Consider the following 115,343-nt stretch of genomic DNA (forward strand, 5'->3'; position numbering starts at 1 on the left):
TTAACTAAAGCAAATCCTAATTTATTTTGTTTCCTAATTTACAAAGTTGGATTTTCCAGATAAATTCACTTACAGTTTATGCTTTTACCTCCAATGCTGCAAGATCCAAATTTGCGTGTTCCCTTGGCTATTTGCTTGGGTGCGATCGGCGGTGCTTTAAGTCGCTACTATATTACCTTATACTTTCTGCAACGTTTTGGGACTGATTTCCCTTTCGGAACCTTTTTTGTCAATCTCACTGGTTGCTTTGCGATGGGATTTTTTGTTACCTTAACCAGCCAAGTAATAAATATATCTCCCGAATTGCGGCTATTAGCAACTACAGGCTTCTTGGGTGCTTACACCACTTTTTCTACATATAGCCTAGATACTATGAATATTTTAGACTCTGGCAATTATTCATCAGCAATTTTTTACTGGTTAGGCAGTGCAATCTTAGGAATATTTTCTCTATATCTGGGCATAACTTTAGCTAAATTACTATAACTACGGATGATAATAAAATAAGAAACTGTGTCAAAATGACATTTCTCGGTTGCCAAGACTGATATGATGCAAAAGGCAGGTCTTGTCAAAAGTGTTAAATGTCGAACAACTCTAATCGGCTAGAAATGGTAGAATATGCTGCCGTGGTAGGCACGATCGCCGGAGCGGTGGTAACTGTCATTAGCGGCAACATCATCTATTTGGCAGTACCGCTGTCTGCTTCCGTGTTACTTAACTTAGTCAACCGTCGTCGCTTTGAATTACTAAGCAGGAACAACACCAACGCAGCAATAACCCGCCTTTATCGTCAACTCGCAGCAGATATCCAAACTTTACAAGCTGTGACGCGAACCTTAGCTTCTGGAGGAGAGGCGAGTTATTTAGGTATTGCTAAGCAGACAGCAAGAATGCAGGAATTTGTTGCTTCCGTACTCGGAGCAAAAATTAATCCCATTCATGAAGATATCGGAGAACTTAAGGATCGATACAGCAGTTTACAAGATTCTTTAAGTAGTGTAGTACAGTACCTAAATAGTACTTCTCTTGCACCAAGATTAGATAACTTAGAACACACCATAGAACAGTTCTCTGGCAAAATCGGAGATATTTCTGTCCCTCCTGAACAATGGTTAATTACCCAAATAGAAGATTTGAAACAACAAATTAGAGAACTACAAACTCAGGAGACGAAAACCGACAACCGCAAACAAAGAATTGCAGAATATTCCCAAATTGAGTCCTGGTTAATGAGTAAGCTAGATGAACTGAAGCGACAGGTGCAAGAAATTCAGCGAACTGTAGGAGTAGAAACAGCGAACAATTCTTCGCTTCGAGAACCTCAATTACCCTTTGCCAGTTTGCAACCGTCAACTTCCCCAGTTGCACCGCCAAAATGGGATGGTATTCATACTTTATCAGCACATTCTGATTGGCTGTCTGCTGTAGTTTTTGCGGCAGATATGCCAAAGATTGTTACTGGTAGTTTCGATCGAGAAATTAAACTTTGGAATTATCAAACAGGGGAATTAATTCGGGTAATTTCGGAAAATGCTGGTGTAGTTTATGCCTTGGCTTTTAGTCAAGATCTTAATTTACTAGCTCAGGGTGGTTCGGAACAAAATATCAAACTTTGGGAAATAGAAACAGGTGCATTAGTAGAAGTTTGTAAAGGACATAGTGGATCGGTAAGAGCAATTGCTATTAGTTCTAATGAACAAGTTGTAGCTAGTGGTAGTTATGATGGCACAATTAGGTTATGGAATTTAGATACGACTACAGAAATTAAAAGTTTTACTAAACATTCTGGTGCAGTTAGCGCGATCGCTTTTAGTCCAGACGGACAAATTCTCGCTAGCGGTGGCGGCGATGGCATGGTGAAATTGTGGCATTGGAGCACGGGACAATTATTGCACAATTTATGTGGTGACTTGGGTGTAATTGCCGGAATTGCTTTTCATCCTCAACAACCAATGTTAGCTAGTGCTAGTAGCGATCGCACTATCAAACTCTGGGACTTGGGTACTCGCGAAAGGCTTTATACTTTCATTGGTCACACAGGCGGAGTTAGTTCTGTTTGCTTCAATCCTGATGGTAAAACTCTTTTTAGTGCCAGTGTGGATGGTTCAATTATTATTTGGGATTTAGCTACTGGTAAACAGTTAACTACCTTGAATTTTGAACCTGCACAGGCGATCGTTTCAATGGCACTAAGCAAAAATGGTCAAACATTAGCTGCTGGGAGCGTCAACGGAACCCTAAAAATTTGGCAACTGAACTCTATTAACTAACTTGATCTCGGAATCATCGAGTTCCAGAACCTTGACTACTATCGGGTCCACCTTCATTCGGTGGCTCGTATTCCTGAATTTGAGTCAAACTATGAATATCTCCAGTCGCCGCCGCCGCAACGTAAATATTGGTTAGCTGTAGTCCTAGAACCAAAGTGAATGCACTTAGGATGCTGAACGTTAAAGTCATCACAGTCACCTCAACAGAATATATTATTAAATATCGGCTATTGAACTGACTGATAAGGTGATGGAAGCTAGCGGTAATTGTGACAACTTAATAACAAATGAGTGATAAGATTATGTAAACTTACCTGCTCCGATCCCTCATTGCTAGTGATGATTATCACAAATTACGATCGCCATTACTTCACCCAACCCAACGAACGAGAAGCCAACAACCACACCTCTCTTAACAATTGTCTCATACTTGTCTGATTAAGCATCGCCCAAAAGTTAACTGTTAAGCAGACGCTACCCAAAGCCAGCAAAATGTAAGTTGGTAGCATTACCACCCCGATCGCAAACCAGGTAAAGACGTGCAAAATCATTAACGCAGCTAACACTGTCGCCACTATAATTGATGGAACTAACTGCACTAAAGGCCGATTTAATCCCACCAGGATCATAGTTTGCAAAGTTGCTAGTAAGTTAGCTGGTACTAGGAACGCACAAATAGCAGCACAGTTGAGGCGGGAAAATTCGCCAAGATGATGAAAATCAAACATTGAATAATCACTCGTAATTAATTAACAAAAACTAGCAACAAGGCTTTACATTTTGTCTTTGGTAGTCCAAATATTAGTAAACATCATCAACATGGCAGCGATTAAAAGCGCGATCGCCAATCCACCTGCTATGACATTCTGCCAATCTATACTTTCCATATTATTTTCATTCCCTTTGACACTTGTTTCACCTTACCGCATTTTTTGCCAAGACGTGACCGAGTTTTATATTTATTTTCTTATTGCTGTCACAGATTTACATTTATATGTAAAATCGATCGCTTTTCCCCATTAATAAAATCAGCCAAAATTTATAAAATTTAAACCTTAATCTTCAGCTTTCATACATCTTAAATCTTCGCTTAAACCAATTTTCCCCCTGCTTCCCCACTCCCCTACTCCCACTTTCCTGCTGCTTTACAAATCCGTCGCACTTTCAGGAGCAATATCAAAACCACCTTCTTGCCTAACTGTTTGCTGAGTAGTAATTAAATCACTCAACTCATGAATTTCCACCCCAATATCCTGACAAGCTTTTTTCAATTCCGCTTGAAAAACATTAATATCTTGACCGTAACCACAAAGCTTGGTTGCCGTTTCAATTCCCTGTTTAGCATTAGCTTTAGCACAATCAATTAATTCTACCCCATGCAACTGATTATGAGATGCCATAACCAATATTTCCTCCTACTTTCTCCTACTAGAAATCTAAATATCGCTATAACATTTTTCATCTGTCTTTAGTCTGATGTAATTCATATTAACAGTTCGTAGTAGCGACTTCAGTCGTTCCTGGTTCGAGGAACGATTGAAATCGCTACTACGAACAAAACTACTTTTTCCCTTGTTGCCAATATCTATAAGCAGAATAAGCCAAAGTCACCACACCAGTAATAATTGCCGATTCATCTATTTCAAATTGAGGATGATGCAGCGGATAATTATGTTTATCTTTAAACCCCACACCCAAACGAAACATTGAACCAGGAACCTTTTCCAAATACCGAGAAAAATCCTCTGCACCTAACGAAGGTTCAGGGAGAATAATAATACTATCACTACCCCAAGCTTCCCTAGCCGATTGCTCTAATAATTGAGTTAATCTCGGATCGTTGTGTACGCCAGGAACACCTTGTTTATAGGTAACTTGATATTTAGCGCCGTAAGTTTGGCAAACATTAGCAACAATTTGTTCAATCCATTTTGGTAAAGCTTCGCGACTTTCGGGATGGAGCGATCGCACAGTTCCCAGCAATTTTACCTCATCAGCAATCACATTCGGCGCACGACCCCCAACAATTTTCCCGATCGTCACCACCACCGGACGCAGCGGATTTTGGGTGCGACTAATCGCCTGTTGCAAAGAAGTAATTACTTGGGAAGCAATCCAAATCGCATCAATCGCCTCATGAGGTCGAGCACCATGACCCGACTCACCAATTATAATAATTTCCAAATCATCAGCCGCCGCCGTCAAAGCACCATAACGAATCCCCAAAGAACCCGCCGGAATCGAAGGAAAAACGTGCAAACTTAAAATACCTGACACATCATTTAATGCGCCATCTTCCACCATCCAATTAGCACCTTGAGCAATTTCCTCCGCAGGTTGAAACAAAAAACGCACATTTCCGGTAAACTTTTCTCCCAACTGCGCCAAAACCATCGCCGTACCTAAACCCACAGTTGTATGCACATCATGACCGCAAGCGTGCATAACTCCCGGTTCACCCGAACTATAATCTACACCAGTACGTTCTTGAATCGGTAAAGCATCCAAATCAGTACGAATCGCTAAAATTCGATCGCTCTCACCATTACCCCGAAGATCTCCCACCACTCCAGTTTTACCCACACCCTGTTGAGCATGAACCCCGTAGGAAGACAAAACACCAGCCACATAAGCGGAAGTTTGATACTCCTCACCACTTAATTCCGGGTGAGAGTGAATATAACGACGAATTTCAATCAGACGAGGTGCTAATTTAGTAGCTATTTCTTTAATATCAGCAAGCATGGACAAAGTTAGTTTTAGTTGTGATGCCTTTTTAACATGATAAGGAATTGTTCTCAAAACTGAATAGCGATCGCACTCCACTAAGCTAGAAATGCGATCGCTATTCTTTAACATTCAGTTGTAGAGTGCGTCATTGAATTTCTGACACACCAGATTAATCCTTAAGACTTGCTTTTCACCTTGAAACCAGCCGAACTCAGACGACCACTAATCTTCACCTTCAGTCCAGAACTAATCCCCACAACCTTAGTTAGTTCTTGCAAGCTAGAACCACCAAAAGAAGAAGGTAAGCTACCCAAACCAACCGTAAAGTTTTTCACCGACAGCGAAGAACTGCTGAAGACAGTCAACTGGAACTCTTGACTAATCGCCAAAGTTGTATAGTAACTACCACTCAAAGTCGTACCAGTCTTAGTCACACTACTGAATAATTCCTCAGCATTGCCATAACCAAAACCAGCAATTTGGATCACATCTTCATCAGCATTGAAATCATAGATTACATCCTGACCAAACTGCTTACCACCACCAGTTAAAGTATCACCAGTCATGGTATCGCCACCAGTACCGCCAGTCATGGTATCGCCACCAGTACCGCCAGTCATGGTGTCGCCAGTACCACCATCATCACTGTCATCATCATTATCATCGTCACCACCAGTCATGGTGTCACCACCAGTACCGCCAGTAGTAGTATCGTTACCAGTACCACCAGTCATGGTGTCGCCAGTACCACCATCATCACTGTCATCATCATTATCATCGTCACCACCAGTCATGGTATCGCCACCAGTACCACCATTCATGGTGTCGCCAGTACCGCCGTCATCACTGTCATCATCGTCATCGTCATCGCCAGTCATGGTATCATCGCCAGTACCACCAGGCAAAGTACCGACACGCAACGAATCAATAATAAAGATGTCCTTACCAGCGCCACCGTAGAGAGTGTCCTTACCAGCGCCACCATACATTACATCATCGCCATCGCCGCCGAAGAGAATATCATCTCCATCATCACCGTAGAGAGTATCGTTCCCTTCACCGCCAACGATTTTATCCTTACCTTTGCCACCGATAAGGTAATCATCTCCCTCACCACCGTAAAGGAAGTTTTCACCTTCGCCACCTATGATGACATCATTGCCACTTTCACCAACAAGGATGTCATCGCCAGCATCACCTTGTACTAAGTCGTCACCAGAACCACCAAATACTAGGTCATTGCCTTCGCCACCAATTACTAGGTCATCGCCACCATCACCAAAAACGTGGTCGTTACCAGCACTGCCTTTGACATTATCATCGCCACCGCTGCCAGAAACCAAGTCATTACCACCCAGTCCATCTAGGTTGTCAGCGATCGCTTTACCTAAGAGTAAATCATCTCGTTCCGAAGCCAAAGTATTTTCCGAAGAAGCAATGAAACCTTGCTGCTGACCTTTAACCAAGAAATGTTCCAGAGGATTATCAAACAAACCCTCACTTAAATCCTTTTGTACTTCTGGATTTAGGTCAGTGTACAGACTAGCTTCAAACCTAGAACTAATGAAGCGTTGTTCTTTAAAAGCATAATTAACAATATGTTCAAAAGCAGTTATTGTCCCTGTTTTAACTGCTTCTGCTACATCCTGATTAACTTGCAGATATTCCGCCACATTGATAGCACGGTTGAATTCACGACCTTCTTTCAGACCATGATTTAACCAGTGGTTAAAAGCACTAACAATTTGACCTTTATTTTTTGCTTCTGCAACATCAGCATTGAATTGTAAATAGTATTCTTCGTCAAAGTAAGGAGTTGGGACATCTCCTTCCGATGCACCCTTTTTTAAGAAATATTGGAAAGCACTAACAACTTCTCCGCTTTGGATAGCTTGCTGCACTTTAACGTTAGTACTTTGATAGTAGGTAGCACTAAAAAATGTCGTGACTGTACGATAGGTTTCATTGCTGCCATATCTGATAGCGTGTTCTAAAACGCCAATTTCGCCTCTATCTACTGCCTCTTTAACATCAAAATTGTTCGCCAGATATTCCTTGGCATTAAAGAATTGATTGCCTGTTTCCCTCGCTTCCTTGTCGCCGAATTCTTCGTAATGTTGGCTGGCGCTGACAATACTGCCTTCTTCCAATGCTTTTTTAATATCAGCATTCAAAGCTAGGTACTCTTCAGGATTAAAAGCTAAAGAAGGTTGACGGTCTTCTTTTTTGCCGACTAATTCATAGTGTTCTTTAGCACTCTTGAATTCGCCTCTCTCAATAGCGTCGTCAACGTCTTTGTACTTTTCGCGATAAAACTGCTCGTCGCAAATGTCTACTAAATTTAAAGTCATACAATCTCTCTCCGAAAACTGATAGTTTACTACTTCTCCTTTTACGATCCAGAGAAGTTAGATGCACTACCCGTAACTGACTGTATTCTACATGACCTGGTTCCCGAATTTCGGAAAAAAAATTTTAATTAAAAAATGACATCTTTAACGCCCTGAGTGGGTAATATAGCTTTTATTATTAATAACTCTTGTTCACCGTAAAGCTATCATTACGGTGGTCTTTTCTGTTACTTTTATTACTATATCTATCTTAAGGTAGATGCTCAAAAAATCAAGCTTGTGGTTGATTGATTCAGTTAAGTTAATAATTGGTGTAACTACAAATTGCCTTAGTAGCAAATTGTTCCGGCTCTTTTTTGGGTGCTGACGTGAGAGGTATTGTAGTTAAAGTTACTTGGAATCAAGTCAAGTACTAGCAGTGTTTACTGGTAAAGATAGTTTTGATTGCGTTACGATCGCAAACATTGAAATTCTTAACTGTTTCCTAATATGAGTTATTGCTTTAATCCCGCCTGCGAACAACCGGAAAATCCGCAAGACACAGAGATTTGTTTAACTTGTCACTGGCCCTTATTGCTGCGGCAGCGTTATCGATCGCTTAAACTAATCGAAGAAGGAAGTTTTGGCAGAACCTTACTTTGTACAGATACAGACAGACTGAAAGCTCATTGCGTGATCAAACAATTTTTCAAATGGCGCAAAATCAAAACACATACCGAAGCAATGGCGAGAGCAACTCAAATATTTGAGAAAGAAGCTAAACTATTACTGCAACTAGGAGAACATCCCCAAATTCCTACACTACTAGCTTGCTTCGAGGAAGACAGACGCTTATACTTAGTGCAAGAATTTATTGCCGGACAAAATTTATTAGACGAAATCTTAGAGCAAGGAACATTCAGCGAACAAAAAATCAGAAACCTATTAAATGACCTGTTACCAGTTTTACACTTTATCCATCAACATAACGTAGTGCATCGGGACATTAAACCGATGAACATAATTCGCCGCCAAAGCGACAAAAAATTAGTATTAGTAGACTTCGGTTTAGCAAAACTACTAAACATCAATTCCTGGGGAAAAACAGGTTCCCAATATGGCACAGAAGGCTACGCACCAATTGAACAAACTCGTGGTAAAGTTTTCCCCGCCAGCGACCTCTTTAGTTTAGGAGTTACCTGCGTTCAGTTAATTACCGGAACAGTAGTCGAAGAGATTTATCAAGCAGAAACAGGCGTTTGGGTATGGAGAGAATATCTTCAAGAAAGAGGAACTGACGTTAGCGATAAACTAGCAGCAATCTTAAACAAATTAATTAAAGATTCCCTGAAAGAACGCTACCAAACTGCCAGCGAAGTCATGCAAGACTTACAAGAAACCTTACCAAAATGGCAGTGTATTCAAACCTTTAGCGGACACTTAGGAATAGTAAACCGAGTCACCTTTAGCCCAGATGGAGAAACTGTAGCCAGCGGTAGTGAAGATAAAACCCTGAAAGTTTGGCATTTAGAAACTGGTGAATTAATCCAATCAGTAATTAGCGAATCTCAAGGCGTAAAATTCGCCGTTGTTAGTCCCGATGGACAAATGCTAGCTAGCGGTAGCGGAGATAATTCAATTCAACTTTGGCAGTTAGCCACCGAAAAAATTCAACACACCTTAATTGGACATCTTGGCATAGTCAATCAAGTCGCCTTTAGTCCCAATGGACAAAGTTTAATTAGTGGCAGTGCTGATAACACAATTAAAATTTGGGATACAAATACCGGAGAATTACTACACACTTTAACCGGACATTTGGCAGGTGTAAAAACAGTTATCATTAGCCCCGATGGTAAATTTGTAGTCAGTGGCAGTGAAGACAAAACCATTAAAATTTGGCATTTAGGCGGGGGAATCTTGCTGCATAATTTAACCGAACATTCCCAAACAATTAACTCTTTAGCGATTAGTCCCGATAATCAATTATTAGCCAGTGGTAGCGCCGACAATACAATTAGAGTTTGGCATTTAACAACTGGCAAACTAATGGATATCCTCTGGGGACACTCAGAACCAGTAAGTTCTGTAGCTTTTAGCCCCAATGGTAAAATGCTAGCCAGTGGCAGCGAAGACCGAACCATTAAGATTTGGAGACTGGGGACTGGGGACTAGGGACTAGGAAAGGCAGAAGAGTAAATTTCTCCCCATCTCCTCTGCCCCTCTGCCCCTCTGCCCCTCTGCGCCCTGAAACCCTGATTATCTCGTTCAATTGTCAAGATCTTTAAAGTTTTGCTTAGTTTTGAAGAGTAGCTGAGAAAGTCTGCGGTAAACTAAGCTTTGATTCAAAGAAGCTTGTGTTTTCTGCTTCATGCAGAGTCGCATTGTTGAGCCTCGTTTGGAGTCTTTATTCCATGTCACATTCAGTAAAAATCTACGATACCTGTATTGGCTGCACTCAATGCGTCCGGGCTTGCCCCACTGACGTATTGGAGATGGTTCCCTGGGACGGCTGCAAAGCCCAACAGATTGCCTCATCTCCGAGAACGCAAGACTGTGTTGGTTGCAAACGTTGTGAAACGGCTTGCCCCACTGACTTTTTGAGCATCCGAGTTTACTTGGGTGCTGAAACGACTCGCAGTATGGGCTTAGCCTACTAAGCTCTTGCTTCTGAATAGTCCTGAGTGTAGAGTTGTGAAGCTTCTTCTTCTTAGTTGAACTTCTGACTCGCACTCAGGACTAATTTATTTTTTAAGCATTTAATAACTTGACGTTATCCTGATAGGTCAGTAGTTTTGAGCAAGTAAGTATAATTGTCTGTTCGGCGGGAGTTGTCGTGAAATGTGTGGAATTGTTGGTTATATTGGCACTCAGGCAGCTAGCGAGATTTTGTTGGCGGGTTTAGAAAAGCTGGAATATCGGGGTTATGATTCGGCTGGGGTTGCTACGGTGAGAGAGGGAGATATTCACTGTATTCGGGCGAAGGGAAAGTTACAAAACCTGCGGGATAAGTTGGCGGGGGATGAAAATCCGGCACAAATAGGGATTGGGCATACTCGCTGGGCGACTCATGGAAAGCCGGAGGAGTACAACGCACATCCCCATACGGATACGGCGAGGCGTGTGGCAGTGGTGCAAAATGGGATTGTGGAAAATTATCGGGAGTTGCGGGAGGAGTTAAAGAGTCGGGGGCATGAGTTTCGTTCGGATACGGATACGGAAGTGATTCCGCATTTGATTGCCGAATTTTTGAGTTTGTTGCCGAGTAATTCTGCGGTTTCTCCTCATTCGCGGTTTTTGGAAGCGGTGCGACAGGCGGTGAATAAGCTGGAAGGGGCGTTTGCAATCGCGGTAATTTCTGCTGATTTTCCTGATGAGTTAATTGTAGCTCGGCAGCAGGCTCCTTTGGCGATCGGATTTGGTTCGGGCGAGTTTTTCTGTGCCTCGGATACTCCGGCAATTGTGCCTCATACTCGTGCGGTTTTAAGTTTGGAAAATGGGGAATTAGCTCGGTTAACACCTTTGGGTGTCGAGGTTTATAATTTTGCTGGTGATAGATTGAAGAAAACTCCGCGGACTTTAAATTGGAATCCGATTTTAGTAGAAAAGCAAGGGTTCCGTCACTTCATGTTGAAAGAAATTTATGAACAACCGGGAGTGGTAAGAACTTGCTTGGAAGCTTATTTTAATGATGATTGGACTGCATCGAATGAACAATCACCAATTAAGTTGGATTTGCCAACAGAACTTTGTGCAGATTTAGAACATATTCAAATTTTAGCCTGTGGTACTTCTTGGCACGCTGGTTTAGTAGGCAAATATTTGTTGGAACAGTTAGCGGGAATTACGACGACTGTGCATTATGCTTCGGAGTTTCGTTATGCACCACCTCCGTTAACTGCACATACTTTAACTATTGGGGTGACACAATCAGGAGAAACGGCTGATACTTTGGCAGCTTTGTCAATGGAACAAACTCGAAGATTGGGTAAGTCTGCTGAGTTTAAAGCGAGATTATTGGGAATTACTAACCGTCCTGAAAGTTCTCTTGGTCAATTAGTTTCTCATCTTATTGATACTCATGCTGGTATTGAAATTGGGGTGGCGGCGACGAAAACTTTTTCGGCGCAATTAGTTGCTTTTTATTGTTTGGCGTTGGAGTTGGCTTATCGGAGAAAGAGTTTATCTACTAAGGCAATAGAGAAAATTTTAGATGGTTTACGATTGCTACCAGCGCAAATTGAAATGGTTTTAGAAAGCCAAGAAAGATACATTGAAGAGTTAGCGCATGATTTTGCGGAGACGCAAGATTTTATCTTTTTGGGTAGGGGAATTAATTACCCAATTGCTTTGGAAGGGGCGCTGAAGTTGAAGGAAATTAGTTATATTCATGCTGAGGGTTATCCGGCTGGGGAAATGAAGCATGGTCCGATCGCACTGTTAGATGCTAAGGTTCCAGTAGTTGCTATTGCCATGCCCGGTAGTCTAGTTTACGAAAAAGTAATTTCCAATGCCCAAGAAGCCAAAGCCCGTGATTCCCGCTTAATTGGCGTAACCGCTGCTAATGAAGGGGAAGAATCTGATGTTTTCGATCAGATTTTACCAGTTCCTTTAGTTGATGAATTATTGTCTCCTATTGTCACAGTAATTCCTCTACAATTGTTGGCTTATCATATTGCTTCTCGAAGAGGTTTAGATGTTGACCAACCTCGTAATTTAGCGAAGTCAGTAACAGTTGAATAAAGGAAATATTCAATTTTACTGTGTTGTGGAGGTGTAATAAAATTATCAGTGGTAGCGATAAAACTTTCACTAGTCTAATCAGATGTTCTACCACAGCCTGCGAATCAATTCGCAGGCTAGAAAGTTCTCTCAAGAGGACTAAATACCCTGATTATTCTTACTTACATCAAAAACTTAAAGTTTATCGTCGCAATCAAGTCCGAGAATATTTATTCTGGCGAGTTTACGATCGCGAATTTGATTGTTTAGATTAAATGCTGGAGAATATATTAAACTTGAATCTGATCGCAAAAGGAATCAAACTTTTAGGCTGCCATCCTTTTTTGTTCGCGTTCCAAAATTTAAATATGCTGCTTTGGCTGAGATCATTTCTTGATTGCAGTGGGAATGCAAAAATCACAACTTTCTTCTCCTTTCAAAGACCGATAAATTAACACACTGGCTACCTGGTGTTCAACGGGTTTTGAAAAGAAATATCCCTGCATTTTTTGGCAACCTAAAGCTTTTATAAAAGCTAAATCTTCTTGAGTCTCTACGCCTTCGGCAATCACATCTAAGCCTAGTTTTTTAGCTAAGATTAAAATAGTTTCACTAATATCCCATTTCTTTTCCAGCACAAAAGAGCGATCGATCTTTAACGCATTGATCGGCAAGTCTTTTAAACGTCCCAATGCCGAATAACCTGTACCGAAGTCATCTACATAAAACTGAACACCTAATGCTTTAAGCTGAGAAAAAATGACGATCGCTTCTTGCGGATTCTCGATTAAAGAACTTTCTGTTATTTCTAATCTTAAGCTATCTGGTGCAATATCAACCCGCTGAAGAATGCTTTGAATCTCCTCTACTAAATTATGCTGAATTAGCTGTAAAGTGGAAAGATTAACACTCATACTCAGCGGAGGATTACTAGGAAATTGCTGCTGCCATTTCTGCAACTGATAGCAAGCTTCCTCAATACTCCAAAGTCCGAGTTGATGAATTAATCCAGTTTTTTCAGCTAAGGGAATAAATTTTGTCGGAGAGATCAAACCTTTCACTGGATGTTGCCAGCGGCAAAGCGCCTCAAAGCCAATAATTTTGTTAGTTTCGATCGAAACAATTGGTTGATAATGAAGCCGAAATTCGTGATTTCTCAATGCCGAATGCAAATCATTTTCTAGCTGTAATTGTTCAATATCTGCATCAGATAAAATAGCCATTGCCACAGAAGATTCGCGATCGATCGCATTGGCTAACCGAACTAAACGATCTGTATTATGAATCGCTATATCCAACAGTCGCAAACCATCTTCCGAAAGCGAACCGAGATAGCCATTGTGTAAAAGTCCTAACACTCCTCGGATTGAAGTCAGCGGTGTTCGTAGTTCATGACTAACCAGCGATGACAAACTAGCCAACTGTTCGGTAAGCCGTAAATCAGAATTATCTTGATTAACGTTCATCTGTCATATCTCCTAATCGAGATAAAATTTAAGCCTTATCAAGTCTTTTAACGATGAGAAAAATGAGGTTTGAGACAGCATCTTTCTATCAGTAGGTTGACTCCTTGAATTTCATAGTACGTCTCAAATGTGTCAACTATGTGACACAAAGCCTTTCGGCTCGTTTGTACTTGTGGTGTATATCGATTACTTAAATGTTTGATAAAGGGCGGGTTTTGATTTTCATCTTATGGCTGGGTATTCCAGGCTTTTGGCGTTTGAGAAAGGGCGGGTTTTGATTTTCATCTTATGGATGGGTATTCCAGGCTTTTGGCGTTTGAGAAAGGGCGGGTTTTGATTTTCATCTTATGGCTGGGTATTCCAGGCTTTTGGCTAAACCCGCCCCTACTTTATTTGGATCGATCATTTTGGTAACGCTTTATTTACACCTACTTCGCGATCGCCAAAACTACGAGAGAGCCACTTAAGTGAGCAATATTGGAACCTTTCACAGGCTTGCCACATTTATTTTTTACCTTGTAAGAAGACTGATTTTCTTCGTTCCCAAAAAACTATGAAATCCAAACGCCATTCACGTAAAAGCAGTTTATTTTCTCAATTACTTGCAGGTTTTGCGATTTCACTGACTACAGTAGGATTGGCAACACTATCGCTCAACTATCTTTTTGTGGCATCTAACCTCGAACATGAAGCGCAAGAACAAGCAGAAGCTATTACCCGATCGATAGATTTTGCTAACCAAGGACTACTAAAAACTGGGAATATACAAGCTTTAAAAGAAATTGTGCAAAATTATGCCACTTTACCGGAAGTTGTCGAAGTGTTGATTATCGATCGCAATGACAAAATATTAGCTCATAGCAATTCTGAGAAGCACTATCACTCATATAAATCAATTCATCCTGAATTAATCAATATCATACAACAAGTCAGGCAGACAGGGATAGAAGCCCATCGCTTCATGAAAATCCAAGATAAGCCTGTGATTGTCTATCTCTCACCATCTCAAAGTAAATTATTTAACAACTCTAAACAGTATGAATTAGTTCTAGTAGTAATCGATCGAGAAATCTATCAATACAGATCTCAACAGATTTTTCTGTATTCCATTTCAACTATGGGAACAGGGATTTTACTGATTTTAGGTATTATGGGGTTTGTGGTGCGAAAAGTTGTTCTCAAACCGATCGATCGCTTAAACAAAGCAGTACTCGAAAGTAACAGCACTAGAAAATTCTCTCTACCTGCTCAATTACCTAATAGTGAAATCAAATTTCTTGCAGATACCTTTGACACCATCTTTCGTCAACAGCAACACATAGAGACGGTATTAAAAGAACGAGCCGAACTACTCCGCAAACAAAATATGGTGTTAAGTACTTTGGCTAAACATCGGGCAATTATTGACGGGAATTTAAAGGAATTTGCCAAAGAAATTACAAGAGTTATTGCTCTCCTTTTGAATATAGAACGGGCGAGTGTATGGCTATATGATACTAGTCAAAATCATCTATTTTGCCTCAATTTGTTTGAGTCAAATTCCCAAGGATATAGTTCAGGAGTTACGCTAAATGTTGCTGATTATCCGGCTTATTTTAAAGCGATCGATACAGAAGACTTAATCTCAGCTTTCGATGCTCACAACGATCCTCGCACTTCAGAATTTTCTCAGACTTACCTAACTCCATTAAATATTCACTCGATGTTAGATGTGCCAATTCGTTTAAAAGGAAAAACCGCCGGGGTACTTTGCGTTGAAAAAGTTGCAGTTTGTCGCCTCTGGAGTGCTGAAGACGAAAACTTTGTCCGCTCGATCGCCGAATTATTTGCCCTAGCAATTGAAGCACGCGATCGACAAATCGCAGAACAGGCATTAAAGCAAAGTGAAATACTTTTTAGACAACAAGCAAAGGAATTAGAAATCACTTTAGAAGAACTAAAGCTAACTCAATCTCAGATGATTCAAAGCGAAAAAATGTCAGGTTTGGGACAGATGGTAGCTGGAGTTGCTCATGAAATTAATAACCCAGTTAATTTTATTTATGGTAACATTACTCATGTTAATCAATACTTTCGAGATTTATGGAATCTTTTACAACTTTACCAGCGAGTTTATCCCACACCTAAACCAGAAATTCAAGCAGAAATAGAAGAGATTGATTTAGAGTTTTTAGCTGAAGATTTACCCAAGCTTTTATCTTCGCTCAAAGTTGGCACAGAAAGAATTCGCGAAATTGTGCAATCCCTCAGAAGCTTTTCCCGCCTCGATGAAGCTGAATTTAAAGAAGCCGATCTCCATGAAGGAATAAATAGCACATTAATGATTTTAGAGCATCGATTGAAAAGTAAACCAGAGCGATCGCAGATAAAAATCGTCAAAAACTATAGCCATATCCCGCAAATAGAATGCTATCCAGGTCAACTAAATCAGGTATTAATGAATATTATTAGTAATGGCATTGATGCCTTAGAAGAAAAGATGGAAATATTAAAGAATCAACCGGAAAAATCTTTACCTCAGTTCACGCCCACTATTATAATTACCACCGAACCAATTAACTATTATTGGATCAGAATTCGGATTGTAGATAATGGTTTAGGGATCGACAAAGAAGTACAATCAAAATTATTCGATCCGTTCTTTAGCACTAAACCAGTCGGCAAAGGTACAGGCTTAGGATTGTCAGTAAGTTATCAAATTATTGTAGAAAAACATAATGGTAAACTCTACTATTCCTCAGAAGTAGGAAAGGGTACAGAATTTGCGATCGAAATTCCCGTTTGTCAGAGTCACTGCAAAGCAGCCTGAAAGCCAACGAACCGGAATTTTCGTTACTACTTCCACGCTGAAATCACCGAATTATCTGAAGAAACCGGGTTTCTACGTAAGTCCTAACGGTCACAAAACCAAGATACGGGTTTTTCGTTACTACTTTGACGCTGAAATCACAGAATTATGTGAAAAAACCGACTTTCTGCGTAAATCCTAACTGTCACAAGATTTTCACGTTTCATATTTTATATTCAAGAAATGAGCTAGAGACTTGTCGTAAATTCTCAGATCATAAGGGTGCATCTACTATTTACAGATTAAGGGGCTAAACCCACTTGTCTGTAAGTTATTTATCATCTACTACTAGGATAATCAATTCTATCTTTGGCACTGTTAACTTCTACAACTAATAAACCATTAGCAAGTTTTAGTTGCAATTATTTGTTCAATTCAGTTTAGTTTAGTTTAGATCGGCAAATAGGAAACCATGTCTACAGAGATAACCGTAAGCACTAAAATTATCCACGATTTGCAGAAATTGCACCAGCAAAGAGCAACGGGTGAATTAGTTATTACCAGTAATCAATCAGCATCTCAATGGCAGCTTTATTTCTACCTGGGACGACTTGTGTTTGCCACTGGAGGCATTCATCCTGTAAGACAATGGCATCGTGCATTTCGCCATCACTGCCCTAATACTTATAAATCTGGTTGGTTAACTAAGGTAAAACCTACAAGTAAGCTATGGCAAGCTGATATACTAACTCAGGCAATTCAACAAGAGCAAATTACCACAGTTCAAGCCAAAGCTGTAGTCCAAAGTATTATTCAAGAAGTAGTCTTTGGTTTTGTGGAACAAAAAACTTTGGAAATTAGGTGGCAACCTAGTCAACCGATCGCTCAACAAACAGCATTTCTTTCTGTCGATCAAATTATTCAAGAAGCCCAAAAACTTCGCCAAGAATGGCGTTCGGCAGGATTAGGACATCTGCAAGAATTTGTACCTCAATTCTCCCCCGATCTAGCTCCAATTATTAAAGATCCGGCTCTATTGGCAGCGAAAACTTCTCCCACTGTTAATGCTAACCTGACTAAATTAATGCAGGGAAAAAGAACTTTATGGGATGTAGCATTAAAAATGAATCAACCACTGTATACAGTAATTCGATCGCTCTTACCCCTAATCCGCCAAGGAATTATTGAATTAAAAGAAATTCCTGACTTACCATTTCCTTATCCCGCGATCGAGCAACGTAAATTCTCTTGTTCCCCCAAAAAGAAAGGCTTAATTGCTTGCATTGATGATTCTCCAATTATTGGTCAAACAGTTAAACAAATCTTACAACCTTTAGGTTATGAAGTCCTATCTATTACTAACCCATTAGAAGGATTTGTGACATTATTGGACAATAAACCCGATCTAATTTTTCTTGATTTAATTATGCCCCATACAAATGGCTATGAACTCTGTACCTTTCTCCGCAAAACTTCAGTATTTCAAAATACACCAATCATAATTTTAACCGGACAGGATACTATGATCGATCGAGTTCGAGCCAGGATGGTAGGGGCTTCCGAATTTTTAGCAAAACCCCCGGAAAAAACCAAACTTTTACATATTGTCCAAAAGTATCTGGAAGTAAACAAAACAAAACCAGCAAACATTCCTATTAATGCTTCTTTTCTCTCTAGCCCTGCATAATACTAAGTAAAAGACAGAGCAAAAGCATTCTAAAATCTCAAACCGAAAGATTAGTTGGTAATTTTCCACCCCACTGCTGTTTCAATTTGATCTGCCAGGATACCCGGATCGAAAGGCTTGATCATCACAGCCTTGGCTCCGAGTAGGGCATATTGCTGCTTAGTAGCGACTTTCACTGTGGCAGTTAGTAAAATCACTGGAATTTCCTGAGTGAAGGGATTTTCTTTTAAAAGTTTTAGGGTGGTTAACCCATCCATTTCTGGCATAACCACATCAAGCAAAATCAGATCAGGTTGTTTGTCGATCGCGATCGCCAACCCTTCCTTCCCAGAACTCACACCCTCTACATTCCAACTTCTAGTTAACTGCAAACTCACTTTTGCAATTTCGCGGATATCGCTTTCATCATCAATAATCAAAACAGTTTTAGTTGCCATAAAGATCGGTTATTTGAACTTGTCATCCTTTTCAACTTTCTCTATATTCTCATATTAATTTTGCTCTAAATTTCATTTTTATCAAACTTTCCCAACATTCTCAACAGACGATTACGTTCTAATCGATTAAAAATCCGTGTAACTACTTCTGCTTCAGTAAAAGGCTTGGCAAGATAATCATCAGCCCCAGCACTGTAAAGCTGATGAATCGTTTCTGCATCTCTACAGGCAGATAAAAATAAAATCGGTAGCCCATCCCAAGTTCGATCGCGCCGAATCCTGTGGCATATTTCAATTCCATTGACACCAGGCATCTCTATATCCAGAATCAATAAATCAGGGCGATTAGTTTCTAAAAATTCCACTACCTGACGGGAATCATTTAAAATCTTCAGAGAAATTCCCCATTTAGGAAGAAACAGGTTGAGACTTTCTAACACCGCCAAATCATCATCTACAGCCAGCACCACAATCTCAGCGTCTGGCAACTGCGAACTCCTTTCATGATTAGTTATCCACGAAGGTGAAAAATGTTTCTCTACCTCATCTTTTACCTGGGAACTAGAAACTAAATTAGCATCTCGATCGTCCAATGATTGAGGCGTTAGATCGATTTCTTCATGTAGCTTAGTCACCAACGACTTGAAAACCGTAAATTCTCTTGTCTGTTTAGTATTTTGCAACCAATGTTCAATTTCCCGACTCAAATCTGAACCTTTCAGAAAGCCAAACATTCCCAAAGAACCAGCGAGCTTATGTGCCGCATTTTTGGCTTCATTATGTAACTCTTGAGACAAATTACCCGATTGTAGTGCTAAAACAGTTCGATCGAGCACCGCTAACCTTTCTAAAGAAGGCTCTTTGAACTGTTCCCAAAGCGCGATCGCCGCCTTCCTCGCCTGATTAGCCATCACCGCTGAAGTACTAATCGGCAAATGTTTGGCAGATTCTTGCTTGACGGCTGCATTCTTCAAATCTTCATCAGTTAAAGGCTTCAAGCGATAACCCATTCCGTACACTGTATCAATTATCTCGTGAGCACCTGCCGATTTGAGTTTACGCCGTAATCTCTTAATATGAGTTCTAACTGTTTCCTCACCTGGCGTATCATCAAAACTCCACAAATGCTCTAAAATCAAACTACTGCTAAACACCCGTTGCGGATTGCGGAGCAACAGTTCCAGTAAAGAATACTCCTTTGCCGAAAGATACACTTCCTCTCCTTGGAAAGTCACCTGGCAAGTACTGGGATTTAAACACAAACTGCCCCATTCCAACAAAGGCATACTTGATGAATGTTGCCGACGAAGCAACGCTCGCATTCTCGCACTCAATTCCTCAACACTACAGGGCTTCACCACATAATCATCGGCTCCAGCATCTAAACCGATCACTTTATCTACACTTCCCCCTTTAGCTGTGAGTAACAAAATTGGTTCGTTATAGCCGTTTTGACGTAGCCTTTGACACAGCCGAATTCCATCTAATTTGGGCAAATTTATATCTAACACAATTAAGTCATAAACAACAGCTTGGGCAAAATCCCAACCTTTTTCTCCGTCTGTAGCAATATCTACTGCATAATGCTGTTCGGTTAAATTTTTTGCCAGCATTTGCACCAGTAATTCATCATCGTCAACTAACAAAATTCTCATTTTTATAATACAAGTTAATTAAGGTAATGTATTTTAAGTAACTAGAGGTAATAGTTAGCACCACTATATTTATATTGTCCTGTTTTTTTTAGAAATGGCTAAGGATATATTAAGCTGAATATGCAAATATGAATCTTTAAATTTTAATGGTATAATTTTTTCAATTATTATGCTATTAGCCTTTCATGCAGTTAAAATCCAAGATGGACTTTGATTCAACGATCGCCCTTTCAAAATCTCCATCAGGAGCCATTCTTGTTGTTGATGATACTCCAGGTAATCTACATATTTTATTCGATGCCCTAACCCAAGCAGGATATGAAGTGCGCTGTGTTAAAAGTGGTGCAATGGCACTGATCGGGGTGGAAGTAGAGCAACCCGATTTGATCTTGTTAGATATTCGGATGCCGGGAATGAATGGATACGATGTTTGCCAGCAGTTAAAAGCAAACTCTCTTACCAGTGAAATACCAATCATTTTCTTAAGTGCGCTGGGCGAACCGCTGGATAAAGTCAGAGCGTTTCAGATGGGTGGGGCAGACTACATTACCAAACCGTTTCAGTTTGAAGAAGTCTTAGTCAGGGTGAGGCATCAATTAATGATTCGCAACCTGCAAAAGCAACGAAAAGAGTTAATTGAAGCTTTAGAAAGAGCAAACCACGAACTGCGACGACTGGCAATATTGGATGAACTGACACAAATTGCCAATCGCCGTCATTTTGATTATTACCTAGCTCAGGAGTGGAAGCGATTAGCAAGAGATCGGTGTCCATTATCGTTGATTATGGCAGACATCGATCATTTTAAACAATTTAACGATTGGTGGGGTCATTTAGCAGGCGATCGCTGTTTACAACAAGTCGCCCGAACGATCGCGAATACAATTAAACGACCAGCAGATCTGGCTGCCCGTTATGGCGGAGAGGAGTTTGCTATTTTACTACCCAACACAGATCTGAACGGGGCGCTTCAAGTAGCAGAGGCAGTACGCCTCGCCGTAGAGGAACTGATAATCACAGATGTACCGCAGCATCCCCGTCAGCGCCTTACTCTCAGCTTGGGTATTGCCACTATGATTCCTTCTCCCAATGAGTCTTTCCAGAGATTAGTGGCAGTGGCAGATCGGGCTCTCTACAAAGCCAAAGCAGAAGGAAGAAACAGAGTTTGCGTCTAAATTAATCTAAAATTTCTCCCCGATCAAGAAAGGGAATGCAACTTAATATTACCCCTGGTTCAATTTGCTACCACTCAAATATATAATTATACAGAGATGAAACCTCAGAAAATGTTAATGTATTAATAAGCTGTTACGCATTTAAATCACTTATTAACGAGTAGGGTGCGTCAGACGGTAAAGCCTATGTAGAAAGGAAAATATCTAAATCTGACGCACCCTACAATATGACTTTTAAATGCGTAAAAGCTTACATTACAGTTTCTTTATGTGATAAATTGATTAATTTTAGTAAAAGCTTATAAGTCTCTTACTTTTATGCTACAACATAATATTAATCTCTTATTAAAGAGAAGGATAGAAATCCAACGCTTTTCATAAAAATTAAGCGTGTGGAGAATTATCATAATCATCACCTATGGAAATGATGTCAGACAAATGCCCTACGGTTTTGATAATTGCTCGCTCTAGCAAAAATACAACTTTCTACTGTAGTTGCTTAAGAAACCACTGGAGTAACTATTATATTGTGGAAAGTGATTCTCTAGTAGGAAGTCTGAGATCATGCCAGAAAAAAATACCTGATGTAATTTTACTAGATTACGATTTGTTTGTTCGTGGAGAACAGAGAGCTATTAGGGATTCTTCACAACAGATACTAGAAGAAAAAACTCAAGAATTTCTCTCACAATTAGAAGCAGAGTTTAGTAATACAGATATTCCTGTAATTGCATTGTTAGAACAAGAGAATGAGACGATCGCCGATCGACTAATAGAACAAGGGGTTCAAGACTATCTGATTCAAGAAAATCTCACCGCTGACTTGCTATGCCGTACAGTTCGCAACGCCATCAAACAAGGGCATTTACAGCGACAGATTGCTCAACTGAGAACAGAAATCAAAAAACCGTTTGTGACTTTAGCAGAAAGCTCTCCAGTTGGTATTTATCGTACCGATGTCAATGGTAAATGTACTTATGTTAATCAGCATTGGTGTGAATTAACTGGATTAACAGCCGCAGAAGTAGTTGGTGAAGGATGGGACAGTGTTTTACACCCGGACGATCGCGATCGGATCGCCACAGAATGGTACGAATCAGTGGTTAAAGGAACGACATTTAAAACAGAATGCCGTTTTCAGACACCTAACGGCATCACCAATTGGATTGTTGCTCAAGCCGTCGCGGAAATCGACGCGAGTGGAACCATCACGGGTTATATTGGCACGATCGTCGATATTAACAAACGTAAACGGCTAGAAGAGGAACTGCAAGAAAGAGAAGCCCGCCTTAATGCGTTTTTTAGTTCGGCTCCCGTAGGGATGATGATTTTAGACCAGAACTTGCAATTTCTCCAGGTAAATGAGCAGCTGGCAACCATTGATAACATGACAGCAGAAGCTTATATTGGCAAAACCCTTTGGGATATTTCACCAGAAATAGCTCGCCAAATCACACCGTTACATGAACAAGTTTTAGAAACCGCAAAACCAATTCTGAACCAGGAAGTTAGCGTTGAGATTCTCAACCAGCCAGGAGTTAAACGAACCTGGATTGTATCTTATTTTCCGATCGAGAAAAACGCTAGCGATCGCCCTTCTGGAGTCGGAGGCGTGGTGATTGAAATTACCGATCGCAAACAAGCAGAAGAAGCCCTACGCCAAAGTGAAAAAAAACATCGGGCTTTGCTGAAAGCCTTGCCCGACCTAATTATGCGAATTAATCGAGCCGGAATATACTTAGATTTCATTGCCACTAAAACTTTTAAAGTCCTTGGTAAAAAAGAAGATTTTATTGGTACTCATATCAGAGAAAGTCTGCCCCATAGCTTAGTTGAACAGCGAATAGCAGCGATCGATACCGCACTTCAAACTGGAACTATTCAGATTTATGAACAAGAATTGGAAGTAGAAGGAAAAATTCAAACCGAAGAAGTGCGGGTAGTTGCCTGTGGCGAAAATGAAACCTTGTTAGTAGTGCGAGATATTAGTGCTCGTAAAGAAGCCGAGAAGAAAATTCGTAAAAGCGAAGCAGCATTGGCAGAAGCGCAACGCATTGCCCATATTGGTAACTGGGAATTTGATGTAGAAAAGCAGAAAATTACCTGGTCAGAGGAGTTATTTCGCATCTACGATTGGCAAACCGATCGACTTGAGCCAACTTTCGCAGAACATATCCAGAAGATCGTTCATCCAGAGGATCGAGAATATTTTGTTCAAACAGTGCAACGGGCGCTATTAACTGGAGAACCTTACTTAATGGAGTTTAAAGCATTGCGCTCCGATGGCTCGATTCGGATTATTGAAGGTCGGGGTGAAGCTACTTTGAATAGTCAGGGACAGGTAATTCGACTGTTTGGCACAGCAATGGATATTACCCAGCGCAAACAAGCAGAACTGGCGCTGCAAAGTTTAGTAGAAGTGACAGCTTCGGTGACAGGAGAGGCATTTTTCCCAGTTTTAGTAGAACAAATTGCGATCGCGCTCAATGTAACATCTGTGATTGTCTCCGAAAAAAGTGGAGATCGATTAGAAACTCTAGCTATCTACTCCGATCGGCAACTCCAACCCAACTTTTGTCGAGATATCATTGGTACACCCTGCGAAATGGTTCTCCAGAGAGGTAAGTATTACTGGCAGGAAAATCTCAACCAAATCGATTTTGACTTTATACCCTTAGAATCTAAAAGTTACTTAGGAACTGCTTTAAGGTCTACATCTGGTGAAATTATCGGTGTTTTGAGCGTTCTCGATCGCCAACCGATCGTCAACGCAGAACGAGCCGAAATCTTACTTCAAATTTTTGCCAGTCGAGCAAGTGCCGAGTTAGAACGCCAACAAGCAACAGAAGCTTTATTGCAGCTTAATCAAGAACTAGAAATCATTGTCGAACAGCGCACAGCTGCATTGCAGCAAAGTCAAGAAGAATTAAGTACTATTTTTAGTCTGGCAGCAGTTGGCATCGTGCAAATTGATGCCATCACCTTTCGCTTCCTGAAAGTAAATCAAAAGTTTTGCAATACCCTTGGTTACACTGAAGCCGAACTAACTGCAAAAGTTGTTACAGAAATTACCCATCCTGAAGATATCGCGGAAACTTTAAGCTGTATGCAGCAAGTTTGTACAGGTAAAATCAATGAGTTTTTTGTGGAAAAACGCTATATCCGTAAAGATTCCAGTTTGTTATATGCTCACGCCAATGTTTCTATAGTTCGCCGCCCAGATGGAACGCCTGAATATTACATTGCGATTATTAAAGATATTAGCGATCGCAAACAAGCAGAATTAGCATTGCGGGAAAGTGAAGAACGCTTTCGGACTTTATTTGAAGCTACACCTAACCCAATTCAGGGCTTTGATAAGGAACGCCGAGTAATTTTTTGGAATCGAGCCAGTGAAGAATTATATGGTTACACTTGTGCGGAAGCAATGGGTCAGCGAGTGGAAGAATTAATCATTCCTAAACAAATGTGGGCTGAAATGATACCCGTTATTGATGCTTGGATTGCAGATATAGCAGATCCTTTACCTCATGGGGAACTACAACTCCAAAATAAAAAAGGCGAGCTTGTCGAGGTTTATTCCAACCATTTAACTCTTAAAAACCTGAATGGTGAATCAGAAATGTATTGTCTGGATATGGATCTGCGCGATCGCAAACTCCTAGAACAAGAACTGCGCCAGATGAACGCAGTACTAGAACGCCGAGTCGAAGAACGCACGATCGATTTACAAAAGGCAATGGAAACTGCCGAAGCCGCAAACCGAGCTAAGAGTATCTTTCTGGCAAACATGAGCCACGAACTGCGAACACCGCTGAATGCGATTCTGGGATTTACTCAGTTAATGTCTCGCGATCGCACTTTGAAACCAGAAAATCAAGAACAACTGAGCATCATTAACCGTAGCGGTACTCATCTTCTAAATTTGATTAACGACATTTTAGAAATGTCCAAAATTGAAGCTGAATGTACTACCATCAACCTTACAAGGTTTGACTTACAAGACTTACTCTACACTGTCAAACAAATGTTTCAACTGCGAGCAGAACATAAAGGCTTAAAGTTGATTTGCCATTATCCCCCAGAATTACCAAACTACATTGAAACTGATGAAGGTAAACTGCGGCAAATATTAATTAACCTACTGGGAAATGCTATCAAGTTTACCCAAACTGGTAAAATTACCCTGCAAGTTCAATGTCAGGACAGCAAAGCCAGAAACCAGAATGGTAAATCTCGCCCCATCTCCCCATCGTCGCACCTCCGTCTAAAATTTGAAGTGAAAGATACGGGCCCCGGTATTGATCCCAACGAGCTTCACAGGTTATTTGAGCCATTTGTACAATTGAAAAATCCTAAATTGAGTCAGGAAGGAACGGGCTTAGGATTAGCAATTAGTTACCAATTTGTCCGTTTATTAGGAGGAGAACTACAGGTTTTTAGCACTCTTGGCAAAGGCGCTACTTTCCGTTTTGAGATTCCAGTTACCTTAGTTTCTGCTGCTGATACGGTTACCAAACTTGGGGAAAAACGAGCGATCGCTTTAGCCCCCAATCAACCCTCGTACCGCATCTTAATTGTGGAAGATGACTGGGCAAGTCGGCAATTATTACTCAATATTCTCCAAATCTTTGGCTTTCAGGTGAAAGCTGTTGTCAACGGACAAGAAGCTGTTACTGTTTGGCAAAAGTGGCAACCTCACTTAATTTGGATGGATATAAGAATGCCGATAATGGATGGCTATGAAGCAACTCGGCAAATTCGAGCGATCGAAAAATCTCAGCTGGTAAACTCTATTCAGCCAACTAAAATCATTGCGCTCACAGCAGGGGTATTTGAGGAAAATCGCGATCGGGTAATTGCTGCTGGATGTGATGACTTCATACCCAAACCTTTGCATGAAAGCAATCTTTTAGACAAGTTAATTGAGCATTTAGGAGTACATTTTATCTATGAAGAAATATTCCCTAGAGGTAGGTGGAATAATAACCCAAAAACTACCGCTCTTAAGTTAGAGCCATCCGTCTTGCAAGTCATGCCCCCAGAATGGCTTTTTCAGTTTTATCAGGCAATAATACATCTCAATTCGACAAATATGTTGAAATTGGTTGCTCAAATTCCCCCAGAGCATCAAGCATTAGCTGAAGCTTTGCGAGAGAAAATTAACAACTTTGATTTTGAGCAATTAATGGTTCTATTTCAGAGTGCAACTAAATTAATCAAATAAAGCTACGAATTACACCAACTCAGAAAGGAAAGGTAAAATTATGCGAAATCTAGCCAAATTTCAACTATTTTACTTCAAAATGCAAAACAGTTTTTTTGAGTTGAAAACCCCAGATTAATTATTAGGAATACTTAACTTAAATGAGTAAAGAAAAACCAGAACTAAAACCTAAAATCCTTGTTGTTGACGATAGCTTGGATAGCTTAAATTTTTTATACAATCTTTTATCTAAGCAAGGTTATGAAGTACATTTAGTAACAAATGGTTTAGCAGCATTAGAGAAAACAGACCAGCTTTTACCCGATCTGATTCTGTTGGATATTATGATGCCAATAATGAATGGGTATGAAGTCTGTCAAACCCTTAAGTCTAACGATCGAACTTGTAATATTCCAGTAATTTTTGTCAGTGCTTTATCAGAAGTACCCGATAAGGTTCTTGGGTTTTCTGCCGGAGCAGTAGACTTTATTAATAAACCATATCCAGTAAAAGAAATGCTAGTTCGCATTGAATACCAATTGAAGATTGCGAAACTGCAAAAAGAACTGAATCAGCAAAATGAACAACTAGTTCAACAAAATCAAGTTTTGGAACAGGAAATTGCTGAACGGAAGCGAATCGAGCAAGATTTATGTAAAACAAATCCTCGATTAACAACACTGATTGAAAATCTACAAGCTGGTGTTTTATTGGAAGATGAAAATCGGCGAATTGTGCTAGTTAATCAAATATTTTGCGACCAATTTAACATTCCCGTTTCACCGCAGTTTCTCATTGCTACTGACTGTTCCCAAGCAGCAGAACAGAGCAAAGTATTATTTAGGGAACCCGATCGATTTGTTCAGAGGGTTGAACAAATATTAGCTGAAAAACAGTTAGTTGTAGGTGAAAATATTTTCTTAGCAGATGGTCGAATCTTTGAAAGAGATTACATTCCAATTTTCCGCGAACAAGACTACCAAGGACACCTATGGCAATATCGTGATATTACAGCACGGAAAACTGGGGAACTTCAACTATTCAAACAATCGCAAGCTTTAATAGCTTTTAGTCATAGTTTGAAACAGTTGCATCGTTTAAGTATAACAAATTTTGATAACATGGAATCGCTATTTGCTGATTATATCCAAACTGGATGTGAAGTACTTAATTTTTCATCTGGTGCAATCGGTCGAGTACAGGATGATAGCTATACTTTTTTAGCAGTTAAATCAGAAATTGAAGGCTTAGTTCCCAACTTAATAGTTAATTTATCAGATTCCTACTGCGCTAAAGTAGTGGAGAAACATCAAACTATTTGTTTTCTTCATGTTGGTGAAATGGAGGAAATGCGATCGCACCCTCTATATAAAAATTTCCAAATAGAATCTTATATCGGTACACCTATTTTTGTTAAAGAAAAACTCTACGGCATTCTTTGTTTCTTTTCTAAGGAACCCAGAATTAACGGATTTGAAAATCATGAAAAAGAAATCATTGAGTTAATGGCTCAAAGCATTTCAAGATTTATCAGCGCCCGTCAAACAGAAGCAGAATTACACATTCTCTTTTCGGCAATGACCGATCTTGTTATTGTTAGAGATATCAATGGACGATGCCTAAAAATCGCTTCGCCCAGTCCTTACTTGTATAAATCAGCTGAAGAAATGGTTGGCAAAACATTACATGAAACTTTGCCACCTTCCATTGCCAATCTCTTGCTGGACGGGATTCATGCCAGCCTCAAGAAGAAACAGACGATCGACCTAGAATATAGTCTAGCAATTCGGGGGCGTAATACTTGGTTATCTGCGCGGATTTCTCCCCTCTCGGAAGACTCGGTAATTATCGTCGCACGGGACATTACTACCCGCAAGGAAATTGAGGAAGCTTTGCGACACAGTGAAGCACATAATCGAGCATTATTAAAGGCGATTCCTGACTTATTAATTCGGGTAAATGGAGATGGTTACTATCTAGATCATGTTGCGCCACCAGACTTTGAAGCGGTATTTGGTAGCGATATTATCGGTAAGCATTTGTCTCAAGTCTTACCACCAGAATTAGCAGAACGTCAATTACATTTTATTGAAAAAGCATTATTAACAAATGAGCTACAAGTATTTGAGCAGGAATTTGAAATTAACGATAAAGTCTTATGTGAAGAAGTGCGAATTTCTGTAGTTGGTGCTAACGAAGTGTTGTTGATTATGCGGGATATTAGCGATCGCAAACGTATAGAAAAAGAACGCCAACGGGCAGAAAACGCTCTTGCTAAAGCTAAGGAAGCAGCCGAAATAGCCAATCGAACTAAAAGTGAATTCCTCGCCAACATGAGCCACGAACTGCGAACACCTCTCAATGCCATCCTGGGTTTTACTCAACTGATGCTCAAGGACTGTTCTTTAGAAAATTCTGCGAAAGAATACGTAGAAATTATTAATCGTAGTGGTGAGCATTTATTGAATTTAATTAATGATGTTCTGGAAATGTCCAAAATTGAAGCAGGTAGAACTTCTTTAAACCAAAATGAATTTAATTTGCATGATTTACTGAAAAACATTGAAGAAATGCTACGCTTGAAAGCAGAATCTAAAGGATTACAACTAATTTTTGATTGCGACATTAATGTTTCTTTATATGTAAAAACTGATGAAGGCAAACTGAGGCAAGTTTTAATCAATTTGCTGGGTAATGCAATTAAATTCACTACCGAAGGAGGGGTAACTTTGCGTGTGAGAAGCGAGGGAAATGGGGAGACGGAGAGATGGGGAGATAGGGAAAATATTCCTTACACTTCTGACAAAATTACTCTTTACTTTGAGGTTGAAGATACTGGGCCAGGGATTGAACCGGAGGAAGTGGAGGTATTATTTGAGCCGTTTGTGCAGAAACAAAATATGCCAAATACCCAAGAAGGGACGGGATTGGGTTTATCAATTAGCCGAAAATTTGTGCAGTTAATGGGGGGAGATATTAGGGTGCATAGCGTGCCTCAGCAAGGTACTCTCCTTCAGTTTGAGATTCAAGTTGACTTAGCAACCAACGATCGTCAAAACTCGCAACAATGCACTCAAAAAGTGATTGGTTTGGTTCCTGGGCAACCTAATTATCGGATTTTAGTGGTAGAAGATAATTTAGATAACCGGGAGTTGTTGGTAAAATTGTTGCGATCGCTTCCGCTGGAAGTACAAGAAGCAACTAACGGTCAAGAAGCTATTTCTCTCTGGCAAAGTTGGCATCCAGATTTAGTTTGGATGGATATGCGAATGCCTGTGATGGATGGATATAAAGCAACCCAGCAAATTAGAGCTATAGAGAAAAAATTAAGCGCAATATCTCCTTTACAACCCACCAAAATCATCGCTCTCACTGCTAGCGCCTTTAAAGAAGATCAGGTCAAGGTTTTAGCAGCAGGTTGTGATGATTTTGTCAGCAAACCTTTTCGACAAAAAATAATTTTTCAAAAAATATCACTGCATTTAGGAGTACAATATATCTATGAACGGGAAACAGAAATTAAAGCAAATAAAGCAACTTACTCGAATACTATCACCCCCACCTTTGCTGCTAAATTTCTTCAGGAAATGTCAGATCGGTGGTTGGAAAAGTTTCAAACAGCAGCAATTACTGGCTCAGATGATGAACTAAATCGGCTGATTGCGGAAATTCCTGCACTAGATCCTGATTTAGCTAATATGTTAAATAACTGGATCGCTAATTTCCAGTTTGATAAGCTGCTCGATCTCATTGACAGCAAAAATAAAATTAATGAATAATAAGCAGAGAATCTAGGGTTTAGGACGATAAAACAAATCCTTAACCCAAAACTCAAAATTCAAAGGTTTTTTATTTAAAGATGATTTCAAAATTTATGAATTTCGACAAAATTGACATTTTCAAGGCAGATATTTTGATTGTTGATGACTCACCGGATAATCTTCGTGTTTTATCTACTCACCTAAATCATCACGGGTACAAAGTCCGCTGCGTGAGAAGTGGTGCAATGGCATTAGTTGGGGCTCAAACTACTCCTCCCGATCTGATTTTGCTGGATATTAAAATGCCAGAAATGGATGGTTATGAAACCTGCCAACAAATGAAAAAAAATCCTCAACTTTGTCATATTCCAATTATCTTTCTCAGTGCGCTTGACGATCCGATCGACAAAGTAAAAGCTTTTGAAGTTGGTGGGGAAGATTACATTACTAAACCTTTTGCGATCGAAGAAGTTTTAGCTCGTGTTAAACATCAATTAACGATCGGAAAACTACAAAAAGAACTTATGCAAAAAAATGAACGTTTACAACAGGAAATTTATGAGCATCAACGCACTGAAGCAGCTTTGCGAGATGCCAAAGAAGTAGCTGAGGCAGCAAATTATTCCAAAAGTGAGTTTTTAGCAAGAATGAGTCATGAACTCAGAACTCCTTTAAATGCAATCCTGGGTTTTACTGAATTAATGCAGGACAGTACATCTCTTACTAATGAACATCAAGAATACATCAAAACCATCCATCGTAGTGGTCGGCACTTGCTCAAACTGATCAATAATATTTTGATGATTACACAAGCAGAAAATCGGCATATTTCGTTAAATGAAGAGGATTTTGATTTATATTCTTTACTCAGTCAAGTAGAAACATACTGGCAGTTTAAGGCAGAATATGAAAATATCCAGTTTATTGTCGATCATAGTTCAAAATTACCCCGATATATTCATGCTGACAAAAGTAAACTACTGCACATTTTAAATAATCTTCTGGAAAATTCCCTGAAATTTACACCTCAAGGTTATATAAACTTTCGAGTGTATGCAGACACTATTACTGCAAATGCTGAACAAGAAGTAACGGTTGAGGAGGCAATATTAATTAAGCATAAAATAGCACTTTACTTTGAGTTAGAAGATTCAGGAATGGGAATCTCAGAAAATGAACTTAGTAGTTTATTTGAGGTGTTTTCGCAAATAGATGTGGGAGGAAAATCTAACCAAGGAATTGGTTTGGGATTGCCTATAACTCGACAACTTATTCAACGTATGGGTGGAGATATTGCTATTAGCAGTAAGTCCGAACAGGGAACAACTGTTAGTTTTTTTATTAAAGTTGATTTAGCAGAAAAAAATGATTCGGATGAATTGGTTGAAAATCCTGGGGAGTTTACTGAAGATTTCTTAGATGCAGTTTCTTTTCAGTTGTCACTGGAAACTATCACACCTGATATGTTGCAAGCAATTATGCCTACTCAATGGGTAAAAGCGATTCATTTAGCCGCAATTAAAGGATTCGATCGCCAAATTTTACAGTTGATTCAAGAAATTCCCTCATCTCATTCCACGTTAGCTGAAACTTTAAAATATTGGACAAATAACTTTTGGTTCGATCGCATTGTCGATTTAACACAACCATTGCTGAATTTACCTCATTCCAATTAGTACTCTCTACCAAAGTTCAAATTACTGAATTAGTCTTTATGGCGTGTGTTTCACTAGAATCAATCATTAATCGCAATCCTCAAACTGCTGCACCAGATATTTCCGTGCAGGAGGCGATCGCTTTAATATCTCAAACAGAAGATCGTTGTCTTTTAATTGTTGAGACAGCTGAAACAGGTGAAAATAGATTAGTTGGCTTATTGAGCGATCGAGAAATTGTGCAACTAATAGCATTAGATAAAAACTTCGCCAACTGCCCAGTACGGGCAATCATGGTAAAAGATTTCACAACTCTAAAAACATCAGAAGAATACGATCTTGCTACAGTTATTGCTTTATGCAATCAACAGGAAGTCAAGCATTTACCAATTATCGACGCTCAAGATCATTTAGTCGGTTTAATCACGCAAAACTGTTTAATGGCACTGACACATGACAGGTTGCTGAAACAAAAAATATGTGACTGTCGTCAAATGTCACTGGCATTACAAATCTCAAAAAGTAGACTTAATGATGTGATTAGTAGCCGCCAAAAAGTAGAAGAAACACTAAAAAGACAAAATGAATTTCTGAATAACTTAATTAATACAGCACCAAATCTGATTTTTGCTAAAGATTGGAATTCTAGATTTGTATTAGCAAATCAGGCAGTTGCAGAAATTTATCAGACAACGATCGAGAATTTAATCGGCAAAAATGACGCAGATTTTAATCCCAATTTGGCAGAAGTCGATCGCATTCTTCAGGACGATCGGGAAGTGATCGCCACTGAAAAACCTAAACTAATTGAAGAAACAGTTACTTCACCAACAGGTGAAATTCGCTACTTTCAAACGATCAAAAAACCTATTCAATCGATCGATGGTAAAACTATATTAGCATTGGGAATTGCTGCTGATATTACCGAGCGCAAACAAGCCGAAGCCGCCTTAACACAACGCGAGCGATATCTAGAGATCCTAGTTGAAATTCAACAACAGTTACTCGCCACTAAACAGGAAAACACTTATTATGTAGAAGTCTTAAAAAAGTTAGGAATCACCGCTAAAGCTTCTCGCGTTTACTTATTTGAAAATCATCGCGATCGTGCAGGTAATTTGTTAATGAGCCAACGCGCCGAATGGTGCGCCGAAGGAATTAAACCCGAAATTGAGAACCCAGTACTCCAAAATCTTTCTTACCAAGACTCCATCCCTCGTTGGAGAGCAATACTAGCATCAGGTAAAGTTATCAATGGACTTGTGGCAGAATTTCCCGAATCCGAACGAATGATTCTCGAATCTCAGGGCATTCTTTCCATTCTAGTGCTGCCGCTAATTGTCAATCATGAATTTTGGGGTTTCATCGGCTTTGATAATTGTCAAGAAGCCCGTGCCTGGAGTTATCTAGAAGTTAGACTTTTAAGTGCTGTTGCCTCCGCTATCTCATTGCACCTGGAACGCAAACAAGCAGAACAAGCTCTACCTCTAATTTTAGAAGGAACAGCCGCTAAAACAGGTAATGAATTCTTTCATTCCTTAGTACGCTACTTAGCAAAAGTGCTGCAAGTTCGTTATGCCTTCCTCACACAACTAATTCAGCCAGAAAAAAACAAAGTACGTACTCTTGCCTTTTGGCAAGGAGATAGTTTTGGAGAGGACTTTGAATATGAAGTAGTGGGAACTCCCTGTGAGGGCATTTTAGCTAATGAAATTATTTACTATTCTGATTCGATTCAAGGACAATTTCCTCAAAATAAACATTTAGCAGAATTAAATGCCCAAAGTTTATTTGGTGTTCCTCTCAATGACTCAGCCGGAAATGTAATTGGATATTTGAAAGTTATAGACACCAAACCTTTGAATAGGGAGCCAACTTCAGAACAAATTCTTCGCATCTTTGCCGCTAGAGCCGGAGCCGAATTAGAACGGATTGAAATTACCTTACGCCAAGCAGAAATGCTTGCCCAAACACAACGACAATCTATTGAATTAGAAAAGGCGAAAAATGCAGCTGAGGCTGCCAACTTTGCTAAAAGTGAATTTTTGGCAAACATGAGTCACGAATTGCGAACACCTCTCAATGCTATTCTCGGTTTTACCCAAGTGATGAGCTATGATACATTTCTCAAATCAGAGCATCGAGAGTATATCAACATTATTAATCGCAGCGGACAGTATTTGTTGGATTTGATCAATGATGTGTTAGAAATGTCGAAAATTGAAGCTGGAAAAGTTACTTTGCATCCTACTAGTTTTAACCTTTACCATTTGCTAAATAATGTGCAAGAAATGCTTCAACTTAAGGCAAATGCGAAAAATCTTGCTTTAATTTTCGATCGCTCTCCCCACCTTCCCCAATACATCACCACCGACGAAAGCAAATTACGTCAAGTTTTACTCAACCTGTTAGGAAATGCGATTAAATTTACCACCCAAGGTTACGTAACTCTGCGAGTCCGAAGTGAGGAAGCAAAAGAACAAAAGAATTCTTTCACTCAAAACTCCAAACCTTCCCAGTCCCAGATTACTCTTTATTTTGAGGTTGAAGACACGGGAGTTGGTATTGCTTCTGAAGAAATGTCACAGTTATTTAAACCTTTTGTGCAAACTAGTGCCGGAAGAAAATCTTCAGAAGGAACTGGTTTAGGACTGGCGCTAAGTTGTCAATATGTCCATTTAATGAATGGAGAAATTAGCGTTGAAAGTGTTGTTGGACAAGGCAGTTTATTTCGGTTTCATATTCAAGTACAATCTGCTCAAGCAACAAATGTACTCACGCTTAATCAACAACAACGAGTTATCGGTTTAGCACCTAATCAACCTGTTTATCGCTTGTTGATTGTGGAAGATCAATGGGAAAATAGTCAGGTATTAGTTCAACTGCTGCAACCAGTTGGATTTGAGGTAAAAGTTGCTAAAAATGGACAAGAAGGAATAGAAATTTGGCAAAACTGGCAACCCCATTTAATTTTAATGGATATGAGAATGCCTATAATGAATGGGTATGAAGCAACAAGACGCATTAAATTAACTCCTGAAGGTCAAACAACGAAAATTATTGCTGTCACAGGTAGTGCTTTTGAGGAGAATCGTTCAGAAATTTTGGAAATTGGTTGTGATGATTTTATTCGTAAACCGTTTCGTACAGAGGTAATTTTTGCTAAATTAACTGAATATTTGGGGGTACAATATATTTTTGCAGAAATGCCAGGAGTGGCAAGCCAAAGCAATGAATTACGATCGCACAAAAACTCCCAAATTCTTAGTCCCGGCTGCCTAGAGATCATGCCGAAAGAGTGGCTGACTCAGTTCTATCAAGCTGCGGTGGAAGGGCGCGATCATCAATTATTAGAGTTAATTGAGCAAATTCCTGAAGCTGATTCCGATCTGGCACTTGCTCTTAGTGAAGAGATTGACCAGTTTAATTTTCCGCTAATCATAATGTTAACTGGACTTGACGAGGAATAAGTTAAGCTTTAGCTTGTAGTGACATAAACTTAAGAAAGCAATCTTTAAAGATTCAGGAAAATGTAATTACGCCTTTGGTTAAAATAATCAAGTATATAATTTTATTCTTAAGTCAACTACTCACCCAGTAAAAAGTATGAAACTCTTTAAAGATTCATCTCATTTTATTACCAATACTGTCAAAAAAGTGCCTTTACGCTTTATCCTAGTAGTGCCTTATGTTGTACAAATTTCTACAGCAGTTGGGTTGACAGGTTGGTTTTCTCTGAACAATGGTCAACAGGCAGTAAATAATCTTGCCAGTCAGTTGCTTGATGAAGTAAGCGAACGAGTTTCGCTACATCTCAATAATTATTTAGCTGCGCCTCCCCAAATTAATCAAATAAATTTAGCTGCTATCGATCAAAAAATGCTTAATGTGAATAATTTCTCAACTACCGGGCGTTATTTCTGGAAACAGATGCAATCATTTAATGTTAGTTATATCTCTTTTGGTAATCCTCAAGGGGAATTTATTGGGGTGGAAAGGCTGGATGATGGAAATTTGCTGCTTAATGAAGTTTCCGCAAAAACTGGTTTAGGTAAACTCTATATTTATTCTACAAATAAGCAGGGCGATCGCAAACAACTGCTAGAAGTTAAAACTTGGGAACCCAGAGTTGAAGCTTGGTATACGGAGACTGTAAAAGCGGGTAAACCAATTTGGAGTTCTATTTATCAATGGGAAGATAAGCCAGAGGTTTTATCAATTTCTGCTAATAGCCCAGTTTTTGCTGGTAAAAAACTTATTGGGGTTCTTAGTGTCGATCATACATTAAGACAAATCAGCGAATATTTAGCGAAAGTTAAACTCAGTGCAACCGGGAAAATTTTTATCATTGAGCGCAATGGTTTATTAGTTGCTAGTTCCACTAAATCAACTCCTTTCCAAATTCAAAATAATCAAGCTAATCGACTGAAAGCATTAGAAAGTAATGATGGGCAAATTCGAGCTACTACTCAACATTTAATCAATGCTTTTGGTAGTTTAGAAAATATCAAGAATAAACAACAAATTATCTTTTCTAAAAATCAGCGATATTTTGCGGAAGTAACTCCTTGGAATGAGGGTTATGGGTTGGATTGGCTAATTGTAGTTGTGGTGCCAGAATCGAGTTTTATGCAGCAGATTAATGCTAATACTCGGACAACAATTCTGCTTTGTTTTTTAGCTTTAGCTACAGCAATTTTATTGGGATTAATTACCTCTCGTTGGATTACCCGATCGATCCATCGATTAGTAGAAGCAAGTCAAGCAATTACTAATGGTGAATTAGACCAAACTATTAATATCAAGGGAGTCAAAGAATTAGAAGTTCTCTCCCATTCCTTCAATCAAATGGCACAACAACTTACAGAATCTTTTACAGAAATGGAAAATCGGGTGCAAGAAAGAACTGCTGAACTTGCCAAAGCGAAAGAAGCAGCTGAAGTTGCTAACCTTGCCAAAAGTAGATTTTTGGAAGAAGTCAGTCATGAACTACGCACTCCACTGAATATTATTCTCGGTTTTTCTCAGGTATTGAATTATGATTTATCTTTAACAGAGAAGCACAAAGAAGCGATCGCTAAAATTCAAGCCAGCGCCGAACATTTGTTATCTTTAATTAACAACATTATTAAATTTTCCCGATTAGAATCTAATACCACCACGATACATGAGAATATAATTAAAATTGAAGCAGAAAAAAATCACCAAAATGCTGAAACTCCTACATCGGAACAGTTACACTTACTCTTAGCACAACTCCCTCAAGAATGGATAGCCGAGTTACATCAAGCAGCCCTTCAAGGCTCTGATTGTCAAATCTTGACATTGATAGAACAAATACCTGAAGAATATTCCATTTTAAGTGATACTTTAACAACCTGGGTTAATGATTTTAACTTCAACGAAATTTTAGATCTTACTCAACAGATGACATTATGAAGCACAAATCAGGAAGTACTAAATCTAACGAAGATATTCTTATAGTTGATGATACACCAGATAATCTGCGCCTCTTGTCCGCTATGTTGACTAAAAAAGGGTATGAAGTGCGTAAAGCTTTGAATGGTAGAGCCGCGATCGCATCAGCACAAGCAGATACACCCGACCTAATTTTATTAGATATTAAAATGCCAGAAATGGAAGGTTATGAAGTTTGTCAACATTTGAAAGCAGATCCCAAAACTCGTGATATTCCAGTAATTTTTATCAGCGCCCTCGATGACGTTATGGATAAAGTTAGAGCATTTGCATCGGGCGGTATTGACTATGTAACTAAACCATTTCAAGAAGCAGAAGTTCTAGCTAGAATTGAAAACCAACTGAAGATTCAAAGATTACAAAAAAAACTGATTCAGCAAAATGAAGAATTGGCTCGATCGAACCGAGAACTAGAACAATTTGCCAGCGTTGTTTCACACGACTTACAACAACCTTTGCAAGGAATTACAGGTTTTGCCAAAATAATGGCGATCAAATATCAGAATTCTTTAGATGAAACCGCCCTTGACTATCTGAATCGAATATTTGAGTCCGGGGGGCGAATGCAGCGATTGATCCAGGATTTATTAACTTATGCTCAGGTAGGTACGCCAAATCAGACATTTGAATTAATTGATTGCAATCTGATCTTAGAGCAAGTAAGAGAAAACTTACAAACTGCAATTGCAGAAAAATATGCCAAGCTGGATTATGATTTTTTACCGAAAGTAATCGGAAATGAAACTCAATTAATCCAACTTTTTCAAAACCTGATTAGCAATGCAATTAAGTTCACAAATCCAGAAAAATCACCCGAAATTAAAATTTTAGCTGTCCCCCAAAATTTCAAGTGGTGTTTTGAAATTCATGACAATGGTATTGGGATAGATACAGAAAATTTGGGGCGGATTTTTGAAGCTTTTCACCGAGTTCATTCAGCTAAAGAATTTCCCGGAACTGGTATTGGTTTGGCAACTTGTAAGAAAATTATCGAAAATCATCAGGGAGAAATTTGGGTAAAATCTGAGTTAAATGTGGGTACAACTTTTTATTTCACTTTGCCTATAGAAAAGCAAGGATAACCACGATGGAACTGAAAGTTTGGTTAGGGAAATTTGTCAAAAACTCGTTTTTCGATCGCGGAACAAATATTCCTTTACGATCGGTATTAGTAGTTCCTTTCGTGCTACAAACAGTGGGAGCAGTGGCACTGGTGGGTTATTTGTCTTACCGCAGCGGGCAACAGGCAACAGAAAATTTGGCGAGTCAGTTGTTGCGGCAAACTTCAGAACGGGTGAGCGATCGCCTCACCACCTACTTACAACCATCACAATACTTTGTTGCCGTTAATCGATATAAGGTTACACAAGGTATATTAAACCTAAACAACCAAGAGCAGTTGCGCCAAGAATTATGGCAGCAAATAATTCTCAATCCATCACTTCCCAATGTTGCATTTTGGAGCGATCGGGGTACGGCTCTGAGTTATGTCAGAGTTGTATCAGAGGAAGAAAAGAATTTAGCTACTAAACACACGAAAATTCCCACTTCGATCGGCACTATCTATTTCAATACAACTATTCCCAATCTGCGGCGTTATTTTCTGGTTGATGCTCAAGGCAAACCCCAAAAACAAGTTTATATTTTCAGAGATGACTTTCGCAATTTACCTTGGTATCACGAGGATAAAGCGATAAATCGCCAGCACTGGAGTTCGATTTTTATCTCTAAGGTAGCAGGTCATTTAATGATCCAAGCAGTGGCTCCTGTCTCGGATAATACCGGGAAGTTTGAAGGGCTTTTTGTCGCTGGTTATGGCTTATCTAATATCAGTACTTTTCTGAATAAGTTAGACTTCTCCCCCCAAGGACAAATTTTTATTGTGGAACGATCGGGAAATTTAGTTGCTACATCAGTATTATCAGAACAATCAGGAATGAAATTGGTGAAGGGTAAAACCGATACGCCTAACGGCAAGCTACGCGAACGCTTATCAGCTGTCAATAGCCAGGATGAAATTACACGAAGAATTGCTCAAAATTTACTACAAAAATTCGGCAGTTTTCAAAATATTCAAGATGCTAAACAATTAAGTTTTACAGTTAATCATCAACGGGATTTTGTACAAGTAACACCCTTCAAAGATAAATACGGCTTGGATTGGCTCATAGTGACGGTGATTCCAGAGCCGGATTTTATGACGGAAATTCAGAATAATAACCGCACTACTTTTTTACTTTGCTTGCTAACTTTAGGATTAACGATCGGATCGGGATTGATTATTGCCGATCGACTTACTAATCAGATCTCCCAACTGAATCAAATCAGTCAACAACTGGCAACCGGAGATTTAACCCAGAGATTGCCCCATAAGATCCCCGACTTTTTGAAGAAGTCGGGGATTTCAGAAGTGCGAGAATTGGCACAATCTTTCAATTTGATGGCAGATCGGTTAGAACAATCTTTCGAGCAAATCAAAGTTGCTTTAGAAGAATCTCAGGAAAAATTTACTACTATTTTTCGCACTAGTCCTGACCCGATCGCTATTGTCACTACCGCAGAAGGACGCTTTGTAGAAGCCAATACTAAAATGTGTGAGTTTTCTGGCTATTCTCGCGCCGAATTAATCGGTTATACAGCGAAGGAATTGGGTTTGTGGGTAGATTTAGACCAACTCAGACAGTTTAGAAAACTCTTAGAACAGGGTGCAGTTTCTAATTTTGAAATGACAGCCAGAATCAAATCTGGTGAACCTAAAATAATGCTCCTCTCAGGGGAAAGATGCAATTTACAAGGAGAGGATGTAACGATTTTTATTGTTAAGGATATTACCGATCGCAAACTCGCAGAAATCGCCCTTTTAGAATCCGAACTCAAATTCGCTACGATTTTTCTCGACATTCCTCAGCCAGCTTGGATTGCCACTTTAGCAGAAGGACGCTGCATTGATATAAACGAAAGTTTCAGTAAGGTTTTAGGTTTTTCTCGAATTCAAGCGATCGGCAAAACCTGTGTAGAAATGGGATTGTGGGATGATTTAAGAGATTTACAGCAATTTCGAGAATCTCTACTTTTGTACCGGAAAATTAATGATTTTGAAGTCGTATTTCACACTAAATCAGGTGAAGCGAGGACGGTATTGTTATCTGCCAGAATCAGCTATCTGGAAGATCAAGATTGTGTAATTGGGGTGTTGAGCGATATTAGCGATCGCAAACGCAGCGAAATGGAACGCCAAAAAGCCGAAATTGCCCTGCGAGAAAGTGAAATGCGCTATCGAATTCTTTCCGAAGTTAGCCCAGTGGTAATTTTCCGGCTCGACCTGCAATTTAACTGTTTGTATGTCAACGATCGCTGGAGCCAAATGACAGGCAAACCGAAGGAAGCGGCGCTAGGATATGGCTGGATGGCAGCTTTGCATCCTGATGAACGGGAGAAAATGCTGGCGCGATGGTCAGCACAAAGATCTCCACTCTCTTCCAGCAATGTCATTGTCAATACAGACGAAGGTAGACACCTGCGACCCGATGGTACGATTGGCTGGTACTACGCTCAGGTAGTTCCAGAAATCGATGCCACAGGTCAGGTAGTTGGCTTAGTGGGCTCCTTGACGGATATTACCGATCGCAAACAAGCCGAAATTGCCTTAAAAGAAAGTGAAAACCGCTTTCTTGAACTTTCTGAAGCGTCACCTGCCAATATTTACATCTTAGTCAGACGGCTCGATGGCTCATTTTACTTTGAACATCTCAGTCGAGCGATCGAGACGATTCATGAAATCTCCTCGGAACTAATTCTGGAAAACGCTAATCTCTTATTCGACTGCATTCATCCAGAGGATCGGACTGGCTACGAAACAGCCGTCGAAGTGAGCCGGGAAAGCTTGCAACCATTTCAATATGAGTGGCGCATTGTCACCTCATCAGGCAAGATCAAATGGCTTCAAGGGAACTCCCGCCCGAAAGCGCGAGAAAATGGCGAGATCGTCTGGTACGGTGTGGTGATTGATATTACCGATCGCAAAACCGCACAATTAGCCCTACAAGAGAGTGAAGCCCGTTTAAGGGAAGCACAACGAGTTGCCCAAGTTGGCAGTTGGGAATTAGATGTGGCAACTCGGAAAAGCAAATGGTCAGAGCAAATGTTTCGGATCGTAGGACTCGATCCCAGCCAGCCAGAACCTTCATTTACAGAAATACAGGAAATTGTACCAGCAGAAGATCGAGATAAATTAGCTGCGGCTGTGGAACGAGCGATCGCAGAAGGAATAGCTTATGAAGTCGAACATCGCCTTTGTTGTCCAGATGGGTCAATTCGCTACATTGTCAGCAAAGGTCAGACAATTTTAGATCGTCAGCAACGGGTGATTAAGCTTTATGGAACTGGTTTGGATATTACCGATCGCAAACTAGCCGAATTAGCGTTACAAGCTAAAACCGAGGAACTCGATCGATTTTTCTCCGTTGCACTAGATTTACTTTGCATTGCCGATACCGATGGTTATTTTCATCGCCTCAACCAAGAGTGGGAAAGAACTTTGGGTTACAGTCTGTCAGAATTGGAGGGTAGCAGTTTCTGGGATTATGTCCATCCAGACGATTTAGAAAGTACTCTGGGTGCAGTTGCAGATCTGATTAATCAAAAACAGGTGATCAATTTTGTTAACCGCTTCCGTTGTTTTGATGGTTCCTATTGTTGGATTGAATGGCGATCTTTTCCCATTGGTAAATTGATCTATTCAGCTGCTAGAGATATTAGCGATCGCAAACAAGTAGAACAAGAACTTCAGCAAGCCAAAGAAGCAGCAGAAGCCGCAAACCAAGCTAAAAGTGCTTTTCTGGCAACTATGAGTCATGAACTTCGCACCCCACTTAACGCCATTTTGGGATTCGCCCAACTGATGAATCGAGATGCAACTCTCAACCCAGATTATCAGAACTACATGAAAATTATTCATAGTAATGGCAACTATCTCCTGAAGCTAATTAATGAAATTCTGGAACTCTCGAAGATAGAAGCTGGGAGAATTTTTTTGGAGAAAAAGGCGATCGACCTATTCGAGTTTCTTCAATCATTGCATACTACTTTTAGTCAGCAAGTCAGCAATCAGGAACTACAGGTAAATTTAGAAATTTTTCCACAAGTGCCACAATATATTATTACCGATCCGCAAAAGTTACAGCAAGTATTAATTAATTTGATTGGCAATGCTATTAAGTTTACCAAAAAAGGAAAAGTCACCTTGCGAGTGAGTTTAGAATTTCCCGAATCTTTCCTCTCTCTACGCTTTGAGGTTGAAGATACAGGAGTTGGCATTGCGCCTGAAGATTTAAAGATGATTTTTGATGCCTTTGCTCAAGCACCAGCAGGAAGGCAAACAGAGGAGGGTACAGGACTGGGATTAACTATTAGCCGGAAATTTATACAATTAATGGGTGGCAAAATTACAGTTAATAGTAACTTGGGAAAAGGTAGCACCTTTGCCTTCACCCTTCCAGTCAAAATCACTACAGAAACCAGCGTCCAACCAAAGCAACCAAAGCAACAAGTGATAGGACTCGCTCCTAATCAACCTATTTACCGAATTTTGATTGTAGATGATAATGCCGGAAATCGATTACTTTTAGTAAAACTGTTAGAAAAAGTGAAATTGGAAGTAAAAGAAGCGGTATCGGGTGAGGATGCTTTTTGGTTATGGCAACAATGGCATCCCGATTTAATTTTGATGGATTTGCGAATGCCGGGAATCAATGGCTATGAAACAACTAAGTTAATTCGCGCCGCAGAGCAAAAGAATCAAGAAGTAGAATCTGCTGCGATCGATCGCCCAACTATTATTATTGCTTTAACTGCCCAAGCGTCAGTTAGCGATCGTGCCCAAGCTCTCGCCGCTGGCTGTAATGACTATATCAGTAAACCCTTTGAAGTAGAAACCTTATTTCATAAAATCGCAAAACATCTGGAAATACGCTATACCTACGCTGACGATAGTTACAACTCACTCAATCAAGAAACATTGGCGAAAAATTTGACAATGGAAAATTTCACAGTGATGCCAGACAATTGGATAGTTGAACTTTATCAAGCTTCCCGAAGCTGCCAACAAAAAGCAGTCACGCAGTTAATCAAACAAATTCCAGAGGAACATTTATCTTTAGCTTTAGCTTTAGAGCAATTAAATCAAGATTTCGATTTTGAAAAGATTATGCAATTGACACAATTGTATCTTGCTAAATTCAGTTAAATAGAGCTTGCCTATATTATCTTCTACATTTTTTCAGCAAGCCCTATTTATTTTAAAGTTTCGCTCGAAACTCCCGACTCGCTTCCCCCAAACCTTTATCAGATTTAGCACTAATTAAAAACACCTTAAATTGCCGATCGCGACTTAAGTATTCCGTGTATGCTGCTTGTAAATAAGGTCGATAAGTTTCATCATTTTGGAGATAAACTTCAAAAAATGCCAGGGTTAAAGCATTGCTATAAGAATCTAAAAGCTTGGGTGGTGGCAATGTCAATTTAGTCACAGATTCAACGAGTTGCATTAACCCAGAACCTAAAACGGAGAAATCAACATGAGCTTGCCCTTCGATTAATGCTAAATATTTATTGGGAGTTGTCAGCATTTTGAACGATCGCACCTGCTCAAAAACAGCTGGCGTTGCTGGATCGTAAGTTCCCGCTTCCAGCATAGTTGGAATAGTAATTTGGCTCAAACCTTTAGCACCAAAAACACTATTATTAACTGGATTCAAAGCATAAACAGCTTTCACTCGCGGATCTCTTAAATTGTACGCTTGAGGGGGTAAATCTAATACCCGACACTGCACCAATAAAGAAAGGTCGAGATAGTTCAGATTATTATTACAATCCTTTTGTAAATTAGCAAAATCGATCGTTGCTCCTGCTACTGCTAACACAGTATAACCACCAAAAGAATGCCCCATCACTCCGACAGATTGCACATTTAAGCGTCCAGAAAACTCACTTTGATTGCGTCGTTCTAGTTCATCCAAAACATAACTGATATCTAGAGGAGTATCAATAAACTCCTGAGTTAGTAATACATTTCGCGATAATCCTTGCTGCATATTTTGTAGCTGAATCATATCGCTTCCCGGATGTTGGGGAATCGCGACAAAATAGCCATGAGATGTTAAATATTCGGCTCGTTCTGCAAGATCTTCAGGTCTAGAACCTAACCCATGAGAAAGAACAATTATCGGTGTTTTTCCCGTTCTCCAACTTTGGGGTTGATATAAGTCTACATAAAAAGAGCGTTGCCGCTTTCGATCTTGCAACTGCCAGCGTTTTTTTACAATTCCCAAATTACCAGATTTTCTCAAATCAGGTAAAGCCGAAAAGTTAGTTCCTACTTCTTTTTTAGCTTCCTCCTCCGAGAGTTGCGTCACCGTTTTAGTGAAATATTGGGTTGCTTCAACAACAATACCCGCTGCCTTGGACAAGTTTAAACTAGCTTGAACATCGATCCACATATTTGTTGGATATTTGCGGAACAAATTTAGCAAAGATAAACCTTTGGGATCGGAAGCTGCTAAAATAATTGCCGCCCGGAGAGCATATTTGCCATTAATATTGGGATCTGTACGGATGTAGGAACCGAACTGTTTTAACAAGCCTTCTCCCATCCCAGTGTAGAGAAATTGCGAAATGGGAACAAGATTTACTTTCATGGAAGAGTTAAGTAATTGTCGAAATCTTTCTTGTTCCTGTTTATCCGCTTTGAGAAAGTTGAAATAAAACTGTAGATCTGGAGGGACAACGCCTGTTTCGGCAAAAGTTTCCAGAGAACTAACTTGCAGTGATTGAACTAAGGAACCATATTGAAAATAAATTGTTTCTGCGGCTTTTGCCGGAAGAGTAGCGATCGCACTAGCACCAATTCCTAACAAAAGCAACTGAATTTTTCCTAGCCAATTAGATGCAGTTTGATAATTGAAAAACACGGTAAGTAATTTCCCTAATCATAAATTAAACTATCTATTTTTTGTAGAGATGTGGCATATAATATTCCTACAAAAAACTATTCTTGACCATTGGTTTGCTCAACCTTTAGTAAGCTGTCCAACCACCATCAGTGGCATAAGTGCAACCCGTTAAATTAGAAGCATCTTGAGATAGGAGAAAAAGAATAATTGCCCCTTGTTCCCAAACGGTAGCCGAACGATTTTTGGAATCAGCCGCAGACAAAATACTCTTTACTTTGAGTCCACCCATTGAGCCACCCTCTCCAGCTTTTTTCGTTGCTTGCACAAATTCACCTGCTCTCGCTACCATCGGTGTATCCGTAGCTGCCATATTGACTGAGTTGATCCGAATACCGTAAGGTGCATAATCTAAAGCAGCATTTCGCGTTAAGCCTGTAACTCCGTGTTTACTGGCAACATAAGCAGGATTTCCGGCTAATCCGGTTAAACCTGCGATCGAACCAATATTCACGATCGCGCCACCTTTACCCTGTCCTAACATCTGTCGCAGTTCTGAGCGCATCGACTTAAATACACCCGTTGTATTGGTAGCAATCACCGCATCCCAATATTCATCAGTAGCTAGGTGAATTGAATTAGGCAACAAATTGCGTTGATTATCAAAATTTAGCGGTTGAGCCGGATCTCCTCCATCCATCACCCCAGCCGCATTCAGCGCCAAATCGATACTGCCAAAGGTTTTCACGGCTTCTGCTATCATACGATCGCACAACGCCGTTTCCACGACATTGCCCACAATTGCGATCGCTTTATGCCCTTCCCCTTTAATCTTGCTAATTGTCTGATTTAGCTCTTTTTCCTTGCGGTCAACTCCAACCACATTAGCACCCTCACGAGCGGCTCTAATCGCCGTAGCCGATCCAATTCCCGTCGCCGCCCCCGTAATTAAAATCGTTTTTCCTTGAAATCGATCGGGAATAAAATAGTCAGGATTAGTTGGTTGAATATCCATAGTTTTTACCTCGCCTTTGATTGAATTGCTTGCAGAAGAAACAGCGATATTTGGGGCAGATTCAGCCTCCTCAGAGAAGTTGGAAAGCATAAGTGTTGTCACAAAAGAGCCAGTACCTAATACGAGAAACTGACGACGTGACAGCATATACTTCATGACTTCCTGTACTCCAGGATTGTCAGGATTAAGATGTTGAAAACTTGGTTTCATTGAATTGTTTCTAATTTCTGACTCCTAAAAAAGCTATTCTTCCCCAAAATGCTCTTTGAGTTTGGCTTCTTGTTCTGCGGAGAGATTAGATTGAATCAATTCTCCTTTTTCATCTGCTGAAAATGCCGCTTCTACTTTATCGATCGTCACTTTTCCAGTGAACAAAAACAATGCTGATGTTCCTTCAGTAACTTTTTCTTTGACATCTTTGATAAAATCATCATTAATGCCGTAATCACTAAAAGATCCAGACATTGAGCCTAATGCTGCACCCAGTACCATTCCTACAATAGGCATCAGAAAAATAAACCCAAACAACATTCCCCAAAAAGCACCGTCTATTGCACCTGTAGTAGCTAAATCGACTGCTTGACGAGTTTTTGGCTTTTTGCGACCTTGGGGCCAGGATACGATCGCCGCATCCTCAATTTCAATCAATTCTTGTTTTTGCAGTTCTACTAACTTTGCCATTACCTTTTCAGCACCATCAGCAGTGTGAAATTTCCAAACTGTTAGCGTGGTCATAATTGTCTTACTCCTGATTAAATTAAGAAATGGTATTTATCGAGTTTTGCCGTACAATTTAACAATTGCTCTTTCGTTTGAACCTGGACGAGATCTGTAAATCAAAGTGACGTAACGGATGGAGCGATCGCGTCCAGGGAGATCGATTACTCTTGATTGTTGATTTTTGCTAATGTATTGCCGCAAAGGAACATCGATAGTTCTTCCATTGCGTAAAGTAACGGTCATATTGAAGATTTGAATACCCGTTTCTTTAACTTCTAACTTGATGCGAGCAAACTGTTTTCCAGTTCTTACAGGAATAACATCGCGATCGGTAACTAAACGAACACTTCGTTCTCCTAAATATTCCCATCCATTTGCTAGTGTTGGTGCGATCGCTCCTAATAATGTCAAATTAAACGCCAACAAACTAACAATAACTGTTCTTCGTTTCATAAAAAACCTCTAATTAATTATTGATAATTGGTAATAGGAATCAGAATTTTTTACCTATTACCAATTACCGATTACCGATTACTAATTACCCCCTTACTCATCATCACCAGTTGGCATTTTGCTCTTATAAATTCCGCCTCCATTTACTAGTAGTTCAATCCCCGTTACCCAGCTAGCAGCAGGAGAAATCAAATAATTGAAAGCATAAGCAATGTCTTTTGGATTACCTCGGCGTTTCATCACAAACGAATCTGACAAACGTTTCAACATTGCTTCGTCATAACCTGCTTCTAAAGTTGCCGCACCATTATCCACAGAACCAATGATAATAGTATTCACCCGTACATCTGGCCCACTCATTGCTGCCATACTGCGCGACATATTTACCAACGCCGCTTTTGCATTACTGTAAGAAATAAACTCAGGAGAAGGAGTAGTACCCACCAAAGAACCGGAGAAAGTTACGGAAGCATTTTCTTCTTTTTTCAAATAAGGCATACAAAGCTTAGTCAAGTTGTAACTGCTGACAGTATTCAACACATAAGACTTCACCATGTAATCGGTGCTGACACCCCACAAAGGTGTAGATTCTCCCCAACCAACGTTGTTGATTAATGCAGTAATTTTGCCAAACTTGTTGATAGTAGCATCTACTAATTCTTGCAACTGTGCTTCATCAGTAACATTAGTTTTTATTGCCAAAGTTTCTTGTCCTGTCGCTTTGGTAATTTCATCAGCATTTTTTTGTGCTGCTTCCAAGTTCAAATCAGAAATTACAACTTTTGCGCCTGCTTCTGCTAAAACATGAGCAGTTGCACCTCCGATCGCACCACCCGCACCAGTAATAATTACCACGTAATCTTTGAGTGAAAACATATCAATAGTCATGATTGTTATCTCCTAAATGAAGTTAAAAAGATGAGAAAAAAGAGGTCATCCTTGGGCAGATTTTGTTGTTAATTTTTCTGTTGTGATTACAGATTTATCTGCTAAATCCGCCCCGACAAATGCAAAACTATCTAAGTAATCGTCAGCAAGATAATCAGCACAGCACTTAACACCAACGCCAGCAAAATTGCCTTAGCAAAACGGCGACTGAGTACCCCAACAATCAAAACCAACATGATTGCTATGCCACCCACACCGATATAAATCAAATCCTGACCTGTAGAATTAATTAAAGGATCGGCTGGTGGAGGGGTTTGAGTCTGAGCAATCAACAGAGGTATTTCTAACTGATTCATAGCAGTATTTTCCTAATCAAAAATTACTGTTTAAATCGTTAGAATGCTGCAATTCGTGCTAATTAGTCAAGTTCTTGCACGCCACCACCGCTAACGGTAAGCACTTGTCCGCTTACCCAACTTGCAGCGGGAGAACATAAGAATAAAGCAGCATAAGCAATGTCATTTGGTTGTCCCAAACGTGCTAAAGGTGTGTGTTTTAACATGACTTTTTCAACTTCTGGAGTGAGTACAGTTGCCAAAGCATCAGTTTTGATTGCTCCGGGAGCGATCGCATTTACCCGAATATTTTTTGGCCCTAAATCAAAGGCAATATTACGAGTTAAATGGCTTTCTGCTGCTTTTGAGGAACTGTAGGAAGCCATATTAATGTTTTTGTTTTCGCCTGCCATTGAGGAAATATTTAAGATTGCACCACCTCCCGCTGCTTCCATATAGGGGGCACATAATTGACAAAGGTGAAAAACTGAAAAAACATTGAGTTTATATGCCCAAATAAATGTGTCCATTGGCATATCAAAAGGTTTTGGTCCACCACCTCCAGCGTTGTTAACTAAGATAGTAATTTTGCCAAAGGAGTCGATCGCCTCCTTGACCAAATTTGCTAAGTTTTCATCATTAGTAACATCGCAGGCAACAGCGATCGCTTTTCCCCCATTAGCATTAATTCTTTCTGCTACTACATCGGCTGTTTCTTTTTTCAAGTCACTAACAACAACTGCCGCCCCAGCTTGGGCAAACAATTCTGCAATTCCCCGCCCAATTCCGGCTCCCCCACCTGTGACAATTGCCACCTGTCCATCAAGTTTAAATGCGTCTACTACTGACATATTTACTAACCTCCGTTAATCTAATTCAGGAATCAAAAAAAGCCGATCTTTGCAGCCAAAACTCTATTCGGGACGAAGCATTTCTTTCATTACAGCTGCATTAATAAACCAAGCTGCAACACCCGCAATCAAGCCCAGGATTATCGCTGCAATCAATGGTGTTACTAAAATCGTACCGAGAAATTTTTGCCAAAATAACGCTACTAATGCAGCCGTGCCAAAGGCGAATAGAGAATAAAATAAAACAGTTCTCAATCCAAAAAAGAAGAAAGGTCGATCGAGCAATTCTACCGGAGCTAATTGCAAGTTTTTCGCTTTCTTGCCAAAGTTAAAAAAGGCGATCGCACCCAAAATCAGGGATAGCATAAAGGCAGTCATTACACCTGATGAAAAAACGGTTTTTTCGTGCGTTGAAATCGTGTCTACTGTCATCGGTATAGCTGCTTTACCCTGAAACATGAACCAACCAATAATGCCGTTAATCACAGCGTTAATAATGCCGCTGACGATCGCTTCTTTTTGAATGATGTCGTTCGCTTTAGCTGAATCATGAATCATACAATAGGTCTGTTGCTTTAATCACATTCAAAGCATAAACAACAATAGTGGAAAACTGGTGCAAAAACTTGTTATTTTTGCATATTTTGATAGGAACGTAACCAAAACCAAGATAGAATAGCAGCTAGGAAAAGTCCGATCGCACTCACTAACATCATCTGAGTTACCCCGGTTGTAAATGCAGCCTGATAATTTCCTACTAACCCTTTTAACTGTTCTTGGGGAATAGCAAATTGAGCAGAAATTGACGGTATATTGCTACTTAAAACCTTCTGCAATAACTCGTTGACTTTCTGAATTCGCTCTTGATCTAATCCGGCTTTCGTAAGTTCTCCTAAGTAATAATTTCGCCCAAAAGCTGTTACCAAAGCGATGGTTACTGCTACTCCCATTGCATTTCCTAATTGCATGAATGCGTTATTAGTTGCAGAAGCTACACCTGCTAAAGTTGGAGGTGCGGAACTTAATAAAGCATTGGTACGGGGAATATTAGCGATCGCCATCCCTCCACCTAACAATAACATCGGAATTACTAATGTCCAAATTGTCAATTCTGGACTAATTAACTGGGAAAACAGAAACAGAGAAAAGGAAAAGATTAAAGTTCCTGTCACAATTAAAGAACGAATCGGAAAGCGATTAACTAAAGTACCGGAAATGATGCTAAAAACAAACAGCGATAATGTTAAAGGTAACAGCATCAAAGCAGATTCAACTGGAGATTTTTTCAGTAAAACTTGAAAGTAATTGGAAAGGTGAAAAAAGACTCCAGTTTGAGCAAAGGAAAACAAAAGAATCAGTAAAGCACCAAGGGAAAAAGCAGGTTTTTGAAATAGCGAAAGTTCCAATGCTGGCGATTCTACATGAGCTTCCCACCAGACGAAAATTCCTAAAATTATCAGTCCGATAACTCCCGGAATCAACACTCCCGCACTGAAAAAACCACCCGCACCACTTGCCTGACTAATACCATAAATCAGCGCAAATAACCCAACTGCACAAAGTAAAATTCCTTGCCAATCTAGTTTTTTATTTCCATCGGCTTTACTTTCCGAGACAAAGCGCAACATGAGAAATATAGTTAATAATCCCAGTGCAATCACTAAAGTAAAAACCGATCGCCAACCAAAAGCTTGATTAAAATATTGAATTGCTAGGGATGAAAACCCTCCCATGATTCCTAATGTTGCGCCGTAAATCCCGATCGCTTTTGGACGTTCCTCTCGATCAAAAGTAACAGTAATAATCGCCAATGCCAAAGGATTTACTAATGCCTGAAAAAACCCATCCATTGCCCGAATCCCAATCAAAGCACCAGCACTAGCAGCAAACATTGATAAAATTGCCGCTGCAACAATGCCACCTGTGCCAATTAAAATTAACCTGCGTCGCCCGTAAATATCGCCTAATGTACCACCACCTAAAATGAATGCTGCCAGCATCAAAGTGGAAACGCTTGACATTAAACCGATCGTTGCTTGCGGTGCATTCAAATCTTTTTGAATTGCGGGTACAATTAAGTTAAGAATGCCGGAATCGATCGCCACCATCAACACAGCAATAATACAGGCAAATAATACCATCCACCGCCCTGGATCTCGATGGGGATTCGTGATTGCAGAAGTCATAATTTTATGTTTCAGAAAATAAAGTAACCATAATTAGGAGTTCATCCTTAATCAATCAAATCGAGTCAAACCTTATCCTTCAGCCACTCCAAGATAAAGGAAAAAAGTGACAAACTCGGTCAAAAAGTAGTTTTGTTAGTTTTTTCGTCGATTTATTAGTCTAAACAGAGAAATTCTGAAAACTATCTTAGTTTGTCACCAGTTTGCTACTTTTTCATGATAGACTGCCAAATTATCTCAATCCCAGAATGCCAAATTTATCATCCATCAATTTGAACTCAAAAAGGCTAAAAGATCATGAGTAACACACAATCTACGCCAACTAATCCTCAATCTGATGTCGATCCCAATACAGAACCTTACACTAATCCTCATCCTGCTCCTGTAAAAGATCCTAATGTCGATCCTTATGCAAATCCCGAACCAGATTTGAATCAAAATCCGAATCTAGAACCCTACACAAATCCGCATCCTGAAGAACCAGTAATCGATCCTAATATCGATCCTTATACAAATCCCGAAGCTGAATAGGAATTTCTCCCCAATTCCTCATAAATTGAAGTGAATCGTCTGGATAGTATGCGAATTTTACTGGTTGAAGATGATCGGAATTTAGCAAAGGCATTGACTGCTGTTCTCAGCAAACACAATTACATTCTGGATGTTTCAACTGACGGTGAAATGGGTTGGGAAATGATTAATATCATTTCTTATGATTTAGTATTACTTGATGTCATGCTGCCGAAGTTGGATGGAATTAGTTTGTGTCGTCGCTTGCGAGACAATAATCTCCAAGTTCCAGTAATGCTGATGACAGCAAAAGATTCAATGACAGATAAATTAATCGGATTGGATAGTGGAGCAGATGACTACTTAGTGAAACCGTTTGAAATCCAAGAGTTACTGGCTCGAATTCGTGTTTTATCCCGACGATTAACGGAAAAATCCACAGCTATTCTTTCCTGTGGTAGTGTCCGTCTCAATTCCCAAATGCGGGAAATTAGTTATAACGGAAAAGTATTACCATTTAGCCGGAAAGAGTATTTACTAATAGAGCTATTTATCCGTCATCCTTGTCGGGTTTTTAGCCGCAGTGATATTGTCGATCATCTTTGGACATTGGATAAATTACCAACTGAGGATACAGTAAAATCCCATATTCGCCGGATTCGGAATAAGTTAAAGGAGGTGGGAGCAGAAGATTTAATTGAAACTCTTTATGGACATGGTTATCGAATTAATCCGCGGTTTTTAGAGAATTCGCTATCTACTTCTTCTTTGTCTTTGGCTCAAAGTAAAGAATTAAATGAATCGATCGCCCAAATTTGGCAAAATATCCAAGAGGGAGTGTTTAAACACTTGGATATTTTGGAAGAAACTACGATCGGTTTACAATCTCGAATCTTAGATCAAAATCAGATAAAGGCAGCACAAAAAAGTGCTCACCAGTTGGCGGGTACGGTGGCGACTTTTGGCTTTGAAGCTGCTTCTTATATTGCCAAGGCGATCGAAGTTCTCTTACAAAATCAACCTCTGTTAATTAACTTAGATTCACTTTCTCAATTAGTGAGAACTTTACGCTTAGAATTAGAAAAGTCTCCAGGGGATTTGGCAAATCAAGAAACTCAAACTGATGTGTTATTTTCTTGGTCTGATTTACCTTTAACTGATAGTGGAGAAATTCGAGTTTTGGCGATCGATGATGATGCCACAATTCTGATTTTATTGAAACAAATACTGGAAAATGTGGGAATCAAAGTTGCCACATTGGAAAACCCAACCCAAATTTGGCAAATATTAGAAACTGTTGCACCAAATTTATTAATTTTAGATATCAATATGCCTGAGATCAATGGGTTGGAAATATGTCGAACTGTGCGGAATACAGAGAAGTGGAGTTGGTTGCCAATTTTAATTCTTACCGTGCAAAGCGATCGTCAAACTGTACAACAAGTATTTGCTAGTGGTGCAGATGACTATTTAACCAAACCAATTGTACCAGAAGAACTCTCAACTCAAGTTCTCAATCGGATTAAGCGCAGCCAAAGACTTCCGAAGATTTAGAGACTAACAATTTCTGGAGAAATATCAATGCCAACTCAATCACATTAGATATAGCGTTTCTCGTTTGGATGCGGTACATTTGGGGGCGGGTTTTGATTGGTATATCTTTCACACAGCAAGGATTTCAGCTAAACCCGCCCCTACAATACGTATACCTCACCGTTATGAGAACTGCTATAAGTAATTTAAATGCGTGACAGTTTAGGCACATATTAATAATATTTATTCTCCTTCCCGAACTACCAAAACAGCGCAATGAGCATGATGGACAACATGATCGGTAACGCTTCCTATCAGCATCCTTTCAATGATTCCATAACTATGAGAACCGATGACAATTAAATCGCAGTTTTCCTGTTGAGCAACATCGCAAATAATATGTTTAGCATCGCCGAATTCTAACCGAGATTTAAACATAATCCCTGCTCGATCGCAGATATTTTCCGCCCATCGAATCGCTGAGATTGTGCGCTTTTCTTCCAACTCTACTAACTCTTCTTCTTGTTGCCAATTTGTTGTTGGAGCTTCGCCAAAAACACCGGGTAAAGGAGAAGTAGAGGTCATCATTACGGGTTCTTCAACTCCCAAAATCACGAAGGTTGCATTTTGGTGATTAACTAAATGCAGTGCTTTTTCTAGAGCTTTGTGGCTGGAATTTGATTCATCGATCGCCACCAGAATTTTCATTAAAACCTCCTAACTGAAAATAGTTTTTCTCTACTGGAATATCAATAGCCAACTGGGAAGATTTGATTATTTTAGTTCTAAAACAAGGATAACACGATAAGCTGTTACGCATTTAAAAGTCATATTGTAGGGTGCGTCAGATTTAGATATTTTCCTTTCTACATAGGCTTTACCATCTGACGCACCCTACTCGTTAATAAGTGATTTAAATGCGTAACAGCTTATGCCTACGGTATGCTATGCAAATAAAAATCTTATTCCAAAAAAGTGACAAAGTGGTGAAAATTTTTGGGATACTTGTAATTATTTTTCCCCGAATTTTACACTTTTTTAGAGTAAAATTTATAAGATAGTATGTTATTAGAATATCCATGAAAATTTATGATTATCAAAATATGTCAGAGATGATGAATCCTTCTGAAGTTCCGATCGAGAGACTTTTCTCTTTACTCAATCATGAACTCCGAACTCCGATCGCTTCTCTACAGACAGCACTCGATCTATTACAAATGTATCAACAGTGCGATCGATCGGAAGCTCAAGCACTATTAAATTTAGCTGTTGATAATGCCGATCGCTTAACCCAAACTATTGAAAATATTCTTGATTGGTATGATCTCGTACATAAAGCAAATGCTATATTTAAGCAGCCTTTGGATGGGGCGGCTTTGATCCAGCGGGTTGTCAGCAAGGTACAATTAATCGCAACTCAGCAGCGAATTCAAATTAATTTAGATATTCCTAACTTTATTCCTTTAACAGCAGACGATTATTATTTGAGTCGGGCTTTATCATATCTTCTCCATAATGCGATTAAGTTTTCTCCTAGCGATCGCCAAGTTTGGTTAACTGCTACCATAATTCAAACTGGAGAAACTTCTGATTTACCTACTTTACCTTACCTGCTGATTACCATTAAAGACGAAGGTGTGGGAATTCCTGAAACTTCCTTGCCACAAATTTTTCAACCCTTTGAACAAGTCGATTCTTCCGATACTCGTCGCTATGGAGGATTAGGATTAGAACTGGCAATCTGCGATCGAATCATTCAAGAACACCGAGGAAAAATCTGGGCTGAAAGTACATTGGGGGAGGGTAGTACTTTTTATGTTGCTTTACCACTAAGCTAAATAGCCAATTTTCACATCGCTCCTCAGAGAGATTAGTTTCCATCTCAGGCTGTATACCTTAAGATAGGTGAGGGTGCCAAGCGGGGAAAACCAATGGACGATCGCACTAAAACTAAAGAGGAACTCATTCAAGAATTGCAGGAATTACGAGCCGAAGTAGCAACTTTGAAACAGAATTCTTCAGCCGGGAATTCTTCTTTTAGATTGCCGCGTGTCAGTGGAAATTACTCCTCAACTTTAGCAACCAAAACTCAGCTTTTACAATTGCAGCCGGAGAAAAAGTTCAACCCAAAAGTAATAGAAATCGAGAACTATACCGGGCAACAACTACACCAAGAGCAATTGTTCGCTGGTTTTTTTAATGCGGCAACTCAGTCTAATATTGGATTATTCATTGTTGATAAAAACTTCCGCTTTCTCCACATTAATCAAACTTTGGCAGATATCAATGGATATTCGATCGAGTTCCATTTAGGTAAATATTTACCCGATTTGTTACCCGGACTTGCTCCTACCCTAACTCCTTTGTTCCAGGCTTTAATTGAGACAAGACAACCAATTTCTAATTTAGAAGTATCTGGTTATGTACCCAGTCAACCGGGAGTTTTACGACATTGGATCAACTCCTTTTTTCCGATTTCTAACTCTACAGATGATTCGATCGCGATCGGTGGGATTGTGGTAGAAATTACGGAGTATAAACAGGCGATCGAAGCACTACGCCAAAGTGAATTTAATCTGCGTACCGCCCAACGCATTGCTCATGTAGGAAGTTGGCATTGGGATTGTGTGAAAAACACCATCACTTGGTCGGAAGAAATGTATCAAATTCATGGACTCGATCCAAATCAACCTGCACTACAAGCGAAAGTCAAAGAAATTGAACGTTTCATTCATCCAGATGACTTAGCTGAATATCAAAAATTAGTCGATCGAGCCTTAGCAGGTTACTCCTTTGAAACTGATTTACGGATTATTCGCCCAGATGGGGAAATTCGCTACATTGAAGCGCGAGGAGAACCAGGAGTTTTCAACGAGCAGGGAGAATTGTTGCACTTGTATGGTACGGCACTGGATGTAACCGATCGCAAACAAGTAGAACAGGCATTACGTCAAAGTGAATTGGCTTTGCGAGAAGCCCAAAGAGTCGCTCATGTGGGCAGTTGGCAATGGGAAAAAGGGAAAAAAATTACTTGGTCTGAAGAAATTTATCGGATTCACGGACTAGAGCCCAACAGTTCTTTATCCGATCTGGAAAAGATGAGCAAATACATTCATCCAGATGATTTCGACCTTTATCAAGAAATGCAAAAGGCAGCAGTAACAGGCAAAGGTTTTGAATGCGATTTGCGAATTATCCGTCCTGATGGGGAAGTTCGCTACGTTGAAGCTAGAGTAGAACCAGCGATTTTTAATGAGCAAGGGCAGGCGATTTGGTTATTTGGTACGCTTTTAGATGTGACCGATCGCAAACAAGTAGAAGCCCAACTCCGTCAAAGCGAAGCAAATTTAGCCAGAGCCCAAAAAATTGCCCACATTGGTAGTTGGGAGTATGACATTGCCAGTCAAATTTGTACTTGGTCAGAAGAATTGTATCGCATTCATCAACTCGATCCGAGTCAACCTGCACCAGTGGGTGAAAAGATGGATTGCTTGATTCATCCTGATGATTTATGGATCGATCGACAATTGGTAAAAGCTCGTTTAGCAGCGGGAAAGCCTTGTGAAGCAAACCTGCGAATCGTGCGACGGGATGGGGAAATGCGATACATTGAAGTTCGAGGTGAGCCAGTTTTTGACTACCAAGGACAGATAACTGGTTGGGTGGGAACGGTGATGGATATTACCGAACAGCATAAATTAGAGTGTCTCAAACGTGAATTTGTTTCGATTGTTAGTCATGAACTGCGGACTCCTCTAACTTCTATGCAAGTTGCTTTAAGTTTGCTGGATCAACAGTTAGTCGATCCGACTTCTGAAGATGGAAAAGGGATGATTCATGTTGCAGCCGAAGGTGTCGATCGCTTAGTCCGTTTGGTGAATGATATCCTCGATTTAGAAAGACTCGATTCTGGTAAAGTTAACATTGAAAAACAGGTTTGTTGCCCAGCGAACTTGATTCAGTATGCGATCGATCAAATGAAAGATTTGGCAAATAAATCAAATATCAAATTTCAATTATCTGTGCAATCTTGTCCGATTCCAGCCGATCCCGATCGTCTAATTCAAGTTCTCACCAATTTACTCAGTAATGCAATTCGTTTTTCTCCAGTACATTCAACTATCCAAATTCATGTAGAAACTTTTCAGGAAACATCTGCCAAATTCATCAAATTTATGGTCAAAGATTCTGGGCGAGGTATTCCCAGCGATCGGCTAGAAAGCATTTTTGAAAGATTTCAGCAAGTCGATGCTTCTGATTCCCGTCAAAAAGGCGGAAGTGGATTAGGATTAGCAATTTGCCGGAGTATCATTGGGCAACATGGAGGACGAATTTGGGCAGAAAGTACTTTAGGAAAAGGTAGCAGTTTTTATTTCACTTTACCGATTTTGGAGGACGATCGCAATGGCAAAGAAAGTTATTCTGCTGATTGACGACGAACCAGGAATTCGTCAAGTAATTCCTGTTGCATTCCGCGTAATTGCTGCTTGGGAAACCTTAATTGCAGATTCTTGTCAATCAGGAATTGCCCTTGCGGAGACTGAAAAACCAGATGCAATTTTACTAGATGTAATGATGCCAGAAATGGATGGCATTACTGCATTTGAGAAAATGCAATCTAATCCGATAATTCGCTTAATTCCTACTATTTTATTGACGGCTAAAGCTCAAGCAAGCGATCGCGAAAGATTTGCTCAATTAGCCGTTGCCGGAGTGATTACTAAACCTTTCAAAGCACCGGATTTAGTTAATCAAGTTCGATTAATTTTACACTGGAATGACTAAAATCCCTAATAAAAATTGGTTTCTGTAATTTCTATTTTCATAAGTGATGGGATTAATTTGCTCGACTACTTTTGGTTAATATAGATACAGGGAAAATTAAGCTATTGAAGTCGATCGGCTTTTTGTTCTATTTTTTCAATTTATTTTAGTAAGTTACTTTACATCTTTCTTAAAGGTAATTTCTCCTGGTTCAGGTTAGCGATCGCAACTTAATCAGAACTTAAAATATTAAGATCATAATACCCAATTTTTGACTAATCATATTACACTGCTAATTCAGTAGCTAAGATTTTTTAGTAGTAATTTAAAAAAGTGTTGCAATGAAAATACTGTTGGTAGAAGATGATACTTTAGTGAGTGCGGCGTTGCAAGATCTACTAGCGGCGAACCACTACATCACTACTTTAGCGACTGATGGGCAAACTGGGTTAAACTTGGCGATGGCTGGGGAATTTGATTTAATTGTGCTAGATTTGCAGATTCCCAAGGTTGATGGCATTACTTTGTGTCGTCAGCTACGTAGTCAAGATTACAATAAACCTATTCTGTTGTTGACAGCAAAAAATTCGGATGCTGATATTGTAGCTGGGTTGGATGCGGGCGCAGATGATTATGTTATCAAACCCTATCAACCGAAAGCTTTACTAGCAAGAATTCGGGCATTATTGAGGAGAAGTAGTGCAGTTTTAGCTCAGGATGTTAACCAATCTTCTCGTTTAACTTGGGGAAATCTTTGTTTAGATTTGAATTCCGGTCGGGTAAGATTTGGTGAGGAAGTTATTCCTTTGACGGCGACGGAGTATAATTTGTTGGAGTTATTTTTACGAAATCCCGATCGCATTTTCAGCCGCAGTGCTATTTTAGATTCCCTTTGGGGATTTGACGATCCACCCACAGAAAGGGCAATTACTACTCATATTAAAGAGGTGCGAAAAAAGCTGAAAGCGGGAGGTTTAACTGAAGAAATTATTACAACTATTTATGGTATGGGTTATCGACTGAAACCATATCCAAAAACTACTCCTGGTGATGCTACGGAGGCAAGCAAAAAAAGCCCAAAAATGCGATCTATTAATCGGGTAATTGAGCAGTTTCGGGATTTATTGCAAGCACAAGTTGCGGTTTTAGTGGCAGCAAAAACTGCTTTATTGGCGGGAAATTTAGATGAGGAATTATATCAATCAGCTAGGTACGAAGCGCATAAATTAGCTGGTTCTTTGGGGTCTTTTGGCTATCCTCAAGGGTCAAAATATGCCCGATCGATCGAGCATATTTTAGAAAGTAATTCCCCTTTGTCTGACGAGCGAATTTCCCGCTTTTCCCAATTGGTAACAGCTTTGGAAACGGAATTAAGTAAACCTCCAATTCCGATAAATTTGGTAAATGAGACTGAAAGGAAAAATTATCGGGTTTTGGCGATCGATCGTGATGCCTCACTTATGGAACAGCTATTAAGAGAAGCAGATGCTTGGGGAATTGAAATAACAATAGCACAGGATTGGGAAACAGCCCGATCGCGAATTAATTTCCGACCGCCTGATTTAGTACTCTTAGATTTGAGTTTTTCCGATAGCGAAGCCGAAGGGTTAACATTGTTACAAGAATTAATGGCAAATTCGCCCCAAATTCCAGTGATTGTATTTACCGATCGAGATACTTTGAGCGATCGCTTAACAGTTTCTCGCTTAGGGGCAAGACAATTTTTACATAAACCTGCCACAACTGAGCAAATTTTTCGGGCAATCTGCCGGGTTTTTCCTACTAATAATACAGAAGCTAAAGTATTAATTGTTGATGATGACCCCGCAGTATTAACTCACTTAAAAGCATTACTGACTCCGTGGGGTTTACAAGTATTTACTTTAACTGAATCGGAAAAATTTTGGGATGTGTTAATTGCTACTGCGCCAAACTTAGTAGTTTTGGATTTAGAAATGCCGTTAGTTAGTGGGTTAGAATTATGTCAAGTAATTCGACAGGATGCTCAATGGGGTGATTTGCCAATTTTGGTTGTAACTGCTCATACTGATGCGGAATCTCTTCAGCAAGCTTTTGCAGCTGGAGCCGATGACTTTATTACTAAGCCAGTATTAGGGCCAGAATTGGTAACAAGAATATTAAGTAGAATTGAGCGTAATCGATTTTTAACAAAAAATAGGGAAAAATAAGATTAACGATCGACAATTTAGGTGATAAGGAAAATGTATCAGCACTTGTTACCTTATTTGGTGGCGATCGCTTTAACGGCGATCGCTCTTCTACTGACAATTTGGCTCAAATCACTGCTGTATCCAATTATTAGTACATTTTTTTACATTGCCATCATTTTCAGTACTTGGTATGGCGGCTTACGACCTGGGTTTGTTGCAGTAGTTCTCTCTACATTGGCAATTGATTATTTTTTAATTTATCCATCAAATAAATTTAGCAGTACTCCCCAAGAAAACTTTTTCCGCTTAGGCATTTTTTTCCTAGTTGCTTTAATTATCAACGTATTTAGTAGCAATCTTTTAGATAGCCAACAAAAGATTAAACAACTTAACCAAAAAATCCAGGAAAGTGTTGAATCTTTAACAATGGCAGCTGGAGCCGCAGAAATTGGGATGTGGAGATGGGATTTAGTTAAGGGAAAAATTTATTGGTCGCCCGAACATGAATTATTATTTGATTTAGTTCCGGGAAGTTTTGATGGTAAATATGAAACTTTTGTTGCTTGCTTGCATCCTGACGATCGAGAACGAGTCACCCAAGCATTACAACAAGCAATTACAAATGATAGCCTTTATCAGCAAGAATTTCGCGTAGTTTGGGCAGATGGTAGCGTACATTGGATTGAGGGAAAAGGACACGCTTTTTATAATCAAGAGAAACAGCCAATTTTGATGACGGGAATAGCTGTAGGAATTGACGATCGCAAACAAGCGCAAAGCTTAGTAGAACAGCAATTCGAGCAACAAAATTTGGTAATGGAAGTTACCCAGCGCATCCGAACATCGCTTGATTTACCAGATATTTTGCAAACAACTGTAGATGAAATCCGACGGTTATTGAAAACCGATCGGGTAATTATATTTCAATTTTCTCCCAATTGGAATGGCACTGTAATTGTAGAATCTGTTGACACAAAATGGACAGCTATTTTATCAACTGAAATTTACGATCCTTGCTTTGGGGAACGGTACGTTGAATTTTATAAAAATGGTTTAATTACTGCTAAATCTGACATCTATCAAGCTGGAATCGATCCCTGTCACCTAGAATTATTGGCGAATTTTCAAGTTAAGGCGAATTTGGTAGTTCCGATTTCCAAGCAAGATCAATTATGGGGATTATTAATTGCTCATCACTGTGAAAATCCCCGGCAATGGCAATTTTACGAAATCGAATTGATGCGACAATTAGCGGCACAAGTGAGCATTGCGATTCAACAATCTGAATTATTTTCCCAGTTACAAACTGAACTAAATGAACGAAAAAAAATTGAAGCTTATTTACGAGAAAGTGAATTGCGATATCGCTCTTTAGTTAATGCTTCGGCTCAAATTATTTGGCACTCTGATGCTGAAGGAAGGACAATAATTGCGCCCACAGGTTGGGAAGAACTGACTGGACAATCTGCAATAAATTGCTTGGAATGGGGTTGGCTAAATATGGTTCATCCAGACGATCGCGATCGTGTCGCCCAAATTTGGAGCGAATCCTGCATCAACCGCACTATTTATGAAACCGAATTTCGGATTCGGATCAAAGATGGTAGTTATCGAGATTTTGCCGTTCGAGGTGTGCCAATTTTAGATACAAATGGCGAAGTTATTGAGTGGATTGGTGCTTGTCAAGATATTACAGAACGCCAACAAGCCAGAATGGTTTTACAACAAATGAATGCCGAACTTGTGCAAAGAGTAGCAGAACGAACGGCAGAATTGGTTCAAGCAAACGATCGCCTACAAGAAGGATTAATACTAAAATCGAGGTTACAGCGGGAACTACTTAAAAGGGAAAAATTATTAGATGGTTTCTTCAATGCTGCATCATCAGCAAGTATCGGGCTAGCAATTCACGATCGACAACTCAATTACATGAAAATTAATCAAGCTTTAGCAGATCTTGACGGTTTTAGTATTGAAGCATTTTTGGGTCGAAATATTGCCGAAATGTTACCACATCTAGCTGAAGAAATTATTCCAGCTATGCAAAGAGTAATTGAAACAGGACAATCAATTCGTAGGTTAGAAATAAGTGAAAAAAATCCGACTCAACCGGAACTTCTCCATTACTGGCTAGTTTCCCATTTTCCCATTTTTGGCGAAATTGGAGAGGTAATGGCTGTAGGCACTATTCTCCTCGATATTACTGAACGCAAACGCATTGAAGAAGCTTTAAAACTGACTCATCATCAACTGAGCTTTCACGTTGAAAATACTCCTCTGGCAACGATCGTCTGGGACGATAAATTTCGAGTTAAACAATGGTCTAAACAAGCAGAAAAGATCTTTGGCTGGACTGCTGAAGAAGTTTTTGGGAAGACAATGTTCGATTGGCAATTTATTTTTGTAGAGGATCTAGAAATAGTCAAATCAGTTCAGTCAAATTTGTTAAAAGGCAATACAATGTTGTGTAATAATCGCAATTACCGCAAAGATGGCACGTTGGTTTATTGTGAATGGTATAACTCAGCTTTGTTAGATGAATTAGGGAATTTAGTATCTGTTTTTTCTTTGGCGCAAGATGTTACCGATCGCAAACAAGCAGAAATCGCCAGGGAACAAGCTAATGCTCAATTACAGGAAGCTAATCAAGAATTAGAAGAAACGCTACAAGAACTGCAACTTGCTGAGGAAGAGATCAGAGAAGCTAATTACCAATTAGAGATCGCCCTTTTAAATACACAATTACAGCAAATCCGATATGAAGACTTATTTAACTTTGCCCCAGATGGTTATCTAGTAACAGATACCAATGGCAACATTCAAGAGGCTAATCAAGCCGCAAGCAATCTTTTATTAACTAGTTCATTTAACTTAGTTAACCAGCCTTTAAATATCTACATCTTTGAACCCGATCGCCCTATTTTTTACACAAGTTTAAACCAGTTGCGGGGGTTATTGGGTAGACAAACTTACGAGTTAAGAATCAAACCTCGCCAGGGTCAACCCTTCCCAGCAGGGATTACAGCCTCCACTATTTGCAATCCAGAGAGAGAAGTAATTGGGATTCGCTGGCTGATTAAAAGTCTCAGCGAGCAAAAACAAGCCGAAGCAGCTTTGCAGCAAAGCGAAGAACGTCGCCGATTAGCTTTAGATTTAACTAAGCTGGGCTTTTGGGATTTAAACTTGCTGACTAAAGAAATAATCTGGAATGATAATCATTTCAATCTACTGGGTTTAATTCCGAATCAGACACAACCCAGCTATGAACTTTGGCTTAATTCAGTTCATCCTGAAGATGCTAATTATACGGAACAAAGATTTTTAAGTTCCTTAGAAAGCCGCACTGATTATCAAGCTGAATATCGAGTGATTTATCCTGATGGTTCAATACATTGGCTGATGGCACGAGGAAAGGCAATTTATGATGAATCTACTAACCAACCTTTGCGATCTCTGGGTGTGATATGGGATATTAGCGAGCAGAAAAAAGTCGAAGTGACTTTGCGCGAAACTGAAGAAAAGTTCCGTCAATTAGCAGAAAACATTCAAACAGCATTTTGGATCAAGGATATTGAAACTCAGAAAATTATTTATCTAAGTAATGCTTATGAAAATATTTGGCAAAGAAGTTGTGAAAGTGTCCATCAAAACATTTTAAATTGGTTAGAAACAGTTCATCCAGACGATCGCCAATCTGTCGAAGCTATATTCCTTGAAGTAGAAAACCCAAAACCATGCGAGGCAAAATATCGGATTATTCGCCCCGATGGTTCGATTCGTTGGATTCGCGATCGAGCTTTCCCGATCGCTAATGAAGCCGGAGAAATTGTTCGCATTGCTGGCATTGCCGAAGATATTACCGAAAAGCAGCAAATCGAACAAATGAAAGAGGAATTTATTGGCATTGTTAGCCATGAACTTCGCACCCCTTTAACCGGAATTCAAATGTCTTTAGGATTATTACAAACTGGAGTTTATAATCAGAACACTGCAAAATTTCAACGAATGCTCGATATAGCATTAACTGATACTAATCGTTTAGTAAACTTAGTAAATGATATTTTGCATTTAGAAAGATTAGAGTCAGGAAAATCAGTTTTAGAGAAAACAAACTGCCAAGCGATAGATTTAATCCAACAAGCAGTTAATGGTATGGAAGCACTAGCTACTTCGCAACAGGTTAGATTACAAATTAACTTTTGTAACGTGCAAGTTTGGGCAGCGAGAGATGCGATCGTTCAAACTTTAACCAACTTATTAAGTAATGCGCTCAAATTTTCCTCAGCTAATTCTACAATTACCCTAAGTGCAGAATCTCAAACCGATATGGTTTTGTTCCAAGTCAAAGACGAAGGACGCGGTATCCCCGCTGATAAACTAGAAGCGATCTTTGGGCGCTTTCAACAAGTCGATAGTTCCGACTCCCGTGAAAAAGGCGGAACTGGATTAGGATTAGCTATTTGTCAGAGTATCATTCACCAGCATGGTGGAAAAATTTGGGTAGAAAGCACTTTAGGCAAAGGTAGCACCTTTTTCTTCACTTTACCGAAACAGGCAGACTAGCTTAAGTAGGGTGCCTCTAACTCTTTCGTTCTTAGCCCCCCTTACTAAGGGGGGTTGGGGGGATCGAAACCTAGTCATCACAGCATTAGATCCCCCCTAGCCCCCCTTACTAAGGGGGGAACAGTAGCAACTTCGGTTACTAACTCTTTCGTTCTTAGCCCCCCTTACTAAGGGGGGTTGGGGGGATCGAAACCTAGTCGTCACAGCATTAGATCCCCCCTAGCCCCCCTTACTAAGGGGGGAACAGTAGCAACCGTTCTTAGCCCCCCTTACTAAGGGGGGTTGGGGGGATCGAAACCTAGGCTTGGCAGAAATCCATGCTGCCGACCCCACAGTAGGTCGTGGGGAACCGTAGCAACCGTTCTTCGCCCCCCTTACTACGGGGGGTTGGGGGGATCGAAACCTAGTCATCACAGCATTAGATCCCCCCTAGCCCCCCTTACCAAGGGGGGAACAGTAGCAACCGTTCTTAGCCCCCCTTACTAAGGGGGGTTGGGGGGATCGAAACCTAGTCATCACAGCATTAGATCCCCCCTAACCCCCCTTACTAAGGGGGGAACAGGAAAGTACTTGACACTCCCCAGGTCTAAAGACACGGGGATTCTTGTTTCTTAGAACGCTGCTTTTTGGTACTAATACCAACGAGTCTTACGCCTTCTCCACAAGCTTGAAATACTGCGTGTCCCGCAGTATTTGGTAAGTCCTAGTTGTATTAAAATACGTAATTGATTTAACTGGAGAAAAAATTATGACAGATCGAACAATATTAGTTGTTGATGATGAAGTACATCTCCGGGAACTAGTACAAGCTTGTCTAGAAGACTTGGGGGGATGGAATACTGTAGCAGCGGCAACAGGGGAAGAATGCTTACAAATAGTTCAAACTCAAAATTTTGATGCGATTCTTCTTGATGTATCAATGCCAGGAATGGATGGTTATGAAGTATACCAAAAACTTCAATCTAACCCGAAATCAAAATCGATTCCGGTAATTTTTCTCACAGCTAGAGTATTGCCTAGCGATCGCGATCGATTCAGAAATATGAGCATTACAGGAGTAATTACTAAACCTGTACAACCCCTAACTTTGACCCAAGAAATTAGAGAAATTTTAGGTTGGTAGCTATATATTTTCTAAAAATCAATTCTCTCAGTACATTGTTGCGCCTTACCGCAAAATCGGGCGCTAAAGCGCAAAAAAGTACTTATACAAAATATATTGAGCTTTGCAAAGATAGTTTAATAAACTTAACTTCTTTATAAGTTCCTTATTTTGTCTTTGTATAAATCTCACTAGTAGAATATCTCTTTTTTAATAGCTGAAAACTTTTAACAACCGAGGTTTTTTATGGCTACTTGCCCTTGTTGTTCTCATCAAATGTTACGTCATATCCGGGGAAATCAAAGTTACTGGTTTTGTCGTCATTGTTGGCAAGAAATGCCTAACTTAGATAATTATCAACAAAACTTGTCTCTATCTCAATTTTCCCCTAGATCTCTGGGACTGAAAAAACCTGTTTCTCTGTTAGCAGTAGTTTAATCGGCGATCGGTAATCGAGTGGAACATTTTAGTGAGGGGATAATACAAAGTATATTTGGTAAGCTTTGGGTTGGTAAATTTTTCATCACTAACAGGCAATTAAAAAATGTTTCAAATTTAACATTGCCACTTCAATAGTTAAGCAGCAAATTTTTATATTGCGGATTGTTGAGAGGTGAGGAAAATCACAAGGGATTCGAGATAATTTAATTGATAGCTCGATCGCCTTGGTGCATGATCGCGTTATGATTAAAATCTCTCTCCGTCCAATCCAAGCTATCTGCCACGCACCCATGAGGAGAATTTTGCCGATATTACTGGGTGTGGTGGTTACTGTTGCAGTATTATTTTTGTGGTATCAGCTTTCAGTACAAGAAAAACTATACATTGAAGAGTTAACTCGTGCTGAAGCTACCACAATTGAAATGAATCTAACCCATGAACTAACAACTCGAATCCGCGCACTTCAGCGGATGGCAAAACGATGGGAAAATGGCAATGGAACACCGCGAACAATTTGGGAAGATGACGCAGCAGCTTACCTAAAAGATTTTTATGGTTATCGAGCGATCGAATATATCGACCCTTCATATCATGTTCGCTGGATAGTACCATTAGCAGGAAATGAAGCAGCACAAAATTTAGATCTCACTCAAGAACCACGTCGCCACATTACTTTAAAAGTAGCGCAGGAACTCCGTCAACCAATTATTACCGGAACTATTGACTTAGTTCAAGGAGGAAAAGGATTTTTAGTAAGCGTGCCTTTATTTGTGAGCGATCGCTTCGATGGTTTTATTTTAGGAGTTTTTCAAATCCCCGATCTATTCGAGGGAGTTTTAACTAAATCCCAAAATTACAACGTGCAAATATCCGATCGCAACCAACTAATTTACAACCAAGGTATCCAAGCGCAAACAAACCTGAAACAAACCGTCACAGTTCAAGCTTATGGGGTTAATTGGCAAGTTGAAGTTTTCCCCAATGTAAAATTATTATTTCCGAAACATTCACTATTACCAACAGTTGTATTAATTACCGGATTAATTTTAGCTTGGTTATTGGCAATAGTCGTATATTTAATTGAAGTGAGCTATTACCGAATTCGCCAAGCTCAACAAACCAATCGACAGTTACAACATGAAATAAACCAAAGAAAAAAAATAGAAAGAGCCTTAGAAATTTCTCAATCTCGATTTGCCGGGATTTTAGATATTGCCAATGATGCGATTATTTCAGTCGATCGAAGTCAGCGAATTACCTTATTTAATCAAGGGGCGGAGAAAATTTTTGGCTATAAAACCCAAGAAATTTTAGGAAAACCTTTGACTTTATTATTACCCGATCGCTTTGCCAACTCTCACGAGCAACACATTAAAAATTATGCTGAGAAACCCGGAGGAACAAGACAAATGTTCCAGCGAGGTGAAATTTTTGGACGGCGAAAAGATGGCACAGAATTTCCCTGCGAAGCTTCAATTTCTAAACTGAATATTAACGGTGAAATTATCTTTACCACTTTTCTTCGGGATATTACCGCCAAACAACAAGCAGAAAAAGCTCTGCGGGAAAGTGAAGCTACCAAACAAGCAATTATTGAAGCAATTCCAGATTTACTAATTCGGATGCGCTCGAACGGAGATTATTTGGATTTCATTGCTAGTAATGAGTTTAATATTTTTCAGCCCGATTGCGATCGTCACGGAGTCAATTTATATGGCATTTTACCCCGAAAATTAGCAGAAATGCGAATGCACCACACACAAAAAGCTCTGCAATCTGGCATCATGCAAATTTACGAACATGAAATTTTTATTAAAGATACACTACGTTACGAAGAAGTGCGAATCGTGCCATTATTGCCAGATGAAGTATTAATTATGGTGCGGGATATTACCGATCGCAAGCAAGCCGAAGCCGACTTAAAGCAACAAAAAGAAATGTTTCAGACGATCGTTAATCATATTCCAGTGATGATTTCCATGTTTAACTCCGAAGGCAAAATTGAATTTATTAACCCGGAATTAGAAAAGGTTTTAGGTTGGTCACAGGAAGAATGTCAACAACGAGATGTTTTGTCTGAATGTTTTACCGATCCAGTAGAGTATCAACAAGTTTTACAACACATGATGTCAGCTAATGGCAAATGGAAAGATTTAAAAACATTAACTGCAACTGGAAAAGAATTAGAAACAACTTGGGCAAACGTGCAACTTTCTAATGGTTATTTTTTAGGAATTGGACAAGATATTAGCGATCGGAAACGCAACGAAATCGAACTACGAAAAGCAATGGAAGCCGCCGAAGCCGCTAACTTAGCCAAAACCATTTTCCTAGCTAACATGAGTCATGAATTACGCACCCCACTAAATGTAATTCTCGGCTTTACTCAAGTATTAACACGCGATCCTTCTCTAACTCTTAGTCAAAGAGAAGACTTACAAACAATTCGCCGCAGTGGAGATTACCTACTCAGTTTAATTAACGATGTTTTAGATCTTTCCAAAATAGAATCTGGGCATTATACCCTCGAAAAAAGCGAATTTGACTTAATTGCTATGCTCAATTCTCTCAAGAGTATGTTATCTGAAAGAGCTAGTTCTAAAAGATTAAAATTAGTCTTTAATATTTCGCCAGAAGTACCCCAATTTATCATTGCTGACGCACAAAAAATTCGGCAAATTTTGCTGAATCTCCTCAGTAATGCCATTAAATTTACCAACAAAGGTAGCGTAACTTTACAACTTACAGTTAAGCAGGAAGAAGATAATAACTCAAAATTATGCCTTCAATTTCAAGTAATAGATACAGGATTAGGTATTGCAGATGAAGAATTAGAGACAATTTTTGATGCTTTTGTGCAAGCGCAAGCCGGAAGAAATGCTACTAATGGTACTGGTTTAGGTTTAACTATTAGTCGCAAGTTGCTGCAATTAATGGGAGGAGAAATTTCTGTAAGGAGTATTTTGGGAGAGGGAAGTACATTTACTTTTACTCTTCCGGTAACTCGAAGCAACGCAACTAATTTAGAGTTGGAAAAGAGCGATCGCTTAATTATTGGCTTAGCTCCTAATCAACCTCAGCGGCGAGTTTTAGTAGTTGACGATCGACCAGAAAATCGCTTGCTGTTAGTTAAATTACTCATTCAACTAGGTTTTGCAGTTCAAGAAGCTAGCAACGGAAAAGAAGCAGTAGAAATTTGGCAAGAATGGCAACCCGATTTAATTTGGATGGATATTCGGATGCCGATATTGGATGGATATGAAGCAACTAAACAAATTAGGGCAATGGAAACTGAACCAACTAGTATTATAATTGCCCTTACTGCTCAGGCTTCCCATAGCGATCGAAACCTCGCCCTAGCCGCAGGTTGCAATGACTATATCAGCAAACCATTCCGAGAGGAAACATTATTTCTGAAAATGAAGGAATATTTGGGTTTAGAATACATTTATGCAGAACCGCAATCTACAGAAAATCAAGAATCTACTGTCTTTGATTCATCAGAAAATCAAACTTTTTTGGATGGGTGCGATCTACAAATACTAAATTCATTGCCTGAAGAATGGTTCACTGAAATGGAAAATTCTGCCGTCTGTGGAGACGATGTTGCCGTTACAGAACTGATTAACCAACTTCCGCCAACAGTATCTAAATTGGCTATTTACTTAAAGAAGTTGGTAGATAATTATGAATTTGAAGAAATTATTCAAGTACTTTTAACCCTTTCTTCTGCCAAGGGTTCATTATGACTACCTTACTTAAATCCCCATCTGAAATAAATATTTTGATTGTAGATGATAACCCTGACAACTTGCGCTTGTTAGCCAAAATGCTGGAGTTACAAGGTTATATTGTTCGCAAATCCTTAAGTGGAAAAATAGCATTACAAGGTGTACATCGCCATCCACCGGATTTAATTTTGCTCGATATTAATATGCCAGAAATGAGTGGCTACGAAGTTTGTCAACATTTAAAATCGTCAGAAGTTACCCGCCATATTCCGATTATTTTTATTAGTGCCTTGGATCAAATAAATGATAAACTCCGAGCATTTGAAATGGGAGCACAAGATTATATTAGTAAACCTTTTCAAGAATTGGAAGTATTAGCCAGAATTAAAAATCAATTATTAATTCAACAACAACAGCAACTTTTGTTGGAACAAAATCAACAGTTAGAAAAAGAAATTAAAGAACGGGAGCTAATTGAAGCCAAAGTCCGACATTTAAATACGAATTTAGAAAGAAGTGTGCAAATTCGCACTTTACAATTACAGCAATCTTTAAACTTTGCTGCTACATTAAAGCAGATTTCCGATCGAGTGCGAGATTCTTTAGATCAAAATCAAATTTTAAAAATGGCAGTGGAAGCATTAGGAGTAGCGTTAGAAGTTAATTCTTGTGATGCTGTACTTTATCATCCCGATCTCTTAACTTCCATGATCCGCTATCAATGGATACAACCAGGATTCAATTTTACTCAAGAACAATCATTTTATCTCTCAGATTTTCCTGAACTTTATGAACAATTAAAACAAAAATATTGTTTTGCTTTCTGCCAAATTGAGTCAGCAAAACATTCCAATTATTCAGCGATTCTCGCCTGCCCAATTTTTGACAATCAAGTAGAAGAAACCGGAGTTTTAGGCGATTTGTTTTTATATAAAAATACTGGTTCAAGTTTTGGGGAAATGGAAGTTAATTTGGTGGAACAGGTAGCGAATCAATGTGCGATCGCTCTCCGCCAAGCCCGCCTTTACGAAGCTGCACAAGCTCAAGTTCAAGAACTGCAAAGACTCAATCAACTAAAAAATGAGTTCCTCAATACCATTTCTCATGAATTACGCTCTCCGCTTGCCAACATGAAAATGCTGATTCAACTATTAGCAACCTTGTCAAATAAAGAAACTGATTTGACAGCAGTAAATCACCAATTATCGACTAAGAACCGTCAAATTTTCCAGTATTTGACAGTCTTACAAGAAGAATGCGATCAAGAACTTAACTTAGTAGAAGACTTGTTAAATTTGCAACATCTGGAAGCGGGAACTTATTACCAACAACTCGCAAAAGTTAACCTTGAAGATTGGATTCTCCATATCGTTGAACCTTTTGAAATTCGCACCCAAAATCACCAACAAGAATTTAAAGTTAATCTTGCCCCCAATTTATCAATAGTGAATTGCGATACATTCAGTCTCAGTCGCGTAATTACCGAACTATTAAATAATGCTTGTAAATATACTCCTGCTGGTGGTTCAATTGCGATCGAACTGAACATCTTTCAACAGGAAATAACTCAACATGAAGCTACTATTTCTCTAATTAATCAGTCCTCCTGGCTGCAAATTATTGTCACTAATACAGGAGTAGAAATCCCACCCGCAGAGCTTCCCCGAATCTTTGATAAATTTTATCGCATCCCGCAAAACGATCCCTGGAAACATGGTGGCACAGGTTTAGGATTAGCTCTAGTAAAAAAATTAATCGAACAAATGGGCGGGAAAATCATCGCCAAAAGCAGCAACAATCGCACTCAATTTATTGTTCAATGCCCAGTCAGCTGTTAGCTTGGTAGCTCAAATATTTGTAGAGACGTTATATATAGCAATTCTCATGACGGTGAGGTATACGTATTGTAGGGGCGGGTTTAGCTGAAATCCTTGCTGTGTGAAAGATATACCAATCAAAACCCGCCCCCAAATGTACCGCATCCAAACGAGAAACGCTATATAACGTAGAGACGTTATAGGTAATCAAACAGAGATTATATTAAACGATTTCTTTCATCCGTTGCCGACTTTCGATCGCGGGTTCGCTAAACATGAAGGAGTAGAAAAATCCGGCTAATATTGCTCCTAAAATTGGTGCAACCCAGAATAACCAAGTTTGGGCTAATAGTTCCGATCCGGCAAATATAGCAACACCTGTGCTGCGAGCCGGGTTGACAGAAGTATTGGTTACAGGAATACTAATTAAGTGAATTAAGGTCAGTCCTAAGCCAATGGCAATCGGCGCAAAACCAGCGGGAGCACGATGATCGGTAGCACCTAAGATAATCATCAAAAACATGAAGGTCATTACTACTTCAGTAATGAAAGCTGCTAACAAACTGTATCCGCCCGGAGAGTGCGCCCCAAAACCATTGGTAGCTAGGGGATTAGAACCAGAAAGCGTAAAACCTGCTTTTCCACTAGCAATTAAATAAAGTAATCCCGCAGCGATCGTTGCGCCAATTACTTGAGAAGCAATATAAGGTAGAAGTTCGGAACCAGGAAAACGCTTACCTGCCCATAATCCAAAAGATACTGCTGGATTCAGGTGACAGCCAGAAATGTGCCCGATCGCATAAGCCATTGTCAACACTGTTAATCCAAAAGCTAAGGAAACACCCACAAACCCTAGCCCTAGAGGAAATAAAGTACTTTCACCAATTTTAGCTCCTTCGGCAGTGAAGCTGGCAGCTAATACTGCGCTACCACAACCACCTAATACCAACCAAAAAGTACCCATTAACTCAGCGATACATCGTTTTGTTAGAGTCATTATGATAAATCTCCTTGGCTTTGCCAGATTTTTACTGAAGCCTTTTATTTTGGGTGACATTGTACAAGTAAAAAATAAGAAAATTATATGAATCGGATTGGAATTGGCGATTAATCTACTAAACCCGCACGGAGAGCTACTACTGCTGCTTGGGTGCGATCGTTTACATTTAACTTGTTAAAAATATTTCGCAGGTGAGTTTTGACTGTCCCGATCGTCAGATAAAGTTTTTCCGCGATTTCAGAATTAGTGTTTCCGTGGACTATTAATTGCAAGATTTCCAATTCTCGTTTAGTTAAAGGATGTTCTTGTAAAAACAGATGATACTCCAACACGATCGATCGAATTTTCACTGTCTTGCTGCTACTAACGGTAGATTGGTCTGGGTGAATATGGGACTTCATTAACTCACCCATCTCCCAGTCAGTTTGGCGTAATTCAACCTGGGAGTTTTGGTTTAAATGCTCGATCGCTAGTAAAGGGAGACTGCTGTTCACTTCCATAATTCTCAAAATCTGGGTTTCTCAGAAAATTAGGTAAAATTACTGTAAATCTCTGTCATTACCGCTGATTATTTTTACAGCCGTGATTCTATCAAACTTTTTTGAGAATGTCAGGTAATCTTGATATTATCACCGCAGATGTCTTAATTAGCTAGTGTGGTGGGGTAAAAATAACCAATCAATTGACAGTCAATTGCAACAGGTAATGCGTTAATTTTACCAACCTTTTGTCTGCTTGCACTAGTACAAATTTTCCTCACACATCTGTTTTTACCATGACACTCGAAAATAAATTTACATTCGTAGCTTTTCCAGTCCATAAACAAATTCAGGTTAATTATTTTTAGAATATAGAATATAAAAGTAAAGAAATTATAAGAACAAGGTAAAGCCCGTAAAATAATATAGTTTTCTTATAAAGTGGTAGTAAAAGACATTGAATAGACAAATCTCTGTTCTGGTTTACATCTTAGACATAATCCCTTATCTAGTATGAAAATTTTATTAGTAGAGGACGATCCATTTACAGGTGAATTGCTTTCAGCAACACTCAAAACTCACCGCTACATTGTGGAACTAGCAACAGATGGTCAAATAGCATTGGAATTAGTCAATGTATATAATTATGATTTAATAATTCTTGACGTACAGATTCCTACATTAGACGGAATTAGTCTCTGTCGCCAGTTACGCTCTTCTGGATGTACAACCCCAATTTTAATTTTGACAGCCAAAGGCTCAAATGATGATATTGTCACAGGTTTGGATGCTGGAGCCGATGACTATGTGGCTAAACCCTGTGAGCCAGCCCAGCTATTAGCAAGAATTCGCGCTTTATTGCGCCGGGGAAATGCCAACTCTTCAGCAGTAATTTTAACCTGGGGAGATTTGTCCTTAGATCCGGCTTCAGCGCAGGTGAAATATCAGGATAAAATTGTTCAATTGAGATCTAAAGAATACAGTCTTTTAGAATTATTTTTGCGCTATCCACAAAGGGTATTTAGTCGCAATGCGATTATCGATCATTTGTGGAAAATTGATAATTTGCCAACCGAACACGCTGTTACTAATTTAATTAAAGATTTACGTCGCCAATTGAAAGCATCTGGCATGAAGGAAGAATTTATTGAGACAGTTTATGGATTAGGATATCGGGTGAATAAAATATCGATTACAGAAGAGAAAGTTAAGGAAGAAACAAAAGAGAAAACAGGCGAAATATACATGAATCAATTAGAAACTGAATCAGTAGCAATGAATCAGATTTTTGCACATTTTCGCTCCACTCTGGAGCAGCGGTTGAAAATTTTGGCAGAGGTAGTTCCAGAACGATCGCCCTACCGACAAACTACCCAATCGCAGATTAGTCCTGAACAACAGAAAAAAGCTAAAGAAGAAGCTCATCGATTAGCGGGAAGCTTAGGAACTTTTGGCTATCCGAGAGGCTCACAAATAGCCAGTGCGATCGAACAACTTTTAATCGGAAAAACATTTGCAGAACCAGAAATCTCTCAATTCTCTCAACTATTAATAGAATTAAAGCAAGAATTAACTAACCCACCGCAACCTTTGGAAAATATTATAGAATCAAGTTTAACACCACAAGTACTACTAATTGGAGAAGAAACAGAGTTTTTCGATCGCTTAATTACCCAAGCTTCCCTTTGGGGATGGCAAATTCAGTTATTATCAAATCCATCAACAATAACATTACAACAAATAGCTAAAGCTCCACCGATCGCTATTATTTTATGGCTCGATACCTCACCCTTAAATTTAGATCGACTATCCTTACTGTCGGAAATCAAACAAGAGTTTCCCTCAATTCCTTTAATTACTTTGGGGAAAGAAGACAACTTAGATACCCGTGTACAACTAGCTCGTCTAGGTAGCGAAAGGTATATTGTACAACCAATCACTCCGAATCAAGTATTTGAAGTAATTTCTCAATTACTAGTACCAAGTCAAGAGAAAGATGCCAAAATAATCGCTGTAGATGACGATCCGATCGTATTAAAAACTTTAACTAATGTACTGCAACCTTGGGGAGTGCAAATTACTTGTTTGGATAATCCCCATCAATTTTGGGATGTGCTAAAAACTACCGATCCTGACTTATTATTATTAGATTTAGAAATGCCAACTTTTAGCGGCATCGAACTTTGCCAAGTAGTGCGCCAAGATCCCAAATATGGAGATTTACCAATTTTAGTAGTAACGGCTCACACCGATCGCGAATCAACCCAAAAAGTATTTGCTGCTGGAGCCGATGATTTAATTAGTAAACCAATTATTGGGCCAGAATTAGTTACTAGAGTTATCAGCCGCATTGAGCGATCGCGTCTACGTCAACAACTAAATCACATCCATCAACAAAAAGCCGCTATTTGGCAACAACAAGCCAGAATCGATCCATTAACCCAAATTCCCAACCGTCGAGCTTTCCAAGAATATTTACAACAACAATGGCATCAGCTAATCCCAGAATCGGAAACTTTATGCTTAATTATCTGTGACGTAGATAATTTTAAATGTTACAACGATTTATATGGACATCCAGCAGGTGATATCTGCTTAAAACAAATAGCTCAAACAATTCAAGAATCTATTAAACCTTCCGATCTAGCTGCTCGTTATGGCGGAGAAGAATTTGCTGTTATTTTACCTAAAACTAGTCTCGATGGAGCCTTGCGTGTTGCTCAAAGAATTCAACAGAAAATCACTCAATTAAAAATTCCTCATGCAGGTTCCTCAGTTAAAGACTATGTAACTATTAGTATGGGAATTACAGGAAAAATTCCCACGGCAGATAAATCTTTTGATTCTCTAATTGCGATCGCAGACGAAGCATTATATACTGCCAAAAAACGAGGACGAAATACATATTGTTTGTGTCCTTTATAGCTTAGGAAGCAGCGGGATGAGGAAGTTTTTGGTTAATAAGTTTTATCGCCCCTGTGTTTCTCTGCCACCCCAGCCCTATGTAAAAATATTAATGTATGCCAAAGTTTCATTTTCTCAAAGATCGGCGTTTTATGAGGAAAATTCCCTTACATTGGGTGCTAGTTGTGCCTTTTGTGTTGCAAACTGTGGGAGCAGTGGCATTAGTCGGTTATTTTTCTTACCGGAGTGGACAAGAGGCAGTTGAGGATTTAGCAAACAGGTTGTTGGAGCAGGTATCGCAACGAGTTAGCGATCGCCTAGACAGATATTTACAAACCCCACAACAAATTGTGGCAATAAATCATTTAGCAGTAAAGCAGGGAAGTCTTAATACCAAAAACTTTGAGCACCTACGACAACATTTATGGCAACAAATCAGCCTGGAATCTTTACTTTCACTGAATGGCTTTTGGAGTGAGGAAGGAGACGCGATCGCTTACGGGCGGATTTTCTCAGAACCAGAGCGCCAATATGCTAGCCAGCTGACAGGCAAAAACTTGACTCTGGGAAGAAAGTTTTTTGGCAGAATCAACAAAGTTAATCCGAGTCAGCGCCAGTATTATGCGATCGACTTTAGCGGACAGCCAAAAAAACTAGGCTATTCGATGACTGATGTAGATTTCCGGCAGTTGCCTTGGTATCAGCAAGCAAAAGCCGCCAAAAAACAAATTTGGTCTCCAATTTCTGTCGGTCGAGTTATACCTTTTTTACAAATACAAGCATTGGCTCCCACTTATAATGCCGAAGGAAAATTTCTAGGAGTTTTTCAATCTGTTTATTTCTTATCGGATCTCAGTACATATTTGCATCAACAAAAATTTTCTCGATCGGGAGAGGTATTTATTATTGAACGTTCAGGGGATTTAGTGGCTAGCTCCACCTTAGAAACCCAATCTATTAAGCAAATAAAGGAAAACCCCCAAAAAATATTAGCAATAAATAGTCAAAATACTCAAATTAGAGGAGTTGCTCAAAAGTTAATTCAGAAATTCGGTAGCGTGGAAAATTTTCCCACTGCCAAACAACTGACTTTAGTCATTAATAATCAACTAAACTTTGTCCAAATAACTTCCTATCAGGATAATTTTGGACTCGATTGGCTGATAGTGGTAGTTGTGCCAGAGTCCGATTTTATGAGCAGTATTTATGAAAACCTTTGGCGCACAATTTGGTTATGTGGATTGACTTTTTTCGGTACAACTATTGCCGGAATTCTTAGTGCTTATTATATTGCTAAACCAATTCGGCGATTAAGTCGCATGAGTCAGGCATTAGCAGCAGGAAATTGGCAAAAGGTTAAGCCAGAAGATAGCCTGATTCAAGAAATTTCTGTACTAGCAAAATCTTTCAACTGTACTGCTGAACAATTGCAACAGTCTTTTGAGAAAATTAAAACGGCACTGCAAGAATCGGAAGCAAGATTTACTAAAGTGTTTCGCACTAGTCCAGATCCAATATCAATTAATCAGCTGGAAGATGGCGGAACTTATATAGAAGTAAATGATAGTTTTCTCCAATTTAGTGAGTATAGCCGAGAAGAAGTGATTGGGAAAACGGCAAAGGAACTAAAACTAAGTGCTGATTTACAACAGGATATAATTCTTGATCGACTCTTACAAAAATATGGGCGGGTTGAGGGATTTGAGTTTCATTACCGCACTAAGTCTGGGAAAATGGGAATTAGTTTATTGTCGATCGAACTAGTAGAATTAGACGGTAAACTACAAGTTTTGAGTATTGGTAAAGATATTACCGATCGCAAACAACTAGAACTAGCATTGCAAACTTCTCAAAACAAACTTAATGATATTCTTAATAGTGCGAAAGCTGCAATTAGCAGCCTTCGAGTAGATATCGATAGCAATTGGGGAATTAACTATATTTCCGCTGGTTGTGAATTCATTTGCGGTTATACAACCTCAGAATTACAAGCAGATAAAAACCTCTGGGTAATGCGGATTTTTCCCGGAGATTGGGAAGCAATAGAATCTCAAGTATTTGCTGATATCTTTGCCCAACGTCAAGGAACTTACGAATATCGGTTTTACCATAAAGATGGTAGTTTACGTTGGATTTCTCAAACTAATACTTCTCGCTGGGATAGAACTTTAAAATGCTGGATTGTTACAGCTGTTTCTTTGGATATTACCGATCGCAAAATCACCGAAGAAAGACTCCGCAAAACCGAACAATGGTTACATCACTATAGCAATCAATCTCCTAGTGCAATTTATACTCTGGTTGAAGAATTGGATGGGAGTGCCTGGTTTGAGTATGTTAGTTCAGCAGGAGCCGCAATACACGAACTCACCGTCACCCAAGTTCTCGAAAATCCTCACTTATTATTTAGTCAGTTCCATCCAGACGATGTTGCTAACTACAATAATGCAGTCGCTAGGAGTAAGGAAAATTTAGAAGTTTTCTCTCATGAATGGCGGATTATTACATCTTCCGGCAAACTCAAATGGTTACAAGCTAATTCTCAACCAGAACGACGTAGCAATGGTGCGATCGCTTGGCATGGCGTAGTTATAGACATTACTGAACGCAAACAAGCTCAAGAAGGTTTACGCCAAAGTGAAGAAAGATTCCAACAATTAGCCGCAGCTTCCCCAGGCGTAATGTATACTGTAATCGAATATCCTCATGGCCCTATATCTTATGAATATTTGAGCCCAATATTTGAAGAAATTCATGAAGTCTCAATAGCAGAAGTTCTTCAAGATCCCACAATTGTATTTAAACAAATTCATCCAGACGATCGAGACGGTTATCAACAAGCTGTCAAAGAATGTTTGGCAAATTGGACAGCATTCAAATATCAATGGCGGATTATTACACCTTCAGGAAAAATTAAATGGATTCAAGCAAATTCTCGACCACAAAGACGAGAAAATGGTGAAATTGTTTGGCATGGTGTAGTGTTGGATATTACTGAATCCAAACAAGCCCAAGAAGCTTTACATCAAAGTGAAGCCAGATTCCAAGAAATCGCTCGTACTGTTAATCAATTCTTCTTCGTGCGATCGACAGTAACCGGGGAATATCTTTATGTCAGCCCAGCTTATGAAAAAATTTGGGGACTGTCTTGCGAAAGTCTTTATCAAAATCCAGATTCCTGGTTAGATAGTATACATCCAGAAGATCGGGATTTAGTTTTAGCTTCCATTAACCAAAAATCCCCAGGTCAAATCAAGCACGAATATCGCATTATTCGTTCCGATGGCGAAATTCGTTGGATTAATGCAGAAGTATCCCTAGTGCAAGATGAAGCAGGAGAACCTTTGCGAATTGTCGGATTAGTTGAAGATATTACCGATCGCAAACTCACCGAAGAAAAACTCCGTAAAACTGAAAAATGGCTCAATCAATTTAGCTATTCCTCCCCTTCTGTTATCTACACTTTAGTTAGAGAAACTAATGGTTCATTCTGGTTTGAATATATTAGTTCCGCCTGTGAAACAATTAATGAAGTCACAGCAGAACAAGTATTAAAAGATGCTTCTTTAATTCTGGAACAGATTCACCCAGAGGATATTTCCGGTTACGCTGCTGCGGTTAATAAAAGTGCCGAAACATTAGAATTATTTAGTCATCAATTTAGAAATACTACTCCTTCTGGCAAACAGAAATGGTTAGAGGCAAACTCTCAACCAGAACGGCGCAGTAATGGTACAATTGCTTGGCATGGCGTTGTTTTAGATATCACAGAACAAAAGCAAACAGAACAAGCTTTACAACAAGCACTACAACATATTGATACTCACTTTGAGGAATGTCCCTTAGCAATTTTGCAATGGGATCGAGATTTCCGCATCCTCCGCTGGTCAAAACAAGCAGAAGTCATTTTTGGCTGGACTGCGGAAGAAGTACAAACTCTTTCTTGGCAACCAAAACAGCAAGTCGAGAAGCAAAAAAGCTTTTTTACTCAAAATTCCGAAAATCAAAATGAGAACTTAGAATTCTCTGGAATCTCAATTCCTTGGAAGTTTGTTTATGAGGAAGATATCGATCGCGTTAATACCGAAATTACTCCATTGATGAAGGGATTAATTTCTAGTAAAGCGGTGCAAAATCGGAATTACACCAAAGATGGTCGAGTAATTATTTGTCAATGGTATAGTTCCGTAGTATTTGATGATTTGGGTAATTTAATTTCTGTGCTTTCTTTTGCTCAAGATATTACCGATCGCCAACAGGCAGAATTGGAACTAAAACAACAGAAAGAACTGCGAGAAACTATTTTTAATGAATCTACAGATGCGATTTTTTTGGTCGATCCGCAAACCCGATTAATTCTTGATTGCAATCGTCGCGCCGTCGAATTATTTGAAGTAGAAAGCCAAGCTGACTTGATTGGTAAAGAAGGTCGAACTCTTCAGCGTTACCCTTTTACTAAAGCAGAACTTGATGAAATTACTCAGGAAATGCAGCAAAAGGGTTTTTGGACTATGGAGTTAGAATACCTTTCTCGCCAAGGGAATTATTTCTGGGGTAATATCGCTGCTAAAACTGTACAAATTGCCAATCAAACCATTAATTTGGTAAGGTTGACAGACATTAGCGATCGGAAAAAAATTGAAGCAGCTTTAGTGGAAAGCGAACAAACAAATCGGGCATTGGTGCAGTCAATTCCTGACTTATTAATTCGCATGAGTCGCAACGGTACATACTTAGATATTCGAGCAAGTGAAGGAATTAAGTTATTTAACTCGGAAACAGTACTCGTGGGAGCTAATATTTTCGATATACTACCTCTAGAAATTGCCCAAGAACGCTTCGGTTTAATTCAAACTACATTAGCCACTGGTGAAGTGCAAGTTCAAGAATATCAACTAGAAATCGCCGAAGAAATCCGTCATGAAGAAGCTAGAATAGTTCCCTGTGGCGTTGATGATGTATTAATAATTGTCCGCGATGTAACCGATCGCAAACGCATTGAATCCGCCTTACGTGAAAGCGAAGAAAGATTTCGCCGCTCTTTTGATGATGCCGCAATTGGCATGGCATTAGTTACTTTAGATGGCAGAATTTTACAAGTAAATCCTACCCTTTGTGAAATTACAGGTTACAGCCAAGCCGAACTTTTAGGCACTTTTTTCCAAGATATTACTCACCCAGATGACTTAGAAGCAGATTTGGAATATATGCGCCAGATATTGGCAGGAAAACGCCGGACTTACCAAATGGAAAAACGCTATATCAATAAATCTGGGCATTTTGTTTGGTGTCTTTTGATTGTTTCAATAGTTCAGGATCAACAAGGAAATTATCTTTACTTCGTATCACAAGTTCACGATATTAGCGAACGGCGAAAAATTGATAGAATTAAAGATGAATTTATTTCGATTATCAGTCATGAATTACGAACTCCCTTAACCGCAATTCGCGGATCTTTGGGAATTTTGGAAACCGGAATTTTAAACAATCGCCCAGAAAAAGCCCAATATATGTTGCAAGTAGCAGTGAAAAATAGCGATCGCTTAGTCCGGTTAGTTAATGATATTTTGGATTTAGAAAGATTGGAATCTGGAAAGGTTCAATTGGTTATGGAAAACTGCCAAGTCGAAGATTTAATGCAGGAGGCAGTAGAATCTGTACAGGCGATCGCTAATGAAGCAGGAATTACACTCAAACTGACTACTTTGAAGGCAGAAATTTGGGCGGACCCAGATGCGATTATTCAAGCTTTAACTAATTTACTTAGTAATGCAATCAAGTTTTCTCCAACTCATAGTACGATTTGGATCGATGCCCAACTTTATAACAATGAACCTCTAATCAAGGAAAAAGTCCAATTTGAGTTCGATCGCTGCCCGCTTCCCACTCCACATATCTTATTTCAAGTCAAAGATCGAGGAAGGGGAATTCCTGCGGATAAGTTAGAAACAATTTTTGGCAGATTTCAACAGATTGATATTTCCGACTCTAGACAAAAAGGCGGTACTGGGTTAGGTTTAGCTATTTGTAAGAGCATTGTACAACAGCACGGAGGACAAATTTGGGTAGAAAGTACTTTAGGTCAAGGTAGTATATTCTTTTTCACATTACCCATAACGAGGACAGAAACATGACCAAACATCTTTTAGTGATTGACGATGAACAAGACATTCGCGATGTTGTTAAAGTTTCTTTAGAAGAATTTGCAGGTTGGCAAGTGGAAACTGCTAACTCAGGCAAGGAAGGTTTACAAAAAGTAAAAATAGGCAAATGGGATGCAATTCTTCTAGATGTATCCATGCCTGATATGGATGGATTTTCCGTATTTGAGCAGCTGCAAGCTAACTCAGCAACCAAAACTATTCCAGTGGTGTTACTAACAGCAAAGGTTTTACCTAGCGATCGTCGCCGCTTCATGGAAATGGGCGTAACCGGAGTAATTACCAAACCTTTCAATCCCGTTACTGTCTGGAATCAAGTAGCAGAAATTCTCCAATGGTGAAAACTTTTCTCGAAATCTTATAAATTTCTTACCTTTTTCCTTTAATTTGAAAAGTAACGGTTCTTTCAAATCTACATTAAAACTGTTAACAAGGAAATCAACCCTATGACAGAAATTAGAAATGACTCATCCAAATCCTGCGTAGTGCAGCAAAGTGTTAACATCCTCAACCAGGCAGTGGATAAACTACAAGAAAATGATTATGTTTCGGCGCAAGTCATGATTGGAGTAGCAAAACATCTATTAAATGAAGTGCAATCCGATCTGGACAATTATTTAACAATTCAAAGAATGTTGAAAGATGCTTTGAAATCTTAGTTAATTAAGTTTGTAGCAAGGCTTCAAGCAAATTTGATTAAAGACATAGCTATTAGCTTTCAAATAATTAATTGCTTGTTCAAAAAGATTAAAATCAGCAAGTTTAAGAAATTTCCTCGCTTCTCCCAGAGTTAAAGTGACAAAATCAACTGACTAATTAGCAGAAACATTCTTGTACCGCAAACACACTCCGTTATTAGTGATTAGTCACTAAAACTCCAGTAAAATTAACTTTTTACCACAGCGAAGAGAAGCCGAAATACTTTAATTATTGAGGTAAGGAGTGCTTTGATTGTGAGTGTTCAATGTTTTTGCGTTATGAGTAGTGCTAAATCCATTTTGCTCATTGATTATGAATCAAGTGTACGCGAAGTACTACAAGTTTGCTTGAGCGAAATAGGTGGTTGGAATGTGATCCCCGCTGCCTCTTTTGAAGAAGGATCGGCATCATTGCTAACTCAAAAACTTGATGCCATCATCATGGATAATGTCACAGCAAAAAGAGACAGCACAAAATTTATTCAAAAGCTAAAAGCGAATCCCTTAACTCAGTCAATTCCAATTTTGTTAATTACCCATAAAGCCAGCTGGTACACTCGACAACATTTACAAGAGATGAAAGTTGTTGGTGCGATCGCCAAACCTTTCGATCCCGTCAGCCTACCAGTCCAAATTTCTCAACTATTAGGTTGGAATTCTACCGTTCCCGCAGATTAGACAGGGGAGGTGGGGAGATGGGAAAGTTTTGAGTTTTGAATTCTCCTCACCTCTGCCTCTCTGCCCCCCTGCCCTCTCCCTTTAGGCTAAACCTAAAACTTTGCGTAACAAAGCTTGATCTTCCAACTTGGCAGATAAGCGTCCTTTTTCTAAATCTCGAATCCAGCTTTGGCTTTTTCCAGTCATTTTTGCCAAATCTCTTTGAGACATACCTTGACGTTTTCTCGCTGCTAAAATTTGTTCAGCAGACAAAACTACCTGCTCATTTTGTTTGGTTCTTTTAATCCGGTTGGTACGTTTTTTCTTGTCATTTTCACTACTTTGTTGTTCCCAACCTACTGGCAATTCAAACCACAAAATTCGGGCATTCATCAAGGAATTCCATTTACCACGGGGGCCAATATCGGTAATGCGAGAATCATTCCCTCCATCATTAATCCAGAAGTCTAAAGCATCATCAGCATCATCAGGAAGTTCCGATAACTTTGCCCAAAGTGGTTGAATTTCTGGAGGATAAGTTACCGGATCGAAGATCGCTTTAATTCCATGATGATTGAGACATTCTAAATCACTTTCAAATGTTCTCAATAATCGCTTTCTTTCTTCCCGCATTTGCGATGCTAAAGCAAGTTTTTCTTCACCATAAGCAATTCGCATTAATGTGGGTACGGTAACTCGTTGTTCTTTGCCCATTTTAGCTTTAAACAACAGCCAGAGCATCATTCTTGCCGCACCTTCATGTTGCTGCCAAATACTCATGACGTTGGTTAATAAAGATTTGGGCAAAATGCCATATTGATAAAATGCTGTGCGTTCTTTACAACCTTGCTTGTTCAGGAAGTATTGTGCCCAAATTCCGGCGCGAATTTTGAAAGTTAATCCTACTAGATATTTACATCCTAATTCATCTTCCTGAAAGTGATGCTGAATTTCTAGTAAGTGCCATAGGCGAGTTCCGCTAACAGAAAATCCATTAACTCTTCCTTGTTTCGGCCAATCTAGGGAAGCACTAATCAAGCAAGGTTGTAGGGCAATTTCTCTAATTAACGCCAGTTTGAAAGCTTTACTTAAGTCTTTGCGTTTGTCCAGTCCTAAGTATTCTTCGATTTGTCTGTCGCTAATCAGAAATTCTTCTTCCCAAGGTTTTTCTAACGCGGTGGCATAAGCAGCATATATTAAGTGCATACAAGCAGCACGAATGTCTAAAGATTCGATCGCTTTAACCGCTTGTTTTCCCATTAACGGCACTGCTTCATTAGAGAGGCTTTCAGTAATTTTCAATGAAATTCCTCCCCTACCTCCGTTAATCGAACGTTCGTAACAAGGCTGTCCCGAAGGTTCTACTTTCCAAGGTAAAGATTGCCTTTGGGCTAGCAAATTACACAGTTCCCAAATCAAGATCGAAGAGGCAAAGGGATTATTTCTACCATTAGCAAATAAGTCCGGGTTTGTTATCGGTCTAGTTTCTGCTTTGTATCTGCCCTTCTTCGGTTCTGATGGTAAAGGACAGTCAATGGGGCAATAAGTGAGACACTGGGGTTCTGAATAATAACCTTCACAATTATTGCAAAGACTCGGGTCAATCCAGTAATCATCGCCTTCTACTTTGATTGCACCAGTTGGGCAGTGCGTCCGACAACTATCACACTTCAAACAAGTACCAGGTATTTTGTATGCCATAAGCCAATCACACTTCTTCTAAGCAAGATCCCGACAATATCGACTTTTTATCGATTCATCTCACCTGAAGCTCTATTAACTTTATTTCTTATAAAGATATAGAAGTAAAATTTTATGTTTGTTCATCACAAGCTATTTAATAGACATTTAATAACTTTGGGTCTGAGTGTCATTAATTTTTCCAATCCTTGTACATATCGCTTACATATAAAAAGTATGCTAAGTATTCTTAATATTTTGTTCATGAAGAACATTTTTATTAAAATTTGCAAAAATTTACAAAGCTACCCCCTATATAATTGGGCGATTGAAATCACCTCTACACAAACAAAGTCCGCCTACGCGGACTAAAGAATAACGGTGGTATTTAAGCCGGATTTGGTATTACTTTGCTGTATCTTGTGGTGGTGTTACCGTCTCGGTGTTGCCAAAATATATTGAATCCCAACATCCCACACTTCTCTATCGGGTAAGTGTGGGGCTTCTGCCCGGATTAGCTAATGACCAAGTGGTAGCTTAGATTAAAAACGATCGCCTATCACGAAAAAAATCTCATTACCGCCGCGATCGTTCCAAGCGAACTCCAACCGGATTAAACCAAAAGAACTGCGGGCATTAAAACCAAAACCATAACCCCAACCATCACCAGGTTTATCTCGCACTACCCCAGGTTCACCCGTAACATTATCAGCAGTTCCCAAATCAGAACCATAATCTACAAATACACTTCCCGACACATCAAACGGTTGGCTTAAAGCCGTAAAAGAAAAGATCGGAAAGCGATATTCAGCTGTCGCTTGAATGAAACTGCGACTAGTAGTAACTTCACCTTTGCTGTAACCCCGGATAGAAGATGAACCACCTAAAATAAAAGCTTCATAAGGCGGAACATCACCTAACATAGTACCCGCTTGGAAATTTAAAATGAAAGTTTGTGGGCCTTCTGTAAAATTTAACAACTTCACCGGAAAAAATTGTGATAAATTCGCAGCAAACCGAGTATAAGTAATACTGGAATCTCCCACCGGAATAGATTGATCGACACCAAATTTAATTCGGGAACCGCTGGTAGCATAACTAGGATTATCAGTAGTATCGTACAAACCAGCAAAGTTTAAAGTTAATAAAACATCAATTCCGTCATTGCTAAAAGATAACGGATTACCAAACTCATCTCGTGGTGAAACATCAGAAGTAAAAGCACCATCTCGGATGGCAACTCGTTGATAATTGAATCCTAGCGCCATTTGTAATTGCGGTGCTAAACTTTGAGAATATTCGATGCCTCCACCCAAGCGATCGACCCAAGGTTCATCTCCCCCCGGTAATTCTACTTCCCTTTCTCCTTCTGCAAAAGCCGGAACTCGTGATTGTTGACTAAAAACATTCAAAGAAAAAACACCCGGTAAACTTGTCGGTGCAATACTATAACTAAGATCGACACCTAATAATCCCAAACCACCAACCGCTTCGAGTACCACCCTTTGATTATCACCAATTCTTTGCTGTAAATATCCAGCAATAGCAATATTTGGTAAAGTTGTTGATTCTGCGGCGACAACTACTTTACGAGTTGGCCCATTTAATATGGTTGGTTCTCCTAAAATTGAACCAAAACCAAAACTGAAAGCATTATTTCTTTGAGATAGAGGGATGTTAAATCGACGGTCTATAGTTCCTGGTTGAGCGTTATTATTAGGAGTATTCTGTGCAGTTTCTCTAATTTGTGATTCAGAAGCATCAGATAACAAATCAGCCGCATTAGTGGAAAATTTTTCTAAGGTGCGATCGGCTAGGCGATCGAAATAACTTGCTTCTAATAACGAATTTTCCCAAGACAAATCTTGACTCCAGCTAGCAGTTATCAAAAATAGGTTAGCAGAGGTAGCACCTAAAATCACGAATAATGATTGTATGAAAGGCTTGTTTGAGATTGGCATTGAGTTTTCCCTCACACTTGCCCAATAGAATAACATCCACCAATGCCAGAGAGTTATTCATAATAGAAGAATGTTAGAACTTCACTGTCATACAACCTATTCCGACGGCACTCTTACACCAGCTGAACTCGTAAAAAAAGCTGCCCAAACTGGTGTAAAAGTACTCGCAATTACCGATCACGATACCGTTTCTGGTTGGGATGAAGCAATTGCTACAGCTGCTAACTACGAAATAGAAATAGTTCCCGGTATCGAACTGAGTACCGTCCACAATGGACGTTCATTACATATTTTGGGTTTTTATCCTAACCCAGATTTAATCCGTCCAGCATTAAAAGAACGTTTAGCCGGAAGAAAACGCCGCGCTGCCCAAATGGTAGCTAATTTAGCGGCATTAGGCTATCGCATTGAACTGCCAGAACTGGGCACAGGAATGGCACCCGGAAGACCACATATTGCAGCGGCGCTAATAAAAGCGGGAATAGTAAAATCATCTTATGAAGCGTTCGATCGCTGGTTAGGAGATGATAAACCTGCCTACGTACATTATGAAAAATTCTCCATCCAAGAAGGCATTTCTTTGTTGCGGGAATCTGGCGCTGTACCTGTGTGGGCACATCCTTGTTTATTCCGAGGTGGCGTAATTACAGAAGTGCTTAAAGAATTAGTAGATGCTGGTTTAATGGGAGTAGAAGTTTACCATCCTAATCACAGTTCTAGGGATCAAAGGATGTTGTTAGAATTGTGTGCTAAATATGGTTTACTGATAACTGGTGGCAGTGATTATCATGGCCCTAATCTGGAATCTAAAGATGAGGATCGATCGCTTAATTATCAGCATCTACCGATAGAATTACTAACACCTGTAAAAACCGCAGCAGCAACTTTGCGAAACTAAATTTATGGCTATGCCCCTCTGCCTTCGACTCTATGAAAGCTGACATTTTGGTAATAGATGATACACCGGAAAATCTAAATCTTTTGTCTGCCATGTTGACAGAACAAGGTTACAAAGTTCGCAGTGTAACTAAAGGTTCTACAGGGCTAAGAGGGGCACAAGCTGCGCCACCTGACTTAATTTTGTTGGATGTCAATATGCCACAAATGAACGGTTATGAAGTTTGCGAACAGCTAAAAAAAGACGATCGCACTCGCGAAATCCCAGTAGTTTTTATTAGTGCTTTAGGAGATGTATTAGATAAAGTTAAAGCATTTGCTGTTGGGGGAGTAGATTACATTACTAAACCTTTTCAAGTTGAAGAAGTTTTAGCCAGAATTGAAACTCACTTAACAATTTGCAAATTGCAAAAAGAACTACAAACCCAAAATTCGTTATTACAACAGGAAATTCGCGATCGGGAAAAAGCCGAAGAGAAGTTTAAGAAAGCCTTTCGTTCTAGTCCTAATCCAATTGCGATCGCCACCCTAGAAGAAGGTACATTTATTGATGTTAATCCCAGCTTTTTAAGAATGAGTGGTTATGAACAATATGAAGTAATTGGACATAGTGCAGCCGAATTAAATTTAGGAATTCCTCAAGAAATTTATGAACAAGCTTTACAACAATTATTAGAAACTGGATCTTTGCAAAATCAAGAATGCGAATTTCGCACCAAAAACGGAGAAATCAAATCAGTATTATTATCAGTAGAATTAATCGACCTTAGCGGAATTCAATGTACTTTAAATATTGTTAATGATATCACCGAACGCAAAAGATTAGAAAATGAATTTATCTCTTTAGTCAGTCACGAACTACGTACTCCCTTAACTTCTTTAATGGGTTCTTTAGACATTCTGTGTGCTGGAAAATTGGGAACTCTAACTTCCCAAGGGCAAAATGTTTTAAGAATTGCCATTACTAACACCGAAAGATTGATTCGCTTAATTAACGACATCCTCGATTTAGAGAGGATGAAATCTGGCAAAATTGCCATGCAAAAAGTTAAATGTAATGCAGATAAAATTCTCAATCAAGCAGTAGAATCAATGGAAAGTTTAGCCGATCGATCGCAAATCAAACTAATCGCCCAAACCTTAAACGTAGAAATGTGGGCAGATCCCGATCGCCTATTACAAACCTTCACCAACCTCCTCAGTAACGCCATTAAATTTTCCGAATCCGGTAGCAACGTTTGGATTAATACCGAACTAAAAAAAACCGAAAATCCTGACTTTGACCTAATTTTATTTACCGTCAAAGATCGAGGTCGAGGAATTCCCGCCGATAAATTACACCTAATTTTTGAACGTTTCCAACAAGTAGACGCTTCCGACTCTCGCAAAAAAGGGGGAACAGGATTAGGATTAGCAATTTGTCGCCACATCGTCGAACAACACGAAGGTAAAATTTGGGCAGAAAGCACTTTAGGTGAAGGCAGCACATTTCACATTTTATTACCCTGTGAAAAAACCCCAAGTTCGTAGTAGCGACTTCAGTCGTACTCCCCCAAACAAAGAAGGACTAAAGTCCCCACAACGAACTAGATGAAAAGTTAAAGATCGCCTACAGGAATGATATTTCCAGAAATATCTAAAGGCGTAGAATTCACTACATAAGCGAGAGTTACACCATTACTAAATTGAATAGAAGTACCATTAACAATACCATCACCATTTGGATCGACATCAACACCAGTCAAATCAAATAAAGTTGATCTAATTGTAGCCGCACTTATACCAGGAATATTAGCAACACCCGGAATAGTGGTAATTAAATTCAAAGGAACATCCAATGGTTGAAGAAAGAAATCTGCCTCGGTAAACCCACCCGTGACACCGATAAAATCCTCCGATCCTTTAAAGTCTAAAATAATATCAAAATTGTTAGGATCGGCTAAAACAATATCAGTTCGTAAACCAAACAAATCGGCACCACTTCCTCCTGCCAAAACATCTGTACCCAAATCTCCTATTACCAGATCGTTGCCATCTTCTCCACTTACTAAATCGGCATCTTTACCACCTCGAACTATATCATCTCCCGCACCTCCAAAAACTATATCTTCTCCTATATTCCCATTCACTTCGTCATTGCCAAAATCTCCTGAAATTTGATCTCTATCTTTTCCTCCGAGTACTAAATCATTGCCTCCTCCACCTTGAATAGAGTCTTGTCCTTGATTGCCATTAATAATTTCTGCATCTATAGAACCTAAAACAAAATCATTACCTTCTAAAGCAACTAATCCGATCGGTAAATTTGTCAATAAACCAGAAGTTATTTGCAAATAATCATCGCCGGGAGTTAAGAAATAGTAACCAAATTCCGATGCTGGCATCCTGATATCCTTTTTACTAATTTAACTATCTCGATCGCTAATTTATGCCCCTGTTCAGATAATTACTTACATTTGAGCATATACTGCACTAGCTAGTAATTTAGATACCCAGATACTCTGTAAAGTTCCCGATTCATTATTTCTAACCAGATGACAAGTATAGTTGAGCTTCCAAATTCAGCAATGTAGACGCGATCGCGAATTTAAATACATCATAAACTTTTGCTAGCTAAATTTATCATAAAAAAAACAAATATAAATTTACCCTAGTTCTTCCCGATTTAGATTTAACCTAGCAGATAATACCAACTTAACAACTATCAAAAGTATGAACAGCCAAATAGTAGAGGAGAATGTTATGAGTAAGCATATCCTAATTGTTGATGACGAAGAAGATGTGCGTGCGATCGCGCAAATGGGATTAGAAATGGGTGCAGGTTGGAACGTCATAACCGCCAGTTCAGGAAAAGAAGCCTTAGAAATTGCTGCCGACCAACACCCAGATGCCATTTTATTAGATATGATGATGCCAGATATGGATGGCAGAACCACACTACAACAGTTAAAAGCCAATCCAAAAACTCAACCAATTCCGGTAATTTTAGTCACTGCTAAAGCCCAAAATGGTTATCAAGAAATTTTTGCTAATATGCCAGTAGCCGCTATTTTTGCTAAACCTTTCCGTCCCTTAAAATTAGCTGAACAAATTAGCGAAGCACTCGGTTGGAGTGATTAAGTTTTCTCCTGATAATCAGAAGTTAAAATATTCTCAAATTATTTTTCATTCCCTTGCCTAAAGTTAGCAAAGAATATGCAATCTCTGCTTACTGACAGCAAGTATTGCGATCGATATTATCAATATGTGCGATCGTCTTAACCAAATCATCAATTCGGTGGTTTATCCCAAGAATTTCCCTGATTAGTAAAAGACGGAAAATTATCCACACTAGAAACCCCTCGCATCCGATTCATTTGAGTCATAGCCCACTTAGCAGTTTCTTGCACTTCATCATCTGGATCGTCGATCGCATGACGCAACAATTGACTAATTTGCGCCATCAATTCATAAATCCGAGTCACATCACGAATCGCATTTTTTCGCACCTCCGCATTCTCATCTTGCAACGAAATCACCAAAGCCCGCTGCAAAGGTTTCAAAGTCCGATGCCCAATTTGAGAAATCGCCTCTAAAATCAAACAACGCTGTTTAGAATCAGCATCAATTAACGAATTTACCAAAGGTTGAATTGCCCTAGAATCCCCCCTTTGCGCCAAATCCCAAATCGCCTTACGTCGCTTCGTCGGATCGGGATTTTGTAAATCTTTAATTAACTCATCAACAATATTAATCTTCGCCAGACGAGTAGTTTCCTGCACCTCTAAAGAACTATCTTTCACTACCGATTTAGATTCCAATTTAGATTCTAACTTAGGTTCTAACTTGGGTTCCAACTTAGGTTCCAACTTAGGTTCATCTGGTTCATCTTCCCCAGCAGTTAATATATGATTAGCATAACCATTTTTATCTGCTTCCATTGGTTTTATTTCTTGAACCTCAATCACAGAATTAGCAGATTCATAAACAGAAACTTGTTCATTTTCAACAATTTCTCCAACAATCTCTTCCTGACTTTCTTCAGCTTCCAACTCAGATGTTTCTGTTTCCGAATCTTCTGGAGGAACTTCCCAATGTTTAAGAATATAAAGCAATCCACCCGCCATAATCACCAAGAATACTCCTGAACCCATCCAAATCAAAGGCCACTTCGACGACTTTTTACCAGAATTAGTTTTGGGCTTAGGAGAAGGAGAAGGCTTAGTTTCCCCAAGATTCTGTAACAATTCCAAAGGAACCGACTTTTCCCCAGGATTCTGAACTTGGATGATTTCTGATGGAAATCGCGGCACTCCAGACGCTACCGTAGCGCCAGAAACCAAGCTAAAGCAAGAAGTACAGGAGAACAAAACGAAAGCCAGACGTGAAGGCATCATAAACTAACTTCGGGTTAGAAAGGGCAGTTAACATCAGTCATAAATGTAAATGACTTTAAGCTAGTTCAATCCTAATCTGCCATTTTCCCAGAAACACATCCTAGTTGTCCTAGCTTATAGCAATTTTTCCGCAACCTGACAAAATATCCTCACTAAGTTAAATTTATTTTAAGCAACGTCAACTATATAGAATAACTGGTAATGAAAGTCCTTTTGTTGATCTTCTTAGCTTTGCTGGTTTTAGGAATATGCTTTGTAATCTGGCGAAAACGTAAATCTATTCTTAAGTTAGGACTGTCCAAAAGTCCACAGCCATCATTAAGAAACCAACCATCAACTTTAAAGCCTGGGGAAACTAGATTACCCTCACCATCTCCTATTACAGATATTACAGAACAACAAGATTTTAGCGAATTAAGATCTCAGTTGGAAGAACTTGCTAAGCGTGGCTGGGCAAAAGATGAAACCTCATGGTATTCCACTTTTTCTCTCAGTTTAAATGAACTTACTGATAAAATTGCACCCGCGCAGGCGATCGAAATCTTGTTGACTCATGCGAGGCGAGTTACCGCTCAACAAAACCTACTCAAACCTACTCAAAGGCGGAAAGTCCAGTCATTCGTAGTGGGTCAAGCACCACAGGGTTAAACGGCAAACCCTTTATTCCTTGGTCTAAGACATCAGGAATTACTTTTCTGGTAATATTAAATGACCCATTCACATCGGCATTTAATAATTTACCTTTTGCTGTTTTATACAAACCTCTAGCTATTCTATGTCCCTGAAACACGGGTTTTCTTTCTCCATACTTAGGTAGAGCATCCCCATCTACAGCACTAGCCCTAGATGTATAAGATTCTTCTGTAATCACGACTTTTATTCCAGTTAATTGGGCTTTATAGGTCAACATTTCTATTAACCGATAATGAGGAATATTCACCAATTGTTGATTATTCCTTTGACCTAAGTTACTTTTTTGTTTCCAGTTAGCATTATGCCCAATTACCAGGATTCCTATTTGATGCTCTCTACACCAATCTATAACTCTTCGACTGGCTGTATGTAGATAGTTATCTACTCTACAGTTGCGTTTATGAGTGAGATTTTTTAATCTTCGAGATTGGGTTTGATTATGCTTGAGTTTGAGAAGAGATTGTAAACGGGAATGTTGTTTATTGTAAAAGGTGTTAATCGCTTTTAGTGGTCTGCCTTTAATCAAAAGAGGTCTGACACCTGTTTGATTGGTAGTTACAGCCATTAAGTTATTCACGCCTAAGTCTATACCTGCTATTTGTTGATGGTTGGTTGTTGACTCTACTTTTTCATAAACTATTTCGATGACATAACAACTACTTTTGGGTACAATCCTCGCCTCAATTATTTGCTTTTGTGATGTCGGAATTTGGATTTCACTCATCGATAACTGACAAATTCCTTTTTTTAAGGCTTTTTTGGAGATGGCTTCGTGAGGATAAGGGAGAATATTGCGCCCTTTGGTTTTATGTTTATATCCCGGTATTTTTGGTTGACCATTAAATTTTTCGGGATGTTTCTGCCAGATTTTTACAGCTTGACAATAACTTGTCCATGCCCCATCTAATCGGCGGATAATTTGCTTACTAACTTTTGTTGGTAAGGCGAGGTAGTCAGAGGTTTGTGATAGGAGGTGATAAAGTTGATTAAAGTTTAATTTCTGATTGTGGGCAAAGAAGTGTTGACGATAATGATAATTAGCTAGGTTAAACAAATTTTTCGCCAACCAAGCCTTGTGGTCAATTTCTGACCAGAGCGGATGGTTTTTGGTGATGATATGACGTTCCACTAGCAACATGATTTGATTATACTACCAGAAGCAGCTTCTCTGAAAACCCCCAGCAAAACTTAGTCATTATTGACCTTTAGCTACAATCATGACTAAGTTTGAGAATAATTAGCTAGATTTTTGGGGACTACCTTTACCCCCGGAATTCTCCGTACCCCTGATGATTCCACGAACAGTTATTGAATCAACACCCTTTGCAGCAGGTAGATTTGAAGTAGATGAAGACGGCTGGGTAACAATTAAGCTAAGTCCCGATTTCTTTAACGATAGGCTAGCAGCACAGGCTATCTTAGCCCATGAAGCCTGTCACTACATTTTGGAAAATTCTGGAATTCGGCAACGAGACTTTGCACTCAACGAGCGTTATACAGATTTGTGTATGTTCATTTGTGGTTTCGGTCAAGTTTTCCTTGCTGGGTATAAGCGAGCCCCAGCACAAAATCAGTATCGCCCAGGACATCGTTTAGGTTATCTAACTGATGCAGAATACAACTTTGCTAATCAATATGTGTTAGACCTTCGGGAATCTTATAAACTAAAACTTCAAAGTCAATTAGATACAAGGAAGCAACGATTACTAAAATTAGTCTATGGCGATGCAGCTACCGTGACGCGGCTGGTTAATTATGAACGTAGTCGAAACCCAAATATGTCAGAATTAGAACTATACGACGCTGCTATTGAGCGTCTTCAAAGAGACCGCTAAAGCATTGCCAAGATATTATGTTATGCACATAATAAAACCCTCTACCTACTCTACTACTTGAAACAGTAGAGCAATCGACTATCTTCACAATCGGGATGACAGGATTTGAACCTGCGGCCCCCTCGTCCCGAACGAGGTGCGCTACCAAGCTGCGCTACATCCCGAATTAAACAAATTCAGTTTTTGTATTATATCACAAATCAAGGGATTGCTGATGGCGGACTGGGGAAAGTTTTGAGTTTTGAGTTGTCCCCTCTGCCCCTCTGCCCCTCTGCCCTCCTGCCCCTCTGCCCTCCTGCCCCTCTGCCCCTCTGCCCCTCTGCCCCCCTGCCCCTCTGCCCCTCTGCCCCCCTGCCCCTCTGCCCCTCTGCCCCTCTGCCCCCCTACCCTTTTCTGCTATGATCGATCCTGGTTAAAGAGATCGACAGTAAGAGGCAGTTGTTTGTGGTAGTTAAACCAGAATGGTTGCGAGTAAAAGCGCCTCAATGGGAGCGTGTTGGCAGCGTTAAAGAAATATTGCGGGACTTATCCCTAAATACCGTTTGTGAAGAAGCATCTTGCCCCAATATTGGCGAATGTTTCCACAATGGCACAGCAACATTTTTAATTATGGGGCCAGCCTGTACAAGAGCCTGTCCTTACTGTGACATTGATTTTGAGAAAAAACCCAAACCCCTCGACCCCACAGAACCAACAAGATTGGCAGAGGCGGTGCGACGGTTAAACTTAAATCATGTCGTAATTACTTCAGTTAACCGGGATGATTTACCTGATGGTGGTGCATCTCAGTTTGTTCGTTGTATTTCAGAAATCCGTGCTATTTCTCCGGGTACAACAATTGAAGTTTTAATTCCTGATTTGTGTGGAAATTGGGCAGCATTAGCAGGAATTTTACAAGCTGCACCAGAAGTTTTAAATCACAATACAGAAACAGTACCTCGTTTGTATCGTCGGGTACGTCCCCAAGGGGAGTATCAGAGAACGCTAGAGTTGTTGCAGCAAGCCCGCCAACTAGCCCCCAAAGTTTACACCAAATCTGGCATCATGGTAGGACTGGGAGAAACTGACGACGAAGTTCGCCAAGTAATGCAAGACCTCCGCGCCGTAGATTGCGATATCCTCACCATAGGTCAATACCTACAACCTAGCCAAAAACATCTCCAAGTAGCAGGTTTCATCACTCCCGAACAGTTCGCCGCTTGGCAAAACTTTGGCGAAAGTATCGGATTTTTACAAGTAGTCTCCTCTCCCTTAACTCGAAGTTCTTACCATGCAGAACAAGTTCGAGCTTTAATGGAGAGATACCCTCGGTAGGGACAGAGGGGCAGAGGGGCAGAGGAGATAACTTAAAACTCAGAACTTACTCCCCAACTCAAAATTCAAAACTCAAAACTCAAAACTTTCCTATCTCCCCAACTCAAAACTCAAAACTCAAAACTCAAAACTTTTCTAGATGGAAACAAAGATAACAGTTATTGGTGCTGGTGCTTGGGGTTCGACTTTAGCTTTTTTGGCAGAAGCGAATGGTCATCAAGTGCGTTTGTGGTCGCGCCAAAGTTCGTCAACTCTTGCGGATGTTTTAGCAGATGCAGAGATTGTAGTTTCTGCTGTTTCCATGAAAGGTGTTCGACCTGTAGTTGAACAGGTAAAGTCTTTAGAAATTGGCAAACAAGTAATTTTTGTTACTGCGACCAAAGGTTTAGATGCTTCGACTACTTGTACTCCTTCCCAAATTTGGCAAGCGGCGTTTCCGGCAAATTCTGTAGTAGTTCTAGCTGGGCCAAATTTATCGAAAGAAATTCAAGCTGGTCTACCTGCGGCAACTGTAGTTGGCAGTCACGATCTAGAAGCAGCTAAACTGGTGCAAACTGTGTTTAATTCCGGTCGGTTTCGCGTTTACACTAATGATGATCCCTTGGGGGTAGAGTTGGGTGGTACACTGAAAAATGTGATGGCGATCGCAGCTGGTGCCTGTGACGGTTTGCAGTTAGGAACTAACGCTAAAGCCGCACTCGTGACTCGCGGACTTGCGGAAATTATTCGCATCGGTAATCATTGGGGTGCTAAAACTGATACATTCTATGGTTTATCCGGGTTAGGCGACCTTCTCGCCACTTGCAACAGCCCTTTAAGTCGGAATTACCAAGTTGGTTATGGTTTAGCGATCGGGAAATCTCTCACAGAAATCTTAACTAACTTAGAAGGAACCGCTGAAGGAGTCAATACGTCTCAAGTTTTAGTTCATTTAGCTAATCAGCAGGGAATTTCTGTTCCTATCTCCTCTGAGGTCGATCGCTTACTCCAAGGAAACGTCACTCCCCAAGCAGCTGTAAATTCACTGATGCTGCGAGATGTCAAACCAGAAACCCATCTACCTTAATCACTATTCCTTGAGTAGATTTAATTATCACAACAACTTATATTTCAGGGCTTTTTGTAACAAATCTTCAAGTAATTTTGGGCAATTAGCTAAAAAGTGATCGGGAACTCATCTAGCTAGTGATGTAGATTAATTTGTCATCTGATAGAGGTCACCTCAGACAGAAGTGATATCGCTTTATACTAGCAGACGATAGAGAAGTTTCTCATCACCTCTGGGAATTTTCCTTTTTGGAACCGCATTGTTATCTATTCTATCGATTTTGGGAAAGATAAATTATGTAACACCCAGACGGTAATCGTCAAACTAAAAGAGTGCATCACTGGAAGTCTTATAAGTAGGGTACCTACCACGGATTTTATTTCCTTTGGAAAGATGCCCAAAACAAGAACCAACAGCCAAATTCAAAAAGCCCCTTTGTCATCTGGAGCAGTTGAGGCAATCACTATGCCAGCAACCTTTTATACCACTGATGCCACCTTCGATAATCAACCAGAAGCCCCTAGCTTTCAGTTAGATGAAATGGAACCAACAGTTAGGGATTTAGTTGAATTAGAGATGGAGGATGAAGAAACTGCCGACTTACCGAAAAGTCCTAACCGTCGTACCAACGATTTAGTTCGTTTGTATCTCCAAGATATTGGTCGAGTACGTCTTTTAGGACGAGATGAAGAAGTTTCGGAAGCTCAACAAGTCCAGCGCTATATGCGGTTGCTGGAGTTACGAGATCAAGCTGCCCAAGAGGAACAGGGAGTACTTCACCAATATGTAGAATTGATCGAAATTCACGATCGCCTAGCTGCCAATTTAGGTCATCGTCCCTCTTTTGAACGCTGGGCAAATGCGGCAGCAATTACAGTCTCCGAACTGAAACCAATCTTAGCAGCAGGAAAACGCCGTTGGGCAGAATTAGTAGATTTAAGTAACGAAGAATTAGAACAAATTCAAACCGAAGGGATTCGGGCAAAAGATCACATGATTAAGGCAAACTTGCGCTTAGTCGTGTCTGTGGCGAAAAAGTACCAAAATCGTGGTTTAGAATTATTGGATTTGATCCAAGAAGGCACTTTAGGATTGGAACGTGCCGTTGAAAAGTTTGACCCCACTAAAGGATATCGCTTCAGTACTTATGCTTACTGGTGGATTCGGCAAGGAATTACCCGGGCGATCGCCACTCAAAGCCGCACCATTCGCCTCCCAGTCCACATTACCGAAAAACTCAACAAAATCAAAAAAGCTCAGCGGAAAATCTCTCAAGAAAAAGGTCGCACCGCTACCTTAGAAGACTTAGCAAAGGAACTAGAAATGACACCTTTGCAAGTCCGGGAAGTTCTCTTCCGCGTTCCTCGCTCTGTTTCCTTTGAAACTAAAGTTGGTAAAGAAAAAGATACCGAACTAGGCGACTTACTGCCCACCGAAGAAATTTCTCCCGAAGAGATCTTAATGCGGGAAGCTCTCTACCGTGACTTACAACAGCTTTTAGCTGACTTAACTACCAGGGAACGAGATGTAATTCTGATGCGCTTTGGTTTGGAAGATGGTCGCTCTTACTCTTTAGCAGAAATTGGTCGTGCCTTAGACCTATCTCGCGAACGAGTCAGACAAATTGAAGCAAAAGCTCTACAAAAGTTGCGTCAACCGAAACGCCGTAATCGCGTCCGCGACTACCTAGAATCGTTTGGTTAAGGTTTTTCAGTTAATCATTGTGTTTGTCTCCATTGACCGAGAATCAAAATCTCGGTCATTTTGTTTAGGCGCAAAAACTCAAGGACGGGATTTGAATAATCGATAATTTTAACTTTTAGAAATTGGGGTGAAAAATTGTTTCTCTGGCTAGACAGCCTTTGTACTAAAGGTTTGAGCTTTTTTTCTTCCTTATTTAACTACATTTTTTCTCAATAATCTTAATTTTTTACGATTCTTTTAGAAAGTATTTCTCAATAAGTAAAAATACTTGCAAATGAGTAGCGATATTGTGTATCCTTCCTGATATAAGAAAGCTTTCTAACAACGTCAATATGAGTACCTACACATCAGGCTCGTTTAAAGCTGAACTGAATGAAAAGGGTTGGCGTTTAACTCCCCAAAGACAAACTATTTTGCAAGTCTTTCAAGACCTTCCCGAAGGAAAGCATTTGAGTGCAGAAGAATTGTACTCTTTGCTACAAGGTCAAGGTGAGAAAATTAGCTTATCCACGATTTATCGTACCTTGAAGTTAATGGCGAGAATGGGAATTCTGCGAGAATTGGAACTGGCAGAAGGACACAAACATTACGAAATCAATCAGCCTTACCCTAATCATCATCATCATTTAGTCTGTGTTCAATGTAACAAAACGATCGAATTTAAAGATAATTCCATTTTGAAAGTGGGCTTAAAACAAACCGAAAAAGCTGGACTGCATTTATTAGATTGTCAATTGACAATTCATACGGTTTGTCCAGAAGCTTTGCGCCAAGGATGGCCCTCTCTGCTACCGAGTAATTGGTCTTGTTTGCGATCGATTTCTTCATAAACTGAAACTAGCTATCAACGGGAATAAATTTGTTCCCTATTCCCTATTGCCTGTGAGATCGATCGTCAGACAAGTAAGATAAATTCTCAATAGACTCTGTTTCTTGAAAATAAATCGCTAATTAGTTATTATTTTCAATAACCGTACCTTTCCTAAAGAATGAGATCATGCCTGTATACACAGCATCCTCACTGAAAGCCGAGCTAAATGAAAGAGGTTGGCGTTTAACTCCCCAACGGGAAACAATTTTACACCTTTTTCAAGAATTGCCCAAAGGCGATCATTTAAGTGCTGAGGACCTTTATCACCGACTAGAAAGCCAAGGGGAAGCGATTAGCTTATCTACGATTTACCGCAGCCTGAAATTAATGGCGAGAATGGGTATCCTGCGTGAGTTGGAATTGGGCGAAGGACATAAACATTATGAACTAAATCAGCCCTATCCCCACCATCACGACCACCTGATTTGCGTGCGTTGTAATAAGACTGTGGAATTTAAAAATGATGCAATTTTGAAAATAGGAACTAAAACCGCAGAAAAAGAAGGATATCAACTACTAGACTGTCAATTGACTATTCATGCAATTTGTCCGGCTTGCCAACGGGCGTTGCTCCCTATTTAGTAAAAATTATTTCTCCGGCGTAGGTATTGCTGAGGCTCCCAGCCATTTTGTCTGAGAGCCAATGTTTTGCCAACGAAACAGCCAGAACTATGGCTTGGTGAGAAGATCATTCTCGCTGACTCCGTAAGCTTTTTGCGCTGCTTTTAGTGCTGCTTTCGTTTCTTCGTTGAAAGAGCCGTTGATTGGCCCTGTGTAAAATCCTTTTTCTTTAAGTTTTGTTTGAATTTGAGAAACAGAAATATTGCGGATACTCGGCGGAGTCAGCAGTGCTGCTTTAGTGCTGCTGTCTACAATTCCGTTAGCAGTGAGTCCGGCTTGTCTTTGGAAACGAATTACGGCTTCTTGAGTTAGTGGGCCAAAGTTGCCTGTAGTGTTGCCTCTGTAATACCCTAGAGCTTGCAGTCGTTGTTGTAGGGATTTTACTTCTTGACCACGATCGCCTTTTTGGAGACTAGCTTGAATTACAGTTCTGCTATTAGTGGTAGGTTTCTGCGAATTATCCGAATTATTAGTAGTTAAAGAACCACTGGTAAAAGGAGAATTGTTAAAGGTGGGATCTAGAACTTGTTGAGTAGTACTACCTTTAGCTAAAGCTGTCCAAGTATTACGTCCAACAATTCCATCAACCATTAAGCGACTACTGCGTTGAAACTTTCTCACGGCAACAGAAGTTTCTAGATCGAACTTACCATCGATCGTCCCACTGTAAGCACCTGCATCTGTTAATAATTGTTGTAAGGTTTTGACATCTGAACCTCTAGCACCTCGGCGTAACATTGGTTGTTTGCTAGGATCGATCGCTGTTTCCGTAGTATTTTCGATTTCCGCTTCAGGAGTGGTTTGGGCTATTGTGGTATTTGTATTATCCTGAAATTTGTTTTCTAAGGCAGTGAGAGTTGTAGTTTCGACAATCCCATTTGCCGTGATACCTTGATCTTGCTGGAAGCGAATTACAGCTTTTTTGGTCAAGGGGCCAAAGTGTCCGGTAGGACGGCGATCGAAGTAGCCTAGTTTTTGTAATTTAGTCTGAAGTTCTGCTACTTCTTGACCTTTACTACCTTGGGACATTTCCGCCATTGCTTGAGTCGCAATACTGACGCTGCTGATGGCGATTACTAAGCTAAGTAAATGAATCCAGGTTTTTTTACCTATATTTCTCCAATTTATTCTCTGGAAAAGTTTGACATCTTCTGAGTTAGAACAATTGTTCGCATTCTCATTTTCCCATTGAGAACTGGCTAGATGTATATAAACAAGGTTTTCCATAATTGTCAGTCCAAATATCTACAATGACCAACTACTCCTTGTCAGAAGTAGGCTATCAAGATTTTAATTTACTGTTATTTTCTGTTCAATAACTCAATCAATAATTAATGTGACACATAGTTGTGTCAGATTTAACAATAGCGCCAGTAGTGAATGATTATAAATTCAAGTTCCAATTAAATCAGGAAGTTATTTTGAGTTGATTTTTGATCGAGCAGCAAATGTTACGAAAAAATTTTTTTGATCTACGTAATAAATATTAAGAGATTGATAAATATAGCCACTTTAGTAAACTGTCCTAACATTGTTGTTCGATCCGGAAAATTTGGACTGGGGTAGGCGATCGACTTTTGGGCAAGAAATTGACCCAACTCTCCTCAATTGGGAGGAAAAGCAGAAGAACTCAGGAGTTAAGAAAATTTTGCCTCTTAACTCCTGAAGTTTATCAGTTATTGATCTGGTGAATTTTGCCGATCGCTTTTCGGAGATTCCTCAATGATTTGAGAATCATCATGGTGATGAAATCCATTACCATTATCACTATTAGGCGAATTATCATTGTCTGAATTTTTGCCATGACGGTAATAGAGTAAAGTTTGGGCTTTTGGTGTTGGAGTCGGCTTTTCAGCGGTAGCAAAAGCGGATTTTTGAGTACCTTTGCGGAAGAGATCTTCGATATTTTTCACTACAATAAACAGCACAGGTACTATTAATAAACTCAGAAATGTGGCGACGCACATTCCGCCAATTACAGCAGTACCCAAAGATTGACGTGCTGCTGCACCTGCACCAGTAGCGATCGCCAAGGGAAAAATCCCGATAATAGTGGAAAAAGCTGTCATTAAAATCGGACGTAAACGTTGCTCAGAAGCGTGAATTGCTGCTTGAACAGTTGGCATACCTCTTTCTTTTAAATGGTTGGCAAATTCCACAATGAGAATCGAGTTTTTACTTGCCATCCCAATCAACATTACTAAACCGATCTGAGTGTAAACATCATTAGCAAATCCCCGGAGGAATATTGCTAATAACGCCCCTAAAATTGCCAAGGGAACGCTCAACATAATAATGAATGGATCGACGTAATTTTCGTATTGTGCAGCTAATACTAGAAACACCAAAATAAACGCAAATCCAAAGACAATAATTGATTGTCCTCCGGCTTGAATTTCTTCTAATGTTAACCCCGACCATTCATAGCCAAAACCTTGAGGTAAGACTTGTTTAGCCACAGTTCCCATAGCCTCAATTGCTTCCCCAGAACTGACTCCTGGTGCTGCTGAACCATTGATTTCTACAGACCTAAATAAGTTGTAATGCGAGATAACTGATGGTGCTGTGGTTTGGGAAACTGTGACTAAATTGCTCAGCGGAACCATTTCGTTAGTTGCCGATCGCACATACAATTTATTGATGTCTTCTGGATTAGAACGAAACTGAGTATCAGCCTGAACGTAGACTCGGTAACTGCGGTTAAACTGATTGAAATCATTGACATATTGAGAGCCTAATAAAATCTGCAAAGTGCTGAAGATATCTTCCAAAGAAACTTGCAGAGCATTGGCTTTAATGCGATCGACTTCCACAGTTAATTGTGGTGTATTACCATTAAAATTAGGTCGCAAACCGACTAATGTTGGTGGCGCAGGATTATCAGGAGTACCCGGATAAGTACTAGCTCTCGCCATGAATTTACCCAACACTTCTTCCATGACTCTAAAACCCAAATTATTTCGGTCTTGAAGTTGAAATTCAAACCCGCCAAAGCTACCCAAACCTTGAATTGCCGGAGGAGCAAATGGGATAACTGTCGCTTCCTTAATCGAGAGTAATTGAGGAAAAAGACTACCAATAATTGCCTCGGAAGATTGGTCAGGTCTTTTCCTTTCATCCCAAGGTTTTAAAGTAGTAAAAATCAAGCCATTATTGGGAGTTGAACCACTAAAGCTAAAGCCACCAACCGCAAAAATGTTTACTACATCAGGCTGGTTTCTGAGAATAGCTTCAGCTTTTTCTAAGACCTTTTCAGTGTAGTTTAAAGAAGCTCCTTCTGGGCCTTGAACAATAGTGATAAATACCCCTTGATCTTCTTCAGGTAAAAATCCTCCTGGTACTATTGTAAACAACCAATAAGTTGCAGCTAAAGCGGCGACAAATAGAATCAGAACTAGATATCTTAGTTTAGTGATAATCCCCAAAAGCCAAGCATAAGCTTTTCTGGATTCATCAATCAACCAGTTAATTGGGGCGAAAATCCAGTGATGTCTTGCCGAAGATTTTTTCAGTAATAAAGCTGAGAGAGTCGGCGTAAGTGTAATCGCGTTAAAGGTAGAAACTACAATAGAAAAAGCAATTGTTAACGCGAATTGTTTGTATAACTGTCCGGTAGTTCCGGGGAAAAATGCTACGGGAACAAACAAAGCAATTAGTACTAGGGAAGTAGCGATTACTGCACCTAATAAATCATTCATAGAATGAATAGCAGCTTTGACAGGTTCTTCGCCTTCTTCTTGAATTCTGCGAGTGATATCTTCGACAATGACGATCGCATCATCCACCACTAACCCCGATGCCAAAGTCAAGCCAAACAAAGTCAAGGTATTAATATTAAATCCCAGGACTTTCACGAAGATAAAAGTACCAATCAAAGCCACAGGAATCGCAATAGTCGGAATTAAAGTCGATCGCCAATTCTGTAAAAACAGAAAGATAATTAAGATTACCAAACCCACAGCCATAAGCAAGGAAGTTACAACTTCTTTCGCTCCAGCTTCAATAAATAAAGTGGTGTCGTAAGCAACTTGATATTTAATTCCCGGTGGAAAAGTTGGCGCTAATTCTGCCATAGTTTGTTTGACAGCTTGCGCCACATTCAAAGCATTACTACCTGTTAACTGACTAATTCCTAAACCAACCCCTCTCCGTCCGTCAAATCGTAAAAGGGAACCATAATTTTCTGCACCTAATTCTGCTCTCCCAACATCTTTTAATTTAATTAAACTGCCATCTTCACCCGTTTTAATTACCAACTCGGCAAATTCATTAGCATCTTGTAATCTTCCCTTCGCTTCCACCGCCAGTTGATATAGTTGATTTGGTGGTGCTGGTTGTTGTCCAATTTGTCCAGCACCGACTTGTAAATTTTGGCGACGCAGTGCATTTACCACATCTTGAGGTGTTAAATTCCGACTGGCTAAACGGTTAGGATCTAACCATAAACGCATCGCATAAGTGCGTTCGCCAAATATTTGGACATTAGCTACACCTTTGATTCTTTTTAAAGCATCAGTGATGTAAAGATCGGCATAGTTACTCAGATATAAATCATCGTATCGGTTATTTTCGGCATAAAGTCCGATCGCCATTAAAAAACCGCTAGATTCTTTATTAACCCTAACTCCCGTTTGTTGTACTGGCCCTGGTAATCTCGATAAAGCAGAAGAAACTCGGTTTTGTACATCTACCGCTGCCAAATCTTGATCACGTTCTAGTTCAAAGGTCAAAGAAATACTACTAGTACCATCATTAGCACTAGTAGATTTCATGTATTTTACCCCTTCAATACCGTTCAATTCTCTTTCTAAAATATTGGTGACAGTAGACTCAACAACTGAGGCATTAGCACCAATATAATTAGATTGAACTGTTACTTGAGGTGGGGCGATTTCTGGATACTGAGCGACAGGTAATAAGAAAATACAAGCTGCTCCCACTATCGTAATCACGATCGAGCAAACTGTGGAAAATACAGGTCGCCTGATGAAAAAGTCAGATATGGAAAAAATCATGAAGTTTAATCAGGTTTTTGTCATTGGTTATTGGTCATTGGTCATTTGTCATTGGTCATTTGTCATTTATTAGAGCCTCACTAATGACTAATAACTAATGATTAATGACTAGTTTGATGGTGGTTTATTACCTTGTCCTCCGGGTGCATTTGCTCCCGGTGCTTGAGATTCCGGCATAATGGGAATACCGTCTCGCAGTTGCAAAATTCCCGCGACAACTATTTCTTGTCCGGGTTCTAATCCTTTGAGGACTTCCTGTTGATTGCCAGTAATTTTGCCGAGTTCCACGGGTATTTGCTGTGCAATCATATTTCCTGGTTGATCGGGTGTGGGTTTTCTTTCTACGACAAACACGAAATTTTGTCCTGCGATGCGGGAAATGGCTGTAACTGGCACAACTACTCCGGGACGAGTGTCCCAAATGATTCTCGCTTGCACAAATTGATCGGTTCGCAAAGAGCCATCGGAGTTGTCGAAACTGGCTTTAACGAGGATTGATTGGGTTTGAGGGTCAATATTGGGAGCAATAAAAGATATTTGACCTGTTTGCAAGGGTTTGCCTTGATTATTTATCAGTTGTACTGGCATTCCCATGCGGAGTTTGGTGGCTTGTTCGACGGGAACTCTGATTTCAATCAGCAGCGTGTTGTTGTCTGCGATCGTATAAAGCTCAGTTGAAGAAGTCACAAAATCACCAACTTTTACGGGGATATCACCAATTACACCAGAAAAAGGCGCATTAATGGTGTAATAATTCAACCTAACTCGTTCTTCAGTTACTCCGGCTGTCTGTTGTTGAATGATTCTTTCTTGCTTGGTAATATTGGCTTCGGCTCTAACAATTGCTGCTTCTTGAGCCCGAATTTCTGCTTCAATTTGTGCTAATTCGGCTTGTGCTTTTTGCAAATCCAATCGTCTTTGATCTAGTGCTTGTCTAGTTACTGCGCCTTGTCCTTGCAGTTGGGAAAATCTGCGGAATTCCTGTTGTTGAAATGCCAAATTAGACAAAGTGGATTGTTTTTGCGCTTGTTTAGAAATTAGGTTTTGTTTCGCGTTGGCAACATCCGCTTGTGCTAATTTCAATTCCGATCGCGCTGATTCTACCGCTGCCAACTGACTTTGCAAAGATGCTGCTTGTTCAGCGGGATTAATTTGGACAATCGGTGTCCCTGCTCGGACGCGATCGCCTGGTTTAGCAAAAATATTGGTAATTTGCCCGGAAACTTGCGGTTTTGGTTTTACAGATTGTCGAGATTCTAGTCTAGCAACATATTCCGAACTATCTTCAATTGTTTCGGGTTGCGCTTCTCCCAACCTGACAGGCATTGCCATTGGGCCACCTGGCCCACCTCGACCCATTGGCCCACCTGGGCCTGCTTGGGATGCTCCTCCTGGTGGGAAAAATCGATTGTAAGCAAACCATCCACCTCCACCAACTAACAACAGCAGGAATAAAATTCCTAAAATCCGCAGGAATTTCTGGCTGGGTTTAGAGGCAGAAGTATCGAATGTGGGAATATCTTTTGGTGGGTAATTTTCTAAGTAGTCTTCGCGATCGGTTTTCTTCTCTACAGGCAGTACTTTCACATTTGGTAACTGCTCGTTACTATTGTTTTGTTCGTGATTTTCGGTATTCATCTGCCCCTCTAAATAATTGAATAGATACCGCTAGAAAATTTTAGTAATATTATCAGTCGATCGGTCACAGTCGAAAGAGCTATTTTTTGACTTAAGGCTCTGAGTGATTACGAAAAGCACATTGTAACACACTTGCAACCACTTGTATTTCATTTAATCTCTAGCTCGATTACTAACCATCAATCGTGAAGATCTAGAGATTAATAATCCTGTTCTATATTACTACTGATTTTTTCTCTTTCCTATCCGAAAAATTAGCGGAATCGATTTGAAAAACTATTATCAAAATCCGACTTTACAATTTGAAATAAACTGAAACTAAGAAATTTTTAACTTTAAACTAATTCTGTTTTTTTTGTTTTAACCCTAAAACTTTTCAATTTCCGCCAAATATAGCGAATTTATGTACTTCCCAGGTACAGTCCGGGACTAGAATATCCGTAAGGTTCACTTTTACCAACCCGATCGGGAATTTTCTGTTAAAGTACCTCCTTGTTCGATCGCCGATTCTTCTCTAGCAGTCCGATCGACTGTTCTCATCAATGTAGTGGGAAAGCGATTAAGTAATTCCAAACTTAATTCGCCTGTCCCACAAGCAAGTTTTAAAATGCGATCGAAATCAGCCAGATTCGGAGAAAGTTCCCCTGGAGAAACTAGATTATCTTTAGTAAATGCCGCATTTTCGTTCATAAATTTATGCCAAAGTATTTGTTAATTTAGCATAGTATAATCCATTGCCGTACTAAATTTTAGTGATTGACTAGTTTTTCACTTTGCCTTGGGAATAAGCCTCTGAATAATTTGGACAGCGACCAATTCGGGAATAAATAAAGTTTAATTGGCGGATTTTTTAATTGGTATTGATACGCTAAATGTTCGGATTTAGACTCAGTTTGCAAAGATTCTCCATACTCCAAACTCATGTGAATATAAGCCAAAGATTCCATAGTTAAACATCCCTTTTCTTCTGTATTTGATTCTAGTAAAGCGGTAAATTGCTGGGAATTAAAGTCTTAAGTAACCAGTAACTCGATCGTCTAGGTAAAGCCACTGAGGAAACAACTTTCTGGTTGTCTGACAAAGGCTAAGAAGTAGACAGTTAGAAAACTGGTAACTAATTCGCCATTCGGTAAATGCGGAAATTCATAATGTACATTTCCCCAAGTAAGAGATTCTATCCGGTTTGTTTGGGAAGCTTTTCCGTATCTCCACGTCAAGTGTACTGATTGAGTAATATCGTTTACCCAAATGATTGATACAAATAAAGTAGGGGCGGGTTTAGCCAGAAACCTGGAATAACCAGCCTAAAGATTAAAATCAAAACCCGCCCTTTCCCAAACATTTGTAGCAAACATTTAGGTAATAGATATAAAAGTCCCTTGACCTACACCCAAAAAAGTTTGATGATATCCTTGCAGATTTTCTGTTGAGACGATCGATGCTAGAAACCCGATGTTTGACTGCTACCCTAGCTGTAACTCTGCTAACTGCGGCGGCTGGCTGTGAGTCTAATATTTCTCCTCCGGCTGTATCTGATGCTGCTACTCCGCAAGTTAATGCTTTAAAAGATACAACTTCAGAATCAGTGATTTCAGCTACCCAAATAACTCTAGCTGCTATTAATCCCAATCCCACAGAACAACTGAAAATCAATCAATATGTTAACGGTTTAGCAGCCAAAGGTTTTACCAAAAAAAATCAAGGAGTTTGGGTACAATCCAGCAATACTTTATTAGCAAATCACCAAGGTACAACACCATTACCCGCTGCTTCAATTACTAAAGTAGCAACAAGTTTAGCCGCCCTTTCCACCTTTAGCCCCAATCATCGTTTTGTCACAACAGTTAGTAAAACTGGTTCGATTCAGAATGGTGTTTTAGAAGGTGATTTAGTCATTGAAGGAAATCAAGATCCTTTCTTTATTTGGGAAGAAGCATTTGCTTTAGGTAATCTTTTAAATCAGTTAGGCATCAAGCGAGTTAAGGGAAACCTGCTGATTAGTGGCAAGTTTTACATGAATTATGAAAATAGCCCTTTAAAATCAGGAAATCTGTTAAAAGTAGGGATCAATTCTCGACTTTGGACAGCCCAAGCATCAACTCAGTATCGCAGTTTACCGCCAGGTACTCCTCAACCACAAGTAATAATTGATGGCGCTGTTAAAGTAGTCTCTTCTCCACCAAGTAACGCTAAAGTTTTAGTGCGTCATTATTCGCCAACTCTAGCTGATTTGCTAAAAAAGATGAATCGGTATAGTAACAATAAAATGGCGGAAATGCTTGCTGATTCTGTAGGTGGCGCGAAACAAGTGGCACAAAAATCTGCTACGATTGCTGGTGTTCCTCAATCGGAAATTCAATTAGTTAATGGTTCTGGTTTGAGCGAGCTAAATAAGATTTCTCCCCGTGCAGCGGTAGCTTTGTTTTTAGCTATTGACCGCTATTTAAAACCCTTAAATATGAGTGTTGGGGATGTTCTCACTGTAGTAGGACAAGATAAAGGTATTTTAGATGAACGCAAAATTCCTCAACTGTCGGTAGTGAAATCCGGTAGTTTAAATAATGTCAGTGCTTTAGCTGGTGCTTTACCTACAAAAGACCAGGGAATTGTTTGGTTTGCTATTATGAATGGGGGAACAAATTTAACAGGTTTTCGCACTCAACAAGAGTTACTTTTGAACAATTTAGTTAATCAATGGGGAGTAGTTGATTCTCTACCTTCTGAGTTAACACCAACTCAAAAACCTGAAGATCAAGTGTCTCGAAATGAAGTAGTTAAAGAGTGAAAGGGAGGAGAGGTAGATCCCCGACTTCTTCAAGAAGTCGGGGATCTTTGTACTCACAAGTCTTCAGTCACCAGCCCCATTTCTGTTAATCCTTGGCGCAGTCTTGCTGCTTCACGGGGATTATTTATTTCGTGAAGTTCGATCGCTCTTTGAAAAGCTACCAAACTCTCGGAAACATTACCAACCTTCAAAAAAACAACTCCTAAATTTTGATAAGCATCAGCATAATTAGGGTTTAGTTTAATTGCTTGTTGGTAAAGTGCGATCGCATCCACAAATCTCCCCATCTGCTTTAACAACATCCCCAAGTTATAATAACCAACCGCGAAATTTCGGTCAATTGCGATCGCATTTATGTATGCTTCTTGCGCCGCCGCTAATTGATTGGTTGCTTTCAAAACATTGCCTAAATTAATCAAAGCACCTAACTTTAATTGTGGTAAAATATCTAATTTGGTAGCAGTTTGATAATGGGATTCTGCTAAATTGAATTGTTGTAAAGACTCGTAAGCAATGCCCAAATGATAGTGTAATTCGTAAAGTACAGCTGAATCTATGGAATTAGCAGTTAAACCCCGTTGTAAAAGTTCTATTCCCTTTGATTTTTCCCCAATTTCTAAATATAATGCTCCCAACTTATTGCAAACATAAGGGTCATTTGGATGTTGTTTTAGATAAGCTTCCATTGTAGTTTTCGCAGTTTGAAATTTGTGGCGAGATGCGATCGCTCCTGGTTCATACCCATAATGTAAAATAGCCACATCTGATAAACTAGCAATTTGCCATTGTGGTTCCTTTTCCAAAAGCAAACTTACGCTATCATCAATCATTGCATGATAAGGACGAGAAAAATAAACCTCTGGATGTTTGCGAAACAACCGAGAAACTAAAGAATAAGGTGCTTGTTTTGCACCAACTTCTTCCCTAACTAAGTTCACAACTAAAAGATGAGGTTGCTGAATTACCTGTTTTAATTGTGGAACAATTTCCGGTTTTAAAACTTCATCAGCATCCAAAACTAAAACCCAGTCACCTTGCACATATTTTAAAGCTTCATTTCGCGCCGCCGAAAAGTCATTACACCATTGAAAATGATAAACTTCTGCCCCCAAATCTTTTGCTATTTCCGGGGTTTTATCGGTAGAACCTGTATCTAAAACTATGATTTCATCAACTACGTTTTGGACACTTTTGAGACAGTTGGGTAGGGAGGTTGATTCATTTTTGGCGATCGCGCAAAGGCTAAGTTTCATATAATTTATTGCTCTAAACGTACTGCTTTTGCATCCCAGTTATGATCGACAAATCAAACATTCTTTTCTCCTAAAATTTACGATGTTTTTTTCACATTATTGTAATCAGACAGTTGGTACTCCTACTGTTTCTCCTAAACTCCTGGTTTTCCAGCGGACGAGGGCAAATTTTGCATTGATTTATACTATTTCAATGAGTATAGAAAAAGCAGCGACTTTAGTGTAAGATTCAAGAGTTATCAATTTATTTCTGAGACTAAAACTAGAAATGAGTCACATAATAAATAAACAATTGAAGGAATTTATAGAAAAATCTCGGTTACTAACAGGGCAAATTATCCAAGAAAGAGAACCTTGGAATACAGAAGTTACAGCACAAGCCATTAGACATTTTGCTTATGGAATTAGCGACGATAATCCCCTATGGCTCGATCCAGATTACGCCCGAAAAAGTGATTATGGCAGTCTCGTTGCGCCACCCACTTTTCTAATTTCAGTGTTATACCCATCACTGCATGGATATCCAATGAAATTATCCATGTCCAATTTGATTGGAGAACTGGAATATGAATGGTTTCTCCCGATTTTAGAAGGAGATTCCTTAAATTCATCAGCGAAACAAACAGGGGTTTACGAGTCTAAGGATCGTCAAAATCGTCCCTTGGTTTGTATTCTATCAGAAACAAGCTACTGGAATCAAAAGGAAGAATTAGTTGGTAAAGCCAAGAGTAATTTAGTTTGGGCGGCGCTGACGGAAAACGATTTTTTAGTGAATCGTTCGATTTACGAATATTCGGAGGAAGAATTAGCAGGGATTCGTGAAGCCTTAGAGCAGGAAACTCGCCGGAGCGATCGCGTTTTATGGGGAGAAGATGTTGAGATTAATACAAAACTTCCGCCCTTAGTTCGCGGCCCCTTAACCTTGGGTGATTTGATTTGTTGGCAAGCAGCAATTGGCCCGTCTTATCGTCCTGGAGCTTTAGGGTATCGCGATACTCTCAAAGCTCCTCATACTGCGGTGAAAAATCCCATAACGGGCTGGTCAATTAAAAATTCGCAACACCATGAGGATTTTCTCTTAGCCAAACAACGGGGAATGCCCGCCCCCTTTGATAATGGCGTGATGCGCTTTGCTTGGCTGTCTCCTTTGCTGACTAACTGGATGGGCGATCGCGGACAGCTTAAACGATTATCGGTACAGACGATCGCTCCAGTTTTATATGGAGACACAATTTGGTATGAAGGAACAGTTATTAAAAAAACAGAGAGCGAATCAGGAATTTTAACCAAAGTCAAAATTACAGGCACAAATCAACTGGGAGAACTAACCACCACAGGAGAAGGAGAAATTTTACTTCCCAGTCGAACTCGGACACCTGAAGAAGGTTCTGTTGAATTTATCCTCGCTAATTCTTATCCAGAAGAACCCTGTTTTCATCAGTTAATTGAAGCGCAAGTCGAACGAAGACCAGAGGCGATCGCTCTGATTGATAATCACCAACAACTCACTTATCGAGAATTCAATCAGCAAGCCAACCAACTAGCCCATTATCTCAAGCAGTTCCATCTCAAACCCAATACTTTAATCGGAATTTGTTTAGACCGTTCTTGTGAATTTGCGATCGCTATTCTTGCCATTCTCAAAGCAGGTGGCGCTTATTTGCCCCTAGACCCAGACTATCCGGCAGAGCGTTTGGCATTTATGTTAAAAGATGCCCAAGTTCCGCTTGTCATCACTCGCAAAGAACTCGAAAAAATCAATCCAGAGTCAGACATCAAGTTCGTTTATCTCGACTCAAACCACTCAGAAATTACCGAGCAAAGTTTAGAAAACCCAGCAGATCAAGTCAGTTCTAATCATCTGGCTTATGCAGTCTATACATCGGGATCGACAGGTCAACCCAAAGCAGTTTGCATTCCCCACTACAGCTTATCTTCTTATCTGCGATCGATTGTTTTGCCTTTGGGAATTGAACCAAGCGATAAATATTTACATACTGCTTCTTTTGCCTTTTCAGCAGGGGTGAGACAAACGCTTTTACCCTTATTTCTAGGCGCAACATTAGTCATTGCCGATCGGCAACAGCGACAAGACCCTGTACGACTTTTCCAACTGATTAAAAATACCCAAGTAACCATCTGGGATACCGTCCCAACAATCTGGCGATTCTGTATCGATTTTTTCCAGGAAATAGAAGACAAAACAAGATTTGAGTTACTCAATAATTCCTTACGATTAATTTTAGTTACAGGAGAGCCTTTAGCTTGGAATATTCCCCACGATTGGCGTTACCAACTGCAACATAATGCCCAAATGATTAATCTTTATTCCCAATCTGAAACTACGGGAACAGTCAGTTATTATATCATTCCTGAACACTTTAACCAACAAACAGGAATCGTCCCTCTCGGAAAACCTGTTGAAGATGCAACAATTTTCTTACTAGACGAACATTTAAATCTCGTAGCAGAGGGAGAAATTGGCGAACTATGCGTAGCAGGAAAACGTCAAGTACGCAGTTATCTCAATCGTCCAGAATTAACCCGAAAGAAATTTATTCTTAACCCCTTTAAAGGAATTACTCACCTTTATAAAACCGGAGATTTAGCTCGGTATTCGCCAGAGGGAATATTAGAATTTGTTGGCAGAAGCGATCGGCGGATCAAAATCAGAGGATTTCGGGTAGAACTCGAAGGAATAGAAGCAACCCTAAACCAACATCCAAATGTCAAAGAAACTGTAGTAATTGCCCGCGATGATTTGCCAAAAGACAAGAATTTAGTAGCTTACATTGCCACTAATAATCATCCTTTGAATCCAGCAGAATCCAATCAACTCCAAGAACAATTTCGCAATTTTCTTGCCGAAAAATTACCGGAATATGCTGTACCAAACTTCTTTGTTTTTTTAGATACTTTGCCCCGAAATCCTAACGGTAAATTAGAGCGACGCAATCTTCCTTCTCCCCAATCATTAACTCGTCAACAAAGTAATTTTATCGCTCCTCGCGATCGATTGGAATTAGAATTAACCAAAATCTGGGAAAGCATTTTAGAAACTCAACCCATTGGCATCCAAGACAACTTTTTTTCCTGGGGAGGTCATTCTCTTTTAGCAGTTCGCTTGTTTGCCAAAATTGAGCAAATATTTAACCAAAATTTACCCCTATCAATTCTTTTTGATGCTCCCACTATCGAGCAACTAGCTAATCTCTTACGTCAGGAAGGATGGTCAGCAACTTGGTCATCATTAGTTGCAATTAAGCCAAACGGATCGAAACCTCCCTTATTCTGCGTTCATGGCGTGGGTGGTAATGTTCTCTCCTATCGAAATTTGGCCCATTATCTACCTTCAGATTTACCC

Annotated in this window: 74 protein-coding genes, 1 tRNA gene and 2 pseudogenes (1 of these 77 only partly in view); 44 read left to right on the forward strand and 33 right to left on the reverse strand. The window is 39.6% G+C overall.

Annotated elements, in window-relative coordinates:
* The first annotated feature begins 78 nt into the window (after positions 1-78).
* Both crcB and ACE1B6_RS29510 read left to right on the forward strand, forming a co-directional pair.
* The gene (crcB, locus tag ACE1B6_RS29505) at positions 79-486 is read left to right on the forward strand and encodes a fluoride efflux transporter CrcB (RefSeq protein ID WP_413260875.1); all 408 of its coding nucleotides are present in this window, start codon (positions 79-81) and stop codon (positions 484-486) included.
* Positions 487-584: 98 nt separating this feature from the next.
* Positions 585-2,273: a WD40 repeat domain-containing protein gene (locus tag ACE1B6_RS29510; protein ID WP_413260876.1), complete on the forward strand. Its 1,689-nt coding sequence runs from the start codon at positions 585-587 to the stop codon at positions 2,271-2,273.
* A gap of 13 nt (positions 2,274-2,286) precedes the next feature.
* Here the strand turns inward: ACE1B6_RS29510 and ACE1B6_RS29515 are convergent, their stop codons facing one another.
* From ACE1B6_RS29515 to ACE1B6_RS29535, 5 genes are all read right to left on the reverse strand, one after another.
* Complete coding sequence (locus ACE1B6_RS29515) at positions 2,287-2,463, reverse strand: hypothetical protein (protein WP_413260877.1); 177 nt, start codon at positions 2,461-2,463, stop codon at positions 2,287-2,289.
* 175 nt (positions 2,464-2,638) lie between these two features.
* A complete protein-coding gene (locus ACE1B6_RS29520) occupies positions 2,639-3,001 on the reverse strand; it encodes a hypothetical protein (protein ID WP_413260878.1) in 363 nt (120 codons plus the stop codon).
* 417 nt (positions 3,002-3,418) lie between these two features.
* Complete coding sequence (locus ACE1B6_RS29525; RefSeq protein WP_413260879.1) at positions 3,419-3,673, reverse strand: hypothetical protein; 255 nt, start codon at positions 3,671-3,673, stop codon at positions 3,419-3,421.
* A gap of 160 nt (positions 3,674-3,833) precedes the next feature.
* Positions 3,834-5,018 carry a M20 family metallopeptidase gene (locus ACE1B6_RS29530; protein WP_413260983.1) on the reverse strand — a complete coding sequence of 395 codons (1,185 nt, stop codon included), beginning with the start codon at positions 5,016-5,018 and terminating at the stop codon, positions 3,834-3,836.
* A gap of 161 nt (positions 5,019-5,179) precedes the next feature.
* Positions 5,180-7,354 carry a calcium-binding protein gene (locus ACE1B6_RS29535; protein ID WP_413260880.1) on the reverse strand — a complete coding sequence of 725 codons (2,175 nt, stop codon included), beginning with the start codon at positions 7,352-7,354 and terminating at the stop codon, positions 5,180-5,182.
* 489 nt (positions 7,355-7,843) lie between these two features.
* Between ACE1B6_RS29535 and ACE1B6_RS29540 the strand changes: the two genes are divergently transcribed.
* The 4 genes and pseudogenes from ACE1B6_RS29540 to ACE1B6_RS30200 all read left to right on the forward strand — a co-directional run.
* Entirely contained in the window at positions 7,844-9,508 is a 1,665-nt protein-coding gene (locus ACE1B6_RS29540) for a protein kinase domain-containing protein (protein ID WP_413260881.1), read from the forward strand.
* A gap of 239 nt (positions 9,509-9,747) precedes the next feature.
* A complete protein-coding gene (gene psaC, locus ACE1B6_RS29545; RefSeq protein WP_073594425.1) occupies positions 9,748-9,993 on the forward strand; it encodes a photosystem I iron-sulfur center protein PsaC in 246 nt (81 codons plus the stop codon).
* Positions 9,994-10,174: 181 nt separating this feature from the next.
* The gene (gene glmS, locus ACE1B6_RS29550) at positions 10,175-12,076 is read left to right on the forward strand and encodes a glutamine--fructose-6-phosphate transaminase (isomerizing) (RefSeq protein ID WP_413260882.1); all 1,902 of its coding nucleotides are present in this window, start codon (positions 10,175-10,177) and stop codon (positions 12,074-12,076) included.
* 161 nt (positions 12,077-12,237) lie between these two features.
* Positions 12,238-12,356 (forward strand): annotated as a pseudogene (locus ACE1B6_RS30200) (Uma2 family endonuclease); the annotation flags it as partial.
* Between the two features lie 85 nt (positions 12,357-12,441).
* Here the strand turns inward: ACE1B6_RS30200 and ACE1B6_RS29555 are convergent.
* Positions 12,442-13,521, reverse strand: a complete 1,080-nt coding sequence (locus ACE1B6_RS29555) for a putative bifunctional diguanylate cyclase/phosphodiesterase (RefSeq protein ID WP_413260883.1) — start codon at positions 13,519-13,521, stop codon at positions 12,442-12,444.
* A gap of 553 nt (positions 13,522-14,074) precedes the next feature.
* On the opposite strand from ACE1B6_RS29555, the gene ACE1B6_RS29560 reads away from it, so the two are divergent.
* Both ACE1B6_RS29560 and ACE1B6_RS29565 read left to right on the forward strand, forming a co-directional pair.
* On the forward strand, positions 14,075-16,330 hold the full coding sequence (locus tag ACE1B6_RS29560; RefSeq protein WP_413260884.1) for an ATP-binding protein: 2,256 nt from the start codon (positions 14,075-14,077) through the stop codon (positions 16,328-16,330).
* Between the two features lie 451 nt (positions 16,331-16,781).
* The gene (locus ACE1B6_RS29565; RefSeq protein WP_413260885.1) at positions 16,782-17,996 is read left to right on the forward strand and encodes a response regulator; all 1,215 of its coding nucleotides are present in this window, start codon (positions 16,782-16,784) and stop codon (positions 17,994-17,996) included.
* A 50-nt stretch (positions 17,997-18,046) separates the two neighbouring features.
* On the opposite strand, the gene ACE1B6_RS29570 is transcribed toward ACE1B6_RS29565, so the two are convergent.
* Together ACE1B6_RS29570 and ACE1B6_RS29575 are read right to left on the reverse strand one after the other, a co-directional pair.
* Entirely contained in the window at positions 18,047-18,433 is a 387-nt protein-coding gene (locus ACE1B6_RS29570; RefSeq protein ID WP_413260886.1) for a response regulator, read from the reverse strand.
* A 65-nt stretch (positions 18,434-18,498) separates the two neighbouring features.
* Complete coding sequence (locus ACE1B6_RS29575) at positions 18,499-20,088, reverse strand: response regulator (RefSeq protein ID WP_413260887.1); 1,590 nt, start codon at positions 20,086-20,088, stop codon at positions 18,499-18,501.
* Between the two features lie 203 nt (positions 20,089-20,291).
* Between ACE1B6_RS29575 and ACE1B6_RS29580 the strand changes: the two genes are divergently transcribed.
* The 8 genes from ACE1B6_RS29580 to ACE1B6_RS29615 all read left to right on the forward strand — a co-directional run bounded on the left by ACE1B6_RS29580 (position 20,292) and on the right by ACE1B6_RS29615 (position 43,607).
* Positions 20,292-21,263 carry a diguanylate cyclase gene (locus ACE1B6_RS29580; RefSeq protein WP_413260888.1) on the forward strand — a complete coding sequence of 324 codons (972 nt, stop codon included), beginning with the start codon at positions 20,292-20,294 and terminating at the stop codon, positions 21,261-21,263.
* 529 nt (positions 21,264-21,792) lie between these two features.
* Positions 21,793-26,490 (forward strand): PAS domain S-box protein, encoded by a 4,698-nt coding sequence (locus ACE1B6_RS29585; RefSeq protein ID WP_413260889.1) that lies wholly within the window; start codon positions 21,793-21,795, stop codon positions 26,488-26,490.
* Positions 26,491-26,630: 140 nt separating this feature from the next.
* Complete coding sequence (locus ACE1B6_RS29590; protein WP_413260890.1) at positions 26,631-30,248, forward strand: response regulator; 3,618 nt, start codon at positions 26,631-26,633, stop codon at positions 30,246-30,248.
* A gap of 95 nt (positions 30,249-30,343) precedes the next feature.
* Complete coding sequence (locus ACE1B6_RS29595; protein WP_413260891.1) at positions 30,344-31,906, forward strand: ATP-binding response regulator; 1,563 nt, start codon at positions 30,344-30,346, stop codon at positions 31,904-31,906.
* A 38-nt stretch (positions 31,907-31,944) separates the two neighbouring features.
* Positions 31,945-35,355: a response regulator gene (locus ACE1B6_RS29600; protein ID WP_413260892.1), complete on the forward strand. Its 3,411-nt coding sequence runs from the start codon at positions 31,945-31,947 to the stop codon at positions 35,353-35,355.
* A 136-nt stretch (positions 35,356-35,491) separates the two neighbouring features.
* Positions 35,492-37,324, forward strand: a complete 1,833-nt coding sequence (locus tag ACE1B6_RS29605; protein ID WP_413260893.1) for a histidine kinase dimerization/phospho-acceptor domain-containing protein — start codon at positions 35,492-35,494, stop codon at positions 37,322-37,324.
* Positions 37,321-38,445: a sensor histidine kinase gene (locus ACE1B6_RS29610; protein ID WP_413260894.1), complete on the forward strand. Its 1,125-nt coding sequence runs from the start codon at positions 37,321-37,323 to the stop codon at positions 38,443-38,445. The genes ACE1B6_RS29605 and ACE1B6_RS29610 overlap by 4 nt, the downstream gene beginning before the upstream one ends.
* 5 nt (positions 38,446-38,450) lie before the next feature.
* Positions 38,451-43,607, forward strand: coding sequence for a PAS domain S-box protein (locus ACE1B6_RS29615; protein ID WP_413260895.1), 5,157 nt, complete (start codon positions 38,451-38,453; stop codon positions 43,605-43,607).
* Positions 43,608-43,659: 52 nt separating this feature from the next.
* On the opposite strand, the gene ACE1B6_RS29620 is transcribed toward ACE1B6_RS29615, so the two are convergent.
* The 9 genes from ACE1B6_RS29620 to ACE1B6_RS29660 form a co-directional block, all read right to left on the reverse strand.
* Positions 43,660-45,330, reverse strand: coding sequence for an alpha/beta hydrolase (locus ACE1B6_RS29620; RefSeq protein WP_413260896.1), 1,671 nt, complete (start codon positions 45,328-45,330; stop codon positions 43,660-43,662).
* Positions 45,331-45,436: 106 nt separating this feature from the next.
* Positions 45,437-46,534 carry an SDR family NAD(P)-dependent oxidoreductase gene (locus ACE1B6_RS29625; RefSeq protein ID WP_413260897.1) on the reverse strand — a complete coding sequence of 366 codons (1,098 nt, stop codon included), beginning with the start codon at positions 46,532-46,534 and terminating at the stop codon, positions 45,437-45,439.
* Positions 46,535-46,567: 33 nt separating this feature from the next.
* Entirely contained in the window at positions 46,568-47,059 is a 492-nt protein-coding gene (locus ACE1B6_RS29630) for a DUF1269 domain-containing protein (RefSeq protein ID WP_413260898.1), read from the reverse strand.
* A gap of 36 nt (positions 47,060-47,095) precedes the next feature.
* The gene (locus ACE1B6_RS29635) at positions 47,096-47,497 is read right to left on the reverse strand and encodes a DUF2541 family protein (RefSeq protein ID WP_413260899.1); all 402 of its coding nucleotides are present in this window, start codon (positions 47,495-47,497) and stop codon (positions 47,096-47,098) included.
* A 93-nt stretch (positions 47,498-47,590) separates the two neighbouring features.
* Entirely contained in the window at positions 47,591-48,385 is a 795-nt protein-coding gene (locus tag ACE1B6_RS29640; RefSeq protein ID WP_413260900.1) for an SDR family oxidoreductase, read from the reverse strand.
* 131 nt (positions 48,386-48,516) lie between these two features.
* Positions 48,517-48,741: a hypothetical protein gene (locus tag ACE1B6_RS29645; protein ID WP_413260901.1), complete on the reverse strand. Its 225-nt coding sequence runs from the start codon at positions 48,739-48,741 to the stop codon at positions 48,517-48,519.
* Between the two features lie 62 nt (positions 48,742-48,803).
* Entirely contained in the window at positions 48,804-49,571 is a 768-nt protein-coding gene (hdhA, locus tag ACE1B6_RS29650) for a 7-alpha-hydroxysteroid dehydrogenase (protein ID WP_413260902.1), read from the reverse strand.
* 63 nt (positions 49,572-49,634) lie between these two features.
* Positions 49,635-50,129, reverse strand: a complete 495-nt coding sequence (locus ACE1B6_RS29655) for a permease (protein ID WP_413260903.1) — start codon at positions 50,127-50,129, stop codon at positions 49,635-49,637.
* 71 nt (positions 50,130-50,200) lie between these two features.
* On the reverse strand, positions 50,201-51,757 hold the full coding sequence (locus tag ACE1B6_RS29660; protein WP_413260904.1) for an MFS transporter: 1,557 nt from the start codon (positions 51,755-51,757) through the stop codon (positions 50,201-50,203).
* Positions 51,758-52,054: 297 nt separating this feature from the next.
* Here ACE1B6_RS29660 and ACE1B6_RS29665 point away from each other — a divergent pair, with 297 nt between their 5' ends.
* Positions 52,055-52,288, forward strand: a complete 234-nt coding sequence (locus ACE1B6_RS29665) for a hypothetical protein (RefSeq protein ID WP_413260905.1) — start codon at positions 52,055-52,057, stop codon at positions 52,286-52,288.
* A gap of 48 nt (positions 52,289-52,336) precedes the next feature.
* Positions 52,337-53,821: a response regulator gene (locus ACE1B6_RS29670; RefSeq protein ID WP_413260906.1), complete on the forward strand. Its 1,485-nt coding sequence runs from the start codon at positions 52,337-52,339 to the stop codon at positions 53,819-53,821.
* A 222-nt stretch (positions 53,822-54,043) separates the two neighbouring features.
* On the opposite strand, the gene ACE1B6_RS29675 is transcribed toward ACE1B6_RS29670, so the two are convergent.
* Entirely contained in the window at positions 54,044-54,508 is a 465-nt protein-coding gene (locus tag ACE1B6_RS29675) for a universal stress protein (protein ID WP_413260907.1), read from the reverse strand.
* 371 nt (positions 54,509-54,879) lie between these two features.
* Here ACE1B6_RS29675 and ACE1B6_RS29680 point away from each other — a divergent pair, with 371 nt between their 5' ends.
* The 9 genes from ACE1B6_RS29680 (at position 54,880) to ACE1B6_RS29720 (ending at position 72,410) form a co-directional block, all read left to right on the forward strand.
* Positions 54,880-55,638, forward strand: coding sequence for a sensor histidine kinase (locus ACE1B6_RS29680; RefSeq protein ID WP_413260908.1), 759 nt, complete (start codon positions 54,880-54,882; stop codon positions 55,636-55,638).
* Between the two features lie 93 nt (positions 55,639-55,731).
* Complete coding sequence (locus tag ACE1B6_RS29685) at positions 55,732-58,233, forward strand: PAS domain-containing protein (protein ID WP_413260909.1); 2,502 nt, start codon at positions 55,732-55,734, stop codon at positions 58,231-58,233.
* Complete coding sequence (locus ACE1B6_RS29690) at positions 58,205-58,585, forward strand: response regulator (protein WP_413260910.1); 381 nt, start codon at positions 58,205-58,207, stop codon at positions 58,583-58,585. Before ACE1B6_RS29685 ends, ACE1B6_RS29690 begins: the two co-directional genes overlap by 29 nt.
* 320 nt (positions 58,586-58,905) lie before the next feature.
* Complete coding sequence (locus tag ACE1B6_RS29695; protein ID WP_413260911.1) at positions 58,906-60,753, forward strand: response regulator; 1,848 nt, start codon at positions 58,906-58,908, stop codon at positions 60,751-60,753.
* Between the two features lie 33 nt (positions 60,754-60,786).
* Positions 60,787-65,298 carry a PAS domain S-box protein gene (locus ACE1B6_RS29700; protein ID WP_413260912.1) on the forward strand — a complete coding sequence of 1,504 codons (4,512 nt, stop codon included), beginning with the start codon at positions 60,787-60,789 and terminating at the stop codon, positions 65,296-65,298.
* Positions 65,299-66,046: 748 nt separating this feature from the next.
* Positions 66,047-66,421, forward strand: a complete 375-nt coding sequence (locus ACE1B6_RS29705; protein WP_413260913.1) for a response regulator — start codon at positions 66,047-66,049, stop codon at positions 66,419-66,421.
* Between the two features lie 225 nt (positions 66,422-66,646).
* Positions 66,647-66,838 carry a hypothetical protein gene (locus ACE1B6_RS29710; protein ID WP_413260914.1) on the forward strand — a complete coding sequence of 64 codons (192 nt, stop codon included), beginning with the start codon at positions 66,647-66,649 and terminating at the stop codon, positions 66,836-66,838.
* A gap of 245 nt (positions 66,839-67,083) precedes the next feature.
* A complete protein-coding gene (locus ACE1B6_RS29715; protein ID WP_413260915.1) occupies positions 67,084-70,590 on the forward strand; it encodes a PAS domain S-box protein in 3,507 nt (1,168 codons plus the stop codon).
* Positions 70,587-72,410 (forward strand): hybrid sensor histidine kinase/response regulator, encoded by a 1,824-nt coding sequence (locus ACE1B6_RS29720; protein ID WP_413260916.1) that lies wholly within the window; start codon positions 70,587-70,589, stop codon positions 72,408-72,410. The genes ACE1B6_RS29715 and ACE1B6_RS29720 overlap by 4 nt, the downstream gene beginning before the upstream one ends.
* A gap of 202 nt (positions 72,411-72,612) precedes the next feature.
* Here ACE1B6_RS29720 and aqpZ read toward each other — a convergent pair whose 3' ends face one another.
* Positions 72,613-73,386: an aquaporin Z gene (gene aqpZ, locus ACE1B6_RS29725; RefSeq protein ID WP_413260917.1), complete on the reverse strand. Its 774-nt coding sequence runs from the start codon at positions 73,384-73,386 to the stop codon at positions 72,613-72,615.
* 110 nt (positions 73,387-73,496) lie between these two features.
* Positions 73,497-73,772 (reverse strand): annotated as a pseudogene (locus ACE1B6_RS29730) (response regulator transcription factor); the annotation flags it as partial.
* A 609-nt stretch (positions 73,773-74,381) separates the two neighbouring features.
* On the opposite strand from ACE1B6_RS29730, the gene ACE1B6_RS29735 reads away from it, so the two are divergent.
* The 5 genes from ACE1B6_RS29735 (at position 74,382) to ACE1B6_RS29755 (ending at position 84,309) form a co-directional block, all read left to right on the forward strand.
* Positions 74,382-76,793, forward strand: a complete 2,412-nt coding sequence (locus ACE1B6_RS29735; protein WP_413260919.1) for a response regulator — start codon at positions 74,382-74,384, stop codon at positions 76,791-76,793.
* Positions 76,794-76,888: 95 nt separating this feature from the next.
* Positions 76,889-82,906 (forward strand): PAS domain S-box protein, encoded by a 6,018-nt coding sequence (locus ACE1B6_RS29740; RefSeq protein WP_413260920.1) that lies wholly within the window; start codon positions 76,889-76,891, stop codon positions 82,904-82,906.
* Positions 82,903-83,274 (forward strand): response regulator, encoded by a 372-nt coding sequence (locus ACE1B6_RS29745; protein ID WP_413260921.1) that lies wholly within the window; start codon positions 82,903-82,905, stop codon positions 83,272-83,274. Before ACE1B6_RS29740 ends, ACE1B6_RS29745 begins: the two co-directional genes overlap by 4 nt.
* A 105-nt stretch (positions 83,275-83,379) precedes the next feature.
* The gene (locus tag ACE1B6_RS29750) at positions 83,380-83,592 is read left to right on the forward strand and encodes a hypothetical protein (protein WP_413260922.1); all 213 of its coding nucleotides are present in this window, start codon (positions 83,380-83,382) and stop codon (positions 83,590-83,592) included.
* A gap of 318 nt (positions 83,593-83,910) precedes the next feature.
* Complete coding sequence (locus ACE1B6_RS29755) at positions 83,911-84,309, forward strand: response regulator (RefSeq protein ID WP_413260923.1); 399 nt, start codon at positions 83,911-83,913, stop codon at positions 84,307-84,309.
* Between the two features lie 81 nt (positions 84,310-84,390).
* Here the strand turns inward: ACE1B6_RS29755 and ACE1B6_RS29760 are convergent, their stop codons facing one another.
* Together ACE1B6_RS29760 and ACE1B6_RS29765 are read right to left on the reverse strand one after the other, a co-directional pair.
* Complete coding sequence (locus ACE1B6_RS29760; RefSeq protein ID WP_413260924.1) at positions 84,391-85,989, reverse strand: helix-turn-helix domain-containing protein; 1,599 nt, start codon at positions 85,987-85,989, stop codon at positions 84,391-84,393.
* A gap of 521 nt (positions 85,990-86,510) precedes the next feature.
* Positions 86,511-87,929: a BamA/TamA family outer membrane protein gene (locus ACE1B6_RS29765; RefSeq protein WP_413260925.1), complete on the reverse strand. Its 1,419-nt coding sequence runs from the start codon at positions 87,927-87,929 to the stop codon at positions 86,511-86,513.
* Positions 87,930-87,999: 70 nt separating this feature from the next.
* On the opposite strand from ACE1B6_RS29765, the gene ACE1B6_RS29770 reads away from it, so the two are divergent.
* The gene (locus ACE1B6_RS29770; protein ID WP_413260926.1) at positions 88,000-88,827 is read left to right on the forward strand and encodes a PHP domain-containing protein; all 828 of its coding nucleotides are present in this window, start codon (positions 88,000-88,002) and stop codon (positions 88,825-88,827) included.
* Positions 88,828-88,859: 32 nt separating this feature from the next.
* Positions 88,860-90,356, forward strand: coding sequence for a hybrid sensor histidine kinase/response regulator (locus ACE1B6_RS29775; RefSeq protein ID WP_413260927.1), 1,497 nt, complete (start codon positions 88,860-88,862; stop codon positions 90,354-90,356).
* A gap of 68 nt (positions 90,357-90,424) precedes the next feature.
* Here the strand turns inward: ACE1B6_RS29775 and ACE1B6_RS29780 are convergent, their stop codons facing one another.
* Positions 90,425-91,210: a calcium-binding protein gene (locus ACE1B6_RS29780; protein ID WP_413260928.1), complete on the reverse strand. Its 786-nt coding sequence runs from the start codon at positions 91,208-91,210 to the stop codon at positions 90,425-90,427.
* 358 nt (positions 91,211-91,568) lie between these two features.
* Between ACE1B6_RS29780 and ACE1B6_RS29785 the strand changes: the two genes are divergently transcribed.
* Positions 91,569-91,946: a response regulator gene (locus ACE1B6_RS29785; RefSeq protein WP_413260929.1), complete on the forward strand. Its 378-nt coding sequence runs from the start codon at positions 91,569-91,571 to the stop codon at positions 91,944-91,946.
* A 149-nt stretch (positions 91,947-92,095) separates the two neighbouring features.
* On the opposite strand, the gene ACE1B6_RS29790 is transcribed toward ACE1B6_RS29785, so the two are convergent.
* Positions 92,096-93,202: a HEAT repeat domain-containing protein gene (locus tag ACE1B6_RS29790; protein ID WP_413260930.1), complete on the reverse strand. Its 1,107-nt coding sequence runs from the start codon at positions 93,200-93,202 to the stop codon at positions 92,096-92,098.
* 201 nt (positions 93,203-93,403) lie between these two features.
* Between ACE1B6_RS29790 and ACE1B6_RS29795 the strand changes: the two genes are divergently transcribed.
* Entirely contained in the window at positions 93,404-93,850 is a 447-nt protein-coding gene (locus tag ACE1B6_RS29795) for a hypothetical protein (protein WP_413260931.1), read from the forward strand.
* Here ACE1B6_RS29795 and ACE1B6_RS29800 read toward each other — a convergent pair.
* Positions 93,795-95,033: an RNA-guided endonuclease InsQ/TnpB family protein gene (locus ACE1B6_RS29800; RefSeq protein ID WP_413260932.1), complete on the reverse strand. Its 1,239-nt coding sequence runs from the start codon at positions 95,031-95,033 to the stop codon at positions 93,795-93,797. The genes ACE1B6_RS29795 and ACE1B6_RS29800 overlap by 56 nt on opposite strands.
* A gap of 151 nt (positions 95,034-95,184) precedes the next feature.
* On the opposite strand from ACE1B6_RS29800, the gene ACE1B6_RS29805 reads away from it, so the two are divergent.
* Positions 95,185-95,730 carry a hypothetical protein gene (locus ACE1B6_RS29805; RefSeq protein ID WP_413260933.1) on the forward strand — a complete coding sequence of 182 codons (546 nt, stop codon included), beginning with the start codon at positions 95,185-95,187 and terminating at the stop codon, positions 95,728-95,730.
* Between the two features lie 90 nt (positions 95,731-95,820).
* On the opposite strand, the gene ACE1B6_RS29810 is transcribed toward ACE1B6_RS29805, so the two are convergent.
* Positions 95,821-95,894: transfer RNA gene (locus ACE1B6_RS29810), tRNA-Pro, on the reverse strand.
* Between the two features lie 256 nt (positions 95,895-96,150).
* On the opposite strand from ACE1B6_RS29810, the gene lipA reads away from it, so the two are divergent.
* The 5 genes from lipA to ACE1B6_RS29835 all read left to right on the forward strand — a co-directional run bounded on the left by lipA (position 96,151) and on the right by ACE1B6_RS29835 (position 101,249).
* Entirely contained in the window at positions 96,151-97,044 is an 894-nt protein-coding gene (lipA, locus tag ACE1B6_RS29815; protein WP_413260984.1) for a lipoyl synthase, read from the forward strand.
* Between the two features lie 139 nt (positions 97,045-97,183).
* On the forward strand, positions 97,184-98,110 hold the full coding sequence (locus ACE1B6_RS29820) for an NAD(P)H-dependent glycerol-3-phosphate dehydrogenase (RefSeq protein ID WP_413260934.1): 927 nt from the start codon (positions 97,184-97,186) through the stop codon (positions 98,108-98,110).
* Positions 98,111-98,557: 447 nt separating this feature from the next.
* Positions 98,558-99,796, forward strand: a complete 1,239-nt coding sequence (sigC, locus tag ACE1B6_RS29825) for an RNA polymerase sigma factor SigC (protein WP_413260935.1) — start codon at positions 98,558-98,560, stop codon at positions 99,794-99,796.
* Positions 99,797-100,128: 332 nt separating this feature from the next.
* Entirely contained in the window at positions 100,129-100,626 is a 498-nt protein-coding gene (locus ACE1B6_RS29830; RefSeq protein WP_413260936.1) for a Fur family transcriptional regulator, read from the forward strand.
* A 167-nt stretch (positions 100,627-100,793) separates the two neighbouring features.
* The gene (locus ACE1B6_RS29835) at positions 100,794-101,249 is read left to right on the forward strand and encodes a Fur family transcriptional regulator (protein ID WP_413260937.1); all 456 of its coding nucleotides are present in this window, start codon (positions 100,794-100,796) and stop codon (positions 101,247-101,249) included.
* An 87-nt stretch (positions 101,250-101,336) separates the two neighbouring features.
* Here ACE1B6_RS29835 and ACE1B6_RS29840 read toward each other — a convergent pair whose 3' ends face one another.
* From ACE1B6_RS29840 to ACE1B6_RS29865, 6 genes are all read right to left on the reverse strand, one after another.
* Positions 101,337-102,515 (reverse strand): peptidoglycan-binding domain-containing protein, encoded by a 1,179-nt coding sequence (locus ACE1B6_RS29840; protein WP_413260938.1) that lies wholly within the window; start codon positions 102,513-102,515, stop codon positions 101,337-101,339.
* A gap of 449 nt (positions 102,516-102,964) precedes the next feature.
* The gene (locus tag ACE1B6_RS29845) at positions 102,965-106,303 is read right to left on the reverse strand and encodes an efflux RND transporter permease subunit (protein ID WP_413260939.1); all 3,339 of its coding nucleotides are present in this window, start codon (positions 106,301-106,303) and stop codon (positions 102,965-102,967) included.
* A gap of 108 nt (positions 106,304-106,411) precedes the next feature.
* A complete protein-coding gene (locus tag ACE1B6_RS29850) occupies positions 106,412-107,941 on the reverse strand; it encodes an efflux RND transporter periplasmic adaptor subunit (protein ID WP_413260940.1) in 1,530 nt (509 codons plus the stop codon).
* A 453-nt stretch (positions 107,942-108,394) separates the two neighbouring features.
* Positions 108,395-108,631, reverse strand: a complete 237-nt coding sequence (locus ACE1B6_RS29855) for a class I SAM-dependent methyltransferase (RefSeq protein ID WP_413260941.1) — start codon at positions 108,629-108,631, stop codon at positions 108,395-108,397.
* A gap of 59 nt (positions 108,632-108,690) precedes the next feature.
* Positions 108,691-108,888 (reverse strand): hypothetical protein, encoded by a 198-nt coding sequence (locus ACE1B6_RS29860; protein WP_413260942.1) that lies wholly within the window; start codon positions 108,886-108,888, stop codon positions 108,691-108,693.
* 90 nt (positions 108,889-108,978) lie between these two features.
* The gene (locus tag ACE1B6_RS29865; protein WP_413260943.1) at positions 108,979-109,158 is read right to left on the reverse strand and encodes a hypothetical protein; all 180 of its coding nucleotides are present in this window, start codon (positions 109,156-109,158) and stop codon (positions 108,979-108,981) included.
* A 221-nt stretch (positions 109,159-109,379) separates the two neighbouring features.
* Here ACE1B6_RS29865 and ACE1B6_RS29870 point away from each other — a divergent pair, with 221 nt between their 5' ends.
* Positions 109,380-110,726, forward strand: a complete 1,347-nt coding sequence (locus ACE1B6_RS29870; RefSeq protein WP_413260944.1) for a D-alanyl-D-alanine carboxypeptidase — start codon at positions 109,380-109,382, stop codon at positions 110,724-110,726.
* Positions 110,727-110,779: 53 nt separating this feature from the next.
* Here ACE1B6_RS29870 and ACE1B6_RS29875 read toward each other — a convergent pair whose 3' ends face one another.
* Complete coding sequence (locus ACE1B6_RS29875; RefSeq protein WP_413260945.1) at positions 110,780-111,979, reverse strand: tetratricopeptide repeat protein; 1,200 nt, start codon at positions 111,977-111,979, stop codon at positions 110,780-110,782.
* 268 nt (positions 111,980-112,247) lie between these two features.
* Between ACE1B6_RS29875 and ACE1B6_RS29880 the strand changes: the two genes are divergently transcribed.
* Positions 112,248-115,343 carry the 5' portion of an amino acid adenylation domain-containing protein gene (locus tag ACE1B6_RS29880; RefSeq protein ID WP_413260946.1) on the forward strand. 582 nt of this gene lie beyond the right edge of the window, so the window shows 3,096 of its 3,678 coding nt (coding positions 1-3,096); the start codon lies at positions 112,248-112,250; the stop codon falls past the right edge of the window.

Origin of the sequence: Floridaenema fluviatile BLCC-F154, from assembly GCF_041929135.1 — a bacterium.
GTDB classification, from domain to species: Bacteria; Cyanobacteriota; Cyanobacteriia; order Cyanobacteriales; family Aerosakkonemataceae; genus Floridanema; species Floridanema fluviatile.

Coding starts and splice junctions, on each gene's coding strand:
- crcB (WP_413260875.1), top strand. CDS start 79: ATGCTTTTACCTCCAATGCTGCAAGATCCAAATTTGCGTGTTCCCTTG.
- ACE1B6_RS29510 (WP_413260876.1), top strand. CDS start 585: ATGTCGAACAACTCTAATCGGCTAGAAATGGTAGAATATGCTGCCGTG.
- ACE1B6_RS29515 (WP_413260877.1), bottom strand. CDS start 2,463: ATGACTTTAACGTTCAGCATCCTAAGTGCATTCACTTTGGTTCTAGGA.
- ACE1B6_RS29520 (WP_413260878.1), bottom strand. CDS start 3,001: ATGTTTGATTTTCATCATCTTGGCGAATTTTCCCGCCTCAACTGTGCT.
- ACE1B6_RS29525 (WP_413260879.1), bottom strand. CDS start 3,673: ATGGCATCTCATAATCAGTTGCATGGGGTAGAATTAATTGATTGTGCT.
- ACE1B6_RS29530 (WP_413260983.1), bottom strand. CDS start 5,018: ATGCTTGCTGATATTAAAGAAATAGCTACTAAATTAGCACCTCGTCTG.
- ACE1B6_RS29535 (WP_413260880.1), bottom strand. CDS start 7,354: ATGACTTTAAATTTAGTAGACATTTGCGACGAGCAGTTTTATCGCGAA.
- ACE1B6_RS29540 (WP_413260881.1), top strand. CDS start 7,844: ATGAGTTATTGCTTTAATCCCGCCTGCGAACAACCGGAAAATCCGCAA.
- psaC (WP_073594425.1), top strand. CDS start 9,748: ATGTCACATTCAGTAAAAATCTACGATACCTGTATTGGCTGCACTCAA.
- glmS (WP_413260882.1), top strand. CDS start 10,175: ATGTGTGGAATTGTTGGTTATATTGGCACTCAGGCAGCTAGCGAGATT.
- ACE1B6_RS29555 (WP_413260883.1), bottom strand. CDS start 13,521: ATGAACGTTAATCAAGATAATTCTGATTTACGGCTTACCGAACAGTTG.
- ACE1B6_RS29560 (WP_413260884.1), top strand. CDS start 14,075: ATGAAATCCAAACGCCATTCACGTAAAAGCAGTTTATTTTCTCAATTA.
- ACE1B6_RS29565 (WP_413260885.1), top strand. CDS start 16,782: ATGTCTACAGAGATAACCGTAAGCACTAAAATTATCCACGATTTGCAG.
- ACE1B6_RS29570 (WP_413260886.1), bottom strand. CDS start 18,433: ATGGCAACTAAAACTGTTTTGATTATTGATGATGAAAGCGATATCCGC.
- ACE1B6_RS29575 (WP_413260887.1), bottom strand. CDS start 20,088: ATGAGAATTTTGTTAGTTGACGATGATGAATTACTGGTGCAAATGCTG.
- ACE1B6_RS29580 (WP_413260888.1), top strand. CDS start 20,292: ATGGACTTTGATTCAACGATCGCCCTTTCAAAATCTCCATCAGGAGCC.
- ACE1B6_RS29590 (WP_413260890.1), top strand. CDS start 26,631: ATGAGTAAAGAAAAACCAGAACTAAAACCTAAAATCCTTGTTGTTGAC.
- ACE1B6_RS29595 (WP_413260891.1), top strand. CDS start 30,344: ATGAATTTCGACAAAATTGACATTTTCAAGGCAGATATTTTGATTGTT.
- ACE1B6_RS29600 (WP_413260892.1), top strand. CDS start 31,945: ATGGCGTGTGTTTCACTAGAATCAATCATTAATCGCAATCCTCAAACT.
- ACE1B6_RS29605 (WP_413260893.1), top strand. CDS start 35,492: ATGAAACTCTTTAAAGATTCATCTCATTTTATTACCAATACTGTCAAA.
- ACE1B6_RS29610 (WP_413260894.1), top strand. CDS start 37,321: ATGAAGCACAAATCAGGAAGTACTAAATCTAACGAAGATATTCTTATA.
- ACE1B6_RS29615 (WP_413260895.1), top strand. CDS start 38,451: ATGGAACTGAAAGTTTGGTTAGGGAAATTTGTCAAAAACTCGTTTTTC.
- ACE1B6_RS29625 (WP_413260897.1), bottom strand. CDS start 46,534: ATGAAACCAAGTTTTCAACATCTTAATCCTGACAATCCTGGAGTACAG.
- ACE1B6_RS29630 (WP_413260898.1), bottom strand. CDS start 47,059: ATGACCACGCTAACAGTTTGGAAATTTCACACTGCTGATGGTGCTGAA.
- ACE1B6_RS29635 (WP_413260899.1), bottom strand. CDS start 47,497: ATGAAACGAAGAACAGTTATTGTTAGTTTGTTGGCGTTTAATTTGACA.
- ACE1B6_RS29640 (WP_413260900.1), bottom strand. CDS start 48,385: ATGACTATTGATATGTTTTCACTCAAAGATTACGTGGTAATTATTACT.
- ACE1B6_RS29645 (WP_413260901.1), bottom strand. CDS start 48,741: ATGAATCAGTTAGAAATACCTCTGTTGATTGCTCAGACTCAAACCCCT.
- hdhA (WP_413260902.1), bottom strand. CDS start 49,571: ATGTCAGTAGTAGACGCATTTAAACTTGATGGACAGGTGGCAATTGTC.
- ACE1B6_RS29655 (WP_413260903.1), bottom strand. CDS start 50,129: ATGATTCATGATTCAGCTAAAGCGAACGACATCATTCAAAAAGAAGCG.
- ACE1B6_RS29660 (WP_413260904.1), bottom strand. CDS start 51,757: ATGACTTCTGCAATCACGAATCCCCATCGAGATCCAGGGCGGTGGATG.
- ACE1B6_RS29665 (WP_413260905.1), top strand. CDS start 52,055: ATGAGTAACACACAATCTACGCCAACTAATCCTCAATCTGATGTCGAT.
- ACE1B6_RS29670 (WP_413260906.1), top strand. CDS start 52,337: ATGCGAATTTTACTGGTTGAAGATGATCGGAATTTAGCAAAGGCATTG.
- ACE1B6_RS29675 (WP_413260907.1), bottom strand. CDS start 54,508: ATGAAAATTCTGGTGGCGATCGATGAATCAAATTCCAGCCACAAAGCT.
- ACE1B6_RS29680 (WP_413260908.1), top strand. CDS start 54,880: ATGAAAATTTATGATTATCAAAATATGTCAGAGATGATGAATCCTTCT.
- ACE1B6_RS29685 (WP_413260909.1), top strand. CDS start 55,732: ATGGACGATCGCACTAAAACTAAAGAGGAACTCATTCAAGAATTGCAG.
- ACE1B6_RS29690 (WP_413260910.1), top strand. CDS start 58,205: ATGGCAAAGAAAGTTATTCTGCTGATTGACGACGAACCAGGAATTCGT.
- ACE1B6_RS29695 (WP_413260911.1), top strand. CDS start 58,906: ATGAAAATACTGTTGGTAGAAGATGATACTTTAGTGAGTGCGGCGTTG.
- ACE1B6_RS29700 (WP_413260912.1), top strand. CDS start 60,787: ATGTATCAGCACTTGTTACCTTATTTGGTGGCGATCGCTTTAACGGCG.
- ACE1B6_RS29705 (WP_413260913.1), top strand. CDS start 66,047: ATGACAGATCGAACAATATTAGTTGTTGATGATGAAGTACATCTCCGG.
- ACE1B6_RS29710 (WP_413260914.1), top strand. CDS start 66,647: ATGGCTACTTGCCCTTGTTGTTCTCATCAAATGTTACGTCATATCCGG.
- ACE1B6_RS29715 (WP_413260915.1), top strand. CDS start 67,084: ATGATTAAAATCTCTCTCCGTCCAATCCAAGCTATCTGCCACGCACCC.
- ACE1B6_RS29720 (WP_413260916.1), top strand. CDS start 70,587: ATGACTACCTTACTTAAATCCCCATCTGAAATAAATATTTTGATTGTA.
- aqpZ (WP_413260917.1), bottom strand. CDS start 73,386: ATGACTCTAACAAAACGATGTATCGCTGAGTTAATGGGTACTTTTTGG.
- ACE1B6_RS29735 (WP_413260919.1), top strand. CDS start 74,382: ATGAAAATTTTATTAGTAGAGGACGATCCATTTACAGGTGAATTGCTT.
- ACE1B6_RS29740 (WP_413260920.1), top strand. CDS start 76,889: ATGCCAAAGTTTCATTTTCTCAAAGATCGGCGTTTTATGAGGAAAATT.
- ACE1B6_RS29745 (WP_413260921.1), top strand. CDS start 82,903: ATGACCAAACATCTTTTAGTGATTGACGATGAACAAGACATTCGCGAT.
- ACE1B6_RS29750 (WP_413260922.1), top strand. CDS start 83,380: ATGACAGAAATTAGAAATGACTCATCCAAATCCTGCGTAGTGCAGCAA.
- ACE1B6_RS29755 (WP_413260923.1), top strand. CDS start 83,911: ATGAGTAGTGCTAAATCCATTTTGCTCATTGATTATGAATCAAGTGTA.
- ACE1B6_RS29760 (WP_413260924.1), bottom strand. CDS start 85,989: ATGGCATACAAAATACCTGGTACTTGTTTGAAGTGTGATAGTTGTCGG.
- ACE1B6_RS29765 (WP_413260925.1), bottom strand. CDS start 87,929: ATGCCAATCTCAAACAAGCCTTTCATACAATCATTATTCGTGATTTTA.
- ACE1B6_RS29770 (WP_413260926.1), top strand. CDS start 88,000: ATGTTAGAACTTCACTGTCATACAACCTATTCCGACGGCACTCTTACA.
- ACE1B6_RS29775 (WP_413260927.1), top strand. CDS start 88,860: ATGAAAGCTGACATTTTGGTAATAGATGATACACCGGAAAATCTAAAT.
- ACE1B6_RS29780 (WP_413260928.1), bottom strand. CDS start 91,210: ATGCCAGCATCGGAATTTGGTTACTATTTCTTAACTCCCGGCGATGAT.
- ACE1B6_RS29785 (WP_413260929.1), top strand. CDS start 91,569: ATGAGTAAGCATATCCTAATTGTTGATGACGAAGAAGATGTGCGTGCG.
- ACE1B6_RS29790 (WP_413260930.1), bottom strand. CDS start 93,202: ATGATGCCTTCACGTCTGGCTTTCGTTTTGTTCTCCTGTACTTCTTGC.
- ACE1B6_RS29795 (WP_413260931.1), top strand. CDS start 93,404: ATGAAAGTCCTTTTGTTGATCTTCTTAGCTTTGCTGGTTTTAGGAATA.
- ACE1B6_RS29800 (WP_413260932.1), bottom strand. CDS start 95,033: ATGTTGCTAGTGGAACGTCATATCATCACCAAAAACCATCCGCTCTGG.
- ACE1B6_RS29805 (WP_413260933.1), top strand. CDS start 95,185: ATGATTCCACGAACAGTTATTGAATCAACACCCTTTGCAGCAGGTAGA.
- ACE1B6_RS29820 (WP_413260934.1), top strand. CDS start 97,184: ATGGAAACAAAGATAACAGTTATTGGTGCTGGTGCTTGGGGTTCGACT.
- sigC (WP_413260935.1), top strand. CDS start 98,558: ATGCCAGCAACCTTTTATACCACTGATGCCACCTTCGATAATCAACCA.
- ACE1B6_RS29830 (WP_413260936.1), top strand. CDS start 100,129: ATGAGTACCTACACATCAGGCTCGTTTAAAGCTGAACTGAATGAAAAG.
- ACE1B6_RS29835 (WP_413260937.1), top strand. CDS start 100,794: ATGCCTGTATACACAGCATCCTCACTGAAAGCCGAGCTAAATGAAAGA.
- ACE1B6_RS29840 (WP_413260938.1), bottom strand. CDS start 102,515: ATGGAAAACCTTGTTTATATACATCTAGCCAGTTCTCAATGGGAAAAT.
- ACE1B6_RS29845 (WP_413260939.1), bottom strand. CDS start 106,303: ATGATTTTTTCCATATCTGACTTTTTCATCAGGCGACCTGTATTTTCC.
- ACE1B6_RS29850 (WP_413260940.1), bottom strand. CDS start 107,941: ATGAATACCGAAAATCACGAACAAAACAATAGTAACGAGCAGTTACCA.
- ACE1B6_RS29855 (WP_413260941.1), bottom strand. CDS start 108,631: ATGAACGAAAATGCGGCATTTACTAAAGATAATCTAGTTTCTCCAGGG.
- ACE1B6_RS29860 (WP_413260942.1), bottom strand. CDS start 108,888: ATGGAATCTTTGGCTTATATTCACATGAGTTTGGAGTATGGAGAATCT.
- ACE1B6_RS29870 (WP_413260944.1), top strand. CDS start 109,380: ATGCTAGAAACCCGATGTTTGACTGCTACCCTAGCTGTAACTCTGCTA.
- ACE1B6_RS29875 (WP_413260945.1), bottom strand. CDS start 111,979: ATGAAACTTAGCCTTTGCGCGATCGCCAAAAATGAATCAACCTCCCTA.